Genomic DNA, 110,922 nt, shown 5'->3' with positions numbered 1-110,922 from the left:
AGCGGCCTGCCGCTGCTGGAGGCACTGAACCTGGGTAATGTCGACCTGTCGGCGGACGTCGCAGATACCGTGCCGGTGTTCACCCAGGCCGCCGGCGCCAAGCTTACCTACTTTGCCCGGGAAACCCCTTCACCCACGGCCCAGGCGATTCTGGTGCCGGCAGACTCACCGCTCAAGACCCTGGCCGACCTCAAGGGCAAGCGCGTTGCGGTGACCAAGGCCGCAGGCAGCCACTACCTGCTGATCCAGGCCCTGGCCAAGGCCGGGCTGACCTTCAAGGACATCACCCCGGCCTACCTGATTCCCGCCGACGGCCGAGCCGCCTTCGAGAACCACAAGGTCGATGCCTGGGTGACCTGGGACCCGTACGTGGCCAGTGCCCAGCGCCAGCAGAACGCGCGTATCCTGGCCGATGGCAGCGAGCTGGCCAGCTACCAGCGGTACTACCTGGCCGGGAGCGACTATGCCAAGACCCATCCCGAGGTGCTGCAGCAGGTGTACCTGGCTCTGCGCGAGGCAGGTGCCTGGACCAAGGCCAATCCGGCGGAGGCTGCGCGTATTCTCGGCCCATTGTGGGGCAACCTGGACAGCGCCACGGTGCAGCAGGCCAACGCGCGGCGCAGTTATGACGTGCAGCCGGTAAAGCTGGACAACCTGGCTGAGCAGCAGCGTATCGCCGATGCGTTCTATCGCGAGGGGCTGCTGCCAAAGGCGGTGGATGCCAGCTCGGTGAGCCTTTATGAGCCGGCACAGGACTAGCCATTGTTCTTAGGTCAAGCGTCACCGAGCTGAAGACTGTGCGTGGAATTTTTGGGCAGCCTGCGCCTGTGGTCAGAAGTCGTAGGCGATTTTGCTGTACCAGAATCCGCCGCCAGGATGGAAAGGGGGGGATCCGTAGTTGTACTTGTAGGCAGCCTGGGTAATGCCGTTGTTGTCGGGGCGCACGTTGAACAGGTTGGTGCCGCCGATGCTGAGCGTCAGGCTGTCAAAAAACACGTAGGACAGGTCGAGGTCGGTGATCCACTTGGCGCCAAATGAACGGTCATTGGCCGCATTCTGTTGCCAGGTCTCGACCTTGCCGTAGCGGGTGGTTTGCAGGTTGGCGGCGAAGTTTCCAAGTGTCCAGTTCGCGCCCAGTATCCATTTGCTGCGCGGGGTGGCCGCCACCAGCAAACCCTCTGCGGCGTGACCAACGACACTGATGCCCGCATTCTGCAGTGCGGCCGGCGTACCGCGGCTGCCTTCGACGGTCGTCTTGTTGTAGTTGAAGGCCGCGCTCCAGCGCACATCGCCCCAGGCGCCGAACTGGCTGCTGTGATCGGCTACCAGGTCGATGCCACGCGTACGGGTATCGAAGGCGTTGGTGTAGTAACTGACCCAGGTATTGCGTGCCACGCCGACGGATTCGAGGATGTCGCCGATCGCGCCGTTGCCGTTGCTGCGGTCATACAGGTTTTCACTGAGCAGGATGCGGTCGTCGATGTCGATCACATAGGCGTCGGCGGTGAAGCTGGTACGCGCAGCTGGCTGCCAGGTGATACCAAGCCCTGCGTTACGCGATTTCTCTGGTTTCAGATCCGCTGCGCCCAAGGCTTGAGCTACCTGGCTGTCCGGCGTTGCGGTGTAACGCAGGGCGGGTACTGCGTTGCCATTGGCATCAGCCGCCGTACGGTTGTCCGTTACGGTGTAGCCGAGCTGGGTCAGAGAGGGCGCTCGGAAGCCGGAACCCAGGGTACCGCGGACGGCAACCTGGTCAGTAAGCGCGTAGCGGGAGTTCAGCTTGAAGCTGTAGGTGTTTTCCTTGATGTCATCATAATGTTCGGCGCGCCCGGCGAGGCCGATGTACCAACGTTGGGTGAGATCGAAGCCAAGATCCAGGTAGGCTGCAAAGTTGTTGCGTTTCAGATCGGCCTCGTCTTGCGGGCGGATGGCCAGCACGCCTTGGGCGCCCGTTGAAGGTTGGGCACCATTGGCGACATACAGCTGACTGCCCACCGGGAAGGTGTAGGGGCCGACGCTGTAGGCGCGTGGGTCATTCCCGGCAAATGTCCTGAAGCGCTCCCAGCGGTGCTCCAGTCCAACGGACACTTGGGTGGGGACGGACACACCGAAAAGCCCATCGAAGTGGCGCGTGATATCCAGGTTGTTGACCCACTGTTCGAACTGCAAGGTCGCCAGGTCATCCCACTTGGTCGGGGACTGGGGGCCATAGGTCGGGTTGGCAGTCAGGTCGCTGGCATGCTCGATCTTGTTCCGGCCATAGCTGGTGGACAGGTCCCAGTCCCACTCGGCCGCGTTGCCTTTACCCCCGAACAGGATCTGATAGTCGGTGTCCTTGAGGTTGTTCAAGGGGTAGTAGCCATCCGGAAACAGCTCCGGGATCGATGCCCCGCCGTTGGCCGCGCGCAACTGGTTGTTCGCTTCGGTCTTGCGCTCGCCATAGGTGGCATAGGAGTAGAGCTTGAGGTCGTCGGCCAATGGCAGCTCGGCATTGTAGGCCAGATTGAATGCTTTCAGATCCGGGTCGCCGTTCTTGGTGCTCACATGATCCCAGGCGGCTTGGCGATCATCCTCGAAAAACGCACGGACGCTGTCCGGTGACTTCCCGACCCACGTAGCGGTACCGCGTTTGCGGGCATCTGCAGACAGGTGCAGGAAGCCCCCGTCACCCAGCTCGAAACCATGATCGGCAGCGCTCTTGATGGTTTCACCCTGGCCCGAGAACAATTGACCGTAGCTGGCCTCGGCATGACCACCAGAAGCACTGCTCTTGAGGATGATATTGATGACCCCGGCTACTGCGTCCGAGCCGTATTGGGCTGCAGCGCTGTCCTTGAGCACCTCGATATGGTCGACGGCACTGATCGGGATCATGTCGATGTCGACAGCGTTGGCGCCACTGGTATCGATGCTGCCATTGGCGGGGGCAGCGCCGTTATGCCGACGTTTGCCGTTGACCAGTACCAGCGTGTAGGCCGGCCCAAGGCCGCGATTGCTGAGCGGGCGTACTTGCGAGTTGACCCCGGCGATGTTGGTGCCGAAGTTGAACGATGGCAGCAATTTCGATATGGCTTCCGACAGTTCCGCCCGACCGGTCTTGAGCAGTTGCTCGCTGTTGATGATGTCGATGGGCGCTGGGCTGTCGGCGACCGTACGTTGTTGCCCACGCAGGCCAGTGGAAATTACCGAGACGGTGTCGAGCCGAGTCTCCTCCTGCTCGGCTGCCTGCACTGAGAGTTGCGGCAGCGCCAGGCATGCGACGAGTGCTGTCAGCCCTGATCGCAGTGGAAAGGGCGGGCGTTGGTTCATGTTGAGCTTTCCTTGTGTTGGCAAGCGGCAATCAGGGGCCGCGTTTTGTTAAGCCAGCACTGGCCCTTGGTGCGGGTACAGGATGCTTAGTCCCGATACAGTGGGACGTGTTGTATGGTGGGTGGGTTGGCCTGAGCGTGGGGGCGTTGGCATGCAGCGTTGGTCCCTCATCACGGGTGTAGGGGGGCAGATCGCTGCGCCGCTCGCTTTAGCGCCCCAGCGTGATGAGGTGGCCGTGTAAGACCGTATTCTTATATTTTTCCTCTGTAAAAGGCTTTTTCGTTCTAAGCTAATTATTACTACTACTGATTTATCGTTGTTTGAAATATGCAAAATTAGAATTTTAAGCTCCTGGATGGCTAGCCTTCCATTGACCCGCACGATTCAGGGCTGCATCGATATGAATGTAACCCGGCTACGTTGACGGCGCATGGATGGGGACAGACAACAACAAATGGAGAGGTGCGTTATGAGTGGTGTTCTGATTGATGCAAGCCAGGCGACGTTGCTGGTTGTCGATGTGCAGGAAAAGCTGATAGGTGCCATGCATGAGGCCGAGCGCCTCACCGCACGGGTCGAGTGGCTGGTGGCTGCCTGCGCGCGGCTGGCCTTGCCGGTGGTGTTTTCCGAGCAGTATCCCAAGGGTCTCGGCCCGACCCTGGCACGGCTGAGGGAAGCCTGCGCTTCGGCGCCGGTGGTGGAGAAGCTGCATTTTTCGTGCGTACCCGCCGAATGCCTGCCGCAGGCGATGATGCAGCGTGAGCAGGTCATTCTCTGTGGCATCGAATGCCATGTGTGCGTGCTGCAGACCGCGCTCGACCTGCTGGCCAGCGGCAAGCAGGTGTTCGTGGTCGCCGACGCCACGTCGAGCCGCACAGCGGAAAACCACCTCGCGGCGCTCCAGCGCATGGCGGCGGCTGGCGTTCAGGTCGTCACCCGCGAAATGGTCGTGTTCGAACTACTGCGCAGTGCAAGCCACGAACAGTTCCGTGAAATCAGCAAAGCCTTCCTGGCGGGCGAGCAGCCTTAGCTGACCCATGCAGGGTAGCCTGGGTAGTTGTGCTGGCGGCAATCAGAAGCCTTCCAGCACAATCTTGCCGCGCGCTTTTCCACTTTCGATCATGGCGTGGGCGCGCTTGAGGTGCTCGGCGTTGATCGTACCGTAGTGCTCGCCGAGGGTGGTTTTGAGCACACCACTGTCGACCAGTTGCGCAACGCGATCGAGCAGTTGGTGCTGCTTGATCATGTCTTCGGTCTTGTACAAAGAACGCGTGAACATGAGTTCCCAGTGCAGCGACAGTGACTTGCGCTTGAGCGGCATGACATCCAGCTGCGCCGGGTCGTCGATCAACGCAAGCTTGCCTTGTGGGCGAAGCACTTCTACCAGTTGCGGCAGGTAGGTGTCGGTGTGGGTAAGGCTGATCACGTAATCGACCGGGCCCAGCTTGAGCGCCTCCAGCTGAAGCGGGAGCGACTCGGCGTGATCGATCACATGATGGGCGCCCAGTGCCTTTACCCACGCCTGGGTTTCGGGCCTTGACGCTGTGCCGATGACGGTCAGTCGAGTGAGTTTGCTGGCAAGCTGGACCAGGATGGAGCCAACCCCGCCACCGGCACCGACCACCAGAAGGCGCTGGCCTTCGCCACCGTTTTCTTCAACGCCCAGGCGGTCGAACAGCAGCTCCCAGGCGGTAATGGAAGTGAGGGGCAGGGCGGCGGCACTGGCATTGTCCAGGCTGCGAGGCTTGTGCCCGACGATGCGTTCATCCACCACATGCAGCTCGCTGTAGCTACCCGGGCGGTCAATGGCGCCGGCGTAGAAAACTTCATCGCCCGGACGGAACAATGTGACCTCAGGCCCGACCTCGCGGACAACGCCGACAGCGTCCCAGCCCAGCACCTGTGGCTGGTCACCGCCGCGGCTTGCACGGATTTTAGTATCAACCGGGTTGACGGCAATGGCCCTGACTTCGACAAGCAGGTCCCGGGCACCGGGTTTGGGGGTGGGCAGTTCCGCGTCGTACAGCGATTGTGGGGCGTGGATCGGCAAACCGGGTTGGGTGTAAACGACGGCCTTCATTGGCGCTACCTCCAGGGTGGTCGAAAAGTGCATTCAGGCTATGCGATTCGATTTGCTCAAAAAACAGCCTGAATGCAGTAAGACTTTCTCGTTTTCAATGAAAATGAACGGTGCGGCTTGGTTTCATCTTGATCACTAGGCCCTGTAGCGGGGCGCGAGCTGGTTGCTGGACAGTTGGCCGAACAAGGCCTGGCGGCTGGCTTCGTAATGCTCGAACGCTTGCAGGTCGTGTACCGAAGGCAGGGAGATCAGCACACCCTTGTCGAAGTCCTGCAGGGCGCCGTCCACCAGGTCCTCGGCCGACATCACGATGGCAGGGTCGAGGTTTTCGAGCGGCAACCCACCTGTCTGCCAGAGGTCAGTCGCCGTGGCCCCGGGCAGGACAGCCTGGACCTGGACGCCTTTGCCGGCCAGTTCCTTGTCAAGCGCCTGGGTGAACGCGGTGACATAGGCCTTGCTGCCGCCGTAGACGCCGTTAAGCAGTTCCGGTGCCAGGCTGACGATGGACGAAATGTTGATGACCGCGCCTTGTTTGCGCGCCACGAAGCCAGGCACAGCCGCGTAGGTGAGGCGGGTGAGGGCGGTCACGTTGAGGCTGATCATTTCGGCCATGCGCTCGACGTCACTTTCCAGCAGGCCGGTATGGGTACCGATACCCGCGTTGTTCACCAGCAGGCTGATGCTGGCGTCTTCGCGCAGTTTGCGTTCGACCTTGGCGAGGTCGGCTGCGTTGGCCAGGTCGGCCGGGAACACTTCCACGTTCTGGCGGGTTTCGCTGGTTAGCCGGGCGGCCAGTGCGTTAAGGCGTTCGCGGTTGCGTGCTACCAGCACCAGGTCATAGCCACGTCGGGCCAGATGGTCTGCGTAGATCGAGCCGATGCCGGTGGAGGCGCCGGTGATGAGCGCGGTGCCTTTGAATTGCTGCGTCATGGTGATGCTCCTGTGTTTGGGTGTGGAGCCATCATGCAAAATGTATTTTGTGACTTAAATGACGTATATGATACGTTTTCAGGACATCGCAAAGAGGGCTTCAATCATGCACCGGGTTGGCTACCTGATACCCGAAGGCTTCCAGGTCATGTCCCTGGCAACACAAACCGTATTCGAATTCGCCAATATCGTGGCGGGCGAAGCGGTTTACAGGATCGAGAATTTTTCCATCGGGGGTGGCACGGTGCGTTCTTCCCTGGGGATGCATATCGACACGTTGCCATTGAGCGCACCGGGCCTGGCCGACACCTGGATGGTCGCCGGTACGCTGACCCCGCTCACGCCCCCCAGTGAAGAGGTACTCGCCAGCGTGCGTGGATTCGTCGACGGTGCGCGCCGCACCGCAGGCCTTTGTACCGGCTGCTTCATGCTGGCGCAGGCCGGTGTGCTGGATGGCCGGCGCGCCACCACCCACTGGGCTTATGCAAACAAGCTGCGCGAGTTGCACCCGAAGATCGACGTCGAGGAAGACCGGATTTTCATTGTCGATGGGCCGGTATGGACGTCCGCCGGCATGACCGCCGCCCTGGACATGGCGCTGGGCATGGTCGAAAAAGACCTGGGCACCGAGCTGGCAAGGTCGGTGGCGCACAAGATGGTCATGCACCAACGCCGCTCTGGTGGGCAATCCCAGCATTCCGAACTGTTATCGCTTTCGCCCAAGTCGGACCGTATCCAGAGCGCGCTGGATTACGCCCGCAAACACCTCAGCCGCCCGCTAAGTGTGGAGGAACTTGCCGATGTGGTGCACCTGAGCCCGAGGCAATTCACCCGTGTATTCACCGCTGAGACCGGTGAGTCACCCGCCAAGGCCGTTGAGCGCCTGCGGCTGGAGGCAGCCCGTTTGATGATAGAGCAGAGCCGGCATAGCCTGGATGTTGTAGCCAGGGAGACCGGGTTCAGGGACCGCCGGCACCTGCGAGAAGTGTTCATGCGTGGGTTTGGTGTGCCTCCACAGGCTGTGCGCAGGGATGCCAGGAGGTTAGTGTCCATTTGATAGTGGGCGCTAGGGTGGCGGGGTGTTAACACCCTGATGCCGCAAGATAAAAATAGGTGCGTGCCTCACTTGCGGGCCGCCAGGACTCGGCGCACCCGCAGGAGGTGACTGGCAGGCTAACCGGCGTTCAAAGGCTTGGCGTTAGCGGCCTTTCTCATGCTTATGGCTCCCCACAACAGCCCGACTGTTGCTGCAATGAGCGAGCCGGTAAGGATGCCGAGCTTGGCTGCACCCAGTGAACCTGGGTCAACAAAGGCGAGGTTGGCGATAAAGATCGACATGGTGAAACCGATGCCTGCCAGCAAGCCGATCAAGGTAATGCCATGCCAGGTGACACCCTTGGGCAGTGCACACCAACCCAGGCGAACCATCAGCCAGCTGATACCGACGATGCCCAGGGGTTTGCCCAGGACAAGTGCCAGGGTGACAGCGAGCATGACGTGGTATGGCCCTTCGGAGGACAGGTCGACCCCAGACAGCCCGACCCCGGCATTGGCCAGCGCGAACAGGGGCATTATCACGAAGGCGACCCAGGGGTGCAGTGCACTCTGTACCCGCACCACAGGCGGTACCAAGTCACGCTGGGCAAGCCGCAGGCGTTTCAGCGGGTCGATCAGGCTGATGCTGTCTTGCTCTGGCGCTTTTGCACTGCCGAGCAAATCGTTGGAGAACCGCTTGACGGCGTCCACAGGGCGCTCACCCATGGGGGCTGAGCGCACGGGTGTCATGAGCCCAAGCACCACACCCGCCAGTGTGGGGTGGGCGCCGGTCATCAGCACGCCGAGCCAGGTAATGGCGCCCGGAATAACGTACGCATAGGCCGAACCAACGCCGATCTTCTGCAACCCGACAACCAGCAGGATGCCAATGATGGCAACGCCAAAGCCGGTGTAGTCCAGGCCCCCGGAATAGAAAATGGCAATGATCAGCACCGCGATGATGTCGTCGATGATCGCAAGTGCCAGCAAGAAGATACGCACGTTGGACGGGATCGATTTACCGAGCAAGGCGAGCACGCCAACCGCGAAGGCGATGTCGGTGGCCGTGGGGACAGCCCAGCCGTTCTGTTCTTGCGGGGCATGCGCGAACGCCAGGTAAATCAGGGCGGGTACAACCACGCCGCCAACGGCTGCCGCCATGGGCAAGGTGGCCTGGCGCAGGCTCGCCAGCGCGCCTTCGTGAATTTCGCGACGGATCTCCATGCCGACCACCAGGAAGAAGATGGTCATGAGGCCGTCATTGATCCAGAAGTGCAGGGATTGCGAGAAGACCATCGACCCCACACCGAACGTTAGCGATGTGTGCCAGAGCGTATCGTAGCTATCCGCGAGGGAAGAGTTTGCCCAGGCGAGTGCAGCCAGGGCGGCTATGAGCAGTACGACACCACTCACGGCCTCGACATGCAGGTAGCGTTCAAGCGTGGCGAACGCGCGACGGGCCAGTTGTTGGGCGAGGGGAATTCGAATTTTTTGCATAGGCACAAGCAACCCCGCAAGGCGGCCCGACCTGCGCTGTTCTTTAACCTGCGTCGCTGCCTCATGCAGCTAGCACCCGGGGGGAGTCTATCATCCAAAACGCGGTTTTGCGGTGATAGATTGTGACGCTCCTTTTCCGCAGCTCAGGATCAGGTGGCGTGCGCCATGGAAAACGGCGGAAGAACAACTGTCACTCAACCCCGCGCTAACTGAAGCAGAAGCAAAGGTTAACGCTTGCCAGGGTTGTCAGGCCAAAAAGAGCGGGGCTGGCACCGACCTCGGCCCACGCCCTTCAGAGCAGAATGTAGTCGCTGAACTGTCGGACACCCGCATGCTCGCCCTTGACCAGATGCACATAGCGGCCTGCCACCAAGTCGACCGGCAGGCAATCGTCGACATCCAGCACAGCGTCGATATGTGGCTTGAGCCAATCTTCTGCCATGCGTTGCTTGCCCAGGCGCTTGGCCTCGGCCTTGTCGACAGCCGCCACCAGCAGGTACCGGTGAGCTTCGCCGAAGACCTGCCGTTCATAACCGCCCAGGTTCAGGAAAAACAAGCGCATGGCGCCGGGGCCGGGGGCTACTTGGCTCAGTTCGACACGGTAGCCATCGACCCCGCCGACTTCCAGCCAGGAGTCGATGTGCAGGCCTTGTGCGCTGCCGAACCAGGCTTCGCGCAGTTGGGGATGGAGCTGCTCCAGGGTGTCGGCCTGGGCGAAGACCACATCGTGGACTTCGATACGGGCTCGAGGGTGGCGACCGCCGAGCATGACGATGTAGAGCATGAGTAATCCTTTGGGGCAGCATCAAGCGCTGTAGTGTGAACACCCTAGCGCTGTTCGCCAAGCGCACAATCGGTCGGCACGGCGCCGTTCAGCACGCGTCATAGCAGCCAAGGAAAGGCAGCGCCTGGCAGGCCGGGATCCTTCAGGATCGATGCACTGCTGGCAATGTCCGGCGCCAGCCAACGGTCCTGGGCATAGGCCGGCACCCGTTCGCGCAACAACCGCCAGGCTACGTGGGTCCCTGCGCCAAAGCGCTGCTCCTTGAGGAACTCGAATGCCTGGGCCGCCAACAGGTATTCGATGGCAAGGATCTGTGTACAGTTTTCCAGGGCGCGGTGCAGCTTCAAGCCTGCGTTGGTGCCCATGCTCAGGTGATCCTCCTGCAGACCAGAGGTGACGTAGTTGTCGACGACTGCCGGTTGTGCGAGCTGACGGTTTTCTGCACACAGTGAAGCAGCCACGTACTGGACAATCATCATGCCCGAGTTCACACCCGGTTGGCTGACCAGGAAAGCCGGCAAGCCGCTGACCAACGGGTTGATCAGGCGATCGAGTCGGCGCTCGGCAATCGCCCCGATTTCGGCCACCGCGATGGCCAGCAAGTCGGCCGCCATGGCCACCGACTGGCCGTGCGGATTCGCCTGGGACACCACCCGATATGACTCGGGTGTACCGAGCAACATGGGGTTGTCGGTCGTGGAGTTGAGTTCGGTTTCGATCTGCCGCGCAGCGTGATCCAGCTGATCGCGCGCGGCGCCATGAACCTGCGGAATCGAGCGAATGCTCAAGGCGTCCTGGGTGCGAATGCCATGGCTATTGGCAATGATTTCGCTGCCGTCGAGCAGGCGACGCAGGTTACTCCCCACGCGCTGCATGCCGGGGTGCGGTTTCATCGCGATGATTTCGGGGTCGAAGGCGTCGAGTTGACCCCGCAGGGCCTCGAAGCTCATGGCGCCGATAACGTCCGCCCATTGGCTCAGGCGCGTGGCGTCGTCCAAAGACAGGCAGCTCAGGCCCGTCATGCAAGGGGTACCGTTGACCAGGCACAGGCCATCCTTGGCGCCCAGTTTGACCGGCGCCAGGCCGACGTCGGCCAAGGCTTGCCGGGCCGGCACGATCTGGCCGCGATAACCGACCTGGCCGACGCCCAGCAAGCTGATGCTGATATGTGCCATGTGGGTCAGATACCCCACAGACCCCTGTTTCGGAACCTGCGGGGTGATGTGCTGGTTAAGCAAGGTCAGCAGCGCCTCGACCACCGTGCGCTGAAGGCCGGAACGGCCCTGGCAGAAATTGATGATCGCTGCGCACATGATCGCGCGGGTCTGTTCGTCTGACAGCGCTGTGCCCACGCCACAGGCATGGCTGAGCAAGGTGTTGTGCGACAGCTGGCTGAGTTGTTCGTCCTGCAATGAGACATTGCACAAGGCGCCAAGCCCGGTGTTGACGCCATAGGCGCGTTCACCGCTGGACACGATGCGCCGGACAATCGCCTGGGCGTTGTCGATCCGCGCCCAGGCCGATGGAGCCAGCTCAAGCTTCGCCCCGTGTCGGGCCACTGCCACCACGTCCTGCCAGCGAACTGGCGCGTCGGCGATGATGATCTTTTCGGCAAGTGACATACACGCGGTTCCTTAAAGCGAAGCTACACGGCGCTGCACGAAACGGTCTACGTATTCGTCCGCAGGCTGGTAGAGGATTTCTTTCGGCGTGCCGACCTGGATCAGGCGACCGTCCTTGAGAATGGCAATCCGGTTGCCGATACGCACCGCCTCGTCCAGGTCGTGCGTGATGAAGACGATGGTCTTGTGCAGGGTCTTTTGCAGTTCCAGCAACTGGTCTTGCATCTCGGCGCGAATGAGCGGGTCAAGGGCACTGAAGGCTTCGTCCATCAGGATGATGTCGGTGTCGGCGGCCAACGCACGGGCCAGGCCGACGCGCTGACGCATGCCGCCTGATAACTGGTGCGGGTACGATTTTTCGTAACCCTTCAGGCCCACGGTGTTGATCCAGTGCAGGGCACGGTCGGTGCACATGGCCTTGCTCTCGCCACGGACTTTCAGCCCGTAAGCGACGTTGTCCAGCACAGTGCGGTGCGGCAACAGGCCGAAGCTCTGGAACACCATGCTGATCTTGTGCCGGCGGAATTCGCGCAGGGCTTGCAGGTCGTATTGCAGAATGTCTTCGCCATCAACCAGGATCTCACCGCTGGTCGGGTCGATCAGACGGTTGAAGTGACGCACCAGGGTTGACTTGCCCGAGCCCGACAGCCCCATGATCACGAAGATTTCACCGCTGCCGATGGACAACGACAGATCGTTGACCCCGACCACGCAGCCGGTTTCGGCCAGGACCTGATCTTTGGTTTTTTTCTGGCGGATCAGTTGCAGGGCATCTTCGGCGCGGGCACCGAATACCTTGAAGACATTTTTGACTTCGATCTTGTTCATAGTCTGCTTGGCGCTCATTTGCCCACCCCATGCCGTGGCCGGCCATAGGCCTGGGTAATGCGGTCGATCACAACCGCCAGAATCACAATGGCCAGGCCCGCTTCAAGGCCGCGGCCCACGTTCAGGGTCTGGATGCCGACCAGGACGTCTTCACCCAGGCCACGGGCACCGATCATCGACGCGATGACCACCATCGACAGGGCCATCATGGTGGTCTGGTTGATACCGGCCATGATGCTCGGCAACGCCAGTGGCAGCTGCACGCCGAACAGTTGTTGCATGCGATTGGCACCGAATGCATTGATCGCCTCCATGACCTCGCCATCCACCTGGCGAATGCCCAGGTCGGTCAGGCGAATCAGCGGCGGGGCGGCATAGATGACGGTGGCAAAGATCGCCGGCACCTTGCCCAGGCCGAACAGCATCAATACCGGAATCAGGTACACGAAGCTGGGCATGGTTTGCATGATGTCGAGCAGCGGCATCAACACCGCCCGCAGGCGATCGTTGCGCGCCGACAGGATACCCAGCGGAATGCCGACCAGGACCGATATCAGCGTTGCCACCAGCATCAGCGCCAGGGTCTGCATCAGCTTGTCCCAGAGCCCGACCGCACCGACCAGAAAGAGCAAGCCGACGATCACGGCAGTGGGCACGACCTTGCGGGTGGCGTGCCAGGCAATACCGGCGACGATGGCCAGCATCAACCACCAAGGGGTTGCGCGCAGCAGGCCCTCGAGGTTGACGATGGCCCACAGCAGGGTGTCGGAAATGTGCCGGAACACCTCACCGTAGTTGGTTACAAGCGCATCGACCCAGCCATTGACCCAGTCGGCAATGGAAAACGTGAAGTTTTTGGGAAACATGGAATTCTCTCGAGCAAGTGTATGAAGCGGACTGTCGTGTCTTACCCGGCAGGCGCCGGAGGAGCCCACACGCTCAGAGTGCCGCGTCTACCTTTTTGGCTGCGTCTTCGCTGACCCAGCTGTGCCAGACTTCGGGGTGTTCCTTGAGGAACAACCTGGCCAGTTCCGGCGACTCGATACGTTCCTTGGTCATGCGCCCCAGGTTCTGGTTAAGCAGATCGACCGGCAAATTGACCTTTTCCAGCACCGCCACCAGTTCAGGCGCCTGCTCGTGGAAGGCCTTCGATACACCCACCTTGATGGTCAGGGCTTTATTCACGCCCGGCTTTTCGTCCAGCTTGACCAGGTCCAGCTGGCCCATCAGCGGCGTCGGCGACCAGTAGTAGAACAGGATGGGCTCGCCACGCTTGTAGCTCGACAGTACGGCAGCATCCAGTGCCGGGCCGGTGCCAGGGCGGAAGTTGGTATAGGTGCTTTCCAGGCCGTAGCTTTTCAGCATCTCGCTGTTGTCAAGCTCGCAGGTCCAGCCGGCCGGGCAATTGTAGAAGCGTCCCTTGTCCGGCTCTTCGGGGTCCTTGAATACCTGGGCGTATTGCCCCAGGTCGGCGATGTTCTTGAGGTTCGGTGCCTTGGCTTCAAGTTTGCGCTTGGCATCGCCCTCAATCACATAACGCGGCACATACCAGCCTTCGACCGCGCCAACGACCGGCGAACCGATGCCAATCACCTTGCCGGCAGCCGCAGCCTTGTTCCACACCTCGCTGCGCCCCACCCACTCTTCGGCAAATACCTGAATATCGTTGCTGCTCAGTGCGTTTTCCATGGAGATAGAGTTACCTGGCAGGCTATCGGTATCGCAGCCATAACCATGCTTCAGCACGAACTGCATCACGTCAGTGAGCAGCATCCCGCTTTCCCAGTTCAAACCGGCGAACTTCACCGGTTTGCCAGACTCGCACCAACCCGCTGCCTGGCTGGTGACAGCCGCTGCCAGCAGCCCGAAAGAAAGTGTCGTGGTCAACAGAGCCTTTGTAATTTTCATTGTGACGCTCCCAAACAAGAATGGAGTGCGGCAGTTGAGGGCATCCGGCCCAAAGAGGGTCGCCAAACTGGCTGATAAGCCTTGTAATCGGCGTTGGCGTGGCACTTCTGATCGGTGGCCACTGCGTAGGAGAAATATTTCACAACCTCAAAAAAGGATAAAATAATATGTGCTGATGTATCACAACGGAAAAAACTATGAAGTTCACACTGCGTCAGCTTCGCTATGCGCTAGCAGCTGCCAAGCACGGTAACCTGACGACCGCTGCCATGGAGCTTCATGTTTCACAGCCTTCCATCTCGGCGGCCATCACCGAACTGGAAGAGGTGTTGGGCCAATCCATTTTCGTGCGCCAACGTGGCCTCGGCATATCGCTGACCCCATTCGGTCGTACCGTCATGGTCCAGGCCCGTCGCGTTCTGGCAGAGGCTCGGACCTTTGCCGAGATCAATGCCAATGCAGGGGAGTGCGTCGGCGAACTGGTGGTCGGATGTTTTGAAGACCTGGCGCCCTATTGCCTGCCACAAATTGTGCGGCGGATGCAGGAGTCCTGCCCAAGGGTCACTGTCGACATGCGCGAAGGCAGCTTCGATTATGTTGGCAAGCGGCTGGGTGAAGGGGCGATAGAGTTGGCAATCACCTACGATCTGGGTTTGCCGCCGAATACGCAATGCACCCAGTTGTGTGAACTGACTGCTCAGGTACTGCTGTCGGCCGATCACCCGTTGGCCAAGGAGTCGCGTGTCAGTCTCAAGGCGTTATCCGAACATACGCTGGTCGTTACCGATCAGGTCCACAGTTGGCAGCATGTGTTGGACCTGTTCAGCTTTTACGATCTTTCACCCGCCGTTGTGCACCGTGTGCGCACGTTCGAGCTGCAGCGTAGCCTCGTCGCCAATGGGTTTGGCGTGGCGCTGATCTATACCCGGCCGTTTGGTGACCGCAGTTATGATGGCCAAGCGCTGGTCTGCAGGCCGACTGAGGAGAAATTGCCAACGCATAGCATAGTGCTGGCGCATGATCAGCGCTATCCGCTGACGCCTTCGGCCGAGGCGTTCAAGGAGCTGGCGGTGGCATGGTTTGCGGAACGACCGTCGTTTGCATCCGAGTGAATAATGGGTGGCGGGATTACGCGCTGTGTCACAACCCGTTTGTTATCTCCCGGCAGGGTTTGCAGAAGTGTGAACATGACGATTGGGCAAGTAACCCTGGACGTAACGCACCGTCTTTTCCAACGTCCGCGCCATGTCAGGATGTGCCAACTGATACTTTCGTTCCAGTTGCTGGCTGTCACTCATGTCGAAGCGCTGTGTCTGGATGAAGTCCAGTGACTCGGCGCTGATCGATAATCGGGTGGCCAGTCCGGGAATCGCCAATAGCCACTTCAGTAACCCTATCGGTACATGCTGGCGCGGGGCCTTTATCTCCAGCGTTTGTGCCAATTGCTCGAGCATACCCTGCAGGTTCGGCGTGTGCTCATACAGCGCCAGCACCTGTCGGTTGGCCATTGACGGGTCGAACGCCACGCAGGTCATCATCTTTACCAGGTAATCGACGCTGACCAATGGCAACCAGTGCCTGGCGGAACCAGGGATAGCCTTGAACCGGCCCAGTGCCAGATTTCGAATGAGATCTACCAGGGGTTGTCCTTCAGGGATGTGCCCACTCTCGCTGTGACCACACACCGTAGCAGGATGAACGATCGCGTAATCTGCGCCTACCTCCTGCATGTAACGGATGACAGCGAAATGAGACTCCAGCTTGCTGCCTTCGTAGCCACCCACACGGCCGTAGACTGCAGGCCAATGGGTGTTTTCAGGGTGCTCGTTATCAACCCCGATACTTGCAAGATGGCTAAGGTTCTGCAGCATATAACCGCCCACCATCAGCAAGCGCATGCGCTGGTTCGCCGCGAGCCTGGCGACGTTCAGCGCCCCTTGTACATTGACTGTGCGGGCCTGCTCCATTGTCAGGCCCCAGGTAAACTGTGCTGCGAGGTGGAAGACCACAGCCGCCGAAGATACGCATTGCCTGTCTGCTTCGCTGAGTCCAAGCCCATCCCTGCTGATATCTCCCCCGACTGCATGGATATACGCAGGGTTACCTCCCAGTTGCCCTACTTGCTCCTGGAGGCGTCCGATGTTTTCAGGGGTGCGCATGAGCACCCAGGTCTTGTGCCCTGCCGCGGTAAGACGGGCCAGCAAATGTTGACCCACAAACCCACTGCCGCCGGTGACGAAGCATTCCACGCTCATATCTGAATCCTTGTCTGAATGATCGGCGCAGGCTAAGGTGTAGAGCGTACTCTACAGTCAAGGAGTTTTTACTGTGAATGTTGGAGAGTTGGAGCGCCGGAGTGGAGTGGGCCGCCATACATTGCGCTACTACGAGCAACTCGGGCTTATCGTGGCCCATCGTCAGGCCAACAACTACCGAAGCTACAGCGACCAGACCGTTGTTGATCTGGCCTTTATTCAAAGTGCCCAGAGCGGCGGTTTTTCGCTGGCCGAGATCGGTGAAATACTTGCGGCCAAGCGGGGCAATACGCTCGATTGTGCGCAAGGCGCGATGTTGGTAGCCAGCAAGATGGCCGACATTCAAGCGAAGATCACCACGCTGCAAGCCGCCTATGCCCTTCTGGGCGCGGAGCGCGCAAAGCTTGAAGCCAGTGCCGTTGCCAACGGGCTGACCATTGCTCACCTTCCTGCTATTTAGCATACCGCAACGCGGTAGCTTGTTTATTCGCAATTATTTCTCATTTACACTTGTGTCTTGTTTCGGAGCCTACCTCTTATTCAGGATGCATCGTGTCGTTCGATCCCGCCAAACCGACGTTGCTGTCTACATTGGTACGTCACTATGACGATCTGGTGGACCACATTCGCCGACGCTTCGGCGACAGAAGCATGGCGCGTGATGTTGTGCATGACGTGTGCGTGCAATTGCTTGAGCGCGGTGAGAAAGAAGACGTTCGAACCCCATTGGCCTTGCTACGAAAAATCTCCCGCGACTCCGCCATGAGTCGCTATCGTAGCGATCGCCGCCGAGGCGCCTGGATAGAGGCGATCTCCGAGCTGCCTGAGGTGGCCTGCCCGGCAGCCACCCCGATGACCAGGTATGACAGCGAGCGCGAGTTTCAACTGCTCGTCGACGCGATCACAGACCTCCCACCTCGCTGCCAAGCTGTTTTCGTCATGCACAAGATTCACCAAATCCCCCAGGCAGAAGTAGCCACTCGCCTCGGTATTTCCATCAAGACTGTGGAAAAGCACCTGCGCCTGGGGCTGGCGGCATGCAGGCAACGGCTTGGGCGCGATGAGGTGCACCCATGACGAAGCAACCCGAACAGGTGCCACTGGACGAGGCTCTTGGGCGACATCGTGAAGAGCTCAAGCAGCTGTTCCCCATGCCGCCGTCCAGGCCTGCGCCCTCGAAGGCAGCAAAGTCGGCAGGTATCACGCTGGCGGTTGCGATCGCCTGTGCAGGCTTGGCCTGGCTGAACCCTGCCTACAAGAGCGAGCGTTTCGCTACCGCCATTGGTGAGCGGCGTGCTGTGCTGCTGAACGATGGAAGCAAGCTGCTGCTCGACAGTGCCACGCATGTCGATATCAGCTGGCGTCTGCTCAGCCGCGACGTCGACCTGCGCGCAGGGCAGGCGCTTTTCGATGTCTCCTCGGCCGTGTATCGCCCCTTTGTAGTGTCCGCTGGCCTGGCGAAGGTCGAGGTGCTCGGTACGCTGTTCAATGTCCGCCGCCTGGATAACGACGCGGTGCGTGTGACCCTGGCCCGTGGACGCGTGGACGTCACCGCTACAGCTGCAGAACACGCGCCGGTCACCCTCAGGCCAGGGCAACAGGTCGACTCGATTGGCGGGCAACTGATGCCGGTTGCGAAGGTCGACGCCTTGAAGGCGATGGCCTGGAAAGATGATCGCATCGTGTTCGAGCAGACGTCGCTGGATGAAGCGGTGTCGTTGCTGCGTCACTATCGCAAGGCATCCATTGAGCTGAGCGACCCAAGCTTGGCTGCACTCAAGGTGACAGGGGTCTTCGAGGCGCACAATGTCGACCGACTGCTGGATCTGCTACCGAGCATCCTGCCCGTCGCCGTGTTGAAAACAGAGGATGGCAGCGTCAGGATTCAACGTAAATCGGCAATAAAATAATGCTCATGCGCAGGTAGGGTTTCTCGATTCCCATGGCGGCTATTGAAAAAAAGCCCAACCAACAAAGGAACTCGAGACGTGCATTTTCCCCTCCGCAGTCGCCAACTACGCCTGTCATTGCTCGCCAGTAGCCTGCTCATCGCAATGTCGGCCCAGGGCCGGGAAAAGGTGAGCGTGGATCTCCCCGCCGCGCCGCTGGGGGAGGCCATCAACGCCCTTGCGCAGCAGTCTTCGGTACAGGTCATCTTTGCCAGCGATCTCGGTGCAGGCCGAAACGCGCCTGCGGTGAAAGGGCGGTTCACACCTGAGGAAGCGCTTCAAACGCTGCTCAAGGACAGTGGCTTGCAGGTACAGGCCAAGGATGAGCGTACGTTCGTCATCGTCGCGCAGGGTGCCCCTGCATCCAGCCTCGTGACCCCGAGCGTGCCCGTGGAAATGGCGCAGATGGAAATCACCGCCTCGCGCACCAGCAGCAGCCTGGTTTCCGCAACGCGGCAATCCACCGTTCTTGAGCATGAACAACTGCAGGAGCTGCGCCAGGGTTCAGAGAGCCTGGCCACGGTACTGGCCAAGGCGATTCCGGGCATGTCCGACTCCAGCCGCACCATCACCGAGTATGGCCAGACCCTGCGCGGGCGCAGCATGTTGGTCATGGTCGACGGGGTGCCGCTCAATACCAACCGCGACTCTTCGCGCAACCTGGCCAACATCGACCCGGCGCTGATCGAACGGGTCGAAGTCATCCGTGGCAGCAGCGCCATCTACGGCAGCGGCGCCACGGGGGGCATCATCTCCATCACTACACGGCCTGCCGGTGGTGAAAACCGTGCCGAAACCAGCCTGAGCGCTACCTCGCCACTTACCCGCCTGGGCAGCGATGGCCTGGGGGGCCAGTTCCAGCAGTATTTCGCGGGCTCTCAGGGAGCGGTGGACTATGCGTTCGACTTCGGCACCCGCCACATCGGTGCCTCGTACGATGCGCATGGCGGCCGGATCGCCCCGGAGCCCAGTCAAGGCGACCTGTTCGATTCGAACATCTACAACATCGGCGGCAAGCTGGGGCTGCACATCGACGAGAACCAGCGAATCCAGCTTGCAGTCAGCCACTACGATGCACGCCAGGACAGCGACTACGCTACAGACCCGAGCGTCGCGAAACTCCCCGCAGGCTCTGTGCCGGCCAATGCGATCAAGGGCCTGGATCTTGATGAACAGAACCGCATTCGCAACACGTTGGTGAACCTGGAGTACGAGAATCTCGACATTCTCGGCAGCCGGCTTTCTGCCCAGATGTACTACCGGGACTATTTCACCCGCTTCACGCCGTTCGACGCCCGGGCCGTTGCCACTCGCGGCGGCAACGTGGACCAGATCATGCAGAACAGCGAAGTGTTCGGCAGCCGGCTGACCCTGCGCACGCCGCTTGGCGAAAGCGGGAGTACCGAGCTGGTGTGGGGTGGCGACTATAACCAGGAGCGCAGCGACATGCCGCTCGATGTCTTCGACCCTGCGGTTTATGACGCCAGTGGCGGCCTGGTCTTCGACAAGACCGGCAAGCTCACCTACATGCCCCCGCTGAGGACGCGAAGCGCCGGTGCCTTCGCCCAGCTACAGCATCGTTTTGATGAGCATTGGTCTGTCGACGGCGGCCTGCGCTACGAATACTCCACTGCCGAATTCGATGACTTCGTTCCCTTGTCCGAATCCACGGCTGCCTCCCCGGTGGCGGTGAAGGGGGGCGAAGTTCATTACGATGCGCTGCTGTCGAACCTGGGCATCGTCTACTCACCGGTACTCGGCCAGGAGATCTACGCCTCTTTCAGCCAGGGCTTCCAATTGCCCGACGTGGGTATTCAATTGCGCAATGCCCGCCGTGGTTTCGACATCGGCGCATCGAACCTGGAACCGGTCAAAACCAACAACTATGAGCTTGGCTGGCGAGGAGAGCTGGGCAGCAACACCCTCGGCACCTTGGCGCTGTTCTACACCACCTCCAAACTGGGGGATGTGCAGAGTTTCAACAATGGCCTGATTCTGACCCGCACCAAGGAGCGCATCTACGGAGCTGAAGCCAGTGCAGATTGGCTGTCGGACGATGCGGTGTGGGGCGCAGGGGGGAGTGCGACCTGGATGCGCGGACGAGAAAAACCGGACGGCAAAGGCTGGCAAGACATGACCGGCTATCGCGTTCCACCCCTGAAGCTGACCGCCTACGTCCAGTACAAACCGACACTGGAGTGGAGCAACCGCTTGCAAGCTACGTTCTTCGACGCCAAGGACTACAGGCTCGACGGCGTGGACAGCTTTGGTCGGCATCAAGTGAGTAGCTATACAACAGTGGACCTGGTCAGCCAGTACCAGATATCCGCTGACGACAAGATAAGCGTCGGCATCCAGAACCTGTTCAATCGCGACTACTACCCGCTCTACAGTCAATTGCTGCGCAATAACAACAACACCAGCCACTTGCCAGCACCCGGCACTGTGTTGACTGCCAGTTATACGCACAATTGGTAAGGTGATTAACATCACCGGGCCGGTATGGAGCCTGGTGATCGTTTACAGGGCGAGACGCTTTGTGGAACGTGATGCAGTAACCTTGCAGTGCTCGCAGTCATACGCTTTAACCGCCCTCGGAAAACGCTACCATGCCCATCGAGATCGAACGAACGCGAGCCTGTGAAGAGCGCTGCACCGGCAGAGAGCCTCGTCAGGCCGGAACCTGTCCATGGATATGATCTGGCAAACAATCCTGGCCGAATTCGCCGATATTGGTGATGAGCGCGAGATCGTGCGAATCCTTGTACGCTTGGTGATGGCTGCCGTGCTGGGCGCCGTTCTGGGTTTCGAGCGCGAGCACAAGGGCAAGTCTGCCGGGGTGCGCACGCACATGCTGGTTTCGTTGGGCGCGGCGCTGTTCGTGCTGGCACCGAGCATGGCAGGTGCCGATGCGCAGGCGCTCAGCCGGGTGATTCAGGGCATCGTTGCCGGTATCGGCTTTCTGGGTGCTGGCACCATTCTCAAAGGCAATGGCCAGGACACCAGTCACGTCAAAGGCCTGACCACTGCTGCCGGGTTATGGATGACGGCTGCCATCGGTACGGCAGCGGGGATGGGGCGCGAAGCCACGGCGCTGGTCAGCACGGTGCTGGCGCTGTTGGTGCTGGGCACGATGCCCTTGCTGGTGGACAAGGTCGAAGGGCCGAACGAAGAAAAACAGAAGGAAGAGGGCAGGAAGCAATGAGGGGCGTGGGTCGCCGCCACAAAGCCTGCCTGCCCTTGTTCAGACCGACGCTGAGCCATTCAGGCGCTCGATTGCGTCGACCAGGTCGTCATAACCCACTGGCTTGTTCAGGTGGCGGTCGAACCCGGACTGGCGAGACTTGTATTGGTCAGCGCTTGCGCCATAGCCTGTCAACGCGATGGCAGGGATGTAACGCAGATGCTCCAGGCCGCGCAGCGCCCGGATCAGTGCATGGCCGTCCATGCCAGGCATGCCGATGTCGGAAATGATCACATCGTAACGCGCGTCCGCCGCCGATTGCAGCGCCAGTTTCGGGTCGCTGTAGGCATCGACGTCGGCATCCTCCATCAACAGCAATTGTTCCATCACTTCCAGCACATCGAGCGAGTCATCCACCAACAGGATGCGAACGCCTTTCAGGCGACCTTCTGGTGGCAGCACGTCGCCCTGATCCTGGGGTTGCTGGGTATACACGCGCAAAGGCAGGGTGATGATGAACGTACAACCCTGGCCTATTCCAGGAGACTCTACGCTGACCGCTCCGCCATGGGCCTCTACCAATTGACGGACCAGGGAAAGGCCAATGCCCAGCCCCTCACGCCCATGGCCGGTTGATGCCGCCTGGTTGAATAGCTCAAAAATATCTTCCAGCGAGCTTTCGGCGAGGCCTATGCCCTGATCGATGACTTCAAGGCGTGCCTGCTCATCCTGCCGAGTCAGTTTCAACAGAATTTCGCCATCGGCAGGGCTGAACTTCAGAGCGTTGTTCAACAGGTTCCAGATGATCTGCTCGACACGTGTGCTGTCGGCCTCCACATAGACCGGTTCGCCATCGGCCGGGAGCGCCAGCCGAACATTGCGGCCGCGTTGCTCGTTGCAGGCTACAGAACAGATACCTTGTAGCACGGCACACAAATCGACAGGCTGCGTCTTCAGTTTGAGCTTGCCCGTGCGGATGCGCGCTACATCGAGCAAGTCATCGATGATCCGCGCCTGGCTGGTGACCGCTTCGCGAATGACGTTGACCGCTTTGCTCGCCATGTCGGTACTTGTGACCGACGGTATACGTCGCAAGATATCCGCATTGAGCTGAATCAGGTTCAGTGGGTGCTTGAGCTCGTGGGACATCACCGCGAAGAACTCATCCTTCATGTGGCTTGAACTCTGCGACTCGGCCAGGCGCTTGCTTTGTTCGTCCTGCAGGCGCTTGTGGCCGGTCAGGTCACGGGCGATCTTGACGTAACCGCGCAAGCTGCTGCCCTTGAGGCGCGAGACTTCGCCACTGCAGTAGAAGCGGCTGCCGTCCTTGCGCACATGCCAGCGTTCGTCCTGGCCACGGCCATGCAGACGGGCGGCGCGCAGCTCACGCGCCGGCTCGCCATTTTCGCGGTCCTGCTCGGTGAAGATCAGGGAATAGTGCTGGCCAATGACTTCGTCCTTGGCGTAGCCGAAGATCAGCGCAGCGCCGGTGTTCCAGTCGATAATCAGGCCTTGTTCGTCAAGCAGGATGATGGCGAAGTCATGGGTACTTTCGGCAACCAGACGCATGCGCTCTTCACCCTGGCGCAAACGTTCTTCGGCGGCGCGACTCTTGGTGATGTCGATAAAGGTCAGTACGCTGCCATCGACATTCTGCTCGCTGGCCCGATATGGCAGCAGGCGCGCCAGGTACCAATGCTGGTCCTGCCCGATCACTTCACGCTCGATCGTGGTTTCGCGCTCGATCACCGCACGCGCATCGTCCGCCAGGCCTGGGTACTCCAGGCGGTGGGTGATGTCCAGTAGCGAGCGGCCGGTGTCGACCGGCAGCATGCTGAAAATATCGGTGGCCCTGGGGGTGAACCAGCGAATGTGCAGGTTGCGGTCGACGAACACGGTGGCGATCTGGGTGGAGGCGATCAGGTTGCTCAGGTAGTCGTTGACCTTGTCGGTTTCATCGACCTTGGTCTTGAGCTCGTAGTTGACCGTCAGCAATTCTTCGTTAATTGATTGCAGCTCTTCCTTGCTGGTTTCCAGCTCTTCGCTGGCCAGGCGCAACTCCTCGTTGATCGCCTGCATCTCTTCGTTGGAGGCGGTCAGCTCCTGGCTGGAGATTTCCGACTGTTCGATGGTTTCCTGCAACTGTTGGCGGGTGCGCTGAAGCTCGCGCTCCAGCGTGTTCAACACCATGCCGTCGGTTTGCTGGATGACCGGCTGGCTGTGTTGTTCGGCTTCGCGGACATGTAAAACCACCAGCAGGCATTCGCTGCCGCTGGGTTCATCCTGGTGCGGCTGGACCTCGACCTGTACCTCGACGCGATGATCGTCGACGGTGATTATCGCCGCGCCAGAGGTCACCGGCTGGCCCGTGTTCTGTGCCTGCAGCAGGCTACTGCGCAGGACAGGGCGCAGTGGTGCCAGCACCAGGTTCAGCAAGCTGGGGCTGAGTTCGCCCCCGGCATGGCGCAGGAAGCGCCCGACACCGTCGCTCATGTGCAGGATGTTGCCATCAAGGTCGACGATCAGGCTGGGCGGCGTATGCCTGGCCAATGCACGGTGGTGAACTTCGGCGTAGGACAATTTGCGCATGGGCTTGGGCTTGGCGCGCGCCGCCAGTGTGTCGGGCGTCAGCAGGCGCCCCGGGCGACGCGCCGGCTCCACCTCGCGTGCGCGGAAAATACGATGGCGCTTGTCCACGGCAATGAACAGGTCGGCCGCCACGTCTGCCGACTCCGAGCTGCCCAGGAACAGGTAGCCGCCCTTTCGCAAGGCGAAGTGGAACAGACGCAGGATTTCCCGTTGCACCTCCCGGTCCAGATAAATGAGCAGGTTGCGACATACCACCAGGTCCAACTGGGAGAACGGTGGATCGGACAAGAGGTTGTGCCGGGCAAACAGCACCTTTTCGCGGATGTCCTTGCGTACCCGGTAATGCTGGTCCTCCTTGATGAAAAACTGACGCAGCCTGGCCGTGGGTACATCGGTGGCGATGGCATCGGGATAAACGCCTAGCCGGCCGAGATTGATCGCACGTTCGTCGAGGTCGGTGGCGAACACCTGTACCTTGGCACTGCGCTGCCCCATCGCCAGCTGTTCGGTCGCAATCATCGCCAGGCTGTAGGCTTCCTCTCCCGAAGAGCAGCCTGCCGACCAGATGCGCACTTCGCGTTGCAGGTCTTCGCTGTCGTCATTGGCCAGGCCCGGCATCACCTGTTGTTGCAGGGCTTCGAAGGCGTCCCGGTCACGGAAGAAGTTGGTCACGCCGATCAGCATGTCAGCCAACAGGGCGCGACATTCCTCCGGATGACCCTCCAGGTAATCGCGATAGCTGGCCAGGTCGGTCTGCGCAGTGACATGCAAGCGCCGCTCAAGCCGGCGCAGGACCGTTGCCCGCTTGTAGTGCTGGAAGTCATGGCCGGTGCTGGCATGCAGGCGGGTGAGGATGTCGTCGAGCAGCGGGTCGCTCTGCGCCGGGTCGCCTGAGCGCTCGCCAAGGGGAGGCGGCAGGCTGTCGTCTTCGATCGCCGGTAGTTTGACCTTGCGCGCCGTGCGCCACAGTTCCAGAAGCTTGCCGGGAATCTCGGCCACCGGCAGGATCAGGTCGACCATGCCGGTAGCGATGGCTGCCTTGGGCATGTCGGAGTATTGGGCGTCATCGGGCGATTGCACCAAGGTCACGCCACCCTGCTCCTTGATGCGCGACAGGCCCACGGCGCCATCGCTGCCGCAGCCTGAAAGAATCACGCAGAACGCATGGTCCTTGTGTACGTCCGCCAGGTCCCGGAAGAACAGATCGATGGCGACATGGTCGCCACGGCTACGCCTGGCCGGGCTGACCCGCAGGTAACCATCGTTGGTGGAAAGGCGGTTGGCCGGCGAAATCACATAGACGTGGTCACGCTCGATCGGTACCGGCTCGCTCACCTGGTACACCGGCATGCGCGTGACGCGCTGGATCAGGCGATCGGCCTGGCTCTGGTGGTCCGGCGATAAATGCAGTACCACGACGAACGCCATGCCGCTATGCTCCGGGGCGTGCTGGAAAAACGCCTGGACCGCCTCCAGCCCGCCGGCCGATGCGCCGATGCCCACCACTGGGAAATCCAGGTGGCTGGGGCTCAGCGCAGGGTTGTGCGGCGACGCGAGGGTAGTCTTGCTGGACGATTTCATGGGCACGAGCCTTGTGCGAACCGGGAATGAGCAGTGGCAGCGATTATAGGCCCGACACCGATCAATCGACGAGCGGGTTCAAGGTTAGGACTGGCTACGCTGGCCAAAGTGCCGCTGTCGGTCAAAGGGCCTGGGGCTGCTCGCGGTGTTGCGGCAGTGCGGTGACCTTGATGGCACGGACCGGCACGGCAAACTTGGCACCGATTCTGTTGAAGCGCTCGAGCAGGTGGAAATTGATTGCCTGCTGGATATCCATATAGAGGTTGTAGCCCGGGTCCTTCACGATATAGACGCATTCGAACTCCAGGGCCTCTTTGCCAAAACCCCGCAGGTGGGCGCGGTCGAAACGCACCTGCTGCTGGGCCTTGATCGCTTCCTCGACGATCGCGGGTGCCTGTTTTACCGCCTCGGTGGGCGTGTCGTAGGACAAGCCGAACTCGAATACGATGCGGCGCTCCTGCAAGCGCTTGTAGTTCTGGATGGTGCTGCTGATCATGCTGGCATTGGCCATGACGATCTGCTCGCCACCCAGGCTGCGGATGCGCGTGGTCTTCAGCCCCACATGCTCCACCGTACCGGCCAGCGGCCCGATGACGATGAAGTCACCGACCTCGAACGGCTTGTCGACGGCGATCGACAACGAGGCGAACAGGTCACCCAGGATGTTCTGCACAGCCAGGGCGACGGCAATCCCGCCCACACCCAGGCTGGCCACGAAGGCGGTGATATTGACGCCCAAATTGGACAGCATGGCCAGCAACACCACCGACCACAGCAGCACCCGTGCGCCCCAGGCCGAAAGCGTGGCCAGCGCACTGCCTTGGTAAAGGCCGTCGGCGCTGTGCCGGCTGAAGTAGCGGGTCAGGCCCAGCGCGATGGCGCGATTGACCCAGAGGCCGATCTGCAGGGCAGCGACCACGAACCACAAGCTACTGACCCGGCCCAACCAGCGCTCGGGCAGGTCCAGCATGCTCAAACCCACCAGCAGCGAAGCAAGCATCAGCAGGCTGTTGCTGGTGCCGGCCAGTACCTTGGCCAGCACCTGGCTCATTGCCCCGTCATGTTCGGACCAGCGCTGCACCCGGCGCATCAAGAGGCCGATGACAGCTCTGGCAACCACGAACGTCAGCACGGCAACGCACAGCGCTACCAGCAAGTTGAGAATGGAAATGCCAAAGAATGTGGTGTCGGTGAACAGTTCGATGATTCGATCATTCATGGGGAGCCCACCTCCAGATGGCTCATGGCAGGGCCGCAGGGCGGCCCCTGGGATTGCGCGGTGACGTGTGGGTTACTTGCCGTGGGTGGCTTGCAGCGCCTTGGCCTGTTCCAGATGGTGTTGCAGCGTTGGCAGCTTGTCGCTGGCGAAGGCCTTGAGCTCCGGCTTGTCGGAGGAGGCGGCCTCTTTCTTGAACAGTTCCACGGCCTTCTCGTGCGCGTCGACCTGGTTATTGACGTATGACCGGTCGAACGACTCGTCGCGCCATTCGAGGATCATCTTCTTGACCTTGTCGGTCAGCGCCGCTTCGTCGGGCACGCTGATGTCCAGCTTGCGGGCGATATCACCGAGTTCCTGGTTGGCTTTGGTATGGTCTGTGACCATTTGCTGGGCGAATTGCTTGATGTCTGCGCTCTGGCTCTTTTCCTGCGCCAGGTTGGCGGTGACCACTTCGGCGATACCGGCTTCAGTGGCCGCATCGACGAAATCGTCCGAAGACGCTGCCTGTACCTGCAGCGAAGCCAGGCCCATCAACAGGGTAACTCCGGCGATTTTCAAGAATGGTGTGTTCATGTCTCACTCCTTCGTTCTGTTGGCGCGACCTCAATGTCGCACTCGGTTGAACCGCAGGAGTGGGTGAAGGTTTAGTTTTTCTGAAAAACAGGGGTGCCGTGGCGCAATCTGCGTTTCGGGGCACCGCTCATCCGCTATGTCGTAATCAGAACGAATTCAGGGGGACAGGTGGGACTCGTTGGTTTAGGTCTTCACAAAAACGAGTAGCCATCATGAAAAACAACCTGTTCGCCATGTTGCTGTTGACTGCCAGTTTCTCGCTGCTCGGAGGTTGCTTCGACCGCGATAGTGATCATCCAGCGAAGGATGCCGACCCAAGCAAACCGTCACTTCAGATGCAGCAACCCAGTGACCCTGTAACTAACCCTCCAGCTGACACCAAACCGCAGAATCAATGAGTGAGGTACAGGGCATGGTGGCGACGACAAAGGCAGGTATAAGGCCTCACAATGCCAACTTAGGGCTGGAGCATCGCTATCGAGCGCTACTTGAGGGCCCGGAGCCCACCACCGAGGCCTGGCTGGAGGAGCAACTGCGTCTGGCCCGTGCGCTTTCCGACGACCTGCCAGATGATCCTGGGCTAATCCCGCAATGGGCCGATAACCATGCGGGCCGTGTCGCCAGCGAGCATGCGGCCTATCTGGAACAACGGCGTCAGGGCGGCCCCCGTCGTTTTTTTGCCAATCATGCCCATGCCTTGTGGTTTTTGCAGCAAGTCGCGCCGACCAAAGCGGTCGACGGCGCATGGCTACACGGAGCCCTACGGCATTGGCAGGACCCGCGCTTCCATGGGCTGATCCGCACCTTCCTCGAAGAACTCGGCGACGGCGACCCACGCTGCAATCACGTGCTGATCTACCAGCGCTTGCTCAGCCGTCTGGGTTGCTCACAGGAGCGGCCGCTTGACCCCGCTCGTTACCTGCAGGGCGCGCTGCAACTGGCCTTGGGGCAGCACTGCCAGCGATTCTTGCCGGAAGTGGTCGGTTACAACCTGGGTTACGAGCAACCGCCCTTGCACCTGCTGATCACCACCCACGAGCTGGCCGAGCTAGGTATCGACGCCCATTACTTCCAGTTGCACGTGACCATCGACAATGCCGCCAGCGGCCACGCGAGGCGTGCCGTGGAGTGCTTCACCGAGCTGGCACGGGATCAGGGGCCGGCGTTCTATGAACGCGTGAGACACGGCTACCGGCTTAATGACCTGGGTATAGACACGCCCTCGTTGATCGCCTCGTTCGACCTGCATGCGGAGTTGCTAAGTACATTGGAACGCAAGCGCATCTACGGGCAGTGCATGCATTCGGACCGCTGTCGCCTGCAAGGACGCACCATCAACCAGTGGCTTGCTGAGCCCGGCGCGATGCCCGGGTTTCTTGAAGCATTACAGGCTCAAGGCTGGATCAAGCGTGACAGCGATCCTGGGCAAAGCCGCTTCTGGTCGCTGATCGAGGGCCCGACCGCAGCCATGTTCGGTGTGTTCGATGCCTATGAAAAGCAACTCTGGCATGACTGGATCGCCGGCTCCTGGCAAGGCACCGGAATCCGTCGGGTGCCGCCAGGGCAATGGGAACATGCCTTGCAACTGGACGATAAAGTCCCCATCGCATCCCAGGTACCGGACATACCTGCGCTAATCGATGCAATGGCCGGCAATCGGCACGCCACCCCTCAGGGCCTGCACGCCACTCATGCGTTCATCCAGGCCACCGGTTTGATGAACGGAGGGCTTCATTGATGCTGCTCGACCAAGACCAGATCCGTGCCGATGAGGCCTTGCTGCAGTTGGGGAACCGCTTGCGTGCCGACGGCTATCGTTTTACCTGCGTGACGCCGGCGACCCAAGCCAGGGTCAATGCCCGGGACGATGCGCAGCAGGCGCGTACCTTGCGTGATGTGTTCGGCTGGAGTAGGCCATTCGCCGCGTCACTGCTAAGCCCCGACGAACTGGAGCAGCTGCGCCTCGCTGGCGTGCTGGAGGCCCAAGGTGCACTGTGGCGCAGCACTGTGCGCTGGTCCAGCCTGGACGATCTGTTGCTGGTACATGCTGCCTGGCCAACGGACAGCCGCGACGCGGTGTTCTTTGGCCCGGACAGCTACCGTTTCGCCCAGCTGATACACGATCATTTGAGAAGCACGCCCGAGCGCGTGCAGCATGCCGTAGACATCGGCTGTGGCAGCGGTGTAGGGGCGTTGCTGATCGCTCGCGCCGCCCAACACGCGCAGGTTTGCGCAGTGGACATTAACCCTATGGCATTGCGCTACACCGCCATCAATGCCGCCTTGGCCGGTGTGGCCAATGTTTCGGTCGAGCGCAGTGACCTGCTCAATGACATCGCGGGTACGTTCGACCTGATCGTCGCCAACCCGCCGTACATGCTCGACGCCGGCCAGCGCGCCTACCGCCACGGCGGCGGCGCACTGGGTGCCGAGCTGTCGCTGCGCATCGTCGAGCAAGCCCTTGAGCGCCTGTCGCCCGGGGGGACGCTGCTGCTCTACACCGGTGTCGCCATCGTCGAGGGGCGCGACGCGCTGCTCGAAGCCATGCGGTTACGCCTGGCGGGGCCTGCGTTCAGTTGGTTCTATCGCGAGCTGGACCCAGATGTATTCGGTGAGCAATTGCTTGAACCCGGTTACGAGCAGGTCGAGCGCATTGCCGCCGTGGCCCTGACCGTCACCCGTCGCGGCTGATAGCGTCGTGGCGCGGCAATGTACGTTTGGCATCGAGGAAGAATACCTGCTGGTGAAGCTGGCCACCGGGCAGGTCATGGCTGCTCCGTCAGCCGCCGTGGCCCGCTGTTGTCGGGATGCACTGGGCCCGTGGTTCGCCGAGGAAATGTTCCACAGCCAGATAGAGGCCGCTTCGCCCATATTCGACGCACTGCATCAGGCGCGTGATTTCTTTGGCGAGCGGCGTCAGCGCCTGGCCCAGGCGCTGGCCGAGGAGGGCGCCGGCCTGTACGGCGCGGCGAGCCACCCCAGCGCCCGGTGGCTGCGCCAGCGTCCCCGTGGCACTGCGCACTATCGCCAGTTGTTCGACGATTACCAGCTGGTGGCCCGGCGCAGCCTGTTGAATGGTCTGCACGTGCACGTCGGCGTACCGGTGGGCATTGATCGGATACGAGTGATCAATCGGGTGCTGTACTGGCTGCCCTTGTTGTTGGCGCTCAGTACCTCGTCTGCGTATTGGGGCGGTGAGGATACAGGCTACATGAGCTACCGCCGCGCAGTGTGCGGGGAATGGCCGCACATGGGCCTGCCAGAGCCTTTGCCGGACTGGAGCGCGTACCAGCGCTACCGGGCATTGCTGCAACGGACCGGTAGCCTGGCCGAGGACGGTGACTTCTGGTGGGCGATCAGGCCCTCGCGGCGGTTTCCGACGGTCGAGCTGCGTATCTGCGATGGCTGCCCGCGGCTGGAAGATGCGCTGGCCGTCGCCGGCCTGTTTCGCCACCTGGTCGAGCAGGCGCTGGCCCGCCACGATGACCCCGCCAGCCGCGAGATGCGCTGGGTCACCCAGGAGAACTACTGGCGCGCCCTGCGTCAGGGCCGCCTGGCCACCTTCATCGGTGTCCACGAGCAACAGCCGGTCAGCGCCGAGGGCTGGCTGATGCAGTTGCAGCAGCAGTGCCCGGCTGACACCGCCGATGCCGAGCGTTCATTCATTCAGGCCCGGCACATCCTGCGCGAGGGCAGCAGCGCCGATCGCCAGCGCCAAGCCTTCGCGCTGGCCCGTGAACAGGGCCTGGATAACCGCCAGGCGATGCGCGCAGTAACCGGGCAGGTGATGCGCGACTATCGGTAGGGCCGGTGGCGAGCCGCTGCCCTGATGGCCTGACTTGGAAATCCGGATAAACCTTCGCGGCGCTGCGCAGTCAGTTTCAGAAAGGGGCCCGGATACTCAAGAGGGTCAGGGAGGTGGCTGATGAAACTCGTCTGTCTGCTGCGGGGCTGCCAATGGCGCAGCCTGGTGGTGTGTGAAGTCGCCGGGCTTCACTGCCAGTGTTGCGAACGCTGCGGCGCGTTGCGCTACAGCCAGCCCGGTCAACCTTTAAATGTGTAGGAGCGGACCATGGCCCGGTCAATCTGGAAAGGCGCGATCAGCTTCGGCTTGGTGCACATCCCCGTCTCGCTGAATACCGCCGTGCGCAGCGAGCGTGTGGACTTCGACTGGCTGGACAAGCGCAGCATGGAGCCGGTTGGCTACAAGCGGGTGAACAAGGTGACCGGCAAGGACATCGACAAGGAGCACATCGTCAAAGGGGTGGAGTACGAAAAGGGCCGCTACGTGGTGATCAGCGAGGAAGAAATCCGCAAGGCCAGGCCCGAGGCGACCCAGACCATCGACATCTTCTCGTTCGTCGATGCCGGCGACATTCCGCTGCAACAGTTTGACACCCCCTACTACCTGAGCCCCGACCGTCGTGGCGGCAAGGTCTATGCCTTGCTGCGCGAGACCCTGCACAGCACCGGCAAGGTGGCCTTGGCCACCGTGGTGTTGCACACCCGCCAGCACCTGGCCCTGCTGCGTCCGCTGGAAGATGCACTGGTATTGATCACTCTGCGCTGGCCGGAAGAGGTGCGCGGGCTGGAGACGCTGGAACTGGACAAGAGCGTGACCGAGAGCAAGGTCGACAAGCGTGAGCTGGAGATGGCGCGGCGCCTGGTGGAGGACATGAGCGGGCAATGGACGCCCGATGAGTACCATGATGCGTTTCGCCAGACCATCCTCGATTTAGTGGAGGAGAAGGCCAGCAAAGGCAAGATCGAGACCGTGGACAAAGGCGAAGGCGCGGCGGCGGAGAAGGGCGCCGACATCATCGACCTCACCGAACTGCTCAAACGCAGCCTCGGTGGCAAGACCAAGACAAAGAAACCGGTGGCCAAGCGGCCACGCAAGGCCTCTTGAGCTACGGTAGCTGCCCCTCCAGCCCGGAGAGATAATCCCCGAAGCCCTGCCGCGCGCGGCTGTCCACCCGGCTGCTGGTGGCCACGCTGTGCGCCGCGGTCCAGACGATCTGTGCGCCGCTGGCTTCAAGGGCCAGGACCAGTTGCACATCTTCATGCGCCGGCAACGGCTGGAAGCCGCCCACACGCTCGTAGGCCTTGGCGCATACGCCGAGGTTGGCGCCATGGATATGCCGATGCCCTTCACGGGCCTGATAATGGCTGCGATACAACTGGCGTAACGCTGCGTTCTGCCACGGCTGCCAGCGTTCGATGTGCACCGTGCCGCACACCGCGTCCGCGTGCCATTGCAGCTGTGACACCAGCCAATGCCTGGGCACGCGACTGTCGGCGTCGGTGAAGGCCAGCCACTGGGCGCCGCGCTCGATCATCCACGCTGCGCCCAGGCGCCGGGCGATGCCGACGTTGCCGGCCTCCAGTTCCAGGGTATGCACGCCATGGCGGCGGGCGATGCGCGCGCTGGCGTCGACACAGCGGTCGAGCACCACCAGGACCTCCACTGCCAAGCCCGCCGCTTTGGCTTGCGCCACAGCTAGCTTGACGGCGGCCAGGCAGTGCCCGAGGCGACGGGCTTCGTTGTGGGCGGGGATGATGACGGCGATCATGGGCAGGTCTCGTCAAGGTCCACCACGCTGGGCTGACACGACCAATATTCGAGCAGGAAGTCTGCCTCCTCGTGGCGCAGCAGTGGATAAAGTGGCAGATGCCGGGCGAGCAGGGCATGCACCTCGCGGCCATCCTGCGGGCAACCGGCGATGGGATGGCGCCAGTGGCAGGCCAGCAAACCACCGTCATACGCCAGGCTGGCCACCGACTGCTCGATCACCTGCAACCAGTCGGTGGGGTCCAGGTAGTAGCCGATCTCACTGAGCACGATCAGGTCAAACTGACCGCCCGGCCAGTCGCCCGGCAGGTGGCCCTGTTCGACATGGGCGTGGCTCACACCTGCAAGCCGCTGACGGGCCAGGGCCACGGCTGTCGCGTCGATGTCCTGGCACGACAGGCTGGCGCAGCGTTCGGCCAGCAGGATGCTCAGCTCGCCGTTGGCGCAGGCCGGCTCGAATACGCGCTCATAGCATTGGCGCGGCAGGCTGGCCAGGGTCAGCTCGCGCTTGCGCCGCTCGTACCAACGGGTACGAAAGGCCCAGGGGTCATCGCTGCCGGCGTACAAGTCGGCGAAGTACTGTGCGTCCAGGCTCATGTTGCCTCCGTTGACAGAAAGATCAGCTCGAATGGTTGCAACAGACAAGCCTGCAGCTGTTCTGGCACAACCGGGGGGCGATCACCATCGGGCTGCAACTGGCTGGCATGGGCGGCAAGGGCTTGGCGCTTGAGCGCCAGATGCTCATCGCACAGCTGCAGGCGGTGAGCCCGGGGCCAGGGCAGGCGCGGGTCATCGGGGCTTGCCCAGTGCCAGGCCCAGACCGGGGCCTCTGCGAGTTGTACACGCCTGGCCTGGGCCGCCTGGGCACAGGCGCGACCTGCTGCTTCGTGGTCGCAATGGCCGTCGCCGCGCCAAGTGGTCAGCAGCAGGTCGCCAGGTTTGAGCAACTGGTTCAGGTGGTTGACCAGGAAGGCTTCATCGTGGGGCAGCGCGCCATCCTTGAGGTTGAGTCGTCGCCAGTCGAGGCGGGTGAGATCCAACCCAAGCAATTGCAGGGCATGACGGCTTTCCAGTGGGCGCTGATGGCGCAGGCGGCGCTCTGGCCATTGTGAGGAATGCGGGTGGCTGCCCTCGCCATTGGTGGCAGAAACAAGCAGCACGTCCTGTTCTCGTCCCTTGAAACTGGCCAGCAGCCCGCCGGCCATGAGGATTTCGTCGTCCGGGTGCGGAGCCAGCAGTACCAGGCGCCTTCCAGGTGGGCACAACTGCTCGGGCAGCGTCCAGCTGGCGCGGGCCAACTGAGCAGAATGCTGCCAGGCGCTCCATGGTGTGCCTTGCGCAGCCCGTATCAAGTTCTGGCTCATAGTTGCCATGCTCCCGCCGGCATGCCGGTCAGTTGCCGGCCCAACTCGGCCAGGTCGCGTTCGGCGTGGCTCTGGCGTATGTATACCGGCAGGTCGGCACTGAGCCGGGCGAAATGGCTGCTGCAACAGAACGGCGTGGCACCGAGCGCCCGGCCGGCATGCTGAATGACCTGCTCGACCGCCTGCTCGACTTGGGCGCGGGTGCGCCGCACCTGGAAGCTGGCGTCGTTCTGAGGGTGGAGGTCGATCCACGTGGCGCATTCGTGCAAGGCTGCGCGGGCACCGTACAAGGCTGCATCGACTGCGCCCAGATGCGCATCGGCATGCGGGTCGCGCCGGGGTTTGCGGCACTGTTCGTGAAGGTAGCCGGCCAGGGCCTCGGCGGCGCCATACCAGCAAGCGGCGATACCCGCGCCGCCTTGCCAGAAGCCAGGACGTGATAGGTACTGGCCTGGCGAACCGATGGCCAGCCCTGGCGAGCCCTCGAATTCGATCACAACGCTGCTGGTGGCGGCCATGCCTACGGCCTGCCAATGCTCGGCCAGGATGCGCTGGCTGGGATGGGGCAATTCGATGGCCACCAACTGAGGCTGGTCGTCTTCCCAGGCAGTCAGCAGGGCACGGTCGATCTGCAACGCGCCCGAACACCAAGCCTTGCGGCCTTGCAGGCGTACGCGTTCACCGTCCCGCTCGACGATGTATGCCCGGGCATCCGGCGGCTCGGCGGCCCACACGCCCCAAATGCCGTTGGAGGCATGCTGGGCGGCACCGCATTCGGCGAGGATTGCCAGGGCGTCGGTATGGCCTTCATAAAGTTTGGCCAAGCTTAGGTCGCAACCGGCGACCCGCGCCAGGGCGCGCCAGCGTTCAAGCGTGCAACCCTGGCCGGGTAACGGGAGCACGTCGAGCCGTTCGGCCTGCAGGGCCTGCATCAGTTCTATTGGCGAAGCGTCGCGTTCGATAGTCTGCGAACGATGAGCAAAGCGGTGTAACAACGAATCGAAGTGGGTCAGTTCCATCATGCAATACCCAACTGCTTGCGCATACGCAACGTGATCGACTGGCGGGTCTTGCCCATTTCGGCCCATGGGTCTTCGACCTGTGAGAGCCGCGTGTGAAGGTTGCCGATGTTCCACTGGTTGGCACCCTTGAGCTGGTTCAGTTCCTCACGCCAGATCGGTACCGACACCGGCAGGCCCTCGCGGGCCCGCAGCGAGTAGGCGGCGGCGGTGGTGGCACCCTTGCCGTTACGCAGGTAGTCGATGAAGATCCGCCCGACCCGGTTCTTCGGCCCGGACACGGCGCTGAGACGGTCAGGGAACAGCCCGGCCATGTGGTTGACCAAGGCATGGCTGAAGTCTTTCACCTCGTCCCAGCCAGCGCGTCGGGTCAACGGTACGACGAGGTGCATGCCCTTGCCGCCGCTGGTCTTCAGAAATACCTTCAGGCCTAGTTCGTCGAGCAGGGTAAGGGTCAGCTGGGTGGCCTCGAGCATGGCTTTCCAGGGCAGCGCCGGGTCAGGGTCCAGGTCGAGGACAAAGCGGTCGGGTTTATCGAAATCCTTGGTGGTGGCATTCCAGGTGTGCAGTTCAAGCGTGTTCATCTGCACCGCGCCCATCAGGCTGTCGGCGCGGTTGAGCACCATGGCTGCCTGGCCGGCCTGGGCCTTGTTGTAGCTGAGCACGTTGGGAATATTCAGCTGGCCGGCGTTTTTCTGGAAGAACAGCTCGCCGTCCAGACCATCCGGTGCCCGCACAAGGGCTACAGGCCGGTCCTTGAGCTGTGGCAGCAGCCAGTCGGCGACCTGAGCGTAGTACTGGGCGACCTCGCGCTTGGTGGCACCCGTGGTTGCGTCTACCACGCGGTCGGGGTGGGTCAGGCGCAGGGTGCCCAGGTTCTCGGGTTCTGTCTGTACTGCGCGCTTGGTGGGCATTGCTCGCTCCAGGTCGATGGCGGTGGCAGGTTTGTCGTCACGCAGGCCGTGGAACACCGAGTGGCGAACGATGCCTTCGCGGGTCATCTGGGCATAGGCGACTTCTGCCAGTAGCTGTGGCTTGAGCCAATGCACGCCGCGGGCTTCGGCACCGGTGGGTGGTTTGGGCAAAGGCGATTTGTCTGTCTGCAACGGCTTGAGGCGGGCGTGAATGCTATCCAGGGTGGCCGCGCTGAAACCGGTGCCGACCTTGCCGGCATAGCGCAACGGGCCGCTGCCGTGGTCGTGAAGGGCGAGCAGCAGGGCGCCGAAGCCGTTGCGGCTGCCTTTGGGGTCGGTGTAGCCGACGATCACGAATTCCTGACGCTGCTTGCACTTGAGCTTGACCCAGTCGCTACTGCGCCGGCCAACGTAGGGGCTGTCGGCACGTTTACCGATCAAACCTTCGAGTTCCAGCCGGCAGGCGCTGTCGAGCAATGACGCGACGGGCTCCTTAAAATCGGCGGAATACCTGATTACCTGCGACGCATGGCCTTCCAGCAACCGGGCGAGGGTTGCACGGCGCTGTTGCAGCGGCAGTGCTCGCAGGTCCTCACCGCCCAGCCAGGGCAGGTCGAACAGGTAGTAGGTGATACGCTCGTCATGCTCGGTGTCGAAGGCATTCTGCAAGGCCTGGAAGTCGGCCACGCCGTTGTCGTCGACCACTACCATCTCGCCGTCCAGCCATGCCGAGTCGAGCCCCAGGGCCTTGAGCGCCTCGACCTGCCGGGGCATCTTCGCACTCCAGTCGTGGCCATTACGGGTAAACAGGCGTATATCGTCACCGTCGATACGCGCCAGGATGCGGTAGCCGTCGAACTTGACTTCGTAGCGCCAATCGCCGCTTGGCGGGGAAGCGACCAACGTGGCCAGTTGCGGCTGGAGCGCATCCGGCAGGGCTTTGGGGTCGGTTTTCCGCTTGTGCCTGACGGTGGTCGCCTTGCCCGGGCTGCGCGGGGGCAGGGTACGTTCGCTCAGCACGCTGTCCGGCAGGGCCTCGACAATCCTGTAGTCCGTTTCACTGCGCGCCTGCCCGTCATGGGACTTGACCAGCATCCACTGCTCTTTCTTGCCTGCCAGGTGAGTGCGGAACAGGTTCCAGACCCCCGACAGCTTCTCGCCCTGCAGGCGAAAGCGCAGCTTGCCCTTTGCATAGGCTTCGCGTGGATCGCCCTCGGGCTCCCAGACACCCCGATCCCAGACGATCACATCGCCGGCGCCGTAGTGGCCTTCAGGGATGCGGCCTTCGAAGTTGGCGTAGTCCAGCGGATGATCCTCCACATGCACTGCCAGGCGCCGGACCTTGGGATCCAGCGAGGGGCCCTTGGGGATGGCCCAGCTCTTGAGGGTGCCGTCGAGCTCCAGGCGAAAATCGTAATGCAGGTGGCTGGCATCGTGCTTCTGGATGCAGTACTGCAGCGCATGGGCCGAGCGGGGGCGGGCGCGTTTGCCAGCCGGCTCGGGCGTGGCATTGAAGTCGCGCTTGCGCTGGTACTCCTGCAGGGGCTTGGCCATGACGGGCTCCGGAAGGGTTTGCGGGTCTCAGGATTGGGAGGTGGCGGCGCAGCGAGGAGTTCAAAAAAAACGCGGGACGGGGCTGGCAGAAACTCTGAATCATTTGCCGCTGGGGAGGGTCGACCGAGTGAAGCCCACTAACGGAGACCGTTCATGTCCACACCCAATGACCCAAGACCGCCCATTGAGATCGACGACATCGAGGACCGCATGGGCAGCGTCCACGAGCTGGATTTCAGCGAGCGCCGTGATGAGCGCCAGGGGCGTGTCGGCGACGAGCGTCCGGCGCGGGAGCTTGCCGAGGATTACCCGCCCCGGCGTGTCGCCGAAAGCGGCATGACCGGCGGCGAGGCGTTGAGCGACACCCTGCACGAGGACAATGTCACCCTCGATGACCTGAGCCCGGATACGTTGTTCGATGAGACCGGTGCCCGCGATCCGGATGAGCCTGGCAGTGGCGGCCCGGCGGACAAGGCCTTGCGCCAGGTGGAGGCCCACGAGATCGGTGGCGGTTTCGGCCTGGACGAGGCCGAACTGGCCCGCTCGGCGCCGCTGGACGGCGAGCCGTGGACCGATGACGTGGTACCCGATGACGAAGGGAGAGAGCCGAGATGAACGAGCAACGCTGTTCCTGCACCCATTGTTCTTGCACCGTGGATGCCAATGCTGTGGTCCAGGATGGCAAGGCCTACTGCTGCGAAGCCTGTGCGACGGGCCATCGTAACGGCGAGCCCTGTCGTATGAGCGACTGCAAGTGTGGTGAGTTGGCTGAGTCGAAAGAGTCCAATGTCGATAATGCATTGGATGAAACATTCCCGGCGAGCGATCCGATTTCGCCATGAGGCCCAGTGGCTTACAGATGTGAGACGGGAGAGCGACAGGACGTCATTTAGATCATGTGGAACCTCACCCGTCACGCATCTGGTTTGGGTTACGCCCTCAATGGGTCTGCCAGACACCGTTGTTGCGCTCGCAATCGCTGCGTGCCTGGCCCAGGCTAGGGGTGTGGTAGTAGTAAGTGATGATCCGCGCATCCTTGGGTAGTGCAGGGCGGGTGGCAGGTTCATCCCGTCCAGCGGCATCGGGGTTGGCCAGTGTCTCCTGCGTCAGTGGCGCGATACAGCTGCCAACGCTGCCGTCGGGGCAACGCTCCACCCGACGCTTCTCGGTGTTCAACATCTGCTTGCTTTCGTTGCTGCACGACCAGGCAATCGCCTCAGCGGGCGTGTTGCTGTAGCTGTAACAGGTGTGTTGCTGCAACGGTTTGACCGCCTCGCTGGATGAGCGGGTGACCACGTCGCAACCTTCGGCCAACACCTGCCCGCTGCCAAGGGTGCCCAGCATTGCCATATACAGAGCGAACCGCATGATATACCTCCCGGGCACCAGGGCCCGTCAGCGCTTGTCGAGGGCTGCCCCGGCCTGCCTGCGCAAGGCCTTGGCACGCTTTTCGAGGATCAGGTAGGTCACCACGGCCAATAGCAGCGGGATCAGGTAGTACAACGTCCGATAGCCGAGCAGTGCGGCAACCAGGGTGCCTTGCCCTAGCTGGCCATGGAGCAGCGCCAGGAATACGGCTTCCAGTACGCCGAGCCCGGCGGGAATGTGAGCGACCACCCCGGCGACGCAACTGATCAGCAACACACCCAGCACCGAGGGATAGAACAGCTCGGGCGGCAACAGCAGGTCAATAAGCGCTGCCATCAGCGCCCAGTTGCTAGCGCCCAGTGCCACTTGGCAGAGCGCCATACGCAGGCTCGGCAGGGTGACTTCGTGCCCGCGCAGCGCCCAGGTGCGCCGCGTGGCGAAGGCACAGGCGCACAGGTAAGCCAACGCTACCGCCACCATCAATACGCCGATCAGGCGCAGGCCGCTGGCACCCACCGCCCAGCTTTCCGGCAGTTTGACAAAGCCCAGGGCGAATACCGTGCCGGCCAGCAGCAGGTAGCCCATCCAGTTGGTCAACAGCCCCAAGGTGAGGATGCGGGTGATGGTTGGGGTATCCAGGCCCAGCCGGCTGTACAGGCGATAACGCAGGGCAACGCCACCGACCCAGGTGGTGAAGTTAAGGTTGAATGCATAGCAGACGAACGCTACCGGCAGCACCTGCCGGGCCGGCAGGCGGTGGCCGGTGTAGGCGCGGGCGAGCAGGTCGTAACTGGCGAATACCAGGTAGCTGCAAAGGGCCAGCAGTAACCCCAAGGCCAGGGTCGAGGGCCGGTACGCCAGCAGCGACTGGCGGACTTCGTTCCAGTCCAGGTTACGCGCCAGGGTGAACAGCAGCGCGGGTATCAATACCAGGAACAGCACGGTCAGCAAGCGCTTGCCCCAGGTCTTCCAGCGTGAAGTGGCCATCAGGTCTTGCCCCCGTGGTAGTCGGCGGGGGCCTCGCCGTCGGCTTGCAGCGACTGCAGGCGCTGCCGGTGTGCCGGAAACCAGCCGGCGATCCGCGGGAAATAGCGCGTGATGTGGAAGCCCAGAAAGATCAGCGGGGCACGCCACCAGTAGCCGCGCACCATGCGCTCCAGTGTCACGGTCTTGCAGTGCTCCCGGCTCAGTTCGGTCAAGTGCTGGTACAGTTGTTCGTTGAACGCGGGGTCTTGAATCAGCAGGTTGGCCTCAAGGTTGAACGACAGACTCAGTGGGTCGAGGTTGCTTGAGCCCACGGTGGTCCAGTCGTTGTCCACCAACGCAACCTTGCCATGAAGCGGCCGCTGGCAGTACTCATGGATGCGCACGTCGTCGCGCAACAGGTAGTTGTAGAGCAGCCGCGAGAGCGCACGCACCCAGCGCATGTCCGGTTGCCCCTGGAGGATCAGCGTCACCTCGACCCCGCGCCTGGCGGCGTTGCGCAGTTCGCGCAGCAAGCGGTAGCCCGGGAAGAAGTAGGCGTTGGCTACGACGATACGATGCCTTGCTTCACGGAAAGCCTGCAGGTAGCAGGCTTCGATATCGTTGCGATGGCGCTGGTTGTCGCGCTCCACCAGCACGGCGCTGGCCGGGCCTGAAGCGATGCCGCCCGCCTGAACCCTGCTGGAGGCATCCAGCACCGGTGCGAGCATGCGGCAGGAAGAAGCATGCACCTGGGCCACCACCGGGCCGACGACCTCCACGGCATAGTCCTGCTTGGCCTGTGGGCCGAAGTCACCCAGGTGGTCGGCACTGTAATTGATGCCGCCGATGAAGGCGCGTTGCCCGTCGATCACCAGGATCTTGCGGTGCAAGCGGCGAAACAGGTTGGTGCGCATGCCTACCAGCCGTGGTTGCGGATCGAACGAATGGAAACGCACCCCGGCCTCGGTCATCGACGAGATGAAATCGTCAGGCAGGTCGGCGGTGCCGTAGCCGTCCACCGCCACCTCGACCCGCACCCCGCGCCGCGCGGCATCGATCAGGGCGTGGCGCAAGGGTTGGCCGACTTTGTCATCGTAGATGATGAAGGTTTCCAGGAGGATTTCCTCGCGTGCCTGGGCCATGGCCTCGAATACGCGGGGGTAATACTGCTCGCCGTTTATCAGCAACTCGACGCGGTTGCCGTCGCACCAAGGCAGCTTCATAGTGTCACCTGCGCCACCAGCGGGGCATGATCGGAGAGGTGGGACCACGGGTATCTGGACAACACCCGTGCTTCGCAAGCTTGTGCGTTACGCAGGTAGATGCGGTCCAGCCGCAGCATTGGCAAGCGCGCGGGAAAGCTGCGCGCCGGTTTGCCGAAAGCCTCCGCCAGGTGGCCCGACAGCCTCGCATCTGCTTTCAGGCGCCAGTCGTTGAAGTCGCCGGCGACGATGACCGGCTCATCCGGCGGCAGGCTGTCCAGCAATGCCAGGAGCAGGCCGACCTGACGCTGACGATGCGCTTCACGCAGGCCCAGGTGTACGCAGACTGTGTGCACCTGTTCATGGCCCGGCACTTCCAGCTGGCAATGCAGCAGGCCCCGTTCTTCGTTGCCATGGACCGAAACATCCAGGTTGTCATGGGCACGGATGGGGAACTTGGACAGCAGGGCGTTGCCATGGTCGCCATGGGGGTAGACCGCATTGCGGCCATAGGCGAATTGCGGCCACATGCTGTCGGCGAGGAATTCGTACTGAGGTGTCTGTGGCCACGTGGGATGGCGCTCGGCATGGTGTTGATGACTGCCATGCACCTCCTGAAGAAACACCAGGTCGGCGCCGGTCGAGCGTACCGCCTCGCGCAGCTCCGGCAAAATGAAGCGGCGGTTGAACAGGGTGAAGCCTTTGTGCACGTTGAGGGTCAGTACCGTCAGGTGATGTACGGCGGTCACCTTGTCGATGATGCAGCGGGGGGCGGGCAGTGTCGGGTTCATAGCGGCTCCTGCGGCTCGACGCCTGGTTCGGTCACCAGCTCGCCGTCAAGGCCTAGCTTGTCCAGCAGGCGGCGGGCATCGTAGGGGGCGTGGACTTTCTGGTCGTTGTCGAAGTAGCAGTAGACATCACGGGAAGTGCGTTTTGCCGGGGCGCGGCGCACCACACGCTGAGCATCCTCAGGCTGGCTGCCCGCCGCCCAGGCCTGGATGCGCAGGCGCCAGCGGCGCAGCGCCCTGGCCGTGTAGCCGCTGCTGTACAGTTCGACATCGCCATGCAGGCGCAGGTACACGAAATCGGCCGTGAGCTCTTCGACATAGGGCCATTTGCCCGCGCTGTCGGCGACCACCAGGGCAACCTTGTGCCTGCGTAGCAGATTGATGAAGGTGTCGCAGAGGAAGCTGGGGTGGCGGATTTCCACGGCGTGGCGAAGGCGCGCATTACCCGGCACGGCAGTGCCGCCGTTGCCTTGCAGGCGTTCGGCGGCGTGTCGCGCAAGGCTGCGGGCGGCTTTGCGGTCGCGTGGCAGCTTGGCCAGAAAGTCGCTGAAGCGCTGCGCGTCGAATTTCAGGTTCGGGGGAAACTGCCACAGGAAGGGGCCCAGCTTGTCACCCAGCAGCAAGGGGCCCGATGCGAAGAAGTTGGCAAGCGCCTCGTCGATTTCGCGGAGCCTGCGTACGTGGGTGATGTAGCGCGGCGCCTTGACGGAGAATACGAACCCCTCCGGTGTCTCGTCACGCCACTTGCCATAGCGCTCGGGCGTTTGCAGTGCGTAGAACGAACCGTTGATTTCGATGCTGTTGACTGCCCGCGAGGCAAACGCCAGCTCGTCGTCCTGGCGCAGCCCCTCGGGGTAGAAGTCCTTGCGCCATGGGCCATAGCGCCAACCGGAAATTCCGATGCGAATCTCGCTCACCATAAGTCCCTGCGCTCCTGTACGTAACAGTAGCGACAGGTACCGGGACTGGATTGTTCAGTGGGATTGACGAGTGGATGGCCATGCAAAAAGGGAACTTTACCGGTATTGCAATCCTCCACCGGATGCGTGGGTTTCACTGAGGTACACCATGAAGGAGGCTCAGCCATGAAGTTTGATCGGTTTGCACAATGGCTAGCCAACCATAGCGGGCGGCCGTTGACCTTCATTATTGCCTTGATGCTGATCATTGCCTGGGGTGTAAGCGGGCCCTTGTTTCATTTCAACGACACGTGGCAGTTGGTCATCAATACGTCGACTACGATCATCACGTTCCTGATGGTGTTCCTGATCCAGAACACCCAAAACCGTGAGAGCGACGAATTGCACATCAAACTTGACGAACTGTTGCGCACTACCCAACGGGCGCACAAGGCGTTGCTCGACCTTGAAGACATGGGGCCAGCTGAACTCCATGCGCTTCGAAAGCGATACCAGCAACTGGGGGAGCACGACGAAGCGGGGCCAGACTGGGAGGACTCTCATTGACGCGTTCAAGCACACGCCATGGCGTTGTTCAGAAAGGGGCAAGACCATGACGGTGAAAAACTCACACTTCGGAGACCAGTTGATGAACAAACCCGACGATCAGCAGCAGAAAGGCCCCCATTCTTCCGATCATGCAACAACTGATCAGGACTTGGGTTTCGACCCGGACTCTCCGGATCTGGACGACCCTCAAGTGGACCCCCAAGGCCCCGCGAAACCACCCAGAGACGTGGAAAAGAAAGCGTACGCCTGACTACCGTGGACGAAGGCCTGCCGCACGCATCCATCTGTTGCCCGGCGCGTCTTCCACAGCTCGACATGCCTGCCATGCCGGCGCAAACGGCGCTGGTTTGTTGAACTGGCAAACCAGGTGTTTGCCAGTTCACGGGTCAGGCAGCTAGCCAGCAAGGGCTTTGATCAGTTGCTCGCTGAAGGCGGGGATATCATCCGGCTTGCGGCTGGTGATCAGGTTGCCGTCCACCACTACCTCTTCATCTACCCAGTGGCCACCTGCATTGCGAATGTCATCCTGCAACGTCTTGTAACTGGTCATCCGTTTGCCCTTGGCCAGTCCACTCGATACCAGCAGCCAGGCGCCGTGGCAGATTACCGCCAGCGGCTTGCTGGCCGAGTTGTGGCTTTTGACCAGTTTCTGGGCGCCCGGTATCAGCCGGATGGTGTCGGAATTCTGTACCCCACCCGGTAGCACGATGGCATCGTAGAGGTCGAGGTGGGCGCTGTCGAACGTCGCGTCCACCGCAAACTCGTCGGCCGGCTTGTCATGGTTCCAGCCGCGGACAGTGCCTTCCTTGTCACTCAGTATATCGATCACGGCCCCAGTTTCCTGCAAGGCTTCACGAGGTCCGGTCAACTCCACTTGCTCGAAGCCATCGGTGACCAGAAAGGCTACGCGCTTGCCACTCAGTTTTGCAGTCATCGTTCAATCTCCGTTTTCGTCATGTGTGAATGTGGGACGTCTCGGAAGGGGTGCGAAGTTCCAATGCACTGCTTCAGCGGTAGGGAGGCTGACCGGCTGACCGTTGCAGTTGAACATTGCGCGGGGCTTGAGCTCTCACTAGCAGAGATAGAACGAGGCGGCCGTCATGAGCATCGAACGCAGCATTCCTGAACTTGAAGCCTGGTACGCGCAGTACGACGACATCAGCTACCGGCGCGAATCGCCGGACGCCTACTACCATGAACTGGTTCGCACCGCCGAGGCGCTGCGGGACGATGGTGCCATTGACTGGGATGACTGGTTGGCGCTGAAGGCACTGGCCGACGAGGCACATATTCGGGCACTGGAAGATGCCGTGCAGGCTCACGTGAGTGACCCTGACGCATGAAAGCGCTGAAGATCGCCACCTTCAATATCAATGGCATCCGCAGCCGCCTGCCCGCGCTGTTGGCCTGGCTGGAGCGGGAGCAGCCGGACATTGCGTGTTTGCAGGAACTAAAGGCGGCCGATCAGCAATTTCCTCGCCAAGCCATCGAAGCGGCAGGTTATGGCTGCCTGTATCAGGGGCAACCCTCCTGGAATGGCGTGGCGATCCTGGCGCGCGATAGTGAGCCGCTGGAGGTACGGCGCGGGCTGCCCGGCATGCAGGACGATGAGCAGAGCCGCTATCTGGAAGCTGCGGTGCACGGTGTACTGGTGAGCTGCCTTTACCTGCCCAATGGCAACCCGCAACCCGGCCCCAAGTTCGATTACAAACTGCGCTGGTTCCAGTGCCTGATCAAGCATGCCCAAACACTGCAGGGCAGCCACCATCCTGCGGTGTTGGCGGGCGATTTCAATGTGGTGCCCACCGATCTGGACATCTATAACCCGCGCTCATGGCTCAAGGACGCGCTGCTGCAACCTGAATCGCGGGCGTGTTTCGAACAATTGCTGGCGCAGGGCTGGGTCGATGCTGTGCGTCACCTGTATCCCGAGCAGCGCATCTACACATTCTGGGACTATTTTCGCAATCATTGGGCGCGCAATGCCGGGCTGCGCATTGATCATCTGCTGCTCAACCCCAGTCTCAGCCCTTACTTGAAGCGGGCGGGCGTGGATGCCTGGGTGCGCAACGAAGCCAAGGCCAGTGATCATGCGCCGGTCTGGATCCAGTTGAGCGGGCGTCGAAAGCAATGCTAGAGGGGCACGACCTTCCGCTTATCCCTGCCCATAGCATAAGTGTGGTCACGCCGTCGCTTCCAGTTGTGTATTTTTTCGCCACCCTCGCAGATTCATGGCGCAGAGACAGAATTGAAGGATAATCAATGCCCACGCTTCTGCTTGCCAGCCCCACACGGCCCACAATACGTTGCTTGCAATAAAGCAGCAGAAACCTGCCTTCCTCCGCCCCGGACGGCGCGAACCGATGCACCACGCTGCCAGCACGGTCATCAACATCGCAGGCCATTCAAGTAACCCAATCCAATAATCCATGACACCTTCCGACTGATGGTGGGGTATGTGAAGCTGATTACCTGCCAGCGGCCTGAGCGCTGGCAGGTGATCGCTTGACTAAGCTGCTTGCTGCTCGCTCTTGAGCATCTTTTTCTGCATTTCCATGGTTTGCCCAAGCTCCTCGAGGGTGTCCTTGCTGAGCAGCTTCTTCGCGGTAGGGAAGAGCTCGCCTTCCTCTTCCTCGATGTGATGCTCCAGCAACTCTTTCATGACCTTGACCCGCCCCGCGAATTCGACGGTACCTGTGTCGGTATGCAGGAGGTCGGGTAAGACGAGGGCGTCGACAGTGCGGTGTTCTTCCTTGGCCTCGTAGTACATCTTCGCTTCTTCCTTGCCACCCGCTTGCTTGATGGCCGGGTAGAGTATTTCTTCCTCGAGCGCGGTGTGGATCTGCAACTCTTGCTCGATCCTGTGGAGTAACTCGGCCCGTTTCTTCACTGCGCGCTCGGTAGTGGTCGACAGCTCTTCGAGCAGCTTCTTCACGAGCTTGTGGTCCTGGATCAGTAAGTCGATAGCGTTCATGGCGTTCCTCGTCACGGATTAAATCAAGAACCTGCTCGTGGTGGAGTACACGCAGAAAGAAACGGTTCAATGCTTAAGATGGCTGGCATCCCCCTCAGGCGCGCTCGCCGAAGAAGCGAACGTGACCTCGCAATGAGACCACGCTCATTCCTCGGTACGCAGACCTCCTCTAGCTATCCCTGCGTCGTGAATGTGTGAGTGTGAAACCCACAAGGATTCCCAGCGCCGCTGCGCCGATCAGCAGTGGCGTTATGTTTTTTGGCTTCCTCCAGCCTCCGTCGATACCCCTCCTGCCATTCGAAGGCTCAAAGAGGGCCCCCGATGATTCTTTGGCTTTGGGACTGCGATTTATCCAAGCGCCACTATCAGGCACTTCTCGTTCCGTACCCGATGCACCGGGGGCAACTGGGACAATGGTGTCACTGGCCTCGATCCGTGATAGCTCAAGCGTGGTGCCATCGACCAGAGTCAACGTCAGCCCTTCGACCGTGCCTGCCTCCCGGTTTGGAAAAACGGGTTCACCTGCGGCATCCAGGCTGTCGTAGATGAAGCGGGTACCTTCAAGCCAGCCCACGGCGGTGAGAAGCTCAGGGCCGAGATAATACTTCCCGTCCTGGAAGAAGCCTGGAAACTGATGAGCGCGCTCCACGTTTTCCACGCGATAGCGTTCGCCTGATTTCATGCCTGTCGCTTGATCGATCATGTTGAAAACCCCTGTAAGTGGCGCTCAGAACTGTCAGCCTTCGCTGTATTCGTCGGAAGTGGGCCCTGAGTGCCGGGTGCAGCGCCTGGCACGAGGATGACCTTGCGGCAGTTTTCCTGCTTCTGATCGAACATCTTGTAGCCCATGGCTGCTTCTTCGAGGGCCAGGCGGTGAGTGACGATCAATTCCGGTTGTAGACGTCCTGCTTCGATGTGTTCCAGCAGTTCAGGTAGGTATTTCTGAACATGGGTCTGGCCCATCTTGAAGGTAAGGCCCTTGTCGAACGCGTCGCCGAACATGAACCCGTGAATGAAGCCCGCGTACACACCGGGCACACTCACGACGCCGCCACGCCGCACGGCAGCAATGCTCTGGCGCAATGCTTTGCCACTGCTGCCTTCAATCTTCAGGGCCGTCATTACCGTTTCGGCAGTGCTGCCCTTGGCCTCGAAACCGACCGCGTCGATTACCGCATCGACTCCGCGCATGCCTGGCGTCTGCCGGATGATGCTGTCGGCTGGATCGTCGTCCTGCTCGAAATTGATCGGTATGACCCCGTAAGCTTCGCGGGCGTAGACCAAGCGGTAATCGTTGTCATCGACCATGAAGATGGTCTGAGCGCCGAGCATTCGCGCACAGGCGGCGCTCAGCAAACCCACCGGCCCGGCGCCGTAGATCGCCACCGACGACCCTTGGCCTATTTCGGCATTGATGACGGCCTGCCAAGCGGTCGGCAGGATGTCAGAGAGAAACAGTACCTTGTCATCGGCCAGCTCGGTGGGCACTTTGAACGGGCCAATGTTGCCCTTGGGCACCCTGACGTAGTCCGCTTGGCCGCCTGGGATACCGCCATAGAGATGGCTGTATCCGAACAGCGCTGCGCCCGGGGGAATGCGCTTCTTGTTGATGATCGCGCCCCGCCCCGTGTTGGTGGTTTCGCAGGCAGCAAACAGGTCGTGCTGGCAGAAGAAGCAACTGCCGCAAGCGATTACGAAAGGAATCACTACGCGGTCGCCGACCTGGAGATTGGTGACTGCATTTCCAGTGTCCTCTACGATGCCCATGAATTCATGGCCGAAGATATCGCCAGCTTCGGTTTCAGGAATTTTGCCTCGGTAGAGGTGTAGGTCGGAGCCGCAAATGGCTGTGGCGGTGACCCTGAGGATGATGTCGTCGTCTTGCTCGATGATGGGATCAGGAACGTTGTCGACCCTGACGTCGTTTGCTCCGTGGTAAGTCAGTGCTCTCATGAAAGTCAGCTCCTGCAGCCGCGTATTTCCGTTATCGGTATGCAGGGGAAGCCACGGCGGACAGTAAAGTTCAGACCAACACGTCAGGCGGTACTGGTTTGCTGCGTACCCGAAAACAACGCGGGACGACAGAACCGCTAGAGAAGTCCGGCCCGGGTTGTCCCGAACCGGCGCCACGCAGGCGTTTATCGGGATTTAACTTGAACATTGCCACCGTTATGTCGGTCATCTAACGGACACACGGGCGATTTACGCTCGGCAAGGACCCTGCCGGATCCAGACCGGCCAACTTCAAGGGCAGCGCATGAAGGCAATGGACACTGCAACAGCGAAACGCAAAGGCATCAAGCTGCGCGCCACCATCATCTACCGCAAGGATGGTGAGGTTTTGTTCGTTCGCAAGCGCAAGGCCAAGTGGAACCTGCCGGGTGGCCGTGTCGAGCGAGACGAAACGCCGCTTGAGGCGGCTATGCGGGAGATGGCCGAGGAAACTGGCCTCGCGTTCGACGAGCTTCGTTACCTCACGATGTTCCGGGAGGACAAGGTCATCCATTATCTGTTCGAAGCCCGAAAGGCCGACGATAAGCCACGCCCTCGAAACGAGATCGAGGCTTGCCGTTGGATCAAGGCCAGGGATGTGGCGAAGCGCCGAGTAAGGCGCCCGATCAAGACCCTCCTGAAACGCTGCGCCTGATCATCCCAAGCCGTATCACATCACTTTGTCGAGCGTGATCGGGAATTCCCTCACCCGTTTGCCTGTGGCATGGTAGACCGCGTTGGCCACCGCAGCGGCCACCCCGACGACGCCGATTTCGCCCACGCCTTTGGACCCCAGTTCGTTGACAATGTCATCGTGCTCTTCAACGAAGATCACTTCGATATCCCCGCAGTCTGCATTGACCGGGATGTGGTACTCCGCCAGGTTGTGATTGACGATGCGGCCCAACCGGTGGTCGGTCAACGCTGCTTCGTGCAGGGCCATGCCCACCCCCCAGACCACGCCCCCCAGGATCTGGCTGCGTGCGGTTTTGGGGTTTATCACACGGCCTGCCGCTACAGCGCTGACCACTCGGGCTACCTTGATCGTGCCAAGGTCCTCGTCGACGTGGACTTCCACGAATACCGCCGAATGGGTGGCGGTGGAGAACGGTTGGCGCCTGGCGCCGGGCTCTGCGTTGATCTGCACTTCGAACGCACCGTCGGGGGCGCTGGCGACGATGTCTGCCATGGCCAGGCGATGACTGCCCGCGTGCAAATAGCCATCGGCGAAAACGAACTGCTGCCGGGGTGTGCTGGCCACTTGGGGGTACATGTTGCGCGCATGGTCCAGCACCTTGGTGCGCAGAACATGGCAGGCCTGGCGCACGGCCGAGCCCACCGAAGACACCGTGAACGAGCCGCCCTGAAGCGGTGCGGTGGGCAGTGAGGAGTCACCCAGCATGAAGGTGACGTCCTGCACCCTCGCGCCGGCAGCGTCGGCGGCGATCTGAGTCATGACGGTATAGGTGCCTGTCCCGATATCGGTGGTGGCACTGCTGACGGTAAGGTGGCCCCGGGCATCGATGCGCGCCTTGGCACTGGCCTTCATCTGCATGGCTTCCCAGACGCCGCCAGCCATCCCCCAGCCGACTAACTGGTTGCCACTGCGCATGCTGCGCGGTTGCGGATTGCGACCATGCCAGCCAAAGCGTTCGGCACCGTGCTGATAGCACGCCAGCAATTCCTTGCTGGAGTAGGGCTTGCCTTCGTTGGCATTGTTGTCGGTGAAATTACGCCGGCGCAGGTCAAGCGGGTCAACCCGGGCTGCACAGGCGAGCTCATCCATGGCGCACTCCAGCGCAATCATCCCGGACGCGGCCCCAGGTGCCCGCATGTCCAGCGGGGTGTACACATCGAGCGAGGCCAGGCGGTAACTGAGCGCAACGTTATCGCACTGGTAAAGCATGCCGCTCCATTCGACCAGGTGTTCGGTGAAGTCCTCGAAGCGGGAGGTCTGGCCAAGCGCATCATGAGCGATCGCCAGCAAGCGCCCGTTTGCGTCTGCACCCAGGCGCATGCGTTGCTCGGTGCGGGGCCGGTAGCCAAAGGTGAACATCTGCTGGCGGGTCAGGGTGACGCGCACCGAGCGCTTCAGGTGCAACGCCGCCATCACTGCCAGCGGCAACTGGTACTGCGGGCGCAAGCCCGAGCCGAAGGCGCCGCCGACGAACGCCGCGCGCACACGAATGTTTGCCTTGGGCAGGCCGAACACCTTGTGCAGGTAGTCCTGGCAGTTCTGCGTACCTTGGGTCTTGTCGTGGATTTCCAGAGTGCCGTCGGCCTTGTAGTGCACGGTCGAGGCATGGGGCTCCATTGGGTTGTGGTGTTCGTTGGCCGTCAGGTAGGTGGCATCCACCTGCAGAGGCGCCCCGGCAAACTGCCCGGCGAAGTCGCCACGCGGCGCCGGTGTTTCGGCGGGTGCCGCATGCGATTGATGGCATGCGCCCAGATCTGTCTGGTGAGCCTCCTGGGCATAGTCGATTTTGATCAGCGAGCCTGCATAGCGGGCCAGTTCGAGGGTTTCGGCGATCACCAGCGCCAACGGTTGCCCGCTGTAGAGCACTCGATCATTGAACAAGGGCCGAAACGGCGAGCCCTCGGCAGGGTCGGCATCGCTGTAGTCGTCGTCATAACTGGAGATAGGCGGACGATGGCCATGGTCGAGCACGGCGATAACCCCGGGCACGCGCATGGCCAGCGAGCTGTCGATTTCGAGAACCCGACCGCGCGCGATGGTACTGGACACGACGCTGCCGTGCAGCAGGCCCGTCTCGGGGTATTCGCCCGCATAGCGGGCCTGCCCGGTGACCTTCGCCACACCGTCCACGCGGTCCAGGGGCGTGCCGACTACGGGTGTGCTTGTGATCATGGTCGTGCCCCCCCGTTAGCGGCGCCGCGCGCCGCGTCATCCAATGCCCGCACGATTGCTCGCTGAGCGAGCGTCACCTTGAAACCGTTGTGGCTCAGGGGTTGTGCACCTTGCAGCAACGTTTGCGCGGCGCGGTTGAAGAGCGCTTTTGAAGGCACCTGGCCGGCCAGCAGGCGCTCCACAACCGGGTCCCGCCAGGGTTTGTGGGCAACGCCGCCCAGCGCCAGGCGCGCCTGCTGGATCACTTCGCCATCGAAGGTCAAGGCTGCAGCGACTGACACCAGCGCGAACGCGTAGGAGGCGCGGTCGCGTATTTTCAGGTAACGGTAATGGTGTTCGAACACCGGGGGTGGCAGCTCGATGCCTGTCACGAGCTCATCGAATGCCAGGTTATTGTCGCGCTCGGGGGTGTCTGCGGGCAGGCGATGGAAATCCGCGAAGGGTATCTGCCGTTCACCGGACGGCCCCTGTACGTGCACCACGGCTTCGAGCGCAGCCAATGCCACGCACATGTCCGAGGGATGGGTCGCGACACAGGCATCGCTGGCACCGAGAATGGCATGGATGCGGTTCATGCCTGTACGCGCAGGGCATCCGCTGCCAGGTTCACGTTTGTTGCAGGGGGTGCCGGTGTCGTAGAAGTAGTAGCAGCGGGTACGTTGTAGCAAGTTGCCACCGGTGCTGGCCATGTTCCTCAACTGCGGCGATGCTCCCGCCAGGACCGCGTCTGACAACAGTGGATAATGCCGCTCGATCAGCGGGTGCCATGCCAGGTCGGCATTGCTCACCCTTGCACCGATCAGTACGCCGCCGCCAGGGGTGGCGTGAATACCGTTCAGCCCAAGGCCGGAGATGTCGATCAGGCGCGCGGGGCGAACCACGTTTTCCTTCATCAGGTCGACCAGGTTGGTGCCCCCGGCGATGAAGTGCGAGCAGGCGTCAGCCAGGTTCACCGCTTCGCTGACTGAGGCGGGCTTGTGGTAGCTGAAGGGCGTCATGGGTGCTGCCCTCGTTGTGCCTTGGCCCCATTCGTCATCGACGGTAAGGCTTCTTCCACGGCTGCGACGATGTTGCCGTAGGCACCGCAGCGGCAAAGATTGCCGCTCATCTGCTCGCGAATGGCCTCGCGGGTGTCGGCACGTCCCTCGTGAACCAGCCCGACCGCAGAGCAGATCTGCCCTGGGGTGCAGTAACCGCACTGGAATGCATCGTGGGTGATGAAGGCGCGCTGCATGGGGTGCAGGTCGTCGCCACTGGCCAGCCCTTCGATGGTCACCAGGTCGGCCCCGTCGCACATGATGGCCAAGGTCAGGCAGGCATTGACGCGCTTTCCATCGCGCAGCACCGTGCAGGCGCCGCATTGGCCATGGTCGCAGCCTTTCTTGGTGCCGATCAGGTCCAATTGCTCACGCAGCAGGTCGAGCAAGGTGACCCAAGGATGCACCTGCAGTGTTCGGGGCTGACCATTAAGGGTCAGACAGATGGGGTGCTCCGCAGCCCCGTTTGAAGCGATCGCGGTCATGGTAGGTCCTCACGGTCAGGGTTCGCGCACTTTGCTGCGTCTCTTTTGTGCGACCGGGCCGGCAGATCAAACGTTCAGCCGGATCGCCGGGGTGCCGATCACTTCTTGCTTGACCAGCGCGCGCCAGGTTTCTACCTTGTCGCGCCAGCGCAGGTCAGTCTTGTGCTCAAGCAACGGCAACAGTGCGCGCAATGTTTCGCTGGCGTCGCCGACCAGGTTGACCTCCATCGGGTAGCGCAGGCTGAGCATGTCGGGTTGCAGGTCGATCTGCACGCCTCGCGCCTGGCCTTCCCTCGGCGAAAACTCGGAATAGGGAAAGCCGGAGCCGATCATCAGCAAGGTGTCGCAGTCGCTCATCAGCTGATAACTGGGTTCGGTGCCGGGGAGGCCGATCGACCCGGTGACCCATGGGAGGTCGTCCGGCAGCACAGCCTTGCCCAGTAGCGCTTTGGCCACCCCGGCGCCGAGTGTTTCGGCAATTGCAACGACCTGCTCTGTCGCCTGCAGTGCGCCGGCACCCACCAGTATCGCCACCTTGTGCCCGGCATTGAGCACCTCGGCGGTTCGTTGTAGGGGAAGTCCTGCAGGTCGTTGGGCAGGATGACAGCGGTGACGCGGCGTTCGCCGACGGCCGTACGCACCGCACGGTCGAGCAGGTGGCGCACCTGCTCGGGGGTCGATGCCTGCTGAACGAACGCACCGGCAACGTCCTTGAACATCGACAGCAGGTCCAGCTCCTGCTGGTAGTGCCCACCTAATGCCGCCCGGGCCGGATGTGGCCATGCACACACCGAGCTCGCCGGTGAACTTGGCATGGGCGCTGGCCATGAAGGCTGCTCAGGCCAGAATGTCTACGTCAGACTCATTTCGTCAAATGCTAAGTTCCGGCCTGACGGGGCCTTGCTCAAGCACGTATCTATACGAGTTTCATACAGAGCCCGGACGTTCACTACTCGGCTTTTTGATCCTGATCAAGTGTGGCAAAGCTGCCAGTGCTAGTGTCCAGCTTAGTTTCGCCACGGGTTGTGCAGATGATCTGGCTCTAAAACCATCAAAGCAGGTTGCTACACATTACCCTGGTGCTATTGGTGCTGGTCTTCGGGGGTGCGGCAGGTCATGGCTGTTCTACCCAGTGCATGACTCCGCAGTAGCCCATAAGGATGTCGCTATGAGTCTGGAGGAGCATGCACACCCGTTTAAACATCTGGAGATCGCCATGTACATCACTACCAGAACGCTTGTCGCCGCACTGCTGATCGGCAGCCCGCTTCTTGCCGTGGCTGTCGATGAACACCACCCCGATCAGGCTCCGGCGGGCGCCCAAAGCCAGTCGGCGTCAGCCCAGGGCCAGGAAAAGGTCATGGCCGAACAGGTACAAAGGATGCAGGCCATTCACGACAGGATTGCTGCCGCCAAGACCCCGGAGGAGCGCCAGGCGGCCATGCATGACGGCATGCAGGCGATGAAGGATGGACTGGGCATGATGCAAAACGGTTGTGCCGGAAAGGGCATGGGTATGCACATGAAGATGATGGACCCAAAGATGATGGAAATGATGATGAAAATGTTGGATCAGCAGGCCGGCATGATGAGTTCGCCATCCAACATGAAAGACATGCCCATGCAGCGCTCCATGGAGCCGCCAGCCCCGAAGCCAGCCCAATAATCATCCGCCGCGGTTCCGGTTCCGGCCTTGCCCTGCGGAGCGCAAGCGTTCCTGGCAAGGCCTCTCAATATGATGATTATGTTGTTAGGCAATAATGTCATTGGTAGAGGGCCTGCTGATACAACCTCAAATCACAAGCCCCAGCCACATTGCTCCGAGGATGATCAGTTGGCCGGGAACAAGGTATCGCGCAAAACTGAAGCCGCCGTTGGTCAGGGCCAATATACATTTGGTCAACGTGTTTCCGGACAACGCCAGCAAGCCTGGTATTACCAGACTCTCCACACTTAGCCTGCCGACAATGACCAGTGAGGCCACCGAGGCAATTGCTGCATGAGCATCGCCCATACCGCTGACGAAGGCCGCTATATTCACGCCATTGTGGCCAAGATGCTGAAGAAGAAATGCCGAGAACAAGGCGATGCAGGTCAGGGCGACGGTAATGATTAGAGCTGTCCAGAGGCTGAAGGCCCCGTCACCCCGATGTGCTGGCGAGCCTCCGGAGGTGGCACGCCAGGGTGCCAGCAGTAATACACCATAAACCACGGTGATCAAGGCGCCGAGCCCGATCGATGGTACGAATGGTTTCAGCAGGCGTCGGTCGACGATAGCCAGCACCAGGGCGAATTGCGTGATGCTGGCGAGGTTGGACAGCACCGCTGCCGAGGCGAAGGATCTGGCAGCCGCCTGCTGCCGTCGAGCCTCGTGTGCCAACAGAGCGATAGTGGCAGAGCTTGAGGCAAAGCCTGACGCGATTGCGCTCATCGGCAAGCCATAACGCGGGCCCATCAGGCGCATGGCAATATGGCCTAATGCCCCAACGGTCATCAGCAAGACCGCCAAGGTACAGATCGTGCGAGGGTTTACCACACCGTAAGGTCCCAGGAAACGGTTCGGTGTCAATGGCAGTACCACCAGTGCTATCGTCAACAGCATCAAACCATCGCGCACTTCTTCTTCGCTTAGTTGTTGCAGCACGAAATGATGTAATTCACGCTGCAGTGCCAGCAGCACGGTCAGCACCACGCCTACCGCCGTAGCAAGTTCGGGTTCGCTCAAGCTCAGCGCGCCCAGCGTCAGCACCAGTAGCAGGGCGATTTCGCTGGTGACTTCGGGGTCTTTGTCGGCATGTTTGCGGTAATGCATGCACAGCATCAGCACCAGGCCAATGCTGGCGACCCCGACCAGCACCGGTCCGGCCAGCAACATGCTGACGTAGCCCAGCAGGGCGGTGATGGCGAACGTCCTCAGGCCGGCGGCGGCATGGTCTTCATTGCGGCCTTTCTTGCGCTCGCGCTCAAGCCCCACCAGCATGCCGACGCCTAGCGCCACAGCGCCGTGGCTGACATTCATCGTGTCGAGCATGGCGCCTTCGGAGTGTCCTTGGGCGCGACTTCCGCGCCGCCTTGCTCGAGGGCTATCAAGGCTGGCAGATCGAGTATCTCGACAAGCCTGCCACGCATACTGACGATGCTTAGCGCACGCAAGCGGGCGACCGAACGACACACGGTCTCAAGACGAAGTCCCAGGTACGAAGCCATGTCCTCCCGGGACATGCGCAGCATGAAGCCGTGGGCAGAATAGCCCCGGCTGACGAAGCGCCGTGACAACCCCACCAGGAAGCTGGCCAGGCGCTGTTCGGCGGTAAGGTTGCACAGCATCAGCACCCGCTCATGCTCGCGTACGATTTCTCGGCTCATCAAACGGTTCAGGCTTTGCTGCAGGACGGGAAAGTCGCGTGCCAGTGCCTGCAACCGGCGATAGGGGACAGGGCAAACTTCGCTGTCTTCCAGAGCAATGGCGTCGCATACGTGATGCTCGGTTGCGATGGCGTCGAGCCCAAGCACATCGCCCGCCATCCAGAAGTTGATCACCACGCCCTGGCCTTCGGCGCTGTTCAGGCTGGTCTTGAAGCTGCCACAGCGCACGGCATAAAGCGTCGTCAGCGGATCGTTGGCGTTGAACAGCGCGGCGCCTTTGCGAATGCGCATGCGTGGTCCGATCAGTGCACCCAGGCAACTGTTGTCATACACGGGCAGACCGGTGGGCAAGCACAGCCCGCTGACACGGCACTCTGTGCACAGGGTTGCTAGCGGTTTGAGATGAATCGGGGTTGCCGGGCTCGACGCTGCAGGTTGGTCGAGCAAGGTCACTTTCAGTAGACCAGTCATTTTCAGGCCTCCTTCGCGCATCGTAGACCTGCCTGGGCAGCCATCCGTGCATTGGCTTTGCCAACGTTGCCCATATCTGGGCGTGGTGACCAGTCGGCGAGCATGTCCCGTGAATGGGGCGCGTTGAGGCGCGCATTCAACCGATCGACGAAAGCTTGCGCTTCGTTGGGCGTATTGAAGCTCACCCGGCAGTCGTCCATGCGGACCCACCAGCGATCCTGTTCAGGATTATTTTCGACGTAGATGTTCATGAAAGCCTCCAAAGAGCATGCATGCGCAAACCAACTGCAAATCCATGCGTAACGAAGGCATCCCTGCCGGCAACAGGGGGGGGTAGGGCGTGATGGCCATTTTCATCACGCCATCGCGCTGGTTGGCGAATGTCTCATGGGCAACTTCGATGGTTTTCATGTGCGCCATGACACGCCTCCGGGGCATTCGATGATTGTTGTTGGTGTGGGGTCAGATTGCGCCGTTAACGGCCAGAAGCTTTGACCAGCATCAAATTTCCGCGCAGTCGGCGTTGCCGTCTGTCCGCCCAGTAATTCAGTTGATAAACATCAAATCCGCCAGGTGCGGGTGATGGATGATCCAGCAACACTCACCAACCGCTGAGGTGTGCCATGGACAACCCGCAAAGACTTCTGCTGATCGCCTCGCCCCTGATGCGGCGCACCCCGGTCTACGACCGTGCGGCTGCGCTGGCCAAGGCCAAGGGCATGGCCCTGCATATCGTTGCTTTCGACTATCTCGAAGGCCTTGCCACGGCGGGCCTGGTCAATGACCAGGCACTGGCTGTGATGCGTGAAGGTTATGTTCAGCAACACCGTGCATGGCTGGAAACCCAAGCGCTTTCGATGCGCCGTAACGGGGTCACGGTCACCACCGAAGTGGTATGGGTGCAGCATCCGCTGGACGAGATCCTCGTCCATCTGCGCGAGCAGCCATTCGCCCTGCTGATCAAGGCCTTCGAGCATGAACCCTGGTGGGTGCGGGCGATGTTCACCTCGCTCGACATTCAGTTGCTGCGCGAAACCCGCATTCCCCTGCATCTGGTGCATCAGGCCAGCCACGCGCTGCCGCGCAAGATTCTGGCTGCCGTGGACCTGTCCCGCCCCGAGGACCAGTTCGAGGGGTTCAACGACCAGATCATCAGCGAAGCGCTGAAACTGGCATTACAGTGCAATGCCCAGATCGAACTGCTATATGCCTACGATCTAGGGTCCATGTACCTGGACTCAAGCGGCAGCCGCGAGCATTCGTTTCTGTTCGATTCCAACCTCGCCCAAACACTGCACGAGGCGCAAAGCGAGGCCTTCCAGGTACTCGCCGAACGCAACGGTATCGCCCCCGAACACCGCCACCTGCGCCTGGGAGACCCGGCCAAGGTGCTGGCGCTGTTCATGGAGAACAATGATATCGATGTACTGGTCATGGGCAGCTACCACCATCACGGCATTGGCTGGTTCATCGGTACCACTGCAGAGCGGGTGTTGCATCGGTTGTCCAGCAGCATGCTGGTGATTTCACCAGAGCATTCCCAAGGCTGAGAGACAAGGCCCGAGAGGGCCTTGTTTTCAGGTGCGAAGATCGAGTTCGTGGATGATTTCGCTGACATCGCCACCCACGTAGCGTGAGGCCCACCCCAGGGCCTTGGTCAGCCGGTGCATGGCGTAGTTGTTCGCCAGGTCCCTGGAGATCATGAAGTGAAAGCCATTGCGCTTTGCGGCTGCGATCAGGTGCTGCATCAGCAGCCGGCCCAGCCCCTTGCGTTGCCACTCTTCATTTACGGCTACGGCGCATTCGCACAGGAGGCTGCCGGGAACACTGGCATACCGACTGACCCCGATCTGGCGCAACTGCCCATCTGCATGGACCAGGGCAACGTAGGCTTCACGCTGGTGATGATCCACTGGCATATGCTGCGCATCCAGGCTCGGGGCACCGCCGCTGAGCCCGGCGATGAAGCGGAAACGCCGGGTCTCGAAGGCGATCGTGCTGAGAAAACGGCGGTCCCTTTCCCGGTCTTCCTCGCGCAGGGGGCGGATCAGCACAGCAGTGCCGTCAGAAAGCTTTTCGATCCAATGCTCGCATGCGTCTGGCTTTTCAGTCTGCTGCCTGTTCATGTCGCCTCCCGCTTATCTGGTCGATGCTTGCCAGAGCTTTTGTACCGTGCTGGGCGGCGCCGGTTCTGACAATCGTCAAGTTCAGGCTCGGCTGGTGGTTTTCTGATCTGTATCAAGCGCGAACAGGCCTGCTTTCGGACAATCGCCTACATCATCACGCCAGACGCGCAAGCCCGGAGGTTCGCCATGGGTCAATATCGACAACTGCTGGTGCTGCTCACCGAGCTCGACCCGCATTCGGCCGCGCTACGCCGGGCCCTGGCCCTGGCGCATGTCAGTGGTGCCAGTGTGCATGTACTGGGCTTGTTCGAACCGACGCAGGAGCACCTGCTGCGCGAAGAGCGATTGAACGAGGCCGATATCCAGCGTCAGTTCGACCACTACCGTGTGCGGCTGGCTGGGTTGGTCGAGCGTCACCGTGGCAGCGGCATCGCTTTGACGGTTGACAGCTTGCAGGCAGAGGACATCCGCAGCCAGGCCATCGACTACATCAGCGAACTGCAGCCTGATATGGTCATCAAGGACAGCGAAGCGACGCCAACCATGGTGCGCCTGTTCAGCACGCCCCTGGATTGCGCGTTGATGCGGGGCTTGAAGGGCATCATGCACTTCGTACCGGCGGCAGCAGCGTCACTGCCCCAACGCGTGCTGGTCGCCGTTGACACTTCCTTCAGCGAAACGCCCGAGGTCCAGGCGTCCTTCAACCGTGGCCTGATCCGCGCCGCGCAGGCGCTTGCACTGCAATGCGATGCGCAGTTGCACCTGCTCTCGGCCTACAACCTTACGGACGTGTTTGCTTCGGACATGAACGTCACCCAGGCGTGGATCGATGAGATGCGCAGTGCCCTGAAGGAGCCGTTCGACACCCTGGCAGACGCCGAGGGGGTCGCGGCGGAACGCCGCCACTTCATGGAAGGAGGCCCGGTCCAGGTGATTCGCGAGCAGGTCGCTGTGCTGGATATCGACGCGGTGGTCATGGGCGTCGTGCAGCCAAAGGGCCTGGAAAAACTGCTCGGCGACACCACCGAACGCATCGTCAGCCGCCCGCCGTGCAGCGTGCTGGCGGTTCACCCTCAAGCGGCCGAAACCCTGGAGCCCTAGCCATGCAACTGACCTTCCTCGGCGGGACCGGGACCGTGACCGGCAGCAAGTTCCTGCTGACCCGCGACAGCAGCCGCGTGCTGATCGACTGCGGACTGTTCCAAGGCTACAAGCAACTGCGCCTGCGCAACTGGGAACCGCTATCGGCGGCGCTGCGCGCGCTCGATGCCGTGGTGCTGACCCACGCCCACCTCGACCACAGCGGTTATCTTCCGGTGCTCGCGAAGGAAGGCTATACCGGGCCGATCTACGCTACGCCGGCCACCTGTGCCTTGGCCGAGATCCTGTTGCTCGATAGCGCCCGGCTGCAGGAAGAGCAGGCCGAGCATGCCAACCGACACGGCTATTCCAAGCATTCACCGGCACGCCCGCTTTACACCGCACAGGATGCAAAGCGCGCCTTGGCATTGTTCCGCCCTGTGGAGTTGCATCACCCGACCGTGATTGCGCCGGGGATGGAGCTGCTGTTGCGCACGGCTGGGCACATACTCGGCGCCGCGACGGTACAGATCAAGGTAGACGGCCAGACCGTGGTCTTCTCTGGCGACCTGGGCCGGCCACAAGACCCGATCATGCGCGCGCCGGAACTGATCAGGACGGCAGACGTGCTGCTGGTGGAGTCCACCTACGGCGATCGCCAGCATCCAACCGAGTCGACCGAGCAATTCCTGGCCCAGGTCATCAACCAGACCCTCCTGCGCCATGGCATAACCTTGGTGCCGTCGTTCGCCGTTGGCCGTGCCCAGTTGCTGATGTACTACCTGTACAAGCTCAAACGCGATGGCCTGATACCCGACATCCCTGTCTACCTCAACAGCCCTATGGCTACCGACGCAACCACCCTGTACCAACAGTTCAGGAGCGAGCATCGCTTGACGCCAGCGCAATGCGCTGCAATGTGCAGGGGCACGCATATCATCCGTACCGTCGATGAATCCCGGCATCTGGATCAGTTGCGTGAACCTGCGGTCATTATCGCCGCCAGTGGCATGGCGACCGGTGGACGGGTTTTGCACCATCTCAAGGCGCTGGCGCCCAACCCACGTAACAGCATCCTGTTCTCGGGTTTCCAGGCCGGTGGTACGCGCGGCGCCGATATCGTCGCCGGGGCGCGCAGTGTCCGCCTGCATGGCGAAGACGTGCCCATCCGGGCCCAGGTGCATGCCATGGAGAACCTGTCTGCGCATGCCGATGCCGACGAGATCATGGAGTGGCTGCGCGGATTCGCCCGCCCCCCTCGCCAGACCTACGTTATCCATGGTGAGCCGCACGCCGCCGACACGTTGCGGCGGCGGATCAGCATCGAGCTCGGTTGGCAGGTGTACGTGCCCGAGTATCAGGAAACCGTTGCCATTGACCCAGTGCGCTAGCCTGGGCCGGGAGGTTGTCATGGAAACACAAGCAAGGTCGAAAATCCGGGCCTGGATGCATCGGCCACGGGGGAGCCTGGGTTTGATCGTGGCCATCTTCGCGGTGCTCGCCGTGTTCGCTGCCTACCGGGCGTTGAGCCCGAACTGGCGCCTGCCGATGCAACATCCACTTGTGCTGCTGGCTTTGCTCGCCTTGTGCGTGGCGTTAGGCTGGGTGGTGCAGCGTGGCGTGAAACGCACGGTAGCCAAGACCATATTCAATGGCCACGCCACGGGCTGGCAGGCTCGGCTTGCTTTCCTGCGCTCGGTCACCCAGGAGTCAAACGTGCTTTTGGGCTTGTTGCTGTTCCTGGCGTTGCTCGCTGGCGGCACGCTTTGGCTGGCGGGGCGCTCGGTGGACCGTATCGTGGAGAATTGCACAGACAGCCTGCAGGCCCGGGTGAACACCCTTGAGGATGAAAAGCTCACGGCATTGGTCGGCAAGCCGGTGTGTACCTGCCTGGCGCAAACGTTTCTCGACCGCAATGGGGTGATACCCCTGGCCTTGTTCGAAACGCCGATGCGGGAAGTGAGCGCATACAAGGCGTTGACGGCAGACGATGAACAGCGTTGCCTCGAACAGTTCGACCTGCTGCCTGAAGAGGCCCGGGTGACGGTGCCTTGAATGGTAGTAGTGCTTGCCAGTAGCTGAAACGACCGGCGCCCGTCGCGGCGAACAGCACAGCGAAGGCGGGGGAATCTGGGGCGGGCAACTCGTGCGGATGGGTATGGCCGGAGGTTGTGTGGCTTGAAGCGGACGGGGCAGCACGGTGGCTGCCCCAGGCACTGGCGCAACGGCGCTTCAGGTCAGGTTGAGGCGATGGATGACCTGGGCCGGATCATCCGGATCGGTGCTGGTGGTGAATCCTGCCGCCTTGGCCAGGTCGCGCATCGCCAGGTTGGCGGCTGAGTCGATCGAGTACATCTGCCGCATGCCCTTTGCCCGGGCATGATCGGTCAGGTGCTTGAGCAACAGGCGGCCCAGTCCATGGTGCTGCCAGCTGTCAAGCACCGTCACGGCGCATTCGCATTCATCCTTGCCGGCAATGGCGGCATAACGCGATATGCCCACCTCCTGCAGTTCGCCGTCCACATGGGCGAGGGCGACATAGGCGGCTTGTCGGTCCTGGTCGACCGCCATCAACTGGTCGAGCATTGCCTCACCGGGCTCCTTGATCTGGCACAGGAAGCGAAAATGCCGCGATTGCGGTGACAGCCGTTCGATGAAGGCCCTTTCGCGCTCCCGGTCCTTGGCTTGCAGCGGCCTGATCAGTACGTGGGTGCCATTGTCGAGGGCTTCGATCCAATGCTCGCCCGCAGGCTTGGGAAACGAGGGGGCGGTGTATTGACGGGAGGGTTCTGTAGGAGCCATGGCAATGATCCTCGTGGGTCGGGAATGAACAATGGAGGTTCAGTTTCGACGCTCGACCCTTCGTGGACTTGATAGTTGTCAATTGCCCCGGTCGCCGGCCGCTGTCATCTGTCAGGCGGGGAACAACAGCGGATCATCCGGGCTGGCGCAACCCTTTGTCGGACAGCCAGAAGAGGCCAGGTGAACGCGCTAATTTGTATTAATACCCGCATGTAGAACAGCGGAGGCATGATCATGTCAGGCCCTCTGGATATGGGGGCAAGGCCCCATGTGAAGTGCCTTGCGTGTTCGTTGAGCCGGCTATGCCTACCCGCCAGCCTTAGTACCGACGAAGTGGACAAGCTGGAGCGAATCGTGCGCCGTAACCGGCCTTTGAAGAAGGGCGAATATCTGTTCAAGGCCGATGAGCCCATGGAGCATGTGTACGCCCTGCGTTCAGGGGCCATCAAGAGTTTCCTGCTCGATGCCGGGGGCAACGAGCGGGTTACCGGCTTCGTCCTGCCGGGGGAGATGCTTGGGCTGGACGCTATCGGTGCCTGGCATTACCGAAGCTATGCACTGGCGCTGGAGGTTTCGCTGGTGTGTTCCATCAGGCTGGATCAGCTCGTCGACCTGTCGGGGCAGATCCCTGGCTTGCGCTACCAGCTGTTGCATATGCTGAGCCTGGGGATTCAGAGTAAGGACGAACACTTGCGTTGCTGCCATGGGCGAGCCGAGCAGCGGCTTTCGATTTTCCTGCTCGGCATGTCGGAGCGCTATCACGAACGCGGTCTGCGCGCAGACGTCTTCAACCTGCCGATGTCCCGAGGTGATATCGCCAACTACCTGGACCTTACCCTGGAAACCGTCAGCCGGTTGTTCAGCCGTTTCACCCAGGCAGGGTTCGTGAAGTGCGTCGGGCGGGAAGTTCGATTGGTCGACTTGCAAGGCCTACTGAACCTCAGCCGGCTGGAGGAGCCCACTTGAGCGCAGCCAGAACCCTGTCGTAGCGTTGGACCGGCCCATCCAGAGGGAGTTGATCCCCCCAGGTTGGCCGAGGCATATGATCGGACCGCAGCCAGATGCGCTGGGGCGAAACTCCTTTTTGCCAACACATGCGCGCCGCCTGCCGGGCCACCTGAGCCGGCGCGCAACCATAGACCGTATCTGGCTGGAACTCTTGCAATTGATGTGTCAGTTGCCGCCATCCGCTGGAGCTGTCGCGCGGCGCTTTCGCTTGCTTGTGAAGCCACGCCCGGCATTCGTTGGGCAGGCGCTCCAGCGGCAAGCCGTCGTGCAGTAACCGCACCTGCACCCAAGGCAGCCAGCAGCGGATTTCATCCAGCATGCACAGTAACGCCAATATTCCTTCACCACGTGTGATCGCCAGTAGCCGTGCGCTCTGCAAGGGCACTGGCCAGGCACTACCCAAAGGGCCTGAATACCCCAGAAGCTCGCCTGGCTGCCCCAGAGGATGTGCGCTACGGGTCGTCACCAGAAACCGCCCATCCACCCCGGGCAGGCTGACGTAGCTGCAAGGCCAGCGCTCGGTACGATTGGCCAGCAGGCAATACTGACCTGGCATCGCCTCGCTGAACTGCGCGCTGCACAGTGCAAGGCGCAGGCACTGTTGAATGCCCGGGCCCGGTAGGGTTTCAAGCAAGCGGACACTTCTGCTGTCGTCCCGCTCCATAGTCGCCTCGATCTTGTCTGGCTGTGTCGCGCAGTTTTCAGGCTAACCGCATGCCAGAGCGGGACTTTGATCAGTATCAAATCGACAAACGATGGTGGCAGCCAGGCGATTGATAAAGGTCAAACGCAAGGTTGACTGCCAGCGCAATATCGAGGCGTCTCCCAGGGAGGCATTACTCATTAGAGGAGGGCGCCATGTCCGAAGCAGCGAAGAAAGTACCTGTCACTTCCGCAACCACCCAACCTGCCAAGGTTACGCCGCCAAGTACCGAAACATCGGACTTGTGGCGCCCATTCCAGCAGTTGCGGCGTCAGATCGACAGCCTGTTCGACGATTTCGGTCGCCGGCCATTGCGCATGCCGTTCAGCCATACCCCGTTCGATGTCGAGCCATTCTGGCGTCGTGAACTGTTCAGCCATGGCATGCCGGCGATGGATATCAGCGAACTGGCCGATGAGTTTCGCATCAGCGCCGAACTGCCTGGTGTGGACGACAAGGACATCGAGATCAAGCTGGTCAATGGCAACGTTGTGATCCGCGGCGAGAAGCAGGAAGCGGTTGACGAAAAGCGCAAGGAGTACCACCTGTCAGAGCGGCACTACGGCAGCTTCGAGCGGGTCTTCCAGCTACCCCGTGAAGTAGACGTGGAAAAGATTAATGCACAGTTCGCGAAGGGCGTGCTGCTGGTGCATCTGCCCAAGCGTGCAGAAGCGATTCACCCCGAAAAAGTGATTCCTATCAAAAGCAGCAAGTGATTGACCCGACCGATTTCAGGAGCAGGGATGCTCCGTCTTCGCATCCGAACACATACGCGGGCGCGCCATCGACAAGAGGGGGCGATCATGAACGATTTTCCAGGTACCGAGGAACTCGAAGGATTGGATGCCTGCTGGCGTGCCGCGAACTACCTTACCGTTGGCCAGATCTATCTGCAGAGCAACCCCGTGCTGGCCACCCCGCTGAAGTTGGCCGACATCAAGCCCAGGTTGCTGGGGCACTGGGGCACATCACCGGGGTTGAACCTGATCTACACCCATCTGAACCGGCTGATCCGCCATTACGATCTCAACATGCTCTTCGTCACCGGCCCTGGTCATGGCGGCCCGGCCATGGTTGCCCAGGCGTATCTGGATGGCACCTATACCGAGCTGAACCCTGCGATAGAACGCAATGCGCAGAAAGCTGTACCTGATCGAGCATGGCGAAGACATGCCTGAGGTTGCAAAATGGCACTGGACGCCGCACCCAGACGCCTGAGCAGGCGCTATTTGGCTTTCCAGTATTTCTGCATTTCGAGGAACAGGAACGACGCGGTCCAGGTGATCAGCACCAGGCCTGTCAATGCTTGCAGGCCGGTGAGGTACTTGAGATGGCCGGTAGGGGCGATGTCGCCAAAGCCTATCGTGGTGTAGGTGGTGAAGGAAAAGTACACGCAATCCAGGAAGCTGCCGTCGAAGTTGCCACTGAGCGAGCCCCAGCCTTCGGCGTGAGTCATTAGGTAATACACCAGGGCGAAACACCAGACCTCCAGTGCATGGGCCAGCAGCGCGCCGAATACGCCTGCAACGATCCGGAATCGGCTCCACAGTTTCAGCCGCGGTAGCCAGTCGTTCAGGCGCAGCAGGCATTCGTAGTGGATGATCACCACTAGGATCACCACCAGCATGTTGATCAATGTGACGGTGAGCATGGTCGCTACTCGGACTGGAACGGCGTGTCATTTGGCCGCATCGACCAGATTATAGATGGCAGGCTCCTTGGCCTGCGGCAGCAGTGCCGGGAATTCTTCCGGGGTGATGGTTTCCTTGGCCAACAACAGGCGTGCCCCAGTGTCCAGGTCGGCGCGTCGTTGCTCGAGCAAGGCCCGGGCACGGGCGTAGGCGTCTTCCACCAGGCCACGAATACCCAGGTCGATTTCGCGTGCAGTCTGCTCTGAGTAGTCCTTGCGATCCTGGCGCAACAACGATTCGCCCAGGTAACTGGCCTGCTGCCGCTCCAGCACTGCCTGGCCCAGTTCCGTGCTCATGCCGAATCGGGTGATCAGCTGGCGAGCAATGTCGGTGGCGCGCCCCAGATCGTCGGCGGCCCCGGTGGACACCTGACCGAATACCAGGCTTTCAGCGGCTCGCCCGGCCATCAGTACGACAATCCGGTCGCGGAGCATTTGCGCGGCACGCTGAGGGAGATTGATAAATGTCAGGCTACGGTGGGCGGCGATGCCGATACTGGGGGTGTCTTGAGCATGCGCGAGGGCACCAACATGCAACGCTATCTGCTTGCCGGATTGTCCAGCCTGCTGCTGGCATCGGCATCGGGCTGTACCCCTTGGCACGCTGAAGAATACGACGCGCGCCTGGAGTCGGCCGAGAACAATGCGGCTACCGCCCGGTTGCGGGCCGATCAGGTGTGCTACCGCATAGACCTGGTCGAGCAGACCGCCAACGAGGCGCTGCGCAGAGCGACCCAGGCACAGGAACAGGTCCAGCAGTTGCTCCAGCAGGCCAAACGCAAGTGACCGCCATGTCACGGCGATGGCTGGATCCAAGCTTGTTGATGGTCTGCGTTCTGGCCTTGCTGCTCGGAGGGCTGGCCTATGCGGCGCAACAGCCGACCTGGGCTGCGCTGATCTGGGCCTCCGGCAACGCGATCATGGCAGCGGTGCTGGCGGGGGAAATGGCCCAGCGTCTGGCCAGGCGTGAGGCGGGCATTGACCTGATCGCGCTGATGTCGATTGGCGCGGCCCTGGCCCTTGGGCAGATGCTGGTAGGCGCAGTGGTTGCACTGATGCTTGCCACGGGCCGTGCATTGGAGACTCTCAGTTTGCGTCACGCCGAGCGCGAGTTGCGGGCACTGATCGACCGGGCCCCTCAGCGGGCCTGGATTCAAGAGCAGGATGGCTTGCGTGAGGTACCGGTGGACGAAGTCCGCGCTGGGCAGAGTGTACTGGTGCGCCTGGGTGAGATCGTGCCGGTGGATGGGTGGTTGCAATCCGAGCAGGCAACCCTGGACGAAGCTGCGCTGACTGGCGAATCGTTACCCGTTACCCGCCATGCCGGTGAGCCGGTGGCCAGTGGGGTGACCAACTCCGGTGCGCCGCTGCTGTTGCTGGCCACGCATACCGCGGCGCAAAGTACCTACGCTGGCATCGTGCGTCTGGCCGAAGCGGCACGTCAGTCACGGGCACCCTTCATGCGCCTGGCCGACCGCTATGCGCTGGCGCTGATCCCGCTGACATTGCTCATTGCTGCGCTGGCGTGGTGGGCCAGTGGCGATGTGCAGCGAGTGCTTGCCGTGCTGGTGGTCGCCACGCCTTGCCCGCTGATACTGGCAGTACCGATTGCCATCATCTCAGGTATTTCGAGGGCTGCACGGCGCAACATACTCGTGCGTGACGGCGAGGTGCTTGAAGCCTTGGCCGGCATCCGCCAGGTGTTCCTCGACAAGACCGGTACCTTGACCAGTGGTCATGCCCAGTTGCAGTCGATCGAACTGAAGGGGCAAGGCGTACCCTTGCAGATGCTGCAGTTGGCCGCTTCGTTGGCCCAGTCATCCACCCACCCGATTGCCCAGGCCATCGTTCATGCTGCCCGTCTGCGCAACCTGACGCTGACCGCTCCCGAGCAGGTGCAGGAAAGCCCCGGCCAGGGGCTTGCCGGGATTGTTCAAGGCAAGGCCGTACGCTTGGGCGCCCTGACCTACGTGCAGAACGAGAAGGACGATGGCCGGTGGGCACAGGCGCGTTTGCAGCAACTGGACTACCTGGCCAACAGTGGCAGTTTCGTGGCGGTTGACGGTGAGTTGAAAGCGGTACTGCGGCTGGCCGATGACCTGCGTCGGGAAACCCCCCAGACATTGCGCCGCCTGCGGGCGCGCGGGATCGAAAAGATCGTCATGCTCACCGGTGACCGCCCGGAAACGGCGGAAATGGTTGCGCTGGCGGCGGGTATCGACGAGCTTCGCTCGGGGCTCTCTCCAGAAGACAAGATTCGCCTGGTGCAAGACGGCTGCCGCATGGCACCCTCGCTGATGGTCGGCGATGGCATCAACGATGCGCCAGCATTGGCGGCGGCCGATGTCGGGGTTGCCATGGGCGCTTCTGGCGTCACGGCGTCTGCCCAGGCGGCCGGTGTGGTGTTGCTGGTCGATCGCCTCGATCGATTGGTCGATGCCTTGGATATCGCTCGGCACGCCGTGTACATCGCCCGGCAGGGAGTATGGGTGGGCATGAGCCTGTCGTTGCTGGCCATGCTGGTTGCAGCCGCCGGTTACCTGCCCGCGCTAATGGGGGCGGTGTTGCAGGAAGCTATCGACCTGTTGATCATCGTCAACGCCTTGCGTGCGCTGGGCCCCTTGACGGCCAGGCGTCGCAGTGGGCTTGCCGTCGAGGACCTGGATCGGTTGCAGGATGAGCATCGGCAACTGGACGGGTTGCTGACGGAGCTGAGCCAGATGGCCTGCGACTTCGCCAAACGCCCCATCGAGCAGGCGCGGGACGACCTGGGCAAACTGGTCACCGGGCTGCATGACCTTCTGGAACGCCACGAGCACGATGACGAGCGTCGTTTGTATCCGCTGCTGAGCCGCTTCATGCCCGGCGAAGATCCACTGTCGGCGATGAGCCATACCCACCGGGAAATCTTCCGACTCATCCATCTTCTTTCTTGCATGAGCCAAGATTTCAGCCGGGCGGCAGCGAGCCCGAGCCCTGATGAAATCCAGCACCAGCTGATACGCCTGGACACCTTGGCCAAGTTGCATTTCGACCAGGAAGAAGCCCTGTACCGGTACCTGGATCAACGCTGAGCGCGGTGTTCAGCGCCCTGTAGGATTGATAAAAATCAAGCACCCAACACGGTGCGGCGGGATGCTGACAACAGTTGTTTTCTGCCCTGGCCTGAACGGGAGGCAATACCATGCCCCACAGCAAAATCCTGTTTCGCTCCGCAGCGCGGGAGAAAATCCTCAGTGGTGCCACCCAGCTCGCCGATGCCGTGCGCGTTACGCTAGGGCCCAAATCGAAATCGGTACTGATGCAAAGCAGTTGGGGTAAACCGACTGTCTGCAACGATGGCGTGACCATCGCCAAGCGCGTCTATCTACAGGATCCAGAGGAAAACCTCGGCGCGCAGATGCTGCGCCAGGCGGCCGAGCGCACTGGTGAAGCGGTGGGTGATGGCACCAGTTTCGGTCGCCAGCATCCTGCTGCTGACCGAGGCAACCATGACCGATATCCCGGAAAAGCCAGCACCTTTGATGCAACCCCCAATCCCTGAGTGATCGGGCGAACTGATCATCGGAGGCTACCATGAGCCACTATCAACGCCTGTTGCTGATCCTGCGCCCGGCATTGTGCCAGTCCTGTGCCTTGGAACAGGCTGCCGCCCTGGCCAGGTCAAGTTCGGCCAGCCTGCACATCGTGGGTTTGCTGGAGTCGCTGGACAACCTCAGGTTCCTGGAGACAGGTGACACTCAGAGCGAGCGGCAGGCTTACCTGCAATCCCAGCAAGACCAGCTCGAGGCCCAGACCAAGGTGCTGCGAGCCTCGGGTGTGCAAGTGACGACGGAAGTCGCCTGGAGCAGCGATCTGCAGGCGGATATTCTCGAACACGCCCTGGAGATGCAGCCAGATGTACTGCTCAAGCAGGTCGAGCACGAACCGGCGCTCAAGCGGGCCTTCTTTACCCCGTTGGACTGGCAGTTGCTGCGCCATTGCCCGATCCCGGTCTACCTGTTGGGCGCCGCCAGACCGGCCTTGCCTCGTCAGATCGTCGCGGCGGTGGACGTGGCCGATCCATCGCCTCAGGGCCAGGCGCGCAATAACAGCATCATCCAGCAGGCCAATGCGCTGGCCTTGCAGACTGGCGCGCAACTGGACCTGCTGTTCGCCTGTGACCTGACCATGGCCTACATGGGCGACATGGGGTATGGCGCCTGGGCCATTGGCGACGTCGGCGAGTCCTTGCGCCACGCCCTGGAGGACGATTTCAAGGCGCTGGCCGACCGCTACGGTGCGCCGGCCGAACGCAGGCACTGCCTGCTGGGCCGCCCGGTCGCGGTGCTGAGTGAGTATGTCGAAACCCACCCGGTGGACGTGATCGTCATGGGCAGGCCGCTTGCCCGGGGGGTGGACCGACTGTTCGGCAGCACCACGGAGCATGTGTTGTACCAGATACCCTGCAATATCCTGGCGGTGTAGGGCCATGCGTCGGGGTTATGCGCCCCAGCCCCGGCGGTTGGCAAGCAACTCGGCGACCAGCGCGCTGGTATCGACGATATCCAGCTGCTGCAGGCATCGCACGGGCAGGCGAAAGGGCGCGATGCTGTCGGCCACCAGTACCCGTTCGAATACACCGCTGTCGAATAGCTCGCCACCAGTGGTGAACAGGCCATGGGTGGCAGCGGCCAGCATGCGGCTGGCTCCGGCCTGCCGGCAGGCCTGGGCTGCGCGCAGCAGCGTCTGCCCCGTGCTGATCAGGTCGTCGAACACGATGACAGTGCTGCCTGCCACGTCGCCCACCAGATGTTCGCCGGTCAGGCCCGCCTGCTGGCGATGCTTTTCCATCATGGCCATACATACCGGGCGCCCCAGCAGGTCCGCCAGAACCTGGCGAAACTGCTCGGCGCGTTTGATGCCGCCGATATCCGGCGACACGACCGTGACTGTCTGCTCACCGAGCAGGGGGGCTAGGTGTTGGGCGAATAGCTCGGTGCATTGCAGGTTCCAGCTCGGGATTCGGTAGGCGTTGTCGAAGGCGCTGGGGTTGTGTACGTCCAGCGCCACCACGCGGTCGACGCCGCAGCTTTCCATCAGGCAAGCTACATGGCGGGTGATGGTCGCATCCTGAAACTCCACCTTGCGGTCCTTGCGGCCATAACACAGGTAAGGCGTGACAGCCGTCACCTGGCTGGCACCGGCGTCCTTGAGCGCACCACAGAAGAACAGCAACCGGCACAGCTTGTCGTGTGCGCTGTGGTGCGCGTCGCCATAGAGCGAGTGAAAGACGATGACCGATCGACCGTCGACCGATTCGCCAGGCCAGCATTTGTGTTCTCCGTCCTCGTAGTCGCGCTCTTCATGTGCTGACAGTGTCCAGCCCAGGCGTTGCGCCACGGCATTCCCATAGGCCTGGCTGCCTCGCAGGGCGAACAGTAACGGAGTTGTGTCATTCATACCCTGAGCTCCAGAGGTCGTTCATAGCAACATAAGCTGCATGGGGCTGTGCGGTTTGACGTTTATCAAATCGAACATAGCCAGCAGACAGACACTCGGCAGGTAAGAGCATGCCAAGGCCTGCGCCCCTGTACCCTGCATGGAGAGTACGCCAATGGACAAACACCAGCAAAGCCACAAGGACAAACTGGATGGCGTGAAACCAGGCGGGTGATCGTTCAACCGTGGATTGCCAGAATGCTGGAGTGAACCTTGTACAGGGTTTGCTCTGTAGTACTGCCAACGACCTTGCTCACCCCCTCGTGGTAGAGCGTACCCATCACCACCACATCGAAGCCATGCTTGTTCGCGTAGTCGCTGACCACGTTACGGGCAGCGCCTCGCACCAGGTGCAGGTGATCTGGCTTGATGCCGTAGCGGCTGCCGAACGTCGCCATGCGCTCGCGCGCGCGACCAGATATTTCCTCTACCAGCTTGTCAGTCCAGGCCACGGGTGCGGCGGCATAGGCAACGAAGCTGGTGCTGGGTTCATAGGCCTGCAGCAGATGCAGTTGCGCCTTGCATCGCTGTGCCAGTGCCTGCGCCGATTGCAGGATGTGGTCGTTGAGCTTGTCGATCACCGGGTCGTGCTCGACAAGATCCACGGCGACAAGTATGCGCGCTGGCAGCTTGGTTTCAGCCTGGGCCACCAGGTGCATCGGGATCGGGCAACGGCGCAGCAACTGCCAGTCCAAGGGGGTGAGCAGGGCACGGCTCAAGGCGGTTTCGTGCCTGATGTCCTTGATCACCATCTCCACCCGGTGCAGTTGGGCCAGCCGGATCAAGTCCGTGAGCGGGTCTTCATCGTCCAGTGTTTCGGCGTAGGCGGTAATGCCCAGTTCGCCCAGCGCCTTCACCTGGTCGGCGAGCCAAGCCTTGCGGTGCTCGGCGTCCTGCTTGCGGGCATTGCTGCGCAGCACTTGGTCCAGTGTGGCCAGGCGTGAGGGCAGTTGACTGAGCACCACCAGGTGCAAGGTGGCGCCTGTCGTACTGGCCAGCGCCTGAGCACGCGTCAGGGCAGGCGAGGGGTGTAGGTCTGGATGGCAGATCAATAGCAGTCGCGAGTAAGCGTTCATGATGGCCTCCACGGCGATGGCAGCCTCGATGAAGGCCCACCGGTATAGGCCAAGGGTGACGCACTGAGACTTGATGGCCTTGATATTTATCAAGTGCCGCGATGCATCGGGCCATGGCATTGGCTCAAGCGTTAGGTGCCTCCTTGCACGTACTGGGCATCCACACCCCCACTGAGCCTGGCCTGCCCGAGCCAGGGCAGCAAGCTTCACAACCTTCAGCGTGGTGGTGGTCGGCGTGGTGCAGCCCAGACGCTGGGCCAAGCTGATCGGCGATACTACCGAACGGCTCGTCAATCATGCCCCGTGCAGCATTTTGACAGTCAGGCCCCCGTCAGCAGATTGATTCAGACCGTATCGCCGGCTCGGCCATGGCGAATCAATTCCACGCTGAAATCCTGGCGAATCTGCAGGTCGCGGGCGAACCAGTTGGCACAGGAGCCGGAGTCGCTGGTAATGATGGCGTGGTCCGGCAGGCGAGGGGACAGCTCATGGACCACGCGTTGCGGGTTGATCGGGTCAGCCTTGACCAGCGCGCGCTTGGCCACGGTCTTGTCCCACTGCGCACGCCAGGTTTCTACTTTGTCGCGCCGGCACCCACCAGTAGCGCAGCGGTCTGGCAGCTGGAGCCTGGTAAAAGCCGACAGGCTCGAAGGTGAACCGATAAGCCACAGGAATGCAGTGGGCCTTGCACTGGGCCAAAATTTTCCCATCACCCCAGTTTATGCAGGGCTTCTACCAATTGAGCCTTGTTCATGGTCGAACGCCCTTTGAGATCTTTGCTGCGCGCCTCCTTCATAAGGCTTTCCTTGCTTTGCGACTCCAGCGATGCGCGCGAGGTGTGTGAATGCCCCTGGCGAGACTCGGCGGCGCGTTTGGCTGAGTCCGTGCGTGCGGTCTTCTTCTCGCGCGACGGCGTCTTGCTCCCCGAGCCTCCCGGCTTTTCACCGCCACCGGAATGTTTGTTCACGGTGGCCCAGGCGCGCGCTTCGGCTTCGTCCTTGCCCACGCCCTTGTCCTCGTACGATTGCTCGATGTGCTCGGCCTTGCGTTTCTGCTTGTCCGTATACTTGTCCTTGTCACCGCGTGGCATGGCATTGACTCCTGAGTGAGTTGCTTGATCAATGGCGAAACTGAAACGCCGGGCCATGAACGGGAGATCCACCGCCATTCGGCCATTCCACCTAGCTGCCCGATCCTGCGCCTGATCCACTACCGGTTGAGCCACCGCTACCACTCGCCGGACCTGCACCGCTACCGTCCCCTCCGTTCCCGCCGGAGCCCGAGTCAGTGTCGGTACCGTCACCTCCCGTGTTGTCCGTTCCATTGTCATGGGTACCGCCATTACCCGTGCCCATGCCATCGGCTGGTGTTCCTGAGCCTGTCGCACCGCCTTGGCCGTTCATGTGCCCATTGCTGTGCGGTTGCATGCCCGGGGCACGTTGATCGTTCAGGTCTGTGGCGGCCAGGGCAAGTGGCGCCGCGCAACCCAGACACATGGCGAGCAGCAACGCGTACGTTTTTTCTGCGTTCATGGTGAAACTCCGTCTCTGGTTGTTCACCCTGTGTTCGGCCTGCCGTTTACCGAAGGGTGCCCTCAGGGCGACGGAAGGTTCTGATGCACAAAGGCCGGCTGTCCGGGTGAGGCGCGATCGCGATCGAGGGGTTGCTACGCCACTTGTCTGGCTGCAGGCACTCCTGAGCCTCGCCCGCTTCTCAAGTTCAGGTGCAGATCGGCAGTGAGGCGCGTGGTTTCATGTCCGCAACAGGTGAACTGCCAGGCCGGCCAGGGCGCAAGCGAACAGTACTTCGATCACGCCCCGCTTGAAGCGGAACAAAGCGATCGCAGCTGCAGCTGCAATAGCCGCGCAAGGCCAGTCAAGCGCTCCACCAAAGCCTTTCGGCCAAAGCACGTGGTAGCCGAAGAACATGGCGAGGTTCAGGATCACGCCCACTACGGCGGCCGTGATCCCCGTCAGCGGTGCGGTAAATTTGATCGCGTTGTGGGTCGACTCTACCAACGGTCCACCGATGAGAATGAACAAGAAAGACGGCAAAAAGGTGAACCAGGTGACGAGGCTCGCCGCGACAGCGCCAGCAAGGAATGGGTGTTCGCTCCCGAACATCGGATAGACGTAGCCACCGACGAAGCCGACGAAGGCAACCACCATGATCAGTGGCCCCGGTGTGGTTTCCCCCAAGGCGAGACCATCGATCATCTGGGTGGGTGTCAGCCACCCGTAGTGCCCTACAGCGCCTTGGTAGACATAGGGCAATACCGCGTATGCACCGCCAAAAGTCATCAGTGCGGCCTTTGTGAAGAACCAGCCCATCTGCGTCAGGGTGCCGTCCCAGCCAAATGACAGCGTCAGCAACCCCATGGGCAGTATCCACAGGCCAGCACCGACCAGCAGCAACCGTACCAGGTGCCCCCAGCTGAAACGGGCATGCTCGGGGGTTGGCGTGTCGTCATCGATCACAGCCGGGCCAAAGCTGTTCTTCGCGGCCGCATGATTGCCGCCAATGACAAACTTGCGTGGAGCGAAGCGACCACCCACATAGCCGATGATGGCGGCCATCAGCACGATCAGTGGGAACGGCACGTTATAGGCGAAGATGGCTACGAACGAGGCGCCGGCCATGGCCCACAGCCAGCCATTCTTCAAGGCCCGTGAACCAATCCGGTGGGCGGCGTGGACGACAATGGCCGTGACCGCCGGCTTGATGCCATAGAAGATCCCCGCGACTACCGGTACCTCGCCAAAGGCGATGTAGACCCACGACAAACCGATCAGGATGAACAGCGAAGGCAGCACGAACAATGCGCCGGCAATTACCCCGCCGCAGCTGCGATGCATGAGCCAACCAATATACGTGGCAAGCTGCTGAGCCTCGGGGCCGGGCAGCAACATGCAGTAGTTCAGTGCATGCAGGAATCGCTTCTCACTGATCCACCGCCGGCGCTCGACAAGCTCTTGATGCATGATCGAGATCTGTCCCGCAGGCCCGCCAAAGCTGATGAAGCCCAACTTGAGCCAGAACAGGAAGGCTTCATATGAACTGATAGACTGCTGAGTTGCTTGCGGCGGCGGCTGTTCAGTCACTGCGGGGGGCGTCTCAACCATTTTGGGCTTCCTCACTTGCGAAAGCCGTCAGCAGGCCATCAAAGATGCCTCCGGCGACCATTGTCAGTTGATCGTCATCGCCAATGCTCTCTCTCAATCCGGCGAGGACACGCTCGATACCGGATGCTTCGGAAGGTTGGTACCCCCCAACATCCAGGTAGTGGATAACACCTGCCAGGCGTGCCAAGCCTGGTTGCTGAACGGCAAAGCTCTCAATGAGGGTTTCGAAGGAAACACGGTGGCCAACGTGGCTGAACCTGGCCCCATCAAAATCGAAGCCGAGCGCATCGCTTGGGCAGTCACCGGGACTGGCCAGCCAAATGAATCGGGCGTCGGGATCGATGAAACGACGGATCAGCCAGGCACATGCCAACCGGTCTACCCATGGGCGCTTTCGCGTTGCCCATCGGCGACCTTGGTATTCCCTGCGCTCCAGATGATGGCCAGCACATCTCGCTCCACGGCTTGAAACGCTTCACGGCCCACGCTTTTTTCAGGCAGCAGGTATACGCCATCCCGCAAAACTGCGGCACCCGAGGCCTTCAGGGTTCTCCAGGCGCGCATTCGCTCGGTAGCCTTCGCCGTGGGCAAACCAAGGATCAATAGCGACCAATCAAGCATGTAGAGATCTCAACAAAAAATATTTATTTGTTTACATTATGCAAGACCCACGGAAAAGCAATGACTGAGAAACAAAAGGGAAGAAGGCAGCAATGACTGAGCAGCGTGGGCATCCGATCGGAGCGCCTGTCAGCACCCTCACGCACCGCCCATGATGCGCTGGGAGGGGGCATCGGAACAGGCATGCCGGTGCTGGTTTCTCAATGCGGCTGTTATCGTATGTCTCAAGCGCTCATTCTGGTGATGATGGAAGAGGGTCAGATTTTCGATACCGAGCGAATGAGGGCCTGGCTGGTATCTCGTCGAGAACTCATGCCCATCCCTACCATTGACCATAGCCAGGCGATATTGGCACGTTGAACGGGCCAGGACTCTACTGTGAGAAGCGCCGTGCCTTACTCGGCAGGAATGATCGAAATCTTTCCATTGCGCTCGACGATAGCGAACTTCACCTGCTCAATTTTTTCGATGCCTTGGCTGTCTCGTGCTGACTCGAGGATATCGTCCTCCGTGAGGCGCGCCCGGCGCATCCGGTGGTGAAGAAATCGCCCATCCACATACCATCCCACGCGCTCGAAGCGCCAGACGCGCTGCTGCATCGGAATATCTTCTTGAACAGGGTGACGTCTGGATACCCGTTCATCTTCCGAGATGATCACCGACCTCAGGCGCGCTCGCCGCGTAACCAGCGCTGGTGATAGTGGGAAAGCCGGGTCAGCCCGAACAGGGCGCCTTGGCGCATGACCTCAGACCGCTCGCCGAAGAAACGTTGAGTGCGCGTGAAAACGGCAACGGGTTCGCCGGCAAAAGCCCAAGCAAAGCACATCGTCCCCGGTGGTATTCCGGACTCGGGCGCCGGCCCGGCTACCCCGGTGGTGGCGATCACCACATTGGCATCGCTGTCTCGCAACGCGCCCAAGGCCATTTCCCAGGCTACTGCTTCGCTGGTCAGGCCGTATCGCTCGATGGTTTCGGCGCTGACCCCCAGCAGGCGTTTCTTGGCGCTGGGTGAGTAGACGACATAGCCGCTTTCCAACACCTCTCCGGTACCCGGTATCGCCGCCAACAAAGCCACAAGGCAGCCCGCAGTGCACGATTCTGCTGTGCTCAAAACCAGTTTGTTGTTTTTGAGATAGCCGAGGGCGGCCAGTACAGGGTCGTTTTCCATTCCAGAGTCGACTCGCTTGTTTTGCGGTGGACGCGATCCTGGTGTGTTTGGTTCATCTCATCTATTGCCCGGCGATCTGGAGAAGTGAACCTGACATGAACTTTGCCCCCGCTTCGGCTTCCCTTGTTCAAAGGCAAAGGACAGGAGCGCAAGCTGATGAAACAGAGCGATAGGCAAAAGGAAGCGGGACAGACCAGGCCGCATGGGGAAGAGGAGCGAGACAACGATGCTCATCGTCCGGATGGATCCACCGGAACATCCCATGACTCGACAGCGCAAAAAACGGCCCGTGATCACCATCAGCACAAACGCTGAAACTGCCACGTAAAAAAGAGGGTGAGGCTCGCCAGCATGGCGAGCCTCTTTTTGCTAGAGGATCGGTTTGCCGCCAGTCACAGCGTAACGTGAGCCACTGATGTAACTGGCCTCGTCGGAGCCCAGCAGCACGTAAATAGGCGCGACCTCCACCGGTTGCCCGGGGCGTCCCATCGGGTAGCTGGAACCGAAGTTCTTGACGGCTTCGTCCGGCATGGTGGCCGGAATCAAAGGCGTCCAGATAGGGCCTGGCGCGACGCTGTTGACCCTGATGCCTTTCTTGGCTAGCAACTGAGCCAAGCCGGCAGTGAAGTTGGCAATGGCCCCTTTGGTCGCGGCATAGGCCAGCAGGCTGGGGGATGGATCGTCGGAATTGACCGAGCTGGTATTGATGATCGAGCTGCCCTTGGGCATGGAAGGCAGGGCCGCCTGGCAAATACGGAAGATGGCGGTGATGTTGGTATCGAAGGTCTTCACCCATTCATCATCGTCGATTTCCTCCAGGGTCTCGTGGGCCATCTGGAACGCCGCGTTGTTGACCAGGATGTCGATGCGCCCGAACTGGCTGACGGTCTTTTCGACAATGTCATAGCAGTGCTGTTTATGCGCCAGGTCTCCGGGCAACAGCAGGCATTGACGGCCTGCGGCCTCAACCCAGCGCGCGGTTTCTTGCGCGTCGTCATGCTCATCCAGATAAGCGATGGCGACGTCGGCTCCTTCACGGGCGTAGGCAATCGCTACTGCCCGCCCGATGCCGCTGTCTGCTCCGGTGATGAGTGCAATCTTGCCTTCGAGTCGATTGTGGCCGGTATACGACTGCTCACCACAATCCGGGTAGGGCTCCATCTTGCGCTGTGAGCCAGGGACATTTTGAGGCTGGGAAGGGAAGGGCGGGGTGGGGAAGTCTCGCATGGTAGAAGCTCCTGCAGTTGAGAACGCTCATACCGGTTCGAAAGGCCTGGCCCCGGCGTGTTGGTTTCAATCTGCGGTTGGTACGACGAGCGGTGCGGGATATCAATCCAATTGAATTCCATGGCCCATCGCCTGTTCTACCGAATTCAGCTCCAGGCTCATCTCTGCGCCCGGAGTCCAATTCCAGGAGTACCGAGTGCCTCGAATCATTACCCCTACGACCCCTGAGCACGAGATCAGCGAACACAATGCCAGGATGTTCGGCTCTCCCAAGGAGCGTCTGGATTTTTACCGGCGTGAGATCCAGTACGAAACCAGCATCCTGGCCAACCGCACGGACGCCTACCTGGCGGCGCAGTCGTTTCTGGTCATTGCCTTCGTCTCCTCCATGGGAAACCTCAATCAAGGATGGGGCGAGATGTTCACCCTGATCGTACCGGCGTTCCTTGCCTTGCTCGGGGTATTGAGCTCGCTCAACGCCTGGCCTGGCATCCGCGCGGCGTACAACATCATCGATCACTGGCAGCTCAAACAAAGTCATTTGCTGCGCAGCGAGCCGTTGATGGGGCTGGCTTACGACGAATCGCCGCTGTTCTGCGAGGCGGAAACCTCGCGTGCAGGGCATCGAAAGTCATTGCTGTTCTCGCTACGGACGCCGTGGATCTTTCTGGTGTTCTGGGTGCTATTGGGTAGCTACTCGGTTTACATCCAGCTGGCCTGAACACGTTTGCTTGAAAACATGGCGGTAACGTTTTGAAGACTGAGGCCTTACTGACCGAGCGCCTCAACGCCCGAGGGCCGGGCGGACAAGAAGATGAAGTGCGAAACATTGGATTACAGTGGATGCACCGAGGGGAGGGCCGGTGTCAAACGTGCAATCCCTCACCCGGCCGCGCAGCTTGTACTTTGGACTCGTCCCAGTCGCTACGCGTTGCAGCAGTCAGCGCATCCCAGTCATCAGGAGGGTTGCCGCGGCCCAGCATCTTCTCGAATACGGCGTATGGATCGGATTTGCTGCCTGCGGACCGTAGGGTATTTTCGTCGTTGACCCATGCATAGACGATGACCTTGGATGTTGAGTCGTAGCGAAAGAACAGCCGAAAGCGCCTGCCGATTTTTGCCCGCCGCCAATGTCGGTAGGCGGTGCCCGGCGTGTTGCCTTGGCGGAACTCATCACGGCCCGAGTCGGCAGGCACAGCCTCCATGATCAGATGGCTCAATGCCCGAAGCAGCTTGACGTTGGCGTTGCTTTCAAAACCTTGCGGGTCGTTCTGCTCGGCCCGGGCGGCGGCTTCTTGCAATTTGCGTAGCTGTAAAGTCACACCTTCTTGGAACAACAGTGTCCAGCCATGTCGCAGCATCAGATCGCGACCTCACCGTCGATATCTTCGTCCAGGTTTACAGAGTGGTTTGCGTTGGCGAGCATGGTTTGCGCCAAGTCTTCCGGCAAAGTGGTGAGGTTGCGGCCGCCTCGGATATCAGCCTCCAGCAAACCCAGGAACGCACCGATGGCAGGGTCTTCGTGAGTGGTTTCTACGCGGCTGACCACGACTTCCCCCCCCCCCCGCGTACGTCGAATGCGATCTTGCCACCTGTGTCAACGCCCAGTATCTGGCGAACGGATTTGGGCAGTGTGACCTGCCCCTTCGAGGTCAACGTGGCGATTTCGTGGATGGCAGGCATGAGCGTTCTCCCAGATGTATTGATTGGGTGGTAAGGAATAATCCTTACTCGGTCAATCCTGGTTTTCTGCTGATGAAGCTTAGGCGGGGAGGACGCTCAATAGCGCCGAAAGACGAGTTACACCACTTCCAGGGACACGATCAGTCTCATAGTGAGAGTTTGAGGTGTCTAGGAAACCAGGGGCGATTCAAAGACAGAAGTGATCAGTTGAACAGCCCGCCCGACGACGCCTAAAGACTCTCAGGGTCGCCGAAGAACATTTTGACATGGCTCTAGGGCGGCATTTCAGGGTCGGAAAATCATAAATGTACCCCCACAAGTACCCTCGGTACCCCCAGCAGGATGCGCGATCGGGAATGGCGATTTCTGACAGCTGTCGAGGTGGTGCATATTGGGCCTCAGTATATCGCCATGGTATCGAGTCTGTGTTTGGTCGACACGTGCGGTCCTTGAAGCTCAAGTCTGCATTTGCAAAAGGCATCCTGAATTCGGCGCGCTGGCCAAGGTTTCCAGTTGCAATGCATGGCGAGCACTGGTGATGAACAGGAGGGTGCCATCTTCCCCACCAAAGCACAGATCGGTCGGGCTCGGCACCGGCAGTCCGATCATCTGGTCCAGATTGCCCTCGGCATCGAAGCGCGCCAGGCTCCAGCCGTCCAGCTGCGTGGTCCAGACACCTCCTTTACCATCCAGCGCCAACCCGCCCAAGCTGCCACCGCCACGCGGTAGCGAGGCCAGCCGTCGCACGCTGCTGCTGCCCGGCTGCATCAGCAGGATATCTCCCGCTTCCGGCGCCAGGGCATAGACCGCTTTGCCCTTGGCATCCCAGCGAAACGCACTGACCGGCTCAGGCAACGACCAGCCATGACGCAGTTCGCCCTCGGCGCTGAGTTCGCCTATCAAACAGCCATTGCCACTTTTGGCACACGCCCACAAGTTGCCGGATGGATGCATGGCCAAGGCCAGCAGGCGGCTGCCGAGCAGATCCTGGCGCGGGTGTTCTTTGCCATCCCAGTCGATCAGTGACCAGCCGCCGGCCTGGGCCACCAGCAGGCCGTCTGGATGAAGCTCCATGCCGCGTATCGGTAGGTCGAGGCGGGTCAGCAGGCGGCTGCTGTGGCCGTCCCAGCAATGGATGGCCGGCGCCAGGGTGTCTGCCCAGTACAGCACGCGCTGGTTCGCGTGCCAACGCGGGAACGCGCCGTGAAACGCCCAAGGGCCAGGCAGCACGCTGAGCTCGCTGGTGGCACGCGGGGTGGTGTCCGGGCGCAGTTGCTCACCGACCCGGCGCGCCGCGTCAGCCAGTTCCGGGCCGAGCAGGGTCAGGCGTTCCAGTGTCAGGCGGTAGGCCGGCCCGGCCACGCTCAGGGCGCCGCGAACCAAGCCCTGCTTGTCGACGATCGGCGCGGCGACGCAGCGGATGCCCAGGCGAATTTCCTCGTCGTCGAGGGCGTAGCCGCGCACTTGGGTAATCTGCAATTCGGCCAGCAGCCGGCGGCGGTCGGTGATGGTCAGCGGCGTCAGCGGTGCCAGCACCAGGCCCTTGAGGATCTCGTCGCGGGCAGAAGGGGCGAGCGCGGAGAGGATCGCCTTACCCTGGCCGGTGCAGTACACCGGCTTGCCTTGGCCGAGGCTTGCGGCCGAGCGCTGGGTGTGGGCGCCGTCGCAACGTTCCAGCGAGAGCACCTGGTTGCCGTCGAGCACCGCTAGGTAGGAGGTCTCGCCGGTGAGGTCGCGCAGGGCACGTAGCTCGGCGCTGGCGGCGGCCACCAGGTCTGGCTCCAGGTAGGCGTTGCGGACCATCTCCAGGTAGTTGAAGCCCAGGCGGTAGACCTTGCGTGTCGGGTCGCGGCGAATCATGCCGCGCTCCACCAGGGTGGCGATGATGCGGTACAGCGTGGTGCGCGGCAGCGGCACCTGCTCGGCCAGCTCGGCCTGGCTGATGCCGTTGGCGGTTGCGCCAATGGCCTGGAGCACGTCCAGGGCCTTTTCGAGCGCGGCGGTGCCTTCACCTGCTTTCATTGTTTGATTCCCATCTGTTGGAACTCGACTGCCTGAGCACCCATTCTGCCCCTTTTTATCCCGGTTTTCCGCCATAGAATCGGCCTCAGCAGGGCATTCATGAACGCATGTTCCATATGTTGGGAATTTGCCCTGGCCGCCCATCGGATGAACCCGCGAGGAGAACCTACAACAATGTCCGTCATCCACAACTACGCCGATGCCCATGAGAGCATCTCTGGCAAACAGGTCGTCGTCAGCGACGAAGTATTGGCCAAGCTCGCCACCTGCAGCAGCGGCTCGCTGACCACCCAGCTGTTCAAGCGCGGCTTCCGTCAGCCAGCGCTGGTCGGTCTGCGCGCCATGTGCCGTGATGCCAAGCCGTTCGCCGGGCGAGCCTTCACCATGCGCTTCATCCCCGCCCGTGAAGACATCGACACCTACTCGACCATGACCACCAAACCCAACGACGACAACCTGCAATGGGTGGGCGTGGAGCAGATCCAGCCGGGCGACGTTCTGGTGATCGACAGCCGCAACGATCCGGCCGCCGCGTCGGCCGGCAACATCCTGGTGACCCGCCTGCTGGCCCGTGGCGCCAAAGCCATCGTCACCGATGGCGCGCTGCGCGATGGCCGCGAGATCGCCGCCATGCGCCTGCCAGCCTATGCCCGCGAGATCACCGCGACCACGCGTATTTCCTATCACCACGTGGCTGACCTGCAGGTGCCGATCGGTTGCGCCGGCGTGGCCGTGTACCCGGGCGACATCATTGTCGGTGACGCCGACGGCCTGACCGTGGTTCCTGCGCACCTGGCTGAAGAGTTGGCCGAGGTGTGCAGTGTGCAGGATGACATCGAAGGCTATCTGGCCATGCGCATTGCCGCAGGCGAGCCGCTGTGGGGCGTGTACCCGCCGAGCCCGGCGTCGGTGTCCGACTACCACGCCTGGGTCGCCGCCGGCCGCCCGGCTATCCCGTCGATCATCGACCGCGAGGAGGGCTGAGCCATGGCCGAGCACAAGCATGCACAACTGATCCGCCGCTACTTCGACGCCTGCAACGAAGGCGACTACGACAAGCTGGTGTCCTGCTTCACCCCAGACGCGGTGCACTACTTCCCCTCGGGGTTGCCCGAAATTCCGTGGCGCACTGCCGACACCATCGCCCGGAAATGGGTGTGGTGCGTGGAGAACCTGGGCTCGCAGTGGACCATCGAGAAGATCCTGGTGAGCCACGACAGCAACGAAGCGGTGATCGAGTGGACTCACTGGAAGAGCAAGCTCGGCACGGCCCTGCGTGGTGACGAGTGGTACGTGTTCGACGAGCAGAGCGGCTTGATCAAAGAGATTCGCGCCTATTACGCCTCGCCGGCCGACAAGGACGTGGTGATCAACGAGCTGGTCGATTTCGACTATGTCGGCCGTGGGTATCACCTGGAGCCGAAGGCGCGTTAAGGCCACAGGCCTCTTCGCGGGCAAGCCCGCTCCTGCAAGTACTGCACCGCTGCTGAACCCTGTGCTGTCCCTGTGGGAGCGGGTTTGTCCCGCGAATGGCCACACCGCAATTGTTGAAGGAGCTCCCCATGACCACCACGCAAAACCCGAATTTCGCTGCCATCGACGCAGTCGTCGCCCAAGCGGCCACCGCCGCCGACTTCTGGGCCGATTCCACCGCCACCCAGCGCGCCACCCTGCTGCGCGGCCTGGCCGATGCCCTGGAACAGCAGCAGGCTGAGCTGGTCGCCATCGCCGACCGCGAAAGCGGCCTCGGTGAAGCCCGCCTGAACGGTGAAGTGGCCCGCACTGCCTTCCAGCTGCGAGGCTTCGCCAGCGAAGTGGAAGCCGGTGTGCCATACCGTCAGGTCGATGATGAAGCCATTGCCGGTGCACCACCTGCCGGCCGTCCGCGCCTGACCCGCGTGCAGCGCCCGCTGGGCCCGGTGGCGATGTTCTCGGCCAGCAACTTCCCGTTCGCCTTCTCGGTACTGGGCGGCGATACTGCGTCGGCCTTGGCGGCCGGTTGCCCAGTGGTGATCAAGCCGCACTCCGGTCACCCGGAACTGTCGCGCGCTGTTTTTGCCTTGGCCGCTGGCGTGGTTTGCGCCCAGGGCCTGCCGGCAGGCCTGCTGACCCTGGCCGAAGCGCCCAATCGTGCCGCGGGTACCTATCTGGTCCAGCACCCGTCAATCGCTGCCGTGGCCTTCACCGGCTCCTACCAGGGCGGCAAAGCCCTATGGCTGGCCGCCAATGACCGTGAGCGCCCAGTGCCGTTCTTCGGCGAGCTGGGTTCGATCAACCCGCTGGTGGCCTTGCCAGCCGTGCTGGAAAAAGACAGTGAAGCCTTGGCCAGGACCCTGGCGGGCTCGATCACCCTGGGTTGCGGCCAGTTCTGTACCAGCCCCGGTGTTATCGTGCTGCTCGACTCACCCCACAGTCAGCGTTTCGTCGCCCAGTTGGCCGAGGCCATTGCGCCGATTGCCACGCACCGTATGCTCACCCCGGGCATGCAGGAAGGCTTCGAGGCGGCAGCTGCCACGGTAGCTGCCAATGCCACAGCGGTGTTCGCCCCGCAGGCCGATGGGGCTGGCCCGGCGCCACGGCTGTTCGCCAGCGATGCGGCATCGTTCATTGCCAACGCTCACCTGCGTGAAGAAATGTTCGGCCCGGCGGCGCTGATCGTCACCGCGCGTTCCGTGGCCCAGGCGGCCGAGGTGCTCGAAGCCATCGGCGGTACCCTGACCACTACTTTGTGGGGCCTGGACGCCGACAACGCTGATAACCGCCAGTTGATGCGTGCGGCCCAGCGAGTGTCCGGGCGCGTACTGTTCAGCGGCGTGCCGACCGGGGTTGCCGTGTGTCACGCCCAGCAGCACGGCGGACCATGGCCGTCGTCCACCGCGCCACAGTCCACCTCGGTCGGCTATGCCGCCATCGAGCGCTTCCTGCGCCCGGTCGCGTTGCAAGACGCGCCGGCCTGGGTGCTGGGCTGAGGAGGGCAGGGCGATGATGCGACATATTGTGTTGTTCCGCCGCCTACCGGGCGTCGAAGCGCAACCTGAACTGGAGTCAGTGCTGGTGGCGCGGATGCGCGACCTCACCGAAGAAATCGACTTCATCCGCGACTGGCGGGTCGCGGCCAACGAACTGGATCGGCCGATCTGCTGGGACTACATCCTCGAGTCCAGCTTCGACGACGCTGACGCAGTGCAGCGTTACCTGCCACACCCGGCGCACCAGGCCCTGGTCGCCGACCTCAAGCAGTACTTCGAGTGGGTGGCGGTGGATTACAGCGTCTGATTGACCCCAGAGGCACCTGGCCCTCTGCGGGGGCCAGGCGTTATAACAAAAAAGATCCGGCATCACAGGTGCCGGGCGGAGTCGTACATGAACAAGAAAAAGAATTATCGCTGGACGATCCTGACCATGTTGTTCCTGGCCATGATCATCAACTATGTGGATCGGGCTGCCCTGTCGATCGCCATGCCGTTCATTACTCAGGAGTATCACCTTACGCCCGCCGAGAAGGGCATGATCTTCAGCAGCTTCTTCTTCGGCTATGCGCTGTTCTGCTTCGTCGGTGGCTACCTGGCCGATCGCTTCGGGCCCAAGCGTGTGCTGACCTGGTCGATGAGCTTCTGGTCGCTGCTGTGCGGTTCTACCGCACTGGCCTTCAATTTCTGGTCGCTGCTGATCGTGCGCGCACTGTTTGGCGTCGGTGAAGGCCCGGTGTCGACCACCGCCAACAAGACCGTTAATAGCTGGTTCCCGATCAAGGAACGCGCCCGCGCCATCGGCATCAATCAGGCTGGCGGCCCGCTAGGCGGCGCCCTGGCTGGCCCGATCGTGGGCTTTCTCGCCCTGTGGCTGGGCTGGCGCGTGGCCTTTGTAGTGATCGCAGTGATCGGCGTGCTGTGGGCCATCGCCTGGTACCGCTTGGCGGCCTCGACGCCCAAAGAGCATCCGCAGGTGTCGGCCGAAGAGCTAGCGCTGATCAACGAGGGCCGTGAGGCCCCGGTCACTGCCGTTGCAGACGCACCACGCACCCCGGTGCTGCAGATCATCCTGCAGCGTTCGGTACTGGTCACTGGCGTTTCGCTGTTCTGCTACAACTACATCCTCTATTTCTTCATGACCTGGTTCCCCAGCTACCTGATCGAGGCCAAGGGTATCGACCTCAAGGCCATGAGCATCGTCACCGCACTGCCGTGGCTGGTAGGTACCGTCGGCTTCATCTGTGGCGGGCTGCTGATCGACTGGGTGTACAAGCGCACCGGTAAGCAACTGTTCTCGCGCAAAGTGGTGCTGGTCAGCTGCCTGCTGGTGGCTGCGGTGTGCATCGGCCTGACCGGCCAGGTAGAAAGCGTGACCAGCACCGTGGTGGTGATGACCGTGGCCATTGGCTTCCTGATGCTTACCGCGCCAGCCTATTGGTCGCTGATCCAAGATGCCGTGCCGGACCATCAGGTAGGTACTGCCGGTGGCTTCATGCATGGCCTGGCCAACCTGTCCGGTATCGTTGCGCCGACCGTGACCGGCTTCATCATCCAGTCCACCGGCACCTACAGCAGCGGCTTTGGTCTGGCTGCCGTGCTTGGCATCGTTGGTGCGCTGATCGTGGCCTTGTTCGTCGGCCAGAAGCCGGCTCGGCAAGCCAACGTCATCGCTGCCGCTTGAAATGACTGCTACCCACGTTTTACGGGAATACACCATGCCTACGCTTCTAGTCACCGGCTCCGCCGGAATCGTCGGAACCGCCCTGCGCCCCTACTTGCGCGAGCGCTTCAACCTGCGCCTGCTGGATCGCCGACCGGTCAGCGAGCTGGCGGCCAATGAAACCGCCCTGGTCGGCGACCTGACCGACCCGGCTTTCGTCCGCCAGGCCTGCGAGGGTGTCGACGCGGTGCTGCACCTGGCCTGTGCCCACGGTACCGATATCCAGTTCCAGGCCACGGTAGAGCCCAACTACCACGCTACCTTGTACCTGCTCGAAGCGGCCCAGCGCGCCGGGGCGCGGCGCTTCGTGTTCGCCAGCAGCCACCATGTGCTGGGCCAGTACCCCACGCATGCTTCCGAACAGTTCGACGACCACCCGGTGGCGCCGGACAGCTACTACGCGCTGAGCAAGGTGTTCGGCGAAGCGGCCTGCGCCACCTTCTCCCAACGCAGCGAGCTGGCCACGTTCATCGTGCGCATCGGCAACGCCGACGCCAAGGTCGCCGATGCCCGTCGCCTGCGCCTGTGGACCAGCGCCCGCGACCTGGCTCAGTTGATGCTGATCGGCTTGGAGCACCCCGAGGTGCGCCATGAGATCGTCTACGGCGTGTCGGAATGCCCCCAGGCGCTCTTCCACAACAGCCGTGCCCGCGCCCTGGGCTACCGGCCGCAGGATAATGCGGCCGAGCACTTGGCCGACAACTTCCTCGCCTATGACGCTATGGCCCCGGTCGGTTCCGGCCGTGACCATGTGGGTGGCGCCTATGCCGGTGTGGCCCTGGCCAGTGTTCTGGAGCAAGCATGAAGATCGTCCGCATCGGTACCCAGATCGTCGAAATCCCCTTCCATGACGGCGGTCGTGGGGTGGGCGGAACACCTTCGGCTTGGCGCACGCTAGAGAACGTGCTGGTGCGCGTTGAGGACGAACTGGGTAACGTTGGCTGGGGCGAAGCTTTCGGCTACTTCGTCGCCGACGCCACCAAGGCGCTGATCGACCGGCTGGTGGCGCCTCAAGTGCTGGGCCGCGAGGTCACCGACATTCCTGCGTTGAATCTGGAACTGCAGCAGCGCCTGCACCTGTTCGGTCGCTACGGCGTGACGATGTTCGCCATTTCCGGTCTCGATATCGCCCTGTGGGACCTGGCCGCCCGCCGGCAGCGCCTGCCGTTGCACCGCCTGCTCGGCCAGGGCCATCGCGAACAGGTACCGGCCTACGCCAGCCTGGTGCGTTACGGCGATGACCACGTGGCCCCGGCCACCTGCGAAAAAGCGCTGGAACAGGGGTTCAGCGACATCAAGCTGCACGAGGCCACCCTGCATGAAATCGGCGCTTGCCGACGTGCCATTGGCGATGACGTGCCGCTGTCCACTGACGTCAACTGTTCCTGGACCGTGCAGGGTACCCGCGACTGGCTGCCGGCGCTGGCAGAGCTGAAGCTGGCCTGGCTGGAAGAGCCGATCTTTCCGCCCGAGGACTTCACTGCCCTGGGCAGCCTGCGCGGGCAGGGCGTGGATATCTCTGCCGGGGAAAACTGGTGCACCGCCGTGCAGTTCGAGCAGGCCCTGGTGACTGCTGCAGTGGACTCTATCCAACCGAGCGTGACCAAAGTCGGCGGTATTTCCGAATGCCTGCGCATCGACCGCCTGGCCGAGCAGCATGAGGCGGTGATTCTGCCGCACTGCCCATACTTCGGCCCGGGCCTGATCGCCACCCTGCACTTGGCCGCGGTACAGCGGCGGGTGCCGCAGGTGGAATACCTGTTCGTCGAGCCGGCTGGCTGGTTGTACCCGGTGGAGGAACTGCGCCAGGGCAACCAGCTGCAGATCCCTCAGGGCCCAGGTTTAGGCTTGGATATCGACCTGCAAGTGGCCGAGCGCTTCCGCCGCTAGCCCGACCCTTTACCGCTTCACCGCCGTGCCTCGGCACGGCGGCAGGGGCCGTGCATGCCTGAAAAATGGCATTGGAGGTTCTATGCACACCGTGGTTCTGAGTAATGCCACCTGGTCGCTGGGGGTGCTGCCGGCCTGGGGCGGGCGTATCGCCCACCTCAATGCCGAGGGACTGGACATCCTGCTGCCGATTAACGCCAGCCAGTTCGACCCACTGGACTGGCCACGGGCCGGCGCCTACCCGCTGATGCCGTACTCCAATCGCATCCGCAACGCGCGGTTGCAGTTCGCCGGCACCGAACACACGCTGCCTGCGCATCCGGCTGCTCGGCCCCATACCTTGCATGGGGTGACCCACACCCAGCCTTGGCAAGTGGTGACCTCAGGCAGCGATCACTTGAGCATCGCCTGCGACTATCAAGGCGAGCACTGGCCCTGGGCGTTTCGCGCCGAACAGCACTTCGCATTCGACGGCGCACGCCTGCGCATCACCTTGGTGCTGATAAACCTGGGGCGGACGCCCATGCCTGGCGGCCTCGGGCTACACCCGTATTTCCAGCGCCACCCTGACATGCGCGTGCATTACCGCACCGGGCGCGAATGGCAGATCGACGGGGAGTACATGGCTACTGGCGCGTATCAGGAGGGTGCCAGGGACTGGTCGATCAACGCGGATGCCGGCGAGCCTCTCGCGCATTACCAGTCGCACTGGAATGGCCAGCTGCAAATCGATTATCCCAATGGCCATGTGCACCTTCAGGCCTCGCAGGTGCTGAATCACTTCGTTGCCTTCGCCCCGGTCGGCAGCCCTTACCTGTGCCTGGAGCCGGTGTCGCATCTGGCTGACGCGTTCAATCAGCCCCGCGACAGTTGGGCCGAAACCGGCACCCATGAACTCGCCTCGGGCCAGCGCTTGGAGGCCACCCTCGAATTCACCTGGCAACACCGCTGACGCAACACCCCACATACCTATAAGAAGAGCACAACAACAATGAAATACTCCTCGACTGGAGCGGGCTTCGCTCGCGCTGCAAAACCCTTGTCCCTGCTGCTCGGGCTCGGCCCGCTGTATGCCCAGGGCGCGTTCCTCGACGACAGCAAGGCCAACCTGACCTTTCGCAATTTCTACTACAACCACGACCTGCGTGATTCAACCAAGCCTGCCCAGTCGAAGCTGGAGGAGTGGGCCCAGGGCTTCATTCTCAAGGGCGAGTCGGGTTATACCGACACGGCTGTCGGGGTGGGCGTGGATGTTTACGCAGGCCTGGGCCTGAAGCTCGACTCGTCGCCCTCGCGTAGCGGCACTGCGCTGCTACCCGGAGCCTACAATCGCGCTGGCGGGCCGCGCAATGCCGACCCGCGCTCGGTGGACGAGTTCTCCGAGGCCACGGCGGCGGTCAAGTTCAAGTACTCGAAGAGCGAGCTCAAGGTGGGCGGGCTGTTCCCGAAGATTCCGCTGGTCAGTTCTGGCGATGCCCGGCTGCTGCCGCAGTTCTTCGAAGGGGCGATGCTGGATATTCGCGAGCTGGACAACCTCGACATCGGCCTGGGCCAGATGCGCCGGGTCAACCAGCGCGAATTCGCCGGCGCCCGGGATATCCAGGTGGGTAACTACTACAGCGTGTTCAGCGACCGCTTCGATTACCTCGGCGGCACCTGGCGCGCCACGTCGCAGACCTCGCTGGGGGTGTGGACCGGCCGCCTGGAAGATGTCTACCAGCAAACCCTGTACACCGGCACCCACACCCTCAAAGCCGGTGACTGGAACCTGTCCGAGACCCTCAACTATCTCGATACCGGCGAGTCCGGCAGCGAGAAGGCCGGCCAGCTCGACAGCCGCATGACCTCGGCGATGCTCAGCGCCAACCTGCGCGCGCAGACGTTCCGCCTCGGCTACCAGTACAACGCGGGTGACAGCGCCTTGCCGTTCATCCACGACACCGACCTGCCCGGGGTGGCCAACGCCGTTCAGGTGCTGCGCTTTGACCGCGCCCAGGAGCGCTCCTGGCAGGCCCGCTACGACCTCGACTTCGCCGCCCTTGGCGTACCAGGGCTGACCGCCTTCGCCCGCTACGTGAAGGGCGACAACTTCAAGGTGGCCGGCGAGGACGGCAGTGAATGGGAGCGCAACCTCGACATCACCTACGTGATCCAGAGCGGGCCACTGAAAAACCTGGCGCTGCGCTGGCGCAACGTCGAACTGCAGGGCGATGCCACCGGCCGGCGTGATGAAAACCGAGTGATCATCGCCTACACCTTGCCCTTGTTCTGACCTGGAGGATTGCCCGTGGTATCCCATCCGCTCGACCCTGCCATGCAGGCCTACATCGACAACAGCAAGCGCTTCGCTGCGTGTGACGACAGCTTGGCAGCCCGGCGCGAAGCCTTTCTCGCTGCCTGCCGTGCCTGCACGCCATCGCGGCCGCTGGGCTGGCAGGTGGCCGATATTGACCTGGAGGGCTTGCGCCTGCGCTGTTACACACCCCCGGGCGAAGTGCCGGCCGGGGGATGGCCGACGCTGTTGTACCTGCACGGTGGCGGCTGGGACCTGGGCAATCTCGACACCCATGACTGGTTTGCCCATGCGCTGGCGCAGCGAGTGCCGCTGGCAATCGTTGCCGTGAAGTACCGGCTGGCGCCGGAGCATGCCTATCCGGCACCACTGGAGGACTGCCTGAACGCTTGGCACGGTTTGCGCGCCGGAGTCGTCGACCCCCGCCTCAGCAAGGGGTGCCTGATGGTGGCGGGGGACAGCGCAGGTGGCACGCTGGCTGCGGGCCTGTGCATGGCGTTGCGCCGTGACGGGCTGGATCAGCCGCTGGGACAGTTGCTGGTGTATCCAGTGCTGACGGCTCGTCAGGACTTGCCCTCGATGCGCGAACAGGCCGAGGCGCCGATGATGACAGTGGCGGGGTTGATGAAGTCATTGGCGGGCTTCGTGCCTGAAGCGCCGCAGCGTGATGACCCCTGCGCGATGCCGCTGGAGGCAGAAGACTTTACTGGCCTGGCTCCGGCGTTGGTGCTGGTGGCACGGGTCGACCCGCTGTGCGATCACGGGCTGGCCTATGTCGATGCGCTGGCGGCGGCGGGTGTGGCGGCCCGAGCCTGGGTGGGCGAGGGCATGGTGCATTCAAGCCTGCGGGCATTCGGGGTGGCCGAAGTCGAACAGGGTTGGGATCACATGGCGGCGCAGCTGCAGCACTGGGCTGTCGATTGACGAACGCAGCCCTCAGGTGCTTTCGCGAACCACCAGGCTGAAGCCCACATCCTCCACCTGTCCCCCACGTCCCAGGCTGCCTTCGATCCGCTGCAGCAGCAACTCCGCCGTACGCAGGCCAATGCGCCCGCCGTCAACATTCACCGAGCTCAAGCGAGGGTGGGTATGCGCAGCGAATTCCAGGTTGCCGAAGCCCATCACCGCCAGGTCCTGAGGCACCCGCAGGCCGTTGGCCTGAGCCTCGGCCATGACGCCCTGGGCGAGCAGGTCGATGCTGCAGATCACCGCATCCATCGGCACCTTGGCTGCCAGCAGTCGGGCCATGGCCTCACGGCCGTGGCCCATGTTCACCGGCACCGCTTCGAGCTCGCAGGCAACTACCTCAACACCGGCCTTGCGCAGGGTATCGGCACACGCCTGGCGCCGCCGAGTGGCGCGGGCGTCGTCGCTCCAGACCAGGCCCACGCGGCGGTGGCCGCGTTCGATAATGTGCTCGGCCATTGCCTGGCCGACGGCCTCGTGGGAAAAGCCGACCACAGTGTCGATCGGGTCCTGCGCTAGCTCCCAGGTCTCTACCACCGGAATGCCACGGGCGATCAGCTTTTCCCGCGCTTCTGGGCTTTGCAACTGGCGGGTCAGTACGATGCCGTCAGGGCGACGGGCGAGGATCGCGTCGATCCTTTCGAAAACGCCGGGCCAATACAAGGCATGAGTCGTGGCGTTCTCGGTTACCGTGAAAAGACTACGCTCCCCCTTTGATTCCCATCAAATCTCTGACTGGTCGAAGTTTTTTGTCTGGTCTGCAGCCCATACACCAGCCCGCAATTTTGGCGCTGGCTTAAGTAGCCTTCATGGCATTCCCTCCCAGACGGTTTCTAGTCTTTGAAGACCTCGAGAGCTTTGAATCCATGCTGTTTGGCCCGATTGCCAGCGAGTCGACCGGCTTGCGACAGGCATTTGCCAAAAGAGGACCGACGGCCGGGTTCCTGAAGCAATGGATCCGTGACATCTGCTGGAATGCAATATTTCTGCTATTGACTGATTTATAAGGGCTTTCTTAACGGAAAAGGGAGATTTACGCTCGTTTGACAATACGATACGTATAGTATTATATTGATCGAAGGTACAACGAGAATAAGACATGACCAATCACAGGCTCCGAGTAATGTGGTTCCTGCGTCCAGCGATCGCGGTAGCCGCTGCATGGCAAAATTGCGCTGGTTTGTCGCTTGAGGCGAGTCAGAACCATTCTTCAGATGAGCAGTTCGCTGCGCTCTCGGATGGCAGCGTTGATGCCGTCGTTACCGCGATGGATAACGTCTTCCACTGGAATCATCGGCCAGGTCCTAAAGATTTTGTCATCGTGGCTCAAGTAGAGGCCACGACGCCACTCTCTATCGTTGCCTCCCCATGCATCAAAAGCGTCAGCGATCTTGTCGGCGCAAAAATCCTGGTTGATGCCCCTGAGAATGGATTTGTTATTGCCCTGAGAGCAATGTTGCATCAAGCAGGCTTGAACTTTCATGACTACACACTCGCTCCGGTAGGCGGTGTCAAAGAGCGGTACGTGTCGCTGGTAAAGGGGGAGGGTGATGCCACTCTCCTTGGCCCGCCATTTGATGCTCTCGCAGTCAAAGAGGGGATGCATAAGGTCGCTGTGGTGCAGGAGTCTTACCCCGAGTTCCCGGGGCAGGGTTTGGTTGTCAGGAGGTCATCGCTGTCTTCGACTCCAGGCATACAATTGTGGCTGAAGTGTCTTTCAGAGGCGCTCGCTCAGTTTCCCGACAATCAGGAAAAGCTCCGAAAGAGTCTGGCGAGCGAAGGCATTCCTGAGAAGGCTGTTAGCGCAATGGTCCAGTCTATTCCAGCATCGCTCATTCCTGACGAGCATGGCGTAAATCTGCTAATTGAACATCGTCGGCGGCTTGGGCTCATCGGCTCAGATGTTACGTACGATCAAGTTGTATACCTGGCTTGATAAAATAAGTTTGGAGTGGGCATGAAAAAGTTCGCATTAGGTACATTCTCTGCTCAGCATGAAAATGCCGAGAAATTCGCGGGTCTGGTTGTGGACCGGAAGGTTGCTCCCATCTCCACGCTGGCAGAAGAGCACGACATGCCGCAGCTTGGCGGGAAAAGTGTACTGGCGCTTCTCGAGTCTTGGTCCAGCGCCTTCCAGTCGCTGAAAGTATTGGCTGAAAAGGTAGATACTACTGAGTGGTATGATGAGAATCATCTGGAATTTCATCCAGCGGTAGATCTGCCCCGGCAAGTTTTTTGCACTGGTGCAAATTATCGAAAACATGTGGTCGACATGACCGTTGATGCCAATGTCGGTCCTGAGGGTTTCAGCAAAGAAGAGCTTAAGCGGTGGGCTGAGGAAATGATGGATAATCGGGTCGCGAACGGCGAGCCGTATGTATTTACCAAGCCTGTTTCCGCTATCTCTGGCCCTTACGATAATCTCATTCTGCCATTCACTACTGAAAGGCCTGATTGGGAGCTGGAGTTGGCAGTCGTAATAGGTAAAGAAGGATACAACATCAGTGAAGTGGACGCGATGGATTATGTTGCAGGGTATACGATCGTAAATGATATCTCTGCCCGCGACCTGATTCCGCGAACCGACTATAAAATGCTCGGTACCGACTGGTTCCGCTCGAAAGGGCAGCCGGGCTTCCTGCCTCTAGGGCCTTACGTTGTGCCTAAGTGCTTCATTGACAACCCCTATGATCTGCAGATGAAACTCATGGTGTCCGGAGCCACCATGCAGGACGAGACGACCGCAGATATGCTCTTCAATATTGAAAAGCAGATCGCCTATATCTCCCGGTACGCCAAGATATTGCCTGGCGATATTATCTGTACTGGTTCTCCTGCCGGTAACGGTACCCATTACAACCGCTATCTCACCGATGGAGATGTGATGCGAGCTGAGATTTCCGGCTTGGGATATCAGCTCCAGAAGTGTGTCGTAGAGACGAAATGAGGCAGATCATGCAGGCTCTCAACGACAATCCCGACCGCGCACTGCTTGAAAGAATCATCTCCGAGCAAGCCTTTGATATTGCTCTTGAAACAACAGATGGACTGAAGGAGCTCGGTGCTCGACTGGTAAATGGCTCTCCAGGTGAATTGGAATTCAGTTTCTTGGTCTCGTCCAAAGCCGTTCAGGGCAACGGGGTTGTTTCCGGCGGGACTCTCATGACCATGCTGGACTATGCGATGGCCTATGCGGTGCTCAGTAAGCTGCCATTTGGAAAAACCTGCGCTACAACCAGCATGACTGTGAACATGCAGTCTGCGGCAAGACCTGCTCGTTTAAAAGTTATTGGTAGTGTCGATCGTGTTGGTCGCCAAGTTGCATTTGCTAGAAGTGAGGTTTATGACCTTGAGAGAAATTTATTAATAGCTAATGCCTCGGCAACTTTCTTTGTCATGGATGTAAGTCCGAGGGTTTAAAAAAATTTGGGTAATTATAATACGAAACGTTTCGTTCTTGTGGGGAAAAGATGAATAAGCTGCCAAAGCTTGGTTACGCAGCAGTGCGACGAATTGTTACCGGTCACGATGAAAAAGGTGAATCGATCATCGTCAGCGATGGTCGTGCGCTGAATGTCATTGCTGAGCCTGGGAAACCTGTTGCTCAGGTGCTCTGGGCTACAGGGGAAGGCCGTGCGGCCGGTTCAGAACCCGCACCCGCTGGGCACAAATTCGGCTTCCATTCCGAAGGTGGTTCGCTGCTGCGCGTCGTGGACTTTCCGCCGGATGAGTCGTACGACAAAGAGAAACTCATCGAGTTTCTCGACAAGGAGGGCGTGCGTGATAAGGCGCAGCCTCGGCATTTCTGGTTCCATAAAACCGAGTCGTTGGATTACGCCGTAGTACTCGAGGGGGAGATCTACGCAATGCTCGACCAAGGCGAGTCGCTGATGAAGTCTGGCGACGTCCTAATTCAGCGCGCCACAAACCATAGCTGGTCGAACAGGTCGGGCAAGAACTGCCGGATGCTCTTCGTCCTTCTGGCTCTTAACGAAGGAGAGGAACTGTGAAGAAAGCCATCATTACCGCTGCGATCACCGGTGGCGCACATACCCCTTCGATGTCTCCTTACCTGCCTGTGACTCCCGAAGAGATTGCCGAGCAGGCTATTGAAGCGGTTGAGGCCGGTGCCGCCATTGTCCACCTTCATGCACGAAACCCAGAGGATGGTCGTCCTACGGGTAGTCCGGAGGTGTTCCGTGAGTTTGTCGGCCGCATCAAGCGTGAAACTGATGCGATCGTGAACATTTCCACGGGGGGAGGTGGGCCCGGTATGCCGATCAATGAGCGCGCCGCCGCCGGTATCGATCTGCAGCCCGAGATGTGTTCTCTGAACATGGGGTCTATCAACCTCAATCTGTCCGAGATGGCGAAAAAGAACAGAGAGTGGAAGTATGGCTGGGAGGTTGAGCACCTTGAGGCGACCAAGGACTTGGTGTTCAGAAACACTTATGCGGATATCGAGTGGATCCTGAAAACGATCGGTGGTGCGGGGACTCGCTTCGAGTTCGAGTGCTACGACGTCAGCCACCTCTACACCCTGAAGTACTTCCTTGATCAGGGCTTGGTAAAGCCGCCGCTGTTCATTCAAACCATCTTTGGTTTGCGCGGCGCCATTGGCTCTCACATCGAGGATGTCCTGCACCAGAAGCGCACCGCAGACCGCCTGTTTGGCGATCAGTATCACTGGTCAGTGCTGGGGGCAGGGAAGGATCAAATCCCGCTGTCGACCATCAGCGCAATCCTGGGGGGCAATGTGCGCGTCGGCCTGGAGGACAGCTTGTACATCGGCCGCAGCGAGCTCGCAGTGTCGAATGCCGCGCAGGTGCGCAAAATCCGGGAAATACTTGAGGGCCTGGGCATCGAGATCGCTACTCCAACAGAGGCACGCGAAATCCTGGCCCTGAAAGGTAAAGACAACACCGCATTCTAAGCCCAAGATTTGTCTATCTCATTGCCGGCCTTAGGGCCGGCTTTTTTTGATGTTCAGTTGATGCCGAGCAGGTGATACACGTAGGCAATGTGCGACTCGGCAAAAGCCTCATCCAGCGGTGCGTGGTTTAGCATCAGGCGCATGTAGACCGCACCGTAGATCACATCCATGAGTATCTCGATGTTGGTGTCTGCGGAAATCTCTTCAGTGGCTTTCCACTCTTCGAGTACCTCACGTACGACAGCACGGCGGCCGTAGTGGAAACGCTCACGGAAGGCACGCAAAATCGAAGGATCCGATTGCCCTTCAGCAATGATCTGGGCAACCAGGCGGCCCGGCCAGCCTGAATACTGCTCTACCAGCGATTTGAAGTGGTAGGCCAGCGCGTCACGCGGTCCAAGCTCACGAGGGATGGTGGTTTTGACCAGGTGGTTTTCCATGAAAGCATCGATGACTATGAGCGCCTTGGAGTCCCACCAGCGGTAGATCGTCGCCTTGCTCACACCAGCTTCGCGTGCGATCGCCTCGATGGATATGGCCTGAATTGATTTTTCCTGGAGAAGGGCGATGGTCGCGCTAAGGATTTGGCGGCGAGTTGCCTCGCTGCGGGGGCGGCCGACCGATGTTTTTTCATTCGATGCGGTCTTCTTAACCTGCATGCATCCGTCCTTTCAAGTTGGCTAAAACGCTCGTGCAGCCCGCGTTGGAGATGCTTACGATACGGTTCGGTCAGTATAGTCTCTGCGCTTCGGTTTTGCCACAGCAGTGCTTTTAGCCTTGGGTTTGGTTGGAGGTGAAGGCTTGACTGATGCTCGCTTCGAATGGATTAGTATGGTAAATGCTTTACAAAACGGTACGTGCCGTATAGATTATTTTTTACCCTAAGGATCAGATCACAACGGGATGTGCCAATAGGCAGTAAACGTTGACAAAATAGGGTGGCAGGTGGGCGCAAGTGCACAGGCCTTTCATGTGTGAGTCGCTGGTTGGCTTCGTCAGGTCTGCTGGTCGAGCCGACGGCACGATGAATAATAAAAAAGGTGATTGAATGAACATTATTGGTCCGGATACGCTTGTCTTTGGTGTGGATGACGTTGTTCTCTGCGAGCAGTTTCTGACTGATTACGGTCTGAAAGCTGTAGGAAACGGACGTTTCGAAGCCCTTGATGGCACCGGCGTTGAGCTGAAGCATTGCAAAGATCCTTCTCTACCGGCCTGGGATCTTCCGACTGCAAACATGTTGCGAAAGACCGTCTACGGCGTTAAAGACGCCTCGGTGCTGCAGCAGATTAAGCAGGAGTTCGAAGGTGAGCGTGAGGTCAAGACATTGGCCGATGGGTCTTTGGAGCTTGTTGATGACCTCGGTTTCGCGCTGGGCTTCCAAGTCACTGTACGCAAGCCCCTCGACTTGCCTGCCGAGGTTGTGAACGCTCCGGGCGATGTCCGTCGTCCTGCAAACGTCACCGGGGTTCCGTCCGATGTGGCTACGCTGATCGACGCGCGCCCGCGGTCACTCTCCCACGTCGTCTTCTTCGTGCCCGATATCGAAAAGGCAGAGGCGTTCTACACCAATCGCCTCGGTTTCAAGCTCACCGACAAGTTCGTCGGCATGGGGCCGTTCCTACGCCCTGCGGGCACCTTGGAGCACCACACCCTGTTCTTTATCCAAACCCCACCGCACCTGCAAGGTTGTGAGCATTTCACCTTCCACATGGGCGGCCCGACTGAAGTCCTCAGCGCCGGCACTGCCTTGGTCGAGAAAGGTTACGAAACCTTTTGGGGGCCTGGCCGCCACCGCTTCGGCTCCAATTGGTTCTGGTACTTCAACACCCCGATGGGTTGCCATATCGAATACGACGCAGATATGGACCAGCATGATGACAACTGGGAGCCTCGCATTGCTCCGGGCATCATGGATAATTCCCAGGTGTTCTTGTTCCATTGGCGCGAACAGTGGGCGCCGGGTGGTGAACGTCCCCAGTAGGCGTTAATTGGGCCGAAACGTAATGGAGCGAATCTGTCATATCGATGATGTTCTGCCAGGAACTTCCATAGGGCTCCGATATTCGCTGTATGGCAAAGACGATATTTTTTTGGTCAATAAGCTCGGGGAAATATATGGATATCGGAACTCTTGTCCGCACTGGCCCGGGTCAACGTTGCCCATGAGGAGGGGGCAATACCTCGATCGAGAGTCGAAGTATATCGTCTGTCACGGGCATGGTGCGCTGTTTGAGATTGATACAGGTGTTTGTGTTCACGGTCCTTGCTTGGGGGAGAAACTAAGCGCTCTGTCTATAGCAGTGGACGAGGAAGGTAATGTTTTTGTAGTAAACGCCTAGAATAGTTTCCAAACCTTTTGCCGTGTCCCAATAAATGGCTGGGTGGGGACTCTATTTTCCGGGTGGCTCAATTAGAACTAAAACAAAAACAAAGCGGAGTCTATCCATGAAAAGTGCTGGTGCTTTGCGAGTGGTTACCTGTTTCGTCGGTTTCCTGTTGGCTTCGCATACTTATGCGTTGGAGGGGGGGAGCTCTAGCTATCCAGCAGGTACCGTAACTGTGATGAGTGGCGCTGTGGGTGCTCCTGGTGAAACTCATTTCTACACGTACAATAAACTTATCGATATCGATTCGGTCCGAAACAATGATGGCGATAAAGTCTTTCCGAAGGCCAAGGGTCGAGTTCACGCCCACGCCATTCGAGTTGTTCACACCCTGGACGGTCCGAAGTTGCTGGGCGGCGATGTCTCTTTGCAGGCAGCGATTCCTTATGTCAAGGGGCACATTAACATCCCGGCTCTTGGTCCGTTCGAGCGTGACTCCGTCAGCGGTATCGGCGATCCGATGTTTGGCTTCTTGGTCAGCTGGGTGTCTGCGAACTACCTGCAGAACGTCGATATTGAACTGATCGAACCGTGGGGTAAGTATGACAAGAACGCGCTCATCAACGCGGGTAACAACAGCCGCGCCCTATACATGGCCTATGCCTTCACTTGGTTCCCGATGGAGCGTGTCGAACTGAGTTCGAAGATCAGCCTGAACTACAGTTGGGAAAATAGCGATACTGACTATAAGTCGGGCGTTCAGTTAGTAGCTGATTATGGTCTGAACTATCGTGTAACCCAGAGCTGGTTGGTTGGCGTGGGCGGATTCGTCTCAACTCAGCTGAACGACGATCAGTCTCAAGGTCATAATGTAGGTAATCGCAGCCGCACCACCAAAATCGGCCCACAGGTTGGCTACGGCACTCGTGATTGGGGAATTGTTGCCGCTTACCAGAATGACATTTACTCCCGTAATGCCTCGGAAGGCGACACCATCATGCTTAATGGTTTTCTGAAGTACTGATATGAATTACAGCAACGCCCAGTCGCATGGCTGGGCGTTTTTTTTTGCGTGCGCCAGGCATGGCGCGTTGCGCGTTAGTGCAACCCGTTTGGCTATGGTGGCTGAGCGGGCGACTTGGAGTTGAAAGTCCTCTACACACCCGGCAAGGGGAAGTGTTAGCCAGAGGCAAGGGTGTCGTGGGTGACTGCGAATCTGAAAGAAGCCCGAGGCAAAATGCTGGCCTGACGAACAGGAAGCGGATTAGACGGCGTAGCGGGGTAAGACGGCGCAAATCGTCAAAGCCCAATGGTGTCCCTATTTGGCAAGGAGCTCTCGACTCTATGACTCTAGGCATGTAGATCTGTGGAGCCTGAACAGTAGCGTTGTCGACCGCGAAACACTGAGGAAAAGGAAGAGAGCTATATAGAGGGCTAGCAGCTAACGACAGTGCTGCTCTGCGCAGCAGAGGAAATGCTTAGGGGAGTACTCGACAGCCATCTCTGGCTGCCGAGCATTGGCGATGCCTGCGGTTACTGGTTCAGACCTCCAAGGGCGATGTACTTGATCTCCAGGTAGTCTTCTACCCCGTACTTGGAGCCTTCGCGGCCGAGGCCGGAGTTTTTAACGCCGCCAAAGGGAGCAACCTCAGTAGAAATCATCCCTTCGTTCACACCGACCATGCCGAATTCGAGGCTGTCGACGATGCGGAAGATCCTGCCCACATCGCGCGCATATACATACGCGGCCAGGCCGTACGGCGTGTCATTAGCCATGTTTATCGCTTCTTCTTCAGAGTCGAAGCGGAACAAGGGGGCTACCGGGCCGAAGGTTTCGTCGTTGAAGATCAACGCTTCGTTCGGCACATCTGTGAGAACGGTCGGCTCGAAGTAGCTCCCACCCAGGGTGTGTCGTTTACCGCCAGTTGCTATCCGGGCGCCTTTCTCGACCGCGTCGGCGATGTGCTCTTCGACTTTCTTGACCGCTTCATCATTGATCAGCGGGCCAAGCACTACGCCTTCGTCCATGCCGTTGCCAACTTTCAAAGCCGCGGTGGCCTCTGCGAGCTTCTGCGCGAACGTATCGTAGATGCCCGATTGAACCAGAAGCCGGTTGGCAGCAACGCAGGCCTGCCCGGTGTTGCGGTACTTGGCTGCGATGGCACCTTTCACCGCCGCGTCCACATCGGCATCATCGAAGACAATGAATGGAGCGTTGCCGCCGAGCTCCATGCTGGTCTTCTTGATGGTCGGTGCACATTGAGCCAGCAGTTGGGCGCCTACCTCGGTTGAGCCGGTGAAGGAGAGCTTGCGTACAGTTGGATTGGACGTCAGCTCGCCGCCGATTGCACGAGCGGAGCCGGTCACGACGTTGCAGACGCCTGCAGGCAGACCTGCACGCTCCGCGAGCACTGCCAGTGCCAGTGCAGATAGCGGAGTTTGGCTTGCGGGTTTGATCACGCCGGCGCAACCAACAGCCCAGCCCGGACCCGCTTTGCGGGTGATCATTGCCGAGGGGAAGTTCCAGGGAGTGATTGCTGCGAACACCCCGATCGGCGCCTTCTGCACGAGGATCTGGCGACCTTCCAGGTTGTGCGGAATGATGTCGCCGTAAACGCGTTTTGCTTCCTCGGCAAACCACTCGATAAAGCCCGCGGCGTAGGTAATTTCGCCGCGGGACTCTACAAGGGGCTTACCTTGTTCGGCAGTCATGATTTTCGCAAGGTCGTCGATGTTTTCCAGCATCAGATCGAATAGCTTGCGAAGTATCCTGGAGCGCTCCTTCGGCAGCGTTTTACGCCAGCCTTTCATGGCGCGCTCGGCGGCGGCTACTGCACGCTGAGTTTCACGCATACCACCATTGGGAACATGAGCCACCAGCTCGCCGGTGGCTGGGTTGCGGACCTCGATGCTCTGTCCGTTGTCGGCTGGAACCCATTGGCCATCGATTAGCATGGCTTGACGCAGCAGGTCGGGGTCTTTCAGTTGCAGAGTATTTGCACAGGTCATGGCGGGCCTCAAACGGGATTACGGCCGACGAAGAAGGCTTCGTCTGCATCACGGGTGGGATTGAGACCGGCGGCCTCGAGACCTTTGCGCAGTACCGCCATATCGCGCTGGAATACACGTTGAGTGGGGTGGGGCATCGGGCCGCCGTTGTAGCCCTGGAGCCAACCCTGGTACTTCCACATCATGCGATTCAGCAGACCGTTTGCAGCCATCGGGAGGCTGGCGAAAGCCTTGCGGGCCGGGTCCATCTTGTACCAAAGCTGGGTGGCTTCATCGTAGTTGCCTGCGCGGATCAGCTTGTGGATCTGGGGCAGCAGCGGGCCGTAGTAAGCGGAGTAGTTGGTCCCACAGAACGGAATGTCCATGACCTGGGCCAGGGGCACGTATTCGTATTCCAGAGGGGAAGAGATCACGACCTCCTCGTGGAACTCACGATGAACCTCAATGGCTGACATGATGTAGGGCAGTCCGCCTTCGGCCTTGATCGCTACAACGTTCGGAATCTCGTCGACCATGCGACGCAGGACCGAGAGCGGGATGTCTGCAGGGTGCAGTCGGCTGAAGCCCCAGGCCGGCAGCGGGAAGATGATCACGCCGAGATTGGTCGCGTCACAGATTGCCTTGGTGTACTGGAAAACCTCTTCGTAGTCCTTCGGGTAGAAGTAGGGCGGGTAGCCCAGCAGTACCACATCGGCGCCGGCAGCTTCGGCACGCTTTACGGCTTCGATGTTGTCTTCAAGGGTGTTGAATACGGCATGGTGAACCACGACCATCCGGCCTGCGGCCTGGTCAGCCATGATTTGGCAGAACTCGACGTACTGGTCCTGAGTGATCGCAACCTCAGAGCAGGACAGCGTGCCCACGAAGCCATGCTGGATCGCCAGTTCGACATCATGTCGCACTGCCTTTTCGTTGATGCGCTTGAAGTCGGAGGTCATCGTCGGAATGGTGACGTTGGCCACGCCGAGCAGGTGTTCACGTGCCCACTCACGGGCGTCCTTTTTGTTGTAATTGGCCATGTTCAGTTTCCTCTGTGGATTGCTTTATCTGGACTAAAAGCTCGTTTAGCGTTTGGTTTCGAATTCGATGGGGAGCGGGGTGGCAAGGCCGGCTTCGAGTGCCTTGGTTAGAATCAGCTCAGCGACGACGATGTCCTGCAGACCGCCGCCGACAGACTTGAACATCGGGGCGCGAGCTTTTGCCAGGGCATCGGCGCAGGCGCCGCCCATGAGGTCGGCCAGGCTGAATGCCTTGTTTTGGAACTCAACGCCTGCTGCTTTGGCAGCCAACATGTCCCCAGTTTCCTCGAGCACCTCTTCCAGTGTGTCGCAGATGATGATGTCGCTGCGCTCAACCACCGAAATGTCTATCTCGCGCTGTTCAGGAATGGTCGAACCAATCGAGACAACGGTTGCGCCGGGCTTCAGCCATTCGGCAAAAAGAATCGGCTCCTCGCCGCGCGAGCGGGCGGCGGTCAGCACGATGTCTGCACCTTCCACTGCCTGCTTGGCGGATGCGACACCTCTGGCCGGAATGCCGATATCTGCGGTTACTGCTGCGGCGAAGGCTGCGCGACGATCAGGCGTCGGGCTGAATACATTGACTTCGGTGAGCTCGCGAACACTTGCAAACGCGCGGGTGTGCATCGCTGCTTCCAGGCCGCTACCCAGTACTGCCAGGCGTGCAGGGCCTTTGGGGGCAAGTCGATCCAACGCAGCGGCTGAAGTTGAGGCTGTGCGGTAGCCCGTCACCAGGTTGCCGTCGACGAAGGCTGCGATTCGGTTGGTGGTCCGATCAAACAGGACAATGACGTATTCGATGCCAGGAGGCGCATCGCCCCCCATGTTCGAACCCATCAGTTTGGCGCCGTAGTATCGGCTGCCAGGAGGAATTGCAGGCAGGTTGCGTAGCCATGTTTTTTCAAGCACTGCGACCGTGCGAGGTGGCGTCGCTTTCGGAGGGATGGAGTGGCCGTATGCCTTCTGGAGGGCGGCAATAGCGTCTTTCCAGCGAAAGACGGCTCGAGCTGTGTCACTGGAAACGAATACGGGGTTCTTAAGATTGGCAGTCATATGATGGATTCCAAAGAACGGCGGTTGCGGGGGGAGCAATAGCAGGGCGTCCCTGTTTCGGCGATGAGTGCTTTGCAGGGACGTCTCTGACTAGACGGCTCCATGGATCTGCAGCCATATAACCTTCCTCGTGAGGCGGTTGAAGGTTTCAAGTGGTCTGGCCCTCTCGATGCCCAAGACAACTCAGTCAGGCCCTTGCTTGTGGTGCTCAGCTGGGATGATTGTAAGATAAACGAAACGGATCGTATCCAAAATATTCTTTCCAAGCAAGGCTCATTGAGTCAATACATATGGTCAAATCCGAGGAGTGATTGGAATTGGTTGCACTTTCGAAACGATACGTATAGTTTACTCTCGAAAGAGCACGACAACCCCTCGGGAGAAAGTGATGAAACTAGGTCGGTTTGTGGTTGAAGGTCTGGACGGTCCCGTACAGCGTATCTGCATGGTTCTGCCGGAGCAGAACAGAGTCATTGATCTGCGCGCCGCTGAAGCTCTGCGTCTTCAAGCTAAGGGCGCTACTCGCGAAGCTGCTCTTCGCTATGCGTCCACGGTCTTCCCCGAAAGCATGTCTGCTGCCATCGCCTTGGGTCAGCAGTTCCTGGATACCGCTGCTGAAGCGGCTGAGAAAAACGGGGCTGATGCGTCGCTGGCCATGGACGGTCTGAAGTGGGGCGCGGCGTGCGATCCTTCAGTGGTCCGTGATGGCTTGACGTTCACCAAGCACATCCGCCAATTCCACGAGCGAATGAATGTCACGCCACAGCCGGCCCTGCTGGAGATCCCCGGCTATTTCAAGGGCTCGCCCTGGACCGTCATCGGTCATGACGCTGAGGTACCGTGGCCGGCTCGCGGCCAGCGTATCGATTACGAACTCGAGATCGGTTGGGTCATCGGGAGCCGGGCCAATAACATCACTCCCGACACCGCTCTTGCCCACCTGTTCGGCGTGACCATCTTCAACGACTTCAGCGCTCGCGATCTCCAGGCCAACGAGTTCGCAATAGGTATGGGGCCGACCAAGAGTAAGGACTTCGCCTACGGCATCGGCCCGTGGATCACCACAATTGACGAATTCTCCGATCTGAACGCCATTAAGATGTCCGTTCGCGTTAACGGCGAGACCTGGGGCGAGGGTGATTCGTCCGAGATGCTCTGGACCCCGGAGGAATTGATTGCCTACGTCTCTATCGGCGACCACATCCAGCCTGGCGATGTCATCGGTTCCGGTACCATGGGTGATGGCTCGGCACTCGAGCTGGGGCGTAGCTTGAACCCGGGCGATGTGGTGGAACTGGACGTGGGCGGTGTCGGTGTCCTGCGCAATCGCATCGGGCAGCGTCCGGAAGAGTCTTGGTGGCCCGAGCGTCGCGATCCGTTCATGTAAACAATCGATGTTCCGCTTTTAATTTCGGTCTTTGAACATGTCAAACCGCGAGATTTGAGCATAGAGAGTAATTCGACCCGCTCCGGGTGGCTAGTTCAGCGTCCGAGCCGGTCAGTAAGAGGCGCGAATGTGACCAGCCTCGTGCAGAGCTTTGAGCCATGTGCGGGCGACTACACCTGCTATAGCAGTTACCACCCGCCACAGAAGCGGAGAGGAGACAAGAATGAATGCAATTAAACGCGTCCTGATCGTGGGCAGCGGAATCGGGGGCGCCACAGCAGCTTTCGCGCTCCGCAGAATTGGTGTTGATGTTCACTGTATCGATATCAAGCCTGAGGCTCCGATTACCGGTTCTGGAATCTGTATGCTTCACAACGCGATGCGGGCTCTCACAGGTCTCGGTCTCGCGGAGCCTTGCCTGGATAGTGGTTACCGGTTCGATAAGTTTCGCCAGTTCAATTCGGCAGGCGAGCTTCTGGTAACCAACCCTGCACCTCCCAGCTGTGGGATTCGCCGCCCGGAACTGGCTGGCATCCTCGAGTCTGCCGCCGAGGGTGCTGGTGCAGTTATCGATCGCGGTTTGACCGTAGAGAATCTGGTCAATCGTGAGGATGGCGTCGACGTTCGCTTTTCGGACGGCCGCGAGGCAACATACGACTTGGTGGTTGCGGCAGACGGGGTCTACTCGAAGATTCGTGGTCAGGTGTTCGGTACAGACTGCAGCCCTCGATTTGCTGGTCAAAGTGTCTGGCGTTTCAATGCGCCGAGGCCCGCTGAAATCGATGCTTTCTGCCTTTATCGCACTCCCACGGGTCATACGGTGGGATCGTTCCCGACGTCGCAAGAAAGTTGCTACATCTTCTATCTCGAAAACAGTAAAGAGCCTCTGCGCATTCCGGAGGGAGAGGCTCATCATCTCATTCGGGAGCGCTTGATGGAGTACACTGCTCCGGCAATCCGCGACTCGCTCGAGCGTGTGACCGATGCCAAGCAGGTCATTTTCCGTCCGCTGGATATCACACTTGTGCCGGCGCCTTGGCATCGCAATCGTGTGATTCTGCTCGGCGACGCCGCACACGCTCCTACGCCTCACATGACCTCTGGCGGTGGCATGGCCATCGAAGATGCTGTTGTCCTTGCTGAAAGCATTGCTGCCACCACCACAGCAAAAGCTGCTCTTGAAATGTACTCCAATCGTCGATTTGAACGTTGTAAGACGATCTGCGACGCATCGCTGCAGTTGTGCAGGAATGAACAGGAAGACGCGTTGGGTAACCGAGAGAGATCGGCTGGGCTGCTACTGCAGACCTACCAGTATTTGGGGCGTCCGCTCTAATTCCCTATCCATCAAGGATGAGTCCTCGGTTCGCCTGAAAACGGCGAATCTAGGACAGTTAGAGGGCTCAAAGAAATACCTGGCCAATGATCTTCCTCGCCTGGGGAGGGTTGTTTGTTGATGTACGTCCGAAAATAAAAACAGAGGAACTACTATGAGTCTTGCTTTGAAAGAATCTGTTGTGGCTGGCCTTGTTGGTGGCGTTATCTCCGCAGTTGTGGCCTTTCTTGTTGCATATTACCTTGCGCCGTTTCCACTCAATCCACTTGATAATTCCATCGGCAACGGCATGAGTGGGTTTTTCAGTGGATTGGCCAGCGGCTTCATTGGTGTATTTCTTGTGATCAAGAAGCTGGCCTTTTGACCTGTAGGCAACGAGGTCAGATATTCCTCAATGGTTTGAGTGCCATTTAGCGCCTATTGTTGTTGTCCCTTGCGTTACTTGTGCGCCTGTACGGTCCTCGTCAGGCGCTTTCTTGTTTGCTGCCTTTGGCTATACGGGGGCGATATGTTACGAAGTATGAAATTGGCGCCGCGCTCGGCATTTAGTTTTGGCATCATCGCGCTGATTGTTTTTCTTTTGGGTACGTTCTCTATTCATAAAATGGAAAGGATGGCGAAGCAATCTGCGGTCATCAATGAGAAGTGGCTGCCCAATATAGTCAATCTCAGTAACCTGGTTAAAGCACAGCTTAGGAATCATGTATTTCTTGCTCAACTCTCCTCTCTGGAAAATCCAGCGGCAAGGACGGTTGGTCTTCGCCAACTGAAAGCGCTTGTGGGTGAAGTTTAGTCGCTGAAGGAACAGGTCAATGTCGGGCTGACGAGTGTGGAAGAGCGAAGTGTATTCGATCAGTTCGACCAGACTGACAAGATCTATACCACTGAGCAGGAGAATATCATCCGTACAATTTCTTCTGGCGATCTGGCCTCGGCTTCCTCAATGCTGAGGGGAGCAATAATTGGCTATGGGACTCGGCTTGGGATGGCAACCGAGGAACTCATGAAGCTAAACATGGAGGGTTATGAGAAAGCCACGGTAGGGCTTCTCGAGGCCCGGGACAGTGCCCGGCGGGGTATCATCGCTGCCGTATTAATCGCTTTACTGGTAACGGTGGGTTTAGCGATTTTTTACACCAAGAGCATTGTGCGACCCCTTCGGCGCGCAGTGCAGGTGGTTGAGAGGGTTGCCCTGGGAAGGCTGGACGTCAAGATAGACGCCCAGGGCCGAGACGAGCCTGCTCAGGTTCTTAGCTCGCTAAACCTCATGCAGGACGGTCTGAGGGAGATGATCAAGGCGATCACCAAGTCATCCACCCGCATTGCGGCCTCTGCAGTTGAGCTCAAAGTAGTCACCACATCTTCTTCAAGGGCAATGAAGTTGCAGAATGAGGAGGTTGTGTCAGCGGTTTCTATTGTGAATGTCGCGACGCTCGCAGTGGTGGAGGTCGCAAAGAACGCAGCCAGGACTGCGGAGGCCTCTCAGATTTCCGATCAAAGCGTGAGATCGGGCTGTGAACAGTTCGCTCGGATGGTCAACTCCATCTCTGAGCTTACTGAAGAGGTTTCGCTGACAAACGCACAGGTCGGCGAGCTGGCCATGAATGTTGCAAACGTCACCAGAATCATCGAGGTCATTCGCTCAATCGCGGAGCAAACGAATCTTCTCGCGCTCAACGCTGCCATTGAGGCGGCCCGGGCAGGTGACGCTGGGCGCGGCTTCGCAGTAGTCGCAGAGGAAGTTCGGGCCTTGGCGCTTAGAACTAAGAACTCAACCCATGAGATCGAGGTGCTCATCGGGGGCATTCAGGAGGTGACGGAACGGGCAGTTTCGTCAATGCGGCGCAGTTCAGAAAGTGCGGAGATCACTCTGAGTCTGGCTGGGTCCGCTGACCAGGCTTTAAGAGATATTCAGGCCTCAATCGAGACGATCATTGAGCGAAGTAGGGTCATTGCCGGTTCAGCTGATCAGCAGGAGGGGATGATGGAAAGCGTCAATCGGAGCCTGCTGAAAATACAGGGACTGTCCAAGGAAGCATCTGAAGGCGTCACACAAACTGATCAGGCAAGTGGCGATCTTTCCGAGTTAGCGGGGCACTTGCAGCAACTTGTTTCAAGATTTGAGGCTTAAGGCACTGTCTAGTGTGGTATTTCTGAAAGACCACACTAGGTGTCCGCTTCTGACTGCAGGAACCACTATGACACAGCATCAAATACCAGGGGACAGATTGCGTAGCTTGTCGCAGCAATTGGTGGCTGTATTAACTGAGCGCATCCGCAGTGGTCAGCTCAATCTCGGGGACAAGCTTTCAACTGAGGCGGAGCTCATGGCCGAGCACGGCGTTAGTCGTACTGTAGTACGTGAGGCTGTATCTCAGTTGCAGGCGACAGGACTGGTCCAGACGCGACACGGGATAGGTTCGTTTGTGCAGGGCCCAGCACTAAATATTTTCAAGATTGATGTCTCCGCCATCAGTTCCATCCGAGACGTATTGCATGTGCTGGAGCTGCGTATTGAATCGCCCCTGGTTTCCTAGACACTCTCCAAGCTCTGAAAATAGCGTTTCTCATACTCTACTGGAGACAGCTGCATAGCACTGCTGTGTCGACGTTTTGGGTTATAGAACATCTCGATGTAATCGAAAATATCACTTCGGGCTTCGTCACGTGTTGCGTAGGTCTTTCGTCGGATTCGTTCCCGCTTCAAAAGCTGGAAAAAGCTCTCGGCTACGGCATTGTCGTGGCAGTTTCCTCGTCGGCTCATGCTGCTGATCACATTGTTAGCCTTAAGGAAGCTTTGCCAATCTGAGCTACTGAACTGACTGCCTTGGTCTGAGTGAATCATCACTTGCTGCTGTGGCTTGCGTCGCCAAACGGCCATCAGCATCGCGTCGATAGTCAGGTCGCTGCACATCCTTGGCTTCATTGACCAACCAATCACTTGGCGAGAAAACAGATCCAGCACTACCGCCAGATAAAGCCATCCTTCATAGGTGCGGATGTAAGTGATATCTGTCCCCCAGACCTTGTTCGGCTCGCTGACCTTGAACTGCCGGGCAAGGTGTTTGGGAGATGCCACTGTTGGCTTTCCGCCATAAAACCCAGGACGACGGCGATAGCCCGTTTGCGAACGCAACCCCTCTGCCTGCATCAAACGACCGACTCGATTTCGCCCGCATGTCTCTCCCAGTTCACGCAGGTCACCATGAATTTTGCGGTAGCCGTACACACCTCCGCTTTCGAGCCAAGCCTGTTTGATCAAGCCAAGCAGACGATGATCTTCTTTTGCTCGGGTAGATTGAGGCTCGGCCAGCCAGGCGTAGTAGCCGCTGGGATGCACCTTGAGGGTTTGGCAAAGGCGCCGCACCGGGTAATCCGTCGAGTGCTTCTTGATGAAGGCGTACTTCAGCCGCACTCCTTGGCAAAGTACGCGGCGGCCTTCTTTAAGATGTCTC

General features: G+C 60.6%; 108 protein-coding genes and 11 pseudogenes (1 of these 119 only partly in view). 61 read left to right on the top strand and 58 right to left on the bottom strand.

Annotated elements, in window-relative coordinates; translation table 11 throughout:
- Window positions 1–759, top strand: the 3' portion of a protein-coding gene (locus tag B9A31_RS15300; protein ID WP_025753138.1) for an aliphatic sulfonate ABC transporter substrate-binding protein. 198 nt of this gene lie to the left of the window's left edge; only the last 759 of its 957 coding nucleotides appear in the window; its start codon lies beyond the left edge, outside the window; it ends in the stop codon at window positions 757–759.
- A gap of 72 nt (window positions 760–831) precedes the next feature.
- Here the strand turns inward: B9A31_RS15300 and B9A31_RS15295 are convergent, their stop codons facing one another.
- Window positions 832–3,309, bottom strand: coding sequence for a TonB-dependent receptor plug domain-containing protein (locus tag B9A31_RS15295; RefSeq protein ID WP_019096434.1), 2,478 nt, complete (start codon window positions 3,307–3,309; stop codon window positions 832–834).
- A gap of 469 nt (window positions 3,310–3,778) precedes the next feature.
- Between B9A31_RS15295 and B9A31_RS15290 the strand changes: the two genes are divergently transcribed.
- Window positions 3,779–4,339 (top strand): hydrolase, encoded by a 561-nt coding sequence (locus B9A31_RS15290; RefSeq protein ID WP_019096433.1) that lies wholly within the window; start codon window positions 3,779–3,781, stop codon window positions 4,337–4,339.
- A 42-nt stretch (window positions 4,340–4,381) separates the two neighbouring features.
- Here the strand turns inward: B9A31_RS15290 and B9A31_RS15285 are convergent, their stop codons facing one another.
- Together B9A31_RS15285 and B9A31_RS15280 are read right to left on the bottom strand one after the other, a co-directional pair.
- A complete protein-coding gene (locus B9A31_RS15285) occupies window positions 4,382–5,389 on the bottom strand; it encodes a zinc-binding alcohol dehydrogenase family protein (RefSeq protein ID WP_019096432.1) in 1,008 nt (335 codons plus the stop codon).
- A 135-nt stretch (window positions 5,390–5,524) separates the two neighbouring features.
- Window positions 5,525–6,319, bottom strand: coding sequence for an SDR family NAD(P)-dependent oxidoreductase (locus tag B9A31_RS15280; RefSeq protein ID WP_016714249.1), 795 nt, complete (start codon window positions 6,317–6,319; stop codon window positions 5,525–5,527).
- A 106-nt stretch (window positions 6,320–6,425) separates the two neighbouring features.
- Here B9A31_RS15280 and B9A31_RS15275 point away from each other — a divergent pair, with 106 nt between their 5' ends.
- Window positions 6,426–7,376, top strand: a complete 951-nt coding sequence (locus B9A31_RS15275) for a GlxA family transcriptional regulator (RefSeq protein ID WP_019096431.1) — start codon at window positions 6,426–6,428, stop codon at window positions 7,374–7,376.
- Window positions 7,377–7,492: 116 nt separating this feature from the next.
- Here B9A31_RS15275 and nhaA read toward each other — a convergent pair whose 3' ends face one another.
- The 6 genes from nhaA to B9A31_RS15245 all read right to left on the bottom strand — a co-directional run bounded on the left by nhaA (window position 7,493) and on the right by B9A31_RS15245 (window position 13,993).
- Window positions 7,493–8,851, bottom strand: a complete 1,359-nt coding sequence (gene nhaA, locus B9A31_RS15270) for a Na+/H+ antiporter NhaA (protein WP_084297111.1) — start codon at window positions 8,849–8,851, stop codon at window positions 7,493–7,495.
- 292 nt (window positions 8,852–9,143) lie between these two features.
- On the bottom strand, window positions 9,144–9,635 hold the full coding sequence (locus tag B9A31_RS15265; RefSeq protein WP_016714246.1) for a DUF1543 domain-containing protein: 492 nt from the start codon (window positions 9,633–9,635) through the stop codon (window positions 9,144–9,146).
- Window positions 9,636–9,733: 98 nt separating this feature from the next.
- On the bottom strand, window positions 9,734–11,257 hold the full coding sequence (hutH, locus tag B9A31_RS15260; RefSeq protein WP_019096429.1) for an HAL/PAL/TAL family ammonia-lyase: 1,524 nt from the start codon (window positions 11,255–11,257) through the stop codon (window positions 9,734–9,736).
- Window positions 11,258–11,269: 12 nt separating this feature from the next.
- On the bottom strand, window positions 11,270–12,103 hold the full coding sequence (locus B9A31_RS15255) for a quaternary amine ABC transporter ATP-binding protein (protein ID WP_081717244.1): 834 nt from the start codon (window positions 12,101–12,103) through the stop codon (window positions 11,270–11,272).
- On the bottom strand, window positions 12,100–12,951 hold the full coding sequence (locus tag B9A31_RS15250) for an ABC transporter permease (RefSeq protein ID WP_019096428.1): 852 nt from the start codon (window positions 12,949–12,951) through the stop codon (window positions 12,100–12,102). The genes B9A31_RS15255 and B9A31_RS15250 overlap by 4 nt, the downstream gene beginning before the upstream one ends.
- Before the next feature lie 73 nt (window positions 12,952–13,024).
- Window positions 13,025–13,993 (bottom strand): ABC transporter substrate-binding protein, encoded by a 969-nt coding sequence (locus B9A31_RS15245; RefSeq protein WP_025753130.1) that lies wholly within the window; start codon window positions 13,991–13,993, stop codon window positions 13,025–13,027.
- Between the two features lie 197 nt (window positions 13,994–14,190).
- On the opposite strand from B9A31_RS15245, the gene B9A31_RS15240 reads away from it, so the two are divergent.
- Window positions 14,191–15,105, top strand: a complete 915-nt coding sequence (locus tag B9A31_RS15240) for a LysR family transcriptional regulator (RefSeq protein WP_019096426.1) — start codon at window positions 14,191–14,193, stop codon at window positions 15,103–15,105.
- A gap of 42 nt (window positions 15,106–15,147) precedes the next feature.
- Here B9A31_RS15240 and B9A31_RS15235 read toward each other — a convergent pair whose 3' ends face one another.
- On the bottom strand, window positions 15,148–16,248 hold the full coding sequence (locus B9A31_RS15235) for an SDR family oxidoreductase (protein WP_019096425.1): 1,101 nt from the start codon (window positions 16,246–16,248) through the stop codon (window positions 15,148–15,150).
- A 73-nt stretch (window positions 16,249–16,321) separates the two neighbouring features.
- On the opposite strand from B9A31_RS15235, the gene B9A31_RS15230 reads away from it, so the two are divergent.
- From B9A31_RS15230 to B9A31_RS15210, 5 genes are all read left to right on the top strand, one after another.
- Complete coding sequence (locus tag B9A31_RS15230; RefSeq protein ID WP_019096424.1) at window positions 16,322–16,708, top strand: MerR family transcriptional regulator; 387 nt, start codon at window positions 16,322–16,324, stop codon at window positions 16,706–16,708.
- Window positions 16,709–16,800: 92 nt separating this feature from the next.
- Window positions 16,801–17,325 carry an RNA polymerase sigma factor gene (locus tag B9A31_RS15225; RefSeq protein WP_019096423.1) on the top strand — a complete coding sequence of 175 codons (525 nt, stop codon included), beginning with the start codon at window positions 16,801–16,803 and terminating at the stop codon, window positions 17,323–17,325.
- On the top strand, window positions 17,322–18,158 hold the full coding sequence (locus B9A31_RS15220) for a FecR family protein (RefSeq protein WP_016714236.1): 837 nt from the start codon (window positions 17,322–17,324) through the stop codon (window positions 18,156–18,158). The genes B9A31_RS15225 and B9A31_RS15220 overlap by 4 nt, the downstream gene beginning before the upstream one ends.
- A 78-nt stretch (window positions 18,159–18,236) precedes the next feature.
- Window positions 18,237–20,675 (top strand): TonB-dependent receptor, encoded by a 2,439-nt coding sequence (locus B9A31_RS15215; protein ID WP_027609005.1) that lies wholly within the window; start codon window positions 18,237–18,239, stop codon window positions 20,673–20,675.
- Window positions 20,676–20,886: 211 nt separating this feature from the next.
- Window positions 20,887–21,402: an MgtC/SapB family protein gene (locus tag B9A31_RS15210; RefSeq protein WP_019096421.1), complete on the top strand. Its 516-nt coding sequence runs from the start codon at window positions 20,887–20,889 to the stop codon at window positions 21,400–21,402.
- Between the two features lie 39 nt (window positions 21,403–21,441).
- Here B9A31_RS15210 and B9A31_RS15205 read toward each other — a convergent pair whose 3' ends face one another.
- The 3 genes from B9A31_RS15205 to B9A31_RS15195 all read right to left on the bottom strand — a co-directional run bounded on the left by B9A31_RS15205 (window position 21,442) and on the right by B9A31_RS15195 (window position 27,343).
- Window positions 21,442–25,551: a CheR family methyltransferase gene (locus B9A31_RS15205; protein ID WP_084297110.1), complete on the bottom strand. Its 4,110-nt coding sequence runs from the start codon at window positions 25,549–25,551 to the stop codon at window positions 21,442–21,444.
- Between the two features lie 121 nt (window positions 25,552–25,672).
- Window positions 25,673–26,770, bottom strand: a complete 1,098-nt coding sequence (locus tag B9A31_RS15200; RefSeq protein WP_019096419.1) for a mechanosensitive ion channel family protein — start codon at window positions 26,768–26,770, stop codon at window positions 25,673–25,675.
- A gap of 72 nt (window positions 26,771–26,842) precedes the next feature.
- Entirely contained in the window at window positions 26,843–27,343 is a 501-nt protein-coding gene (locus B9A31_RS15195; RefSeq protein WP_027609003.1) for a DUF4142 domain-containing protein, read from the bottom strand.
- A 212-nt stretch (window positions 27,344–27,555) separates the two neighbouring features.
- Between B9A31_RS15195 and B9A31_RS15190 the strand changes: the two genes are divergently transcribed.
- From B9A31_RS15190 to B9A31_RS15170, 6 genes are all read left to right on the top strand, one after another.
- Window positions 27,556–27,741, top strand: coding sequence for a hypothetical protein (locus B9A31_RS15190; RefSeq protein WP_016714230.1), 186 nt, complete (start codon window positions 27,556–27,558; stop codon window positions 27,739–27,741).
- A 14-nt stretch (window positions 27,742–27,755) separates the two neighbouring features.
- Window positions 27,756–29,081: an iron-containing redox enzyme family protein gene (locus tag B9A31_RS15185; RefSeq protein WP_084297109.1), complete on the top strand. Its 1,326-nt coding sequence runs from the start codon at window positions 27,756–27,758 to the stop codon at window positions 29,079–29,081.
- Window positions 29,081–30,034, top strand: coding sequence for a methyltransferase (locus tag B9A31_RS15180; RefSeq protein WP_084297108.1), 954 nt, complete (start codon window positions 29,081–29,083; stop codon window positions 30,032–30,034). The genes B9A31_RS15185 and B9A31_RS15180 overlap by 1 nt, the downstream gene beginning before the upstream one ends.
- A gap of 7 nt (window positions 30,035–30,041) precedes the next feature.
- Complete coding sequence (locus B9A31_RS15175; protein ID WP_025753114.1) at window positions 30,042–31,148, top strand: carboxylate-amine ligase; 1,107 nt, start codon at window positions 30,042–30,044, stop codon at window positions 31,146–31,148.
- A 120-nt stretch (window positions 31,149–31,268) separates the two neighbouring features.
- Window positions 31,269–31,406 (top strand): PSPA7_2676 family Cys-rich small protein, encoded by a 138-nt coding sequence (locus tag B9A31_RS27640; protein ID WP_280516791.1) that lies wholly within the window; start codon window positions 31,269–31,271, stop codon window positions 31,404–31,406.
- A 9-nt stretch (window positions 31,407–31,415) separates the two neighbouring features.
- Window positions 31,416–32,252 (top strand): non-homologous end joining protein Ku, encoded by an 837-nt coding sequence (locus B9A31_RS15170; RefSeq protein ID WP_019098224.1) that lies wholly within the window; start codon window positions 31,416–31,418, stop codon window positions 32,250–32,252.
- A 1-nt stretch (window position 32,253) separates the two neighbouring features.
- Here the strand turns inward: B9A31_RS15170 and B9A31_RS15165 are convergent, their stop codons facing one another.
- Genes B9A31_RS15165 through ligD form a run of 5 tightly spaced genes read right to left on the bottom strand, consistent with a single transcriptional unit; the run spans window position 32,254 to window position 37,766 of the window.
- On the bottom strand, window positions 32,254–32,916 hold the full coding sequence (locus B9A31_RS15165; RefSeq protein WP_019098225.1) for a glycosyltransferase family 2 protein: 663 nt from the start codon (window positions 32,914–32,916) through the stop codon (window positions 32,254–32,256).
- Window positions 32,913–33,512 (bottom strand): class I SAM-dependent methyltransferase, encoded by a 600-nt coding sequence (locus tag B9A31_RS15160; RefSeq protein ID WP_019098226.1) that lies wholly within the window; start codon window positions 33,510–33,512, stop codon window positions 32,913–32,915. The genes B9A31_RS15165 and B9A31_RS15160 overlap by 4 nt, the downstream gene beginning before the upstream one ends.
- Window positions 33,509–34,279 (bottom strand): PIG-L deacetylase family protein, encoded by a 771-nt coding sequence (locus tag B9A31_RS15155; protein WP_025753110.1) that lies wholly within the window; start codon window positions 34,277–34,279, stop codon window positions 33,509–33,511. The genes B9A31_RS15160 and B9A31_RS15155 overlap by 4 nt, the downstream gene beginning before the upstream one ends.
- On the bottom strand, window positions 34,276–35,301 hold the full coding sequence (locus B9A31_RS15150) for an acyl-CoA dehydrogenase family protein (RefSeq protein WP_084297107.1): 1,026 nt from the start codon (window positions 35,299–35,301) through the stop codon (window positions 34,276–34,278). Before B9A31_RS15150 ends, B9A31_RS15155 begins: the two co-directional genes overlap by 4 nt.
- On the bottom strand, window positions 35,298–37,766 hold the full coding sequence (gene ligD, locus B9A31_RS15145; protein WP_084297106.1) for a DNA ligase D: 2,469 nt from the start codon (window positions 37,764–37,766) through the stop codon (window positions 35,298–35,300). Before ligD ends, B9A31_RS15150 begins: the two co-directional genes overlap by 4 nt.
- 153 nt (window positions 37,767–37,919) lie before the next feature.
- Here ligD and B9A31_RS15140 point away from each other — a divergent pair, with 153 nt between their 5' ends.
- Window positions 37,920–38,381, top strand: coding sequence for a phosphotransferase system, HPr-related protein (locus tag B9A31_RS15140; RefSeq protein WP_084297105.1), 462 nt, complete (start codon window positions 37,920–37,922; stop codon window positions 38,379–38,381).
- Window positions 38,378–38,608 carry a metallothionein gene (locus B9A31_RS15135; protein WP_019098231.1) on the top strand — a complete coding sequence of 77 codons (231 nt, stop codon included), beginning with the start codon at window positions 38,378–38,380 and terminating at the stop codon, window positions 38,606–38,608. The genes B9A31_RS15140 and B9A31_RS15135 overlap by 4 nt, the downstream gene beginning before the upstream one ends.
- A gap of 97 nt (window positions 38,609–38,705) precedes the next feature.
- Here B9A31_RS15135 and B9A31_RS15130 read toward each other — a convergent pair whose 3' ends face one another.
- From B9A31_RS15130 to B9A31_RS15110, 5 genes are read right to left on the bottom strand one after another with little or no spacing between them, the layout of a single operon-like run.
- On the bottom strand, window positions 38,706–39,134 hold the full coding sequence (locus tag B9A31_RS15130) for a hypothetical protein (RefSeq protein ID WP_084297104.1): 429 nt from the start codon (window positions 39,132–39,134) through the stop codon (window positions 38,706–38,708).
- A 27-nt stretch (window positions 39,135–39,161) separates the two neighbouring features.
- Window positions 39,162–40,121, bottom strand: a complete 960-nt coding sequence (locus B9A31_RS15125) for a lysylphosphatidylglycerol synthase domain-containing protein (RefSeq protein WP_016714217.1) — start codon at window positions 40,119–40,121, stop codon at window positions 39,162–39,164.
- Window positions 40,121–41,323, bottom strand: a complete 1,203-nt coding sequence (gene clsB, locus B9A31_RS15120) for a cardiolipin synthase ClsB (protein ID WP_019098234.1) — start codon at window positions 41,321–41,323, stop codon at window positions 40,121–40,123. Before clsB ends, B9A31_RS15125 begins: the two co-directional genes overlap by 1 nt.
- Window positions 41,320–42,093 carry an endonuclease/exonuclease/phosphatase family protein gene (locus B9A31_RS15115; protein ID WP_084297103.1) on the bottom strand — a complete coding sequence of 258 codons (774 nt, stop codon included), beginning with the start codon at window positions 42,091–42,093 and terminating at the stop codon, window positions 41,320–41,322. Before B9A31_RS15115 ends, clsB begins: the two co-directional genes overlap by 4 nt.
- Window positions 42,090–43,010, bottom strand: coding sequence for a DUF72 domain-containing protein (locus B9A31_RS15110; protein WP_033694580.1), 921 nt, complete (start codon window positions 43,008–43,010; stop codon window positions 42,090–42,092). The genes B9A31_RS15115 and B9A31_RS15110 overlap by 4 nt, the downstream gene beginning before the upstream one ends.
- Window positions 43,011–43,175: 165 nt before the next feature.
- On the opposite strand from B9A31_RS15110, the gene B9A31_RS15105 reads away from it, so the two are divergent.
- Both B9A31_RS15105 and B9A31_RS15100 read left to right on the top strand, forming a co-directional pair.
- Window positions 43,176–43,556, top strand: a complete 381-nt coding sequence (locus B9A31_RS15105) for a low affinity iron permease family protein (protein ID WP_019098237.1) — start codon at window positions 43,176–43,178, stop codon at window positions 43,554–43,556.
- A gap of 82 nt (window positions 43,557–43,638) precedes the next feature.
- Entirely contained in the window at window positions 43,639–43,809 is a 171-nt protein-coding gene (locus B9A31_RS15100) for a DUF6021 family protein (protein ID WP_256576239.1), read from the top strand.
- Between the two features lie 144 nt (window positions 43,810–43,953).
- Here the strand turns inward: B9A31_RS15100 and B9A31_RS15095 are convergent, their stop codons facing one another.
- Entirely contained in the window at window positions 43,954–44,493 is a 540-nt protein-coding gene (locus B9A31_RS15095) for a type 1 glutamine amidotransferase domain-containing protein (RefSeq protein ID WP_019098239.1), read from the bottom strand.
- A 166-nt stretch (window positions 44,494–44,659) separates the two neighbouring features.
- Between B9A31_RS15095 and B9A31_RS15090 the strand changes: the two genes are divergently transcribed.
- Complete coding sequence (locus B9A31_RS15090; RefSeq protein WP_016714210.1) at window positions 44,660–44,902, top strand: hypothetical protein; 243 nt, start codon at window positions 44,660–44,662, stop codon at window positions 44,900–44,902.
- A complete protein-coding gene (gene xth, locus B9A31_RS15085; RefSeq protein ID WP_016714209.1) occupies window positions 44,899–45,696 on the top strand; it encodes an exodeoxyribonuclease III in 798 nt (265 codons plus the stop codon). Before B9A31_RS15090 ends, xth begins: the two co-directional genes overlap by 4 nt.
- 45 nt (window positions 45,697–45,741) lie before the next feature.
- Here xth and B9A31_RS15080 read toward each other — a convergent pair whose 3' ends face one another.
- The 4 genes and pseudogenes from B9A31_RS15080 to B9A31_RS15065 form a co-directional block, all read right to left on the bottom strand.
- Complete coding sequence (locus tag B9A31_RS15080) at window positions 45,742–45,990, bottom strand: hypothetical protein (protein ID WP_080578119.1); 249 nt, start codon at window positions 45,988–45,990, stop codon at window positions 45,742–45,744.
- Between the two features lie 78 nt (window positions 45,991–46,068).
- Window positions 46,069–46,533 carry a hemerythrin domain-containing protein gene (locus B9A31_RS15075; protein WP_019098240.1) on the bottom strand — a complete coding sequence of 155 codons (465 nt, stop codon included), beginning with the start codon at window positions 46,531–46,533 and terminating at the stop codon, window positions 46,069–46,071.
- A 355-nt stretch (window positions 46,534–46,888) separates the two neighbouring features.
- Window positions 46,889–47,236 (bottom strand): annotated as a pseudogene (locus B9A31_RS15070) (short-chain dehydrogenase); the annotation flags it as partial.
- Window positions 47,233–48,486 carry a zinc-dependent alcohol dehydrogenase gene (locus B9A31_RS15065; RefSeq protein ID WP_016714206.1) on the bottom strand — a complete coding sequence of 418 codons (1,254 nt, stop codon included), beginning with the start codon at window positions 48,484–48,486 and terminating at the stop codon, window positions 47,233–47,235. The pseudogene B9A31_RS15070 and the gene B9A31_RS15065, both read right to left, overlap by 4 nt.
- A gap of 304 nt (window positions 48,487–48,790) precedes the next feature.
- On the opposite strand from B9A31_RS15065, the gene B9A31_RS15060 reads away from it, so the two are divergent.
- Complete coding sequence (locus B9A31_RS15060; RefSeq protein ID WP_050545243.1) at window positions 48,791–49,180, top strand: NUDIX domain-containing protein; 390 nt, start codon at window positions 48,791–48,793, stop codon at window positions 49,178–49,180.
- A gap of 15 nt (window positions 49,181–49,195) precedes the next feature.
- On the opposite strand, the gene B9A31_RS15055 is transcribed toward B9A31_RS15060, so the two are convergent.
- The 4 genes and pseudogenes from B9A31_RS15055 to B9A31_RS15040 form a co-directional block, all read right to left on the bottom strand.
- Window positions 49,196–51,394: a xanthine dehydrogenase family protein molybdopterin-binding subunit gene (locus B9A31_RS15055; protein ID WP_084297101.1), complete on the bottom strand. Its 2,199-nt coding sequence runs from the start codon at window positions 51,392–51,394 to the stop codon at window positions 49,196–49,198.
- Entirely contained in the window at window positions 51,391–52,392 is a 1,002-nt protein-coding gene (locus B9A31_RS15050) for an FAD binding domain-containing protein (RefSeq protein ID WP_019098243.1), read from the bottom strand. Before B9A31_RS15050 ends, B9A31_RS15055 begins: the two co-directional genes overlap by 4 nt.
- The gene (locus B9A31_RS15045; RefSeq protein WP_025753083.1) at window positions 52,389–52,916 is read right to left on the bottom strand and encodes a (2Fe-2S)-binding protein; all 528 of its coding nucleotides are present in this window, start codon (window positions 52,914–52,916) and stop codon (window positions 52,389–52,391) included. Before B9A31_RS15045 ends, B9A31_RS15050 begins: the two co-directional genes overlap by 4 nt.
- Window positions 52,917–53,033: 117 nt before the next feature.
- Window positions 53,034–53,753: pseudogene (locus B9A31_RS15040) on the bottom strand (thiamine pyrophosphate-requiring protein); the annotation flags it as partial.
- Window positions 53,754–54,084: 331 nt separating this feature from the next.
- Between B9A31_RS15040 and B9A31_RS15035 the strand changes: the two are divergent.
- The gene (locus tag B9A31_RS15035) at window positions 54,085–54,582 is read left to right on the top strand and encodes a hypothetical protein (RefSeq protein WP_016714200.1); all 498 of its coding nucleotides are present in this window, start codon (window positions 54,085–54,087) and stop codon (window positions 54,580–54,582) included.
- 126 nt (window positions 54,583–54,708) lie between these two features.
- Here the strand turns inward: B9A31_RS15035 and B9A31_RS15030 are convergent, their stop codons facing one another.
- From B9A31_RS15030 to B9A31_RS15015, 4 genes are read right to left on the bottom strand one after another with little or no spacing between them, the layout of a single operon-like run.
- Window positions 54,709–55,947 carry an MgtC/SapB family protein gene (locus B9A31_RS15030; protein ID WP_025753079.1) on the bottom strand — a complete coding sequence of 413 codons (1,239 nt, stop codon included), beginning with the start codon at window positions 55,945–55,947 and terminating at the stop codon, window positions 54,709–54,711.
- Window positions 55,932–56,753 (bottom strand): helix-turn-helix domain-containing protein, encoded by an 822-nt coding sequence (locus tag B9A31_RS15025; RefSeq protein ID WP_025753077.1) that lies wholly within the window; start codon window positions 56,751–56,753, stop codon window positions 55,932–55,934. Before B9A31_RS15025 ends, B9A31_RS15030 begins: the two co-directional genes overlap by 16 nt.
- A gap of 2 nt (window positions 56,754–56,755) precedes the next feature.
- Window positions 56,756–57,004 carry a hypothetical protein gene (locus B9A31_RS15020; protein WP_025753075.1) on the bottom strand — a complete coding sequence of 83 codons (249 nt, stop codon included), beginning with the start codon at window positions 57,002–57,004 and terminating at the stop codon, window positions 56,756–56,758.
- On the bottom strand, window positions 56,982–57,173 hold the full coding sequence (locus B9A31_RS15015) for a hypothetical protein (RefSeq protein ID WP_019098248.1): 192 nt from the start codon (window positions 57,171–57,173) through the stop codon (window positions 56,982–56,984). Before B9A31_RS15015 ends, B9A31_RS15020 begins: the two co-directional genes overlap by 23 nt.
- 203 nt (window positions 57,174–57,376) lie before the next feature.
- Here B9A31_RS15015 and B9A31_RS15010 point away from each other — a divergent pair, with 203 nt between their 5' ends.
- Complete coding sequence (locus B9A31_RS15010; protein WP_027615182.1) at window positions 57,377–58,303, top strand: universal stress protein; 927 nt, start codon at window positions 57,377–57,379, stop codon at window positions 58,301–58,303.
- Between the two features lie 27 nt (window positions 58,304–58,330).
- Here B9A31_RS15010 and B9A31_RS15005 read toward each other — a convergent pair whose 3' ends face one another.
- Window positions 58,331–58,879: a GNAT family N-acetyltransferase gene (locus B9A31_RS15005; RefSeq protein ID WP_019098250.1), complete on the bottom strand. Its 549-nt coding sequence runs from the start codon at window positions 58,877–58,879 to the stop codon at window positions 58,331–58,333.
- 186 nt (window positions 58,880–59,065) lie between these two features.
- On the opposite strand from B9A31_RS15005, the gene B9A31_RS15000 reads away from it, so the two are divergent.
- Genes B9A31_RS15000 through B9A31_RS14990 form a run of 3 tightly spaced genes read left to right on the top strand, consistent with a single transcriptional unit; the run spans window position 59,066 to window position 62,014 of the window.
- On the top strand, window positions 59,066–59,980 hold the full coding sequence (locus B9A31_RS15000; RefSeq protein ID WP_084297100.1) for a universal stress protein: 915 nt from the start codon (window positions 59,066–59,068) through the stop codon (window positions 59,978–59,980).
- A 2-nt stretch (window positions 59,981–59,982) separates the two neighbouring features.
- Window positions 59,983–61,350, top strand: coding sequence for an MBL fold metallo-hydrolase RNA specificity domain-containing protein (locus B9A31_RS14995; RefSeq protein WP_025753070.1), 1,368 nt, complete (start codon window positions 59,983–59,985; stop codon window positions 61,348–61,350).
- Window positions 61,351–61,405: 55 nt separating this feature from the next.
- The gene (locus B9A31_RS14990) at window positions 61,406–62,014 is read left to right on the top strand and encodes a hypothetical protein (RefSeq protein WP_084297099.1); all 609 of its coding nucleotides are present in this window, start codon (window positions 61,406–61,408) and stop codon (window positions 62,012–62,014) included.
- Between the two features lie 177 nt (window positions 62,015–62,191).
- On the opposite strand, the gene B9A31_RS14985 is transcribed toward B9A31_RS14990, so the two are convergent.
- Complete coding sequence (locus B9A31_RS14985; protein WP_019098253.1) at window positions 62,192–62,761, bottom strand: GNAT family N-acetyltransferase; 570 nt, start codon at window positions 62,759–62,761, stop codon at window positions 62,192–62,194.
- 234 nt (window positions 62,762–62,995) lie between these two features.
- Between B9A31_RS14985 and fnr the strand changes: the two genes are divergently transcribed.
- The 3 genes and pseudogenes from fnr to B9A31_RS14965 all read left to right on the top strand — a co-directional run.
- On the top strand, window positions 62,996–63,727 hold the full coding sequence (fnr, locus tag B9A31_RS14980) for a fumarate/nitrate reduction transcriptional regulator Fnr (protein ID WP_033694591.1): 732 nt from the start codon (window positions 62,996–62,998) through the stop codon (window positions 63,725–63,727).
- Window positions 63,728–64,627: 900 nt separating this feature from the next.
- Window positions 64,628–65,188, top strand: coding sequence for an Hsp20/alpha crystallin family protein (locus tag B9A31_RS14970; RefSeq protein WP_019098256.1), 561 nt, complete (start codon window positions 64,628–64,630; stop codon window positions 65,186–65,188).
- A gap of 87 nt (window positions 65,189–65,275) precedes the next feature.
- Window positions 65,276–65,608, top strand: a pseudogene (locus B9A31_RS14965) (xylulose-5-phosphate phosphoketolase); the annotation flags it as partial.
- A gap of 89 nt (window positions 65,609–65,697) precedes the next feature.
- Here B9A31_RS14965 and B9A31_RS14960 read toward each other — a convergent pair.
- Together B9A31_RS14960 and B9A31_RS14955 are read right to left on the bottom strand one after the other, a co-directional pair.
- Window positions 65,698–66,123: a potassium channel family protein gene (locus B9A31_RS14960; RefSeq protein WP_016714186.1), complete on the bottom strand. Its 426-nt coding sequence runs from the start codon at window positions 66,121–66,123 to the stop codon at window positions 65,698–65,700.
- Between the two features lie 27 nt (window positions 66,124–66,150).
- Window positions 66,151–66,606, bottom strand: a pseudogene (locus B9A31_RS14955) (cell division protein FtsH); the annotation flags it as partial.
- A gap of 87 nt (window positions 66,607–66,693) precedes the next feature.
- Here B9A31_RS14955 and B9A31_RS14950 point away from each other — a divergent pair.
- The 4 genes and pseudogenes from B9A31_RS14950 (at window position 66,694) to B9A31_RS14935 (ending at window position 70,629) form a co-directional block, all read left to right on the top strand.
- Window positions 66,694–66,948 (top strand): hypothetical protein, encoded by a 255-nt coding sequence (locus tag B9A31_RS14950; RefSeq protein ID WP_024086880.1) that lies wholly within the window; start codon window positions 66,694–66,696, stop codon window positions 66,946–66,948.
- Between the two features lie 5 nt (window positions 66,949–66,953).
- Window positions 66,954–69,236: a heavy metal translocating P-type ATPase gene (locus tag B9A31_RS14945; protein WP_027615188.1), complete on the top strand. Its 2,283-nt coding sequence runs from the start codon at window positions 66,954–66,956 to the stop codon at window positions 69,234–69,236.
- 110 nt (window positions 69,237–69,346) lie between these two features.
- Window positions 69,347–69,616 (top strand): annotated as a pseudogene (locus B9A31_RS14940) (TCP-1/cpn60 chaperonin family protein); the annotation flags it as partial.
- A gap of 122 nt (window positions 69,617–69,738) precedes the next feature.
- Entirely contained in the window at window positions 69,739–70,629 is an 891-nt protein-coding gene (locus B9A31_RS14935; RefSeq protein WP_027615189.1) for a universal stress protein, read from the top strand.
- A gap of 15 nt (window positions 70,630–70,644) precedes the next feature.
- Here B9A31_RS14935 and B9A31_RS14930 read toward each other — a convergent pair whose 3' ends face one another.
- On the bottom strand, window positions 70,645–71,604 hold the full coding sequence (locus tag B9A31_RS14930) for a ribose-phosphate diphosphokinase (protein ID WP_027615190.1): 960 nt from the start codon (window positions 71,602–71,604) through the stop codon (window positions 70,645–70,647).
- 218 nt (window positions 71,605–71,822) lie between these two features.
- The gene (locus B9A31_RS14925; protein ID WP_027615191.1) at window positions 71,823–72,812 is read right to left on the bottom strand and encodes a universal stress protein; all 990 of its coding nucleotides are present in this window, start codon (window positions 72,810–72,812) and stop codon (window positions 71,823–71,825) included.
- A 127-nt stretch (window positions 72,813–72,939) separates the two neighbouring features.
- Between B9A31_RS14925 and B9A31_RS27760 the strand changes: the two genes are divergently transcribed.
- Window positions 72,940–73,062, top strand: coding sequence for a universal stress protein (locus tag B9A31_RS27760; protein ID WP_371104868.1), 123 nt, complete (start codon window positions 72,940–72,942; stop codon window positions 73,060–73,062).
- A 34-nt stretch (window positions 73,063–73,096) separates the two neighbouring features.
- On the opposite strand, the pseudogene B9A31_RS14920 reads toward B9A31_RS27760, so the two are convergent.
- From B9A31_RS14920 to B9A31_RS14880, 7 genes and pseudogenes are all read right to left on the bottom strand, one after another.
- A pseudogene (locus B9A31_RS14920) lies at window positions 73,097–73,306 on the bottom strand (thiamine pyrophosphate-requiring protein); the annotation flags it as partial.
- Window positions 73,307–73,428: 122 nt separating this feature from the next.
- Window positions 73,429–73,809, bottom strand: a complete 381-nt coding sequence (locus B9A31_RS14915; RefSeq protein WP_084297098.1) for a termination factor Rho — start codon at window positions 73,807–73,809, stop codon at window positions 73,429–73,431.
- 661 nt (window positions 73,810–74,470) lie between these two features.
- Entirely contained in the window at window positions 74,471–75,841 is a 1,371-nt protein-coding gene (gene chrA, locus B9A31_RS14905) for a chromate efflux transporter (RefSeq protein WP_019098265.1), read from the bottom strand.
- Window positions 75,834–76,462, bottom strand: a pseudogene (locus B9A31_RS14900) (chromate resistance protein ChrB domain-containing protein). Before B9A31_RS14900 ends, chrA begins: the two are co-directional and overlap by 8 nt.
- A gap of 395 nt (window positions 76,463–76,857) precedes the next feature.
- Window positions 76,858–77,016 (bottom strand): annotated as a pseudogene (locus tag B9A31_RS14895) (YetF domain-containing protein); the annotation flags it as partial.
- 110 nt (window positions 77,017–77,126) lie between these two features.
- Entirely contained in the window at window positions 77,127–77,630 is a 504-nt protein-coding gene (locus tag B9A31_RS14890; RefSeq protein WP_027608979.1) for a CinA family protein, read from the bottom strand.
- 369 nt (window positions 77,631–77,999) lie between these two features.
- Entirely contained in the window at window positions 78,000–78,857 is an 858-nt protein-coding gene (locus B9A31_RS14880) for an SDR family oxidoreductase (protein ID WP_019098270.1), read from the bottom strand.
- Window positions 78,858–79,053: 196 nt separating this feature from the next.
- Between B9A31_RS14880 and B9A31_RS14875 the strand changes: the two genes are divergently transcribed.
- Window positions 79,054–79,578, top strand: coding sequence for a hypothetical protein (locus tag B9A31_RS14875; protein WP_016486361.1), 525 nt, complete (start codon window positions 79,054–79,056; stop codon window positions 79,576–79,578).
- A gap of 145 nt (window positions 79,579–79,723) precedes the next feature.
- Here B9A31_RS14875 and B9A31_RS14870 read toward each other — a convergent pair whose 3' ends face one another.
- From B9A31_RS14870 to B9A31_RS14860, 3 genes and pseudogenes are all read right to left on the bottom strand, one after another.
- On the bottom strand, window positions 79,724–80,218 hold the full coding sequence (locus B9A31_RS14870) for a type II toxin-antitoxin system YhaV family toxin (RefSeq protein WP_025753047.1): 495 nt from the start codon (window positions 80,216–80,218) through the stop codon (window positions 79,724–79,726).
- A pseudogene (locus tag B9A31_RS14865) lies at window positions 80,218–80,540 on the bottom strand (type II toxin-antitoxin system PrlF family antitoxin). Before B9A31_RS14865 ends, B9A31_RS14870 begins: the two are co-directional and overlap by 1 nt.
- 456 nt (window positions 80,541–80,996) lie before the next feature.
- Window positions 80,997–82,562 carry an IclR family transcriptional regulator domain-containing protein gene (locus B9A31_RS14860; protein ID WP_027608976.1) on the bottom strand — a complete coding sequence of 522 codons (1,566 nt, stop codon included), beginning with the start codon at window positions 82,560–82,562 and terminating at the stop codon, window positions 80,997–80,999.
- Window positions 82,563–82,736: 174 nt separating this feature from the next.
- On the opposite strand from B9A31_RS14860, the gene B9A31_RS14855 reads away from it, so the two are divergent.
- The 10 genes from B9A31_RS14855 to B9A31_RS14810 all read left to right on the top strand — a co-directional run bounded on the left by B9A31_RS14855 (window position 82,737) and on the right by B9A31_RS14810 (window position 92,361).
- Window positions 82,737–83,546 (top strand): RraA family protein, encoded by an 810-nt coding sequence (locus B9A31_RS14855; RefSeq protein ID WP_027608975.1) that lies wholly within the window; start codon window positions 82,737–82,739, stop codon window positions 83,544–83,546.
- A gap of 3 nt (window positions 83,547–83,549) precedes the next feature.
- Entirely contained in the window at window positions 83,550–83,996 is a 447-nt protein-coding gene (locus B9A31_RS14850; protein ID WP_027608974.1) for a nuclear transport factor 2 family protein, read from the top strand.
- 128 nt (window positions 83,997–84,124) lie between these two features.
- Complete coding sequence (locus B9A31_RS14845) at window positions 84,125–85,531, top strand: aldehyde dehydrogenase (NADP(+)) (protein ID WP_084297097.1); 1,407 nt, start codon at window positions 84,125–84,127, stop codon at window positions 85,529–85,531.
- 13 nt (window positions 85,532–85,544) lie between these two features.
- The gene (locus B9A31_RS14840; protein WP_027608972.1) at window positions 85,545–85,838 is read left to right on the top strand and encodes a Dabb family protein; all 294 of its coding nucleotides are present in this window, start codon (window positions 85,545–85,547) and stop codon (window positions 85,836–85,838) included.
- 87 nt (window positions 85,839–85,925) lie between these two features.
- Window positions 85,926–87,215, top strand: a complete 1,290-nt coding sequence (locus tag B9A31_RS14835) for an MFS transporter (RefSeq protein ID WP_027608971.1) — start codon at window positions 85,926–85,928, stop codon at window positions 87,213–87,215.
- A 34-nt stretch (window positions 87,216–87,249) separates the two neighbouring features.
- Entirely contained in the window at window positions 87,250–88,059 is an 810-nt protein-coding gene (locus B9A31_RS14830; RefSeq protein WP_027608970.1) for an NAD-dependent epimerase/dehydratase family protein, read from the top strand.
- Window positions 88,056–89,144, top strand: a complete 1,089-nt coding sequence (locus B9A31_RS14825; RefSeq protein ID WP_027608969.1) for a mandelate racemase/muconate lactonizing enzyme family protein — start codon at window positions 88,056–88,058, stop codon at window positions 89,142–89,144. The genes B9A31_RS14830 and B9A31_RS14825 overlap by 4 nt, the downstream gene beginning before the upstream one ends.
- A gap of 82 nt (window positions 89,145–89,226) precedes the next feature.
- Window positions 89,227–90,096: an aldose 1-epimerase gene (locus tag B9A31_RS14820; protein WP_027608968.1), complete on the top strand. Its 870-nt coding sequence runs from the start codon at window positions 89,227–89,229 to the stop codon at window positions 90,094–90,096.
- A gap of 39 nt (window positions 90,097–90,135) precedes the next feature.
- Window positions 90,136–91,416, top strand: a complete 1,281-nt coding sequence (locus tag B9A31_RS14815; RefSeq protein WP_027608967.1) for an OprD family porin — start codon at window positions 90,136–90,138, stop codon at window positions 91,414–91,416.
- A 15-nt stretch (window positions 91,417–91,431) separates the two neighbouring features.
- Window positions 91,432–92,361: an alpha/beta hydrolase gene (locus B9A31_RS14810; protein WP_233454336.1), complete on the top strand. Its 930-nt coding sequence runs from the start codon at window positions 91,432–91,434 to the stop codon at window positions 92,359–92,361.
- Window positions 92,362–92,373: 12 nt separating this feature from the next.
- Here the strand turns inward: B9A31_RS14810 and B9A31_RS14805 are convergent, their stop codons facing one another.
- Window positions 92,374–93,066: a substrate-binding domain-containing protein gene (locus B9A31_RS14805; RefSeq protein WP_050580657.1), complete on the bottom strand. Its 693-nt coding sequence runs from the start codon at window positions 93,064–93,066 to the stop codon at window positions 92,374–92,376.
- Window positions 93,067–93,526: 460 nt separating this feature from the next.
- On the opposite strand from B9A31_RS14805, the gene B9A31_RS14795 reads away from it, so the two are divergent.
- From B9A31_RS14795 to B9A31_RS14775, 5 genes are read left to right on the top strand one after another with little or no spacing between them, the layout of a single operon-like run.
- Window positions 93,527–94,339, top strand: coding sequence for an ABC transporter substrate-binding protein (locus B9A31_RS14795; protein ID WP_157767039.1), 813 nt, complete (start codon window positions 93,527–93,529; stop codon window positions 94,337–94,339).
- 21 nt (window positions 94,340–94,360) lie between these two features.
- Window positions 94,361–95,350, top strand: coding sequence for a fumarylacetoacetate hydrolase family protein (locus tag B9A31_RS14790; protein ID WP_027608964.1), 990 nt, complete (start codon window positions 94,361–94,363; stop codon window positions 95,348–95,350).
- An 8-nt stretch (window positions 95,351–95,358) separates the two neighbouring features.
- Window positions 95,359–95,823 (top strand): PaaI family thioesterase, encoded by a 465-nt coding sequence (locus B9A31_RS14785; protein WP_050580654.1) that lies wholly within the window; start codon window positions 95,359–95,361, stop codon window positions 95,821–95,823.
- 50 nt (window positions 95,824–95,873) lie between these two features.
- Window positions 95,874–96,413 carry a cupin domain-containing protein gene (locus B9A31_RS14780; protein WP_027596513.1) on the top strand — a complete coding sequence of 180 codons (540 nt, stop codon included), beginning with the start codon at window positions 95,874–95,876 and terminating at the stop codon, window positions 96,411–96,413.
- Window positions 96,410–97,336, top strand: a complete 927-nt coding sequence (locus B9A31_RS14775) for a 3,5-dioxohexanoate:acetyl-CoA acetone transferase (RefSeq protein WP_027596514.1) — start codon at window positions 96,410–96,412, stop codon at window positions 97,334–97,336. Before B9A31_RS14780 ends, B9A31_RS14775 begins: the two co-directional genes overlap by 4 nt.
- Window positions 97,337–97,389: 53 nt before the next feature.
- Here the strand turns inward: B9A31_RS14775 and B9A31_RS14770 are convergent, their stop codons facing one another.
- A complete protein-coding gene (locus tag B9A31_RS14770; protein WP_027596515.1) occupies window positions 97,390–97,995 on the bottom strand; it encodes a TetR/AcrR family transcriptional regulator in 606 nt (201 codons plus the stop codon).
- A gap of 389 nt (window positions 97,996–98,384) precedes the next feature.
- Between B9A31_RS14770 and B9A31_RS14765 the strand changes: the two genes are divergently transcribed.
- From B9A31_RS14765 to B9A31_RS14755, 3 genes are all read left to right on the top strand, one after another.
- Window positions 98,385–99,320 carry a VOC family protein gene (locus B9A31_RS14765; RefSeq protein ID WP_027608962.1) on the top strand — a complete coding sequence of 312 codons (936 nt, stop codon included), beginning with the start codon at window positions 98,385–98,387 and terminating at the stop codon, window positions 99,318–99,320.
- A gap of 22 nt (window positions 99,321–99,342) precedes the next feature.
- A complete protein-coding gene (locus B9A31_RS27755) occupies window positions 99,343–99,678 on the top strand; it encodes a Rieske (2Fe-2S) protein (protein WP_081717242.1) in 336 nt (111 codons plus the stop codon).
- A 106-nt stretch (window positions 99,679–99,784) separates the two neighbouring features.
- Window positions 99,785–100,687: a SphA family protein gene (locus B9A31_RS14755; RefSeq protein ID WP_159453279.1), complete on the top strand. Its 903-nt coding sequence runs from the start codon at window positions 99,785–99,787 to the stop codon at window positions 100,685–100,687.
- Window positions 100,688–101,196: 509 nt separating this feature from the next.
- Here the strand turns inward: B9A31_RS14755 and B9A31_RS14750 are convergent.
- Genes B9A31_RS14750 through B9A31_RS14740 form a run of 3 tightly spaced genes read right to left on the bottom strand, consistent with a single transcriptional unit; the run spans window position 101,197 to window position 104,744 of the window.
- Window positions 101,197–102,654: an NAD-dependent succinate-semialdehyde dehydrogenase gene (locus tag B9A31_RS14750; protein WP_201296097.1), complete on the bottom strand. Its 1,458-nt coding sequence runs from the start codon at window positions 102,652–102,654 to the stop codon at window positions 101,197–101,199.
- Window positions 102,655–102,680: 26 nt separating this feature from the next.
- Window positions 102,681–103,691: a dihydrodipicolinate synthase family protein gene (locus B9A31_RS14745; protein WP_027596519.1), complete on the bottom strand. Its 1,011-nt coding sequence runs from the start codon at window positions 103,689–103,691 to the stop codon at window positions 102,681–102,683.
- A gap of 45 nt (window positions 103,692–103,736) precedes the next feature.
- Entirely contained in the window at window positions 103,737–104,744 is a 1,008-nt protein-coding gene (locus B9A31_RS14740; protein WP_027608959.1) for an ornithine cyclodeaminase family protein, read from the bottom strand.
- A 388-nt stretch (window positions 104,745–105,132) separates the two neighbouring features.
- On the opposite strand from B9A31_RS14740, the gene B9A31_RS14735 reads away from it, so the two are divergent.
- The 7 genes and pseudogenes from B9A31_RS14735 to B9A31_RS14710 all read left to right on the top strand — a co-directional run.
- Window positions 105,133–106,131: a fumarylacetoacetate hydrolase family protein gene (locus B9A31_RS14735; protein ID WP_027596521.1), complete on the top strand. Its 999-nt coding sequence runs from the start codon at window positions 105,133–105,135 to the stop codon at window positions 106,129–106,131.
- A gap of 223 nt (window positions 106,132–106,354) precedes the next feature.
- On the top strand, window positions 106,355–107,467 hold the full coding sequence (locus tag B9A31_RS14730) for an FAD-dependent monooxygenase (protein ID WP_027596522.1): 1,113 nt from the start codon (window positions 106,355–106,357) through the stop codon (window positions 107,465–107,467).
- A gap of 154 nt (window positions 107,468–107,621) precedes the next feature.
- A complete protein-coding gene (locus B9A31_RS14725) occupies window positions 107,622–107,831 on the top strand; it encodes a hypothetical protein (protein ID WP_027596523.1) in 210 nt (69 codons plus the stop codon).
- 156 nt (window positions 107,832–107,987) lie between these two features.
- A complete protein-coding gene (locus tag B9A31_RS14720) occupies window positions 107,988–108,260 on the top strand; it encodes an MCP four helix bundle domain-containing protein (protein ID WP_084297096.1) in 273 nt (90 codons plus the stop codon).
- A gap of 150 nt (window positions 108,261–108,410) precedes the next feature.
- Window positions 108,411–108,743 (top strand): annotated as a pseudogene (locus B9A31_RS27750) (HAMP domain-containing protein); the annotation flags it as partial.
- A gap of 324 nt (window positions 108,744–109,067) precedes the next feature.
- Window positions 109,068–109,598 (top strand): methyl-accepting chemotaxis protein, encoded by a 531-nt coding sequence (locus B9A31_RS27745; RefSeq protein WP_371104962.1) that lies wholly within the window; start codon window positions 109,068–109,070, stop codon window positions 109,596–109,598.
- 67 nt (window positions 109,599–109,665) lie between these two features.
- Window positions 109,666–109,983, top strand: a pseudogene (locus B9A31_RS14710) (FadR/GntR family transcriptional regulator); the annotation flags it as partial.
- Window positions 109,984–110,000: 17 nt separating this feature from the next.
- On the opposite strand, the gene B9A31_RS14705 reads toward B9A31_RS14710, so the two are convergent.
- The coding region (locus B9A31_RS14705) for an IS3 family transposase (protein WP_143512055.1) at window positions 110,001–110,922 on the bottom strand (922 nt) is incomplete at its 5' end.

The sequence above is a fragment of the Pseudomonas sp. URIL14HWK12:I5 genome (assembly GCF_900176445.1).
GTDB lineage: Bacteria > Pseudomonadota > Gammaproteobacteria > Pseudomonadales > Pseudomonadaceae > Aquipseudomonas > Aquipseudomonas monteilii.
This window is presented reverse-complemented; position numbering and strand designations above follow the sequence as displayed.

What these genes read in the sequence shown, in the direction of transcription:
- B9A31_RS15155 (WP_025753110.1), bottom strand. Translation starts at nt 34,279, where the DNA reads ATGAGCCAGAACTTGATACGGGCTGCGCAAGGCACACCATGGAGCGCC.
- B9A31_RS14930 (WP_027615190.1), bottom strand. Translation starts at nt 71,604, where the DNA reads ATGAATGACACAACTCCGTTACTGTTCGCCCTGCGAGGCAGCCAGGCC.
- B9A31_RS15025 (WP_025753077.1), bottom strand. Translation starts at nt 56,753, where the DNA reads ATGACTGGTCTACTGAAAGTGACCTTGCTCGACCAACCTGCAGCGTCG.
- B9A31_RS14970 (WP_019098256.1), top strand. Translation starts at nt 64,628, where the DNA reads ATGTCCGAAGCAGCGAAGAAAGTACCTGTCACTTCCGCAACCACCCAA.
- B9A31_RS14855 (WP_027608975.1), top strand. Translation starts at nt 82,737, where the DNA reads ATGTCCGTCATCCACAACTACGCCGATGCCCATGAGAGCATCTCTGGC.
- B9A31_RS14745 (WP_027596519.1), bottom strand. Translation starts at nt 103,691, where the DNA reads ATGGCCAATTACAACAAAAAGGACGCCCGTGAGTGGGCACGTGAACAC.
- B9A31_RS14850 (WP_027608974.1), top strand. Translation starts at nt 83,550, where the DNA reads ATGGCCGAGCACAAGCATGCACAACTGATCCGCCGCTACTTCGACGCC.
- B9A31_RS15000 (WP_084297100.1), top strand. Translation starts at nt 59,066, where the DNA reads ATGGGTCAATATCGACAACTGCTGGTGCTGCTCACCGAGCTCGACCCG.
- B9A31_RS15200 (WP_019096419.1), bottom strand. Translation starts at nt 26,770, where the DNA reads ATGAATGATCGAATCATCGAACTGTTCACCGACACCACATTCTTTGGC.
- B9A31_RS15275 (WP_019096431.1), top strand. Translation starts at nt 6,426, where the DNA reads ATGCACCGGGTTGGCTACCTGATACCCGAAGGCTTCCAGGTCATGTCC.
- B9A31_RS14985 (WP_019098253.1), bottom strand. Translation starts at nt 62,761, where the DNA reads ATGGCTCCTACAGAACCCTCCCGTCAATACACCGCCCCCTCGTTTCCC.
- B9A31_RS15250 (WP_019096428.1), bottom strand. Translation starts at nt 12,951, where the DNA reads ATGTTTCCCAAAAACTTCACGTTTTCCATTGCCGACTGGGTCAATGGC.
- B9A31_RS15265 (WP_016714246.1), bottom strand. Translation starts at nt 9,635, where the DNA reads ATGCTCTACATCGTCATGCTCGGCGGTCGCCACCCTCGAGCCCGTATC.
- B9A31_RS15220 (WP_016714236.1), top strand. Translation starts at nt 17,322, where the DNA reads ATGACGAAGCAACCCGAACAGGTGCCACTGGACGAGGCTCTTGGGCGA.
- B9A31_RS14945 (WP_027615188.1), top strand. Translation starts at nt 66,954, where the DNA reads ATGTCACGGCGATGGCTGGATCCAAGCTTGTTGATGGTCTGCGTTCTG.
- B9A31_RS15150 (WP_084297107.1), bottom strand. Translation starts at nt 35,301, where the DNA reads ATGATGGAACTGACCCACTTCGATTCGTTGTTACACCGCTTTGCTCAT.
- B9A31_RS14840 (WP_027608972.1), top strand. Translation starts at nt 85,545, where the DNA reads ATGATGCGACATATTGTGTTGTTCCGCCGCCTACCGGGCGTCGAAGCG.
- B9A31_RS15015 (WP_019098248.1), bottom strand. Translation starts at nt 57,173, where the DNA reads ATGGCGCACATGAAAACCATCGAAGTTGCCCATGAGACATTCGCCAAC.
- B9A31_RS27745 (WP_371104962.1), top strand. Translation starts at nt 109,068, where the DNA reads ATGAATGTTGCAAACGTCACCAGAATCATCGAGGTCATTCGCTCAATC.
- B9A31_RS15190 (WP_016714230.1), top strand. Translation starts at nt 27,556, where the DNA reads ATGAAAAACAACCTGTTCGCCATGTTGCTGTTGACTGCCAGTTTCTCG.
- B9A31_RS15160 (WP_019098226.1), bottom strand. Translation starts at nt 33,512, where the DNA reads ATGAGCCTGGACGCACAGTACTTCGCCGACTTGTACGCCGGCAGCGAT.
- ligD (WP_084297106.1), bottom strand. Translation starts at nt 37,766, where the DNA reads ATGGCCAAGCCCCTGCAGGAGTACCAGCGCAAGCGCGACTTCAATGCC.
- B9A31_RS15065 (WP_016714206.1), bottom strand. Translation starts at nt 48,486, where the DNA reads ATGAGAGCACTGACTTACCACGGAGCAAACGACGTCAGGGTCGACAAC.
- B9A31_RS14860 (WP_027608976.1), bottom strand. Translation starts at nt 82,562, where the DNA reads ATGAAAGCAGGTGAAGGCACCGCCGCGCTCGAAAAGGCCCTGGACGTG.
- B9A31_RS15235 (WP_019096425.1), bottom strand. Translation starts at nt 16,248, where the DNA reads ATGAGCGTGGAATGCTTCGTCACCGGCGGCAGTGGGTTTGTGGGTCAA.
- B9A31_RS15030 (WP_025753079.1), bottom strand. Translation starts at nt 55,947, where the DNA reads ATGCTCGACACGATGAATGTCAGCCACGGCGCTGTGGCGCTAGGCGTC.
- B9A31_RS14960 (WP_016714186.1), bottom strand. Translation starts at nt 66,123, where the DNA reads ATGCTCACCGTCACATTGATCAACATGCTGGTGGTGATCCTAGTGGTG.
- clsB (WP_019098234.1), bottom strand. Translation starts at nt 41,323, where the DNA reads ATGAAGCTGCCTTGGTGCGACGGCAACCGCGTCGAGTTGCTGATAAAC.
- B9A31_RS15185 (WP_084297109.1), top strand. Translation starts at nt 27,756, where the DNA reads ATGGTGGCGACGACAAAGGCAGGTATAAGGCCTCACAATGCCAACTTA.
- B9A31_RS15170 (WP_019098224.1), top strand. Translation starts at nt 31,416, where the DNA reads ATGGCCCGGTCAATCTGGAAAGGCGCGATCAGCTTCGGCTTGGTGCAC.
- B9A31_RS15205 (WP_084297110.1), bottom strand. Translation starts at nt 25,551, where the DNA reads ATGAAATCGTCCAGCAAGACTACCCTCGCGTCGCCGCACAACCCTGCG.
- chrA (WP_019098265.1), bottom strand. Translation starts at nt 75,841, where the DNA reads ATGGTTGAGACGCCCCCCGCAGTGACTGAACAGCCGCCGCCGCAAGCA.
- B9A31_RS15110 (WP_033694580.1), bottom strand. Translation starts at nt 43,010, where the DNA reads ATGGTGAGCGAGATTCGCATCGGAATTTCCGGTTGGCGCTATGGCCCA.
- B9A31_RS15125 (WP_016714217.1), bottom strand. Translation starts at nt 40,121, where the DNA reads ATGGCCACTTCACGCTGGAAGACCTGGGGCAAGCGCTTGCTGACCGTG.
- B9A31_RS15090 (WP_016714210.1), top strand. Translation starts at nt 44,660, where the DNA reads ATGAGCATCGAACGCAGCATTCCTGAACTTGAAGCCTGGTACGCGCAG.
- B9A31_RS14845 (WP_084297097.1), top strand. Translation starts at nt 84,125, where the DNA reads ATGACCACCACGCAAAACCCGAATTTCGCTGCCATCGACGCAGTCGTC.
- B9A31_RS15050 (WP_019098243.1), bottom strand. Translation starts at nt 52,392, where the DNA reads ATGACGCCCTTCAGCTACCACAAGCCCGCCTCAGTCAGCGAAGCGGTG.
- B9A31_RS15295 (WP_019096434.1), bottom strand. Translation starts at nt 3,309, where the DNA reads ATGAACCAACGCCCGCCCTTTCCACTGCGATCAGGGCTGACAGCACTC.
- B9A31_RS15240 (WP_019096426.1), top strand. Translation starts at nt 14,191, where the DNA reads ATGAAGTTCACACTGCGTCAGCTTCGCTATGCGCTAGCAGCTGCCAAG.
- B9A31_RS27640 (WP_280516791.1), top strand. Translation starts at nt 31,269, where the DNA reads ATGAAACTCGTCTGTCTGCTGCGGGGCTGCCAATGGCGCAGCCTGGTG.
- B9A31_RS14825 (WP_027608969.1), top strand. Translation starts at nt 88,056, where the DNA reads ATGAAGATCGTCCGCATCGGTACCCAGATCGTCGAAATCCCCTTCCAT.
- B9A31_RS15095 (WP_019098239.1), bottom strand. Translation starts at nt 44,493, where the DNA reads ATGACTGCAAAACTGAGTGGCAAGCGCGTAGCCTTTCTGGTCACCGAT.
- B9A31_RS15255 (WP_081717244.1), bottom strand. Translation starts at nt 12,103, where the DNA reads ATGAGCGCCAAGCAGACTATGAACAAGATCGAAGTCAAAAATGTCTTC.
- B9A31_RS15100 (WP_256576239.1), top strand. Translation starts at nt 43,639, where the DNA reads ATGAACAAACCCGACGATCAGCAGCAGAAAGGCCCCCATTCTTCCGAT.
- B9A31_RS14915 (WP_084297098.1), bottom strand. Translation starts at nt 73,809, where the DNA reads ATGCCACGCGGTGACAAGGACAAGTATACGGACAAGCAGAAACGCAAG.
- B9A31_RS15010 (WP_027615182.1), top strand. Translation starts at nt 57,377, where the DNA reads ATGGACAACCCGCAAAGACTTCTGCTGATCGCCTCGCCCCTGATGCGG.
- B9A31_RS15130 (WP_084297104.1), bottom strand. Translation starts at nt 39,134, where the DNA reads ATGCGGTTCGCTCTGTATATGGCAATGCTGGGCACCCTTGGCAGCGGG.
- B9A31_RS15080 (WP_080578119.1), bottom strand. Translation starts at nt 45,990, where the DNA reads ATGGATTATTGGATTGGGTTACTTGAATGGCCTGCGATGTTGATGACC.
- B9A31_RS14795 (WP_157767039.1), top strand. Translation starts at nt 93,527, where the DNA reads ATGTGGTTCCTGCGTCCAGCGATCGCGGTAGCCGCTGCATGGCAAAAT.
- B9A31_RS15045 (WP_025753083.1), bottom strand. Translation starts at nt 52,916, where the DNA reads ATGACCGCGATCGCTTCAAACGGGGCTGCGGAGCACCCCATCTGTCTG.
- hutH (WP_019096429.1), bottom strand. Translation starts at nt 11,257, where the DNA reads ATGTCACTTGCCGAAAAGATCATCATCGCCGACGCGCCAGTTCGCTGG.
- B9A31_RS14870 (WP_025753047.1), bottom strand. Translation starts at nt 80,218, where the DNA reads ATGCTGCGACATGGCTGGACACTGTTGTTCCAAGAAGGTGTGACTTTA.
- nhaA (WP_084297111.1), bottom strand. Translation starts at nt 8,851, where the DNA reads ATGCAAAAAATTCGAATTCCCCTCGCCCAACAACTGGCCCGTCGCGCG.
- B9A31_RS15055 (WP_084297101.1), bottom strand. Translation starts at nt 51,394, where the DNA reads ATGATCACAAGCACACCCGTAGTCGGCACGCCCCTGGACCGCGTGGAC.
- B9A31_RS15180 (WP_084297108.1), top strand. Translation starts at nt 29,081, where the DNA reads ATGCTGCTCGACCAAGACCAGATCCGTGCCGATGAGGCCTTGCTGCAG.
- B9A31_RS15210 (WP_019096421.1), top strand. Translation starts at nt 20,887, where the DNA reads ATGGATATGATCTGGCAAACAATCCTGGCCGAATTCGCCGATATTGGT.
- B9A31_RS15075 (WP_019098240.1), bottom strand. Translation starts at nt 46,533, where the DNA reads ATGAACGCTATCGACTTACTGATCCAGGACCACAAGCTCGTGAAGAAG.
- B9A31_RS15020 (WP_025753075.1), bottom strand. Translation starts at nt 57,004, where the DNA reads ATGAACATCTACGTCGAAAATAATCCTGAACAGGATCGCTGGTGGGTC.
- B9A31_RS15005 (WP_019098250.1), bottom strand. Translation starts at nt 58,879, where the DNA reads ATGAACAGGCAGCAGACTGAAAAGCCAGACGCATGCGAGCATTGGATC.
- B9A31_RS14890 (WP_027608979.1), bottom strand. Translation starts at nt 77,630, where the DNA reads ATGGAAAACGACCCTGTACTGGCCGCCCTCGGCTATCTCAAAAACAAC.
- B9A31_RS14735 (WP_027596521.1), top strand. Translation starts at nt 105,133, where the DNA reads ATGAAACTAGGTCGGTTTGTGGTTGAAGGTCTGGACGGTCCCGTACAG.
- B9A31_RS14780 (WP_027596513.1), top strand. Translation starts at nt 95,874, where the DNA reads ATGAATAAGCTGCCAAAGCTTGGTTACGCAGCAGTGCGACGAATTGTT.
- B9A31_RS14950 (WP_024086880.1), top strand. Translation starts at nt 66,694, where the DNA reads ATGCAACGCTATCTGCTTGCCGGATTGTCCAGCCTGCTGCTGGCATCG.
- B9A31_RS14835 (WP_027608971.1), top strand. Translation starts at nt 85,926, where the DNA reads ATGAACAAGAAAAAGAATTATCGCTGGACGATCCTGACCATGTTGTTC.
- B9A31_RS14790 (WP_027608964.1), top strand. Translation starts at nt 94,361, where the DNA reads ATGAAAAAGTTCGCATTAGGTACATTCTCTGCTCAGCATGAAAATGCC.
- B9A31_RS15195 (WP_027609003.1), bottom strand. Translation starts at nt 27,343, where the DNA reads ATGAACACACCATTCTTGAAAATCGCCGGAGTTACCCTGTTGATGGGC.
- B9A31_RS14785 (WP_050580654.1), top strand. Translation starts at nt 95,359, where the DNA reads ATGCAGGCTCTCAACGACAATCCCGACCGCGCACTGCTTGAAAGAATC.
- B9A31_RS14765 (WP_027608962.1), top strand. Translation starts at nt 98,385, where the DNA reads ATGAACATTATTGGTCCGGATACGCTTGTCTTTGGTGTGGATGACGTT.
- B9A31_RS15245 (WP_025753130.1), bottom strand. Translation starts at nt 13,993, where the DNA reads ATGAAAATTACAAAGGCTCTGTTGACCACGACACTTTCTTTCGGGCTG.
- B9A31_RS15285 (WP_019096432.1), bottom strand. Translation starts at nt 5,389, where the DNA reads ATGAAGGCCGTCGTTTACACCCAACCCGGTTTGCCGATCCACGCCCCA.
- B9A31_RS14995 (WP_025753070.1), top strand. Translation starts at nt 59,983, where the DNA reads ATGCAACTGACCTTCCTCGGCGGGACCGGGACCGTGACCGGCAGCAAG.
- B9A31_RS15280 (WP_016714249.1), bottom strand. Translation starts at nt 6,319, where the DNA reads ATGACGCAGCAATTCAAAGGCACCGCGCTCATCACCGGCGCCTCCACC.
- B9A31_RS14815 (WP_027608967.1), top strand. Translation starts at nt 90,136, where the DNA reads ATGAAATACTCCTCGACTGGAGCGGGCTTCGCTCGCGCTGCAAAACCC.
- B9A31_RS14830 (WP_027608970.1), top strand. Translation starts at nt 87,250, where the DNA reads ATGCCTACGCTTCTAGTCACCGGCTCCGCCGGAATCGTCGGAACCGCC.
- B9A31_RS14740 (WP_027608959.1), bottom strand. Translation starts at nt 104,744, where the DNA reads ATGACTGCCAATCTTAAGAACCCCGTATTCGTTTCCAGTGACACAGCT.
- B9A31_RS15035 (WP_016714200.1), top strand. Translation starts at nt 54,085, where the DNA reads ATGAGTCTGGAGGAGCATGCACACCCGTTTAAACATCTGGAGATCGCC.
- B9A31_RS14880 (WP_019098270.1), bottom strand. Translation starts at nt 78,857, where the DNA reads ATGCGAGACTTCCCCACCCCGCCCTTCCCTTCCCAGCCTCAAAATGTC.
- B9A31_RS14755 (WP_159453279.1), top strand. Translation starts at nt 99,785, where the DNA reads ATGAAAAGTGCTGGTGCTTTGCGAGTGGTTACCTGTTTCGTCGGTTTC.
- B9A31_RS27755 (WP_081717242.1), top strand. Translation starts at nt 99,343, where the DNA reads ATGGAGCGAATCTGTCATATCGATGATGTTCTGCCAGGAACTTCCATA.
- B9A31_RS14770 (WP_027596515.1), bottom strand. Translation starts at nt 97,995, where the DNA reads ATGCAGGTTAAGAAGACCGCATCGAATGAAAAAACATCGGTCGGCCGC.
- B9A31_RS14820 (WP_027608968.1), top strand. Translation starts at nt 89,227, where the DNA reads ATGCACACCGTGGTTCTGAGTAATGCCACCTGGTCGCTGGGGGTGCTG.
- B9A31_RS14990 (WP_084297099.1), top strand. Translation starts at nt 61,406, where the DNA reads ATGCATCGGCCACGGGGGAGCCTGGGTTTGATCGTGGCCATCTTCGCG.
- B9A31_RS15140 (WP_084297105.1), top strand. Translation starts at nt 37,920, where the DNA reads ATGTCCACACCCAATGACCCAAGACCGCCCATTGAGATCGACGACATC.
- B9A31_RS14935 (WP_027615189.1), top strand. Translation starts at nt 69,739, where the DNA reads ATGAGCCACTATCAACGCCTGTTGCTGATCCTGCGCCCGGCATTGTGC.
- B9A31_RS14730 (WP_027596522.1), top strand. Translation starts at nt 106,355, where the DNA reads ATGAATGCAATTAAACGCGTCCTGATCGTGGGCAGCGGAATCGGGGGC.
- B9A31_RS14725 (WP_027596523.1), top strand. Translation starts at nt 107,622, where the DNA reads ATGAGTCTTGCTTTGAAAGAATCTGTTGTGGCTGGCCTTGTTGGTGGC.
- fnr (WP_033694591.1), top strand. Translation starts at nt 62,996, where the DNA reads ATGTCAGGCCCTCTGGATATGGGGGCAAGGCCCCATGTGAAGTGCCTT.
- B9A31_RS15135 (WP_019098231.1), top strand. Translation starts at nt 38,378, where the DNA reads ATGAACGAGCAACGCTGTTCCTGCACCCATTGTTCTTGCACCGTGGAT.
- B9A31_RS15115 (WP_084297103.1), bottom strand. Translation starts at nt 42,093, where the DNA reads ATGAACCCGACACTGCCCGCCCCCCGCTGCATCATCGACAAGGTGACC.
- xth (WP_016714209.1), top strand. Translation starts at nt 44,899, where the DNA reads ATGAAAGCGCTGAAGATCGCCACCTTCAATATCAATGGCATCCGCAGC.
- B9A31_RS15165 (WP_019098225.1), bottom strand. Translation starts at nt 32,916, where the DNA reads ATGATCGCCGTCATCATCCCCGCCCACAACGAAGCCCGTCGCCTCGGG.
- B9A31_RS15105 (WP_019098237.1), top strand. Translation starts at nt 43,176, where the DNA reads ATGAAGTTTGATCGGTTTGCACAATGGCTAGCCAACCATAGCGGGCGG.
- B9A31_RS15060 (WP_050545243.1), top strand. Translation starts at nt 48,791, where the DNA reads ATGAAGGCAATGGACACTGCAACAGCGAAACGCAAAGGCATCAAGCTG.
- B9A31_RS15290 (WP_019096433.1), top strand. Translation starts at nt 3,779, where the DNA reads ATGAGTGGTGTTCTGATTGATGCAAGCCAGGCGACGTTGCTGGTTGTC.
- B9A31_RS14720 (WP_084297096.1), top strand. Translation starts at nt 107,988, where the DNA reads ATGAAATTGGCGCCGCGCTCGGCATTTAGTTTTGGCATCATCGCGCTG.